95 protein-coding genes, 1 tRNA gene and 3 pseudogenes (2 of these 99 cut by a window edge) are annotated in these 115,343 nt (G+C 72.7%); 60 read left to right on the top strand and 39 right to left on the bottom strand.

Annotation, left to right across the window (positions count from 1 at the left end; all coding sequences use genetic code 11):
- Positions 1–273, top strand: the end of a protein-coding gene (locus tag JK361_RS02045; protein WP_201813848.1) for a glycerate kinase. It extends 879 nt beyond the left edge of the window; only the last 273 of its 1,152 coding nucleotides appear in the window; its start codon lies beyond the left edge, outside the window; it ends in the stop codon at positions 271–273.
- A gap of 345 nt (positions 274–618) precedes the next feature.
- Here JK361_RS02045 and pssA read toward each other — a convergent pair whose 3' ends face one another.
- The 9 genes from pssA to JK361_RS02000 all read right to left on the bottom strand — a co-directional run bounded on the left by pssA (position 619) and on the right by JK361_RS02000 (position 11,666).
- Positions 619–1,437, bottom strand: coding sequence for a CDP-diacylglycerol--serine O-phosphatidyltransferase (pssA, locus tag JK361_RS02040; protein WP_201813847.1), 819 nt, complete (start codon positions 1,435–1,437; stop codon positions 619–621).
- A gap of 22 nt (positions 1,438–1,459) precedes the next feature.
- Entirely contained in the window at positions 1,460–2,116 is a 657-nt protein-coding gene (locus JK361_RS02035; protein WP_201813846.1) for a phosphatidylserine decarboxylase, read from the bottom strand.
- A gap of 169 nt (positions 2,117–2,285) precedes the next feature.
- The gene (locus JK361_RS02030; RefSeq protein WP_201813845.1) at positions 2,286–3,491 is read right to left on the bottom strand and encodes an acyl-CoA dehydrogenase family protein; all 1,206 of its coding nucleotides are present in this window, start codon (positions 3,489–3,491) and stop codon (positions 2,286–2,288) included.
- Between the two features lie 2 nt (positions 3,492–3,493).
- Positions 3,494–4,006, bottom strand: coding sequence for a MaoC family dehydratase (locus JK361_RS02025; RefSeq protein ID WP_201813844.1), 513 nt, complete (start codon positions 4,004–4,006; stop codon positions 3,494–3,496).
- A 5-nt stretch (positions 4,007–4,011) separates the two neighbouring features.
- Positions 4,012–4,974 (bottom strand): HpcH/HpaI aldolase/citrate lyase family protein, encoded by a 963-nt coding sequence (locus JK361_RS02020; protein ID WP_073891846.1) that lies wholly within the window; start codon positions 4,972–4,974, stop codon positions 4,012–4,014.
- Entirely contained in the window at positions 4,971–7,019 is a 2,049-nt protein-coding gene (locus JK361_RS02015) for an ethylmalonyl-CoA mutase (RefSeq protein WP_201813843.1), read from the bottom strand. Before JK361_RS02015 ends, JK361_RS02020 begins: the two co-directional genes overlap by 4 nt.
- Before the next feature lie 17 nt (positions 7,020–7,036).
- On the bottom strand, positions 7,037–8,374 hold the full coding sequence (ccrA, locus tag JK361_RS02010) for a crotonyl-CoA carboxylase/reductase (RefSeq protein WP_201814233.1): 1,338 nt from the start codon (positions 8,372–8,374) through the stop codon (positions 7,037–7,039).
- A 519-nt stretch (positions 8,375–8,893) separates the two neighbouring features.
- Entirely contained in the window at positions 8,894–9,715 is an 822-nt protein-coding gene (locus tag JK361_RS02005) for a TetR family transcriptional regulator (RefSeq protein ID WP_201813842.1), read from the bottom strand.
- A gap of 145 nt (positions 9,716–9,860) precedes the next feature.
- On the bottom strand, positions 9,861–11,666 hold the full coding sequence (locus JK361_RS02000; RefSeq protein WP_201813841.1) for a 3-hydroxyacyl-CoA dehydrogenase family protein: 1,806 nt from the start codon (positions 11,664–11,666) through the stop codon (positions 9,861–9,863).
- Between the two features lie 413 nt (positions 11,667–12,079).
- On the opposite strand from JK361_RS02000, the gene JK361_RS01995 reads away from it, so the two are divergent.
- On the top strand, positions 12,080–12,661 hold the full coding sequence (locus tag JK361_RS01995) for an adenylosuccinate lyase (RefSeq protein ID WP_201813840.1): 582 nt from the start codon (positions 12,080–12,082) through the stop codon (positions 12,659–12,661).
- A 7-nt stretch (positions 12,662–12,668) separates the two neighbouring features.
- Here JK361_RS01995 and JK361_RS01990 read toward each other — a convergent pair whose 3' ends face one another.
- The 3 genes from JK361_RS01990 to JK361_RS01980 all read right to left on the bottom strand — a co-directional run bounded on the left by JK361_RS01990 (position 12,669) and on the right by JK361_RS01980 (position 16,104).
- Positions 12,669–13,193, bottom strand: a complete 525-nt coding sequence (locus JK361_RS01990; protein WP_201813839.1) for a GNAT family N-acetyltransferase — start codon at positions 13,191–13,193, stop codon at positions 12,669–12,671.
- 153 nt (positions 13,194–13,346) lie between these two features.
- Entirely contained in the window at positions 13,347–14,912 is a 1,566-nt protein-coding gene (locus JK361_RS01985; protein ID WP_201813838.1) for an alpha/beta hydrolase, read from the bottom strand.
- A 148-nt stretch (positions 14,913–15,060) separates the two neighbouring features.
- On the bottom strand, positions 15,061–16,104 hold the full coding sequence (locus JK361_RS01980; RefSeq protein WP_201813837.1) for an Rv2578c family radical SAM protein: 1,044 nt from the start codon (positions 16,102–16,104) through the stop codon (positions 15,061–15,063).
- A 133-nt stretch (positions 16,105–16,237) separates the two neighbouring features.
- Here JK361_RS01980 and JK361_RS01975 point away from each other — a divergent pair, with 133 nt between their 5' ends.
- From JK361_RS01975 to JK361_RS01930, 10 genes are all read left to right on the top strand, one after another.
- Positions 16,238–16,681: an SRPBCC family protein gene (locus tag JK361_RS01975; protein ID WP_201813836.1), complete on the top strand. Its 444-nt coding sequence runs from the start codon at positions 16,238–16,240 to the stop codon at positions 16,679–16,681.
- Positions 16,682–16,843: 162 nt separating this feature from the next.
- Entirely contained in the window at positions 16,844–19,288 is a 2,445-nt protein-coding gene (locus tag JK361_RS01970; protein WP_201813835.1) for an MFS transporter, read from the top strand.
- Positions 19,289–19,441: 153 nt separating this feature from the next.
- Entirely contained in the window at positions 19,442–21,901 is a 2,460-nt protein-coding gene (locus tag JK361_RS01965; protein WP_201813834.1) for an ATP-binding SpoIIE family protein phosphatase, read from the top strand.
- 80 nt (positions 21,902–21,981) lie between these two features.
- Positions 21,982–22,701, top strand: a complete 720-nt coding sequence (locus JK361_RS01960) for a class I SAM-dependent methyltransferase (protein WP_201813833.1) — start codon at positions 21,982–21,984, stop codon at positions 22,699–22,701.
- An 80-nt stretch (positions 22,702–22,781) separates the two neighbouring features.
- Positions 22,782–23,615: a M55 family metallopeptidase gene (locus tag JK361_RS01955; protein ID WP_201813832.1), complete on the top strand. Its 834-nt coding sequence runs from the start codon at positions 22,782–22,784 to the stop codon at positions 23,613–23,615.
- Positions 23,608–24,912 carry a M20/M25/M40 family metallo-hydrolase gene (locus JK361_RS01950; RefSeq protein WP_201813831.1) on the top strand — a complete coding sequence of 435 codons (1,305 nt, stop codon included), beginning with the start codon at positions 23,608–23,610 and terminating at the stop codon, positions 24,910–24,912. The genes JK361_RS01955 and JK361_RS01950 overlap by 8 nt, the downstream gene beginning before the upstream one ends.
- A 15-nt stretch (positions 24,913–24,927) precedes the next feature.
- Positions 24,928–26,883 carry a prolyl oligopeptidase family serine peptidase gene (locus tag JK361_RS01945; protein ID WP_201813830.1) on the top strand — a complete coding sequence of 652 codons (1,956 nt, stop codon included), beginning with the start codon at positions 24,928–24,930 and terminating at the stop codon, positions 26,881–26,883.
- On the top strand, positions 26,880–27,803 hold the full coding sequence (locus tag JK361_RS01940) for a S66 peptidase family protein (RefSeq protein WP_201813829.1): 924 nt from the start codon (positions 26,880–26,882) through the stop codon (positions 27,801–27,803). Before JK361_RS01945 ends, JK361_RS01940 begins: the two co-directional genes overlap by 4 nt.
- Positions 27,804–27,867: 64 nt before the next feature.
- Positions 27,868–28,419, top strand: coding sequence for a GNAT family N-acetyltransferase (locus tag JK361_RS01935; protein WP_201813828.1), 552 nt, complete (start codon positions 27,868–27,870; stop codon positions 28,417–28,419).
- A gap of 264 nt (positions 28,420–28,683) precedes the next feature.
- Positions 28,684–31,059: a DUF5107 domain-containing protein gene (locus JK361_RS01930; protein ID WP_236052309.1), complete on the top strand. Its 2,376-nt coding sequence runs from the start codon at positions 28,684–28,686 to the stop codon at positions 31,057–31,059.
- Between the two features lie 215 nt (positions 31,060–31,274).
- On the opposite strand, the pseudogene JK361_RS40920 reads toward JK361_RS01930, so the two are convergent.
- From JK361_RS40920 to JK361_RS01915, 3 genes and pseudogenes are all read right to left on the bottom strand, one after another.
- Positions 31,275–31,421, bottom strand: a pseudogene (locus JK361_RS40920) (VOC family protein); the annotation flags it as partial.
- A gap of 55 nt (positions 31,422–31,476) precedes the next feature.
- A complete protein-coding gene (locus JK361_RS01920) occupies positions 31,477–31,923 on the bottom strand; it encodes a phage holin family protein (protein ID WP_201813827.1) in 447 nt (148 codons plus the stop codon).
- Positions 31,924–32,658: 735 nt separating this feature from the next.
- On the bottom strand, positions 32,659–33,615 hold the full coding sequence (locus tag JK361_RS01915) for an LLM class F420-dependent oxidoreductase (protein WP_201813826.1): 957 nt from the start codon (positions 33,613–33,615) through the stop codon (positions 32,659–32,661).
- Positions 33,616–33,821: 206 nt separating this feature from the next.
- Between JK361_RS01915 and JK361_RS01910 the strand changes: the two genes are divergently transcribed.
- The 13 genes from JK361_RS01910 (at position 33,822) to JK361_RS01850 (ending at position 43,684) form a co-directional block, all read left to right on the top strand.
- On the top strand, positions 33,822–35,405 hold the full coding sequence (locus JK361_RS01910; RefSeq protein WP_201813825.1) for an NAD(P)/FAD-dependent oxidoreductase: 1,584 nt from the start codon (positions 33,822–33,824) through the stop codon (positions 35,403–35,405).
- A complete protein-coding gene (locus JK361_RS01905; protein ID WP_201813824.1) occupies positions 35,402–37,249 on the top strand; it encodes a transketolase in 1,848 nt (615 codons plus the stop codon). The genes JK361_RS01910 and JK361_RS01905 overlap by 4 nt, the downstream gene beginning before the upstream one ends.
- A complete protein-coding gene (gene ligD, locus JK361_RS01900; RefSeq protein ID WP_201813823.1) occupies positions 37,246–38,211 on the top strand; it encodes a non-homologous end-joining DNA ligase in 966 nt (321 codons plus the stop codon). Before JK361_RS01905 ends, ligD begins: the two co-directional genes overlap by 4 nt.
- A gap of 105 nt (positions 38,212–38,316) precedes the next feature.
- Positions 38,317–38,694, top strand: coding sequence for a gas vesicle protein GvpO (locus JK361_RS01895; protein WP_201813822.1), 378 nt, complete (start codon positions 38,317–38,319; stop codon positions 38,692–38,694).
- A 68-nt stretch (positions 38,695–38,762) separates the two neighbouring features.
- Positions 38,763–39,185 carry a gas vesicle structural protein GvpA gene (locus tag JK361_RS01890; protein WP_201813821.1) on the top strand — a complete coding sequence of 141 codons (423 nt, stop codon included), beginning with the start codon at positions 38,763–38,765 and terminating at the stop codon, positions 39,183–39,185.
- Positions 39,182–39,952 carry a GvpL/GvpF family gas vesicle protein gene (locus JK361_RS01885; protein WP_201813820.1) on the top strand — a complete coding sequence of 257 codons (771 nt, stop codon included), beginning with the start codon at positions 39,182–39,184 and terminating at the stop codon, positions 39,950–39,952. The genes JK361_RS01890 and JK361_RS01885 overlap by 4 nt, the downstream gene beginning before the upstream one ends.
- A gap of 30 nt (positions 39,953–39,982) precedes the next feature.
- On the top strand, positions 39,983–40,243 hold the full coding sequence (locus JK361_RS01880) for a gas vesicle protein GvpG (RefSeq protein ID WP_201813819.1): 261 nt from the start codon (positions 39,983–39,985) through the stop codon (positions 40,241–40,243).
- On the top strand, positions 40,243–40,935 hold the full coding sequence (locus tag JK361_RS01875) for a DNA primase (RefSeq protein ID WP_201814232.1): 693 nt from the start codon (positions 40,243–40,245) through the stop codon (positions 40,933–40,935). Before JK361_RS01880 ends, JK361_RS01875 begins: the two co-directional genes overlap by 1 nt.
- Positions 40,932–42,104, top strand: a complete 1,173-nt coding sequence (locus JK361_RS01870) for an SRPBCC family protein (RefSeq protein ID WP_201813818.1) — start codon at positions 40,932–40,934, stop codon at positions 42,102–42,104. Before JK361_RS01875 ends, JK361_RS01870 begins: the two co-directional genes overlap by 4 nt.
- Positions 42,101–42,451: a gas vesicle protein gene (locus tag JK361_RS01865; protein WP_201813817.1), complete on the top strand. Its 351-nt coding sequence runs from the start codon at positions 42,101–42,103 to the stop codon at positions 42,449–42,451. Before JK361_RS01870 ends, JK361_RS01865 begins: the two co-directional genes overlap by 4 nt.
- Positions 42,448–43,221: a GvpL/GvpF family gas vesicle protein gene (locus tag JK361_RS01860; protein WP_201813816.1), complete on the top strand. Its 774-nt coding sequence runs from the start codon at positions 42,448–42,450 to the stop codon at positions 43,219–43,221. Before JK361_RS01865 ends, JK361_RS01860 begins: the two co-directional genes overlap by 4 nt.
- Positions 43,218–43,406 carry a gas vesicle protein gene (locus JK361_RS01855; RefSeq protein ID WP_184969452.1) on the top strand — a complete coding sequence of 63 codons (189 nt, stop codon included), beginning with the start codon at positions 43,218–43,220 and terminating at the stop codon, positions 43,404–43,406. Before JK361_RS01860 ends, JK361_RS01855 begins: the two co-directional genes overlap by 4 nt.
- Complete coding sequence (locus JK361_RS01850; RefSeq protein ID WP_201813815.1) at positions 43,403–43,684, top strand: gas vesicle protein K; 282 nt, start codon at positions 43,403–43,405, stop codon at positions 43,682–43,684. The genes JK361_RS01855 and JK361_RS01850 overlap by 4 nt, the downstream gene beginning before the upstream one ends.
- A gap of 12 nt (positions 43,685–43,696) precedes the next feature.
- On the opposite strand, the gene JK361_RS01845 is transcribed toward JK361_RS01850, so the two are convergent.
- On the bottom strand, positions 43,697–44,518 hold the full coding sequence (locus JK361_RS01845; protein WP_201813814.1) for a class I SAM-dependent methyltransferase: 822 nt from the start codon (positions 44,516–44,518) through the stop codon (positions 43,697–43,699).
- A gap of 190 nt (positions 44,519–44,708) precedes the next feature.
- On the bottom strand, positions 44,709–46,202 hold the full coding sequence (locus JK361_RS01840) for a bifunctional phosphatase PAP2/diacylglycerol kinase family protein (RefSeq protein ID WP_201813813.1): 1,494 nt from the start codon (positions 46,200–46,202) through the stop codon (positions 44,709–44,711).
- Between the two features lie 81 nt (positions 46,203–46,283).
- Here JK361_RS01840 and JK361_RS01835 point away from each other — a divergent pair, with 81 nt between their 5' ends.
- The 3 genes from JK361_RS01835 to JK361_RS01825 all read left to right on the top strand — a co-directional run bounded on the left by JK361_RS01835 (position 46,284) and on the right by JK361_RS01825 (position 49,426).
- On the top strand, positions 46,284–46,940 hold the full coding sequence (locus JK361_RS01835; RefSeq protein WP_201813812.1) for a histidine phosphatase family protein: 657 nt from the start codon (positions 46,284–46,286) through the stop codon (positions 46,938–46,940).
- A gap of 278 nt (positions 46,941–47,218) precedes the next feature.
- Positions 47,219–48,838 carry an ABC-F family ATP-binding cassette domain-containing protein gene (locus JK361_RS01830; RefSeq protein WP_201813811.1) on the top strand — a complete coding sequence of 540 codons (1,620 nt, stop codon included), beginning with the start codon at positions 47,219–47,221 and terminating at the stop codon, positions 48,836–48,838.
- Positions 48,839–49,138: 300 nt separating this feature from the next.
- Positions 49,139–49,426 carry a DUF6158 family protein gene (locus tag JK361_RS01825; RefSeq protein ID WP_201813810.1) on the top strand — a complete coding sequence of 96 codons (288 nt, stop codon included), beginning with the start codon at positions 49,139–49,141 and terminating at the stop codon, positions 49,424–49,426.
- A 400-nt stretch (positions 49,427–49,826) separates the two neighbouring features.
- On the opposite strand, the gene JK361_RS01820 is transcribed toward JK361_RS01825, so the two are convergent.
- From JK361_RS01820 to JK361_RS01810, 3 genes are all read right to left on the bottom strand, one after another.
- Positions 49,827–50,369 (bottom strand): type 1 glutamine amidotransferase domain-containing protein, encoded by a 543-nt coding sequence (locus JK361_RS01820; RefSeq protein ID WP_201813809.1) that lies wholly within the window; start codon positions 50,367–50,369, stop codon positions 49,827–49,829.
- 94 nt (positions 50,370–50,463) lie between these two features.
- Complete coding sequence (locus JK361_RS01815) at positions 50,464–50,835, bottom strand: DUF2795 domain-containing protein (protein WP_201813808.1); 372 nt, start codon at positions 50,833–50,835, stop codon at positions 50,464–50,466.
- Positions 50,836–50,908: 73 nt separating this feature from the next.
- A complete protein-coding gene (locus JK361_RS01810; protein WP_201813807.1) occupies positions 50,909–52,705 on the bottom strand; it encodes a thiamine pyrophosphate-requiring protein in 1,797 nt (598 codons plus the stop codon).
- 577 nt (positions 52,706–53,282) lie between these two features.
- Between JK361_RS01810 and JK361_RS01805 the strand changes: the two genes are divergently transcribed.
- The 3 genes from JK361_RS01805 to JK361_RS01795 all read left to right on the top strand — a co-directional run bounded on the left by JK361_RS01805 (position 53,283) and on the right by JK361_RS01795 (position 57,236).
- On the top strand, positions 53,283–54,518 hold the full coding sequence (locus tag JK361_RS01805; protein WP_201813806.1) for a hypothetical protein: 1,236 nt from the start codon (positions 53,283–53,285) through the stop codon (positions 54,516–54,518).
- A 394-nt stretch (positions 54,519–54,912) separates the two neighbouring features.
- Positions 54,913–56,172, top strand: coding sequence for an aminotransferase class I/II-fold pyridoxal phosphate-dependent enzyme (locus JK361_RS01800; RefSeq protein WP_201813805.1), 1,260 nt, complete (start codon positions 54,913–54,915; stop codon positions 56,170–56,172).
- Positions 56,169–57,236 carry an MBL fold metallo-hydrolase gene (locus JK361_RS01795; RefSeq protein ID WP_201813804.1) on the top strand — a complete coding sequence of 356 codons (1,068 nt, stop codon included), beginning with the start codon at positions 56,169–56,171 and terminating at the stop codon, positions 57,234–57,236. The genes JK361_RS01800 and JK361_RS01795 overlap by 4 nt, the downstream gene beginning before the upstream one ends.
- 266 nt (positions 57,237–57,502) lie before the next feature.
- Here the strand turns inward: JK361_RS01795 and JK361_RS01790 are convergent, their stop codons facing one another.
- On the bottom strand, positions 57,503–58,123 hold the full coding sequence (locus JK361_RS01790; RefSeq protein ID WP_201813803.1) for a DedA family protein: 621 nt from the start codon (positions 58,121–58,123) through the stop codon (positions 57,503–57,505).
- On the bottom strand, positions 58,120–58,893 hold the full coding sequence (locus JK361_RS01785) for an MBL fold metallo-hydrolase (protein ID WP_201814231.1): 774 nt from the start codon (positions 58,891–58,893) through the stop codon (positions 58,120–58,122). The genes JK361_RS01790 and JK361_RS01785 overlap by 4 nt, the downstream gene beginning before the upstream one ends.
- Positions 58,894–58,977: 84 nt before the next feature.
- Between JK361_RS01785 and JK361_RS01780 the strand changes: the two genes are divergently transcribed.
- From JK361_RS01780 to JK361_RS01760, 5 genes are all read left to right on the top strand, one after another.
- On the top strand, positions 58,978–59,409 hold the full coding sequence (locus tag JK361_RS01780; RefSeq protein WP_201813802.1) for a hypothetical protein: 432 nt from the start codon (positions 58,978–58,980) through the stop codon (positions 59,407–59,409).
- Positions 59,410–59,869: 460 nt separating this feature from the next.
- Positions 59,870–62,083, top strand: coding sequence for a phage holin family protein (locus JK361_RS01775; protein WP_201814230.1), 2,214 nt, complete (start codon positions 59,870–59,872; stop codon positions 62,081–62,083).
- A gap of 79 nt (positions 62,084–62,162) precedes the next feature.
- Positions 62,163–63,224: an ATP-binding protein gene (locus JK361_RS01770; protein ID WP_201813801.1), complete on the top strand. Its 1,062-nt coding sequence runs from the start codon at positions 62,163–62,165 to the stop codon at positions 63,222–63,224.
- 56 nt (positions 63,225–63,280) lie between these two features.
- A complete protein-coding gene (locus JK361_RS01765) occupies positions 63,281–65,014 on the top strand; it encodes a vWA domain-containing protein (RefSeq protein WP_201814229.1) in 1,734 nt (577 codons plus the stop codon).
- A gap of 68 nt (positions 65,015–65,082) precedes the next feature.
- Positions 65,083–65,508, top strand: a complete 426-nt coding sequence (locus tag JK361_RS01760; protein ID WP_184969417.1) for an OsmC family protein — start codon at positions 65,083–65,085, stop codon at positions 65,506–65,508.
- A gap of 218 nt (positions 65,509–65,726) precedes the next feature.
- Here JK361_RS01760 and narJ read toward each other — a convergent pair whose 3' ends face one another.
- The 6 genes and pseudogenes from narJ to JK361_RS01730 form a co-directional block, all read right to left on the bottom strand.
- Positions 65,727–66,221, bottom strand: coding sequence for a nitrate reductase molybdenum cofactor assembly chaperone (gene narJ, locus JK361_RS01755; RefSeq protein WP_201813800.1), 495 nt, complete (start codon positions 66,219–66,221; stop codon positions 65,727–65,729).
- Positions 66,221–66,388: pseudogene (narY, locus tag JK361_RS01750) on the bottom strand (nitrate reductase subunit beta); the annotation flags it as partial. The gene narJ and the pseudogene narY, both read right to left, overlap by 1 nt.
- A gap of 302 nt (positions 66,389–66,690) precedes the next feature.
- Positions 66,691–67,554: a Sco1979 family transcriptional regulator gene (locus JK361_RS01745; RefSeq protein ID WP_201813799.1), complete on the bottom strand. Its 864-nt coding sequence runs from the start codon at positions 67,552–67,554 to the stop codon at positions 66,691–66,693.
- A gap of 98 nt (positions 67,555–67,652) precedes the next feature.
- On the bottom strand, positions 67,653–68,480 hold the full coding sequence (locus tag JK361_RS01740) for a helix-turn-helix domain-containing protein (protein ID WP_201813798.1): 828 nt from the start codon (positions 68,478–68,480) through the stop codon (positions 67,653–67,655).
- Between the two features lie 149 nt (positions 68,481–68,629).
- Positions 68,630–72,799 (bottom strand): trypsin-like peptidase domain-containing protein, encoded by a 4,170-nt coding sequence (locus tag JK361_RS01735; RefSeq protein WP_201813797.1) that lies wholly within the window; start codon positions 72,797–72,799, stop codon positions 68,630–68,632.
- On the bottom strand, positions 72,796–73,149 hold the full coding sequence (locus tag JK361_RS01730) for a CU044_2847 family protein (protein WP_201813796.1): 354 nt from the start codon (positions 73,147–73,149) through the stop codon (positions 72,796–72,798). Before JK361_RS01730 ends, JK361_RS01735 begins: the two co-directional genes overlap by 4 nt.
- A 317-nt stretch (positions 73,150–73,466) precedes the next feature.
- On the opposite strand from JK361_RS01730, the gene JK361_RS01725 reads away from it, so the two are divergent.
- The 3 genes from JK361_RS01725 (at position 73,467) to JK361_RS01715 (ending at position 75,427) form a co-directional block, all read left to right on the top strand.
- A complete protein-coding gene (locus JK361_RS01725) occupies positions 73,467–73,772 on the top strand; it encodes a 4a-hydroxytetrahydrobiopterin dehydratase (RefSeq protein ID WP_201813795.1) in 306 nt (101 codons plus the stop codon).
- Positions 73,773–73,777: 5 nt separating this feature from the next.
- Positions 73,778–74,527, top strand: a complete 750-nt coding sequence (locus JK361_RS01720; RefSeq protein ID WP_201813794.1) for a class I SAM-dependent methyltransferase — start codon at positions 73,778–73,780, stop codon at positions 74,525–74,527.
- Between the two features lie 219 nt (positions 74,528–74,746).
- Positions 74,747–75,427: a hypothetical protein gene (locus JK361_RS01715; RefSeq protein ID WP_201813793.1), complete on the top strand. Its 681-nt coding sequence runs from the start codon at positions 74,747–74,749 to the stop codon at positions 75,425–75,427.
- A gap of 197 nt (positions 75,428–75,624) precedes the next feature.
- Here JK361_RS01715 and JK361_RS01710 read toward each other — a convergent pair whose 3' ends face one another.
- Complete coding sequence (locus JK361_RS01710; RefSeq protein ID WP_201813792.1) at positions 75,625–78,537, bottom strand: glycoside hydrolase family 48 protein; 2,913 nt, start codon at positions 78,535–78,537, stop codon at positions 75,625–75,627.
- A gap of 268 nt (positions 78,538–78,805) precedes the next feature.
- Here JK361_RS01710 and JK361_RS01705 point away from each other — a divergent pair, with 268 nt between their 5' ends.
- Positions 78,806–80,278 carry a cellulose binding domain-containing protein gene (locus JK361_RS01705; protein WP_201813791.1) on the top strand — a complete coding sequence of 491 codons (1,473 nt, stop codon included), beginning with the start codon at positions 78,806–78,808 and terminating at the stop codon, positions 80,276–80,278.
- Positions 80,279–80,309: 31 nt separating this feature from the next.
- Positions 80,310–82,118, top strand: coding sequence for a glycoside hydrolase family 6 protein (locus tag JK361_RS01700; protein WP_201813790.1), 1,809 nt, complete (start codon positions 80,310–80,312; stop codon positions 82,116–82,118).
- A gap of 208 nt (positions 82,119–82,326) precedes the next feature.
- Here JK361_RS01700 and JK361_RS01695 read toward each other — a convergent pair whose 3' ends face one another.
- Positions 82,327–82,959, bottom strand: a complete 633-nt coding sequence (locus JK361_RS01695; RefSeq protein ID WP_201813789.1) for a hypothetical protein — start codon at positions 82,957–82,959, stop codon at positions 82,327–82,329.
- A 64-nt stretch (positions 82,960–83,023) separates the two neighbouring features.
- Complete coding sequence (locus tag JK361_RS01690) at positions 83,024–83,713, bottom strand: glycoside hydrolase family 75 protein (protein ID WP_201813788.1); 690 nt, start codon at positions 83,711–83,713, stop codon at positions 83,024–83,026.
- 205 nt (positions 83,714–83,918) lie between these two features.
- On the opposite strand from JK361_RS01690, the gene JK361_RS01685 reads away from it, so the two are divergent.
- Positions 83,919–84,530 (top strand): hypothetical protein, encoded by a 612-nt coding sequence (locus tag JK361_RS01685; RefSeq protein WP_201813787.1) that lies wholly within the window; start codon positions 83,919–83,921, stop codon positions 84,528–84,530.
- A 226-nt stretch (positions 84,531–84,756) separates the two neighbouring features.
- Here JK361_RS01685 and JK361_RS01680 read toward each other — a convergent pair whose 3' ends face one another.
- From JK361_RS01680 to JK361_RS01670, 3 genes are all read right to left on the bottom strand, one after another.
- Positions 84,757–85,593: an aldo/keto reductase gene (locus JK361_RS01680; RefSeq protein ID WP_201813786.1), complete on the bottom strand. Its 837-nt coding sequence runs from the start codon at positions 85,591–85,593 to the stop codon at positions 84,757–84,759.
- Between the two features lie 182 nt (positions 85,594–85,775).
- The gene (locus tag JK361_RS01675; RefSeq protein WP_201813785.1) at positions 85,776–87,602 is read right to left on the bottom strand and encodes an AMP-dependent synthetase/ligase; all 1,827 of its coding nucleotides are present in this window, start codon (positions 87,600–87,602) and stop codon (positions 85,776–85,778) included.
- A gap of 637 nt (positions 87,603–88,239) precedes the next feature.
- Complete coding sequence (locus JK361_RS01670; RefSeq protein ID WP_201813784.1) at positions 88,240–89,730, bottom strand: MFS transporter; 1,491 nt, start codon at positions 89,728–89,730, stop codon at positions 88,240–88,242.
- A gap of 109 nt (positions 89,731–89,839) precedes the next feature.
- Between JK361_RS01670 and JK361_RS01665 the strand changes: the two genes are divergently transcribed.
- Entirely contained in the window at positions 89,840–90,817 is a 978-nt protein-coding gene (locus JK361_RS01665) for an Lrp/AsnC family transcriptional regulator (RefSeq protein ID WP_201813783.1), read from the top strand.
- Between the two features lie 42 nt (positions 90,818–90,859).
- On the opposite strand, the gene JK361_RS01660 is transcribed toward JK361_RS01665, so the two are convergent.
- Positions 90,860–91,729 carry a LysR substrate-binding domain-containing protein gene (locus tag JK361_RS01660; protein WP_201813782.1) on the bottom strand — a complete coding sequence of 290 codons (870 nt, stop codon included), beginning with the start codon at positions 91,727–91,729 and terminating at the stop codon, positions 90,860–90,862.
- A 172-nt stretch (positions 91,730–91,901) separates the two neighbouring features.
- Here JK361_RS01660 and JK361_RS01655 point away from each other — a divergent pair, with 172 nt between their 5' ends.
- Complete coding sequence (locus tag JK361_RS01655) at positions 91,902–93,002, top strand: bile acid:sodium symporter family protein (RefSeq protein ID WP_201814228.1); 1,101 nt, start codon at positions 91,902–91,904, stop codon at positions 93,000–93,002.
- On the opposite strand, the gene JK361_RS01650 is transcribed toward JK361_RS01655, so the two are convergent.
- On the bottom strand, positions 92,952–94,829 hold the full coding sequence (locus JK361_RS01650) for an exo-alpha-sialidase (RefSeq protein ID WP_201813781.1): 1,878 nt from the start codon (positions 94,827–94,829) through the stop codon (positions 92,952–92,954). The genes JK361_RS01655 and JK361_RS01650 overlap by 51 nt on opposite strands.
- Positions 94,830–94,940: 111 nt before the next feature.
- Positions 94,941–95,858, bottom strand: coding sequence for a quinone oxidoreductase family protein (locus tag JK361_RS01645; RefSeq protein ID WP_201813780.1), 918 nt, complete (start codon positions 95,856–95,858; stop codon positions 94,941–94,943).
- 127 nt (positions 95,859–95,985) lie between these two features.
- Here JK361_RS01645 and JK361_RS01640 point away from each other — a divergent pair, with 127 nt between their 5' ends.
- Positions 95,986–96,423, top strand: a complete 438-nt coding sequence (locus JK361_RS01640; protein ID WP_201813779.1) for a MarR family winged helix-turn-helix transcriptional regulator — start codon at positions 95,986–95,988, stop codon at positions 96,421–96,423.
- Between the two features lie 19 nt (positions 96,424–96,442).
- Positions 96,443–96,964, top strand: coding sequence for an isochorismatase family protein (locus JK361_RS01635; protein WP_201813778.1), 522 nt, complete (start codon positions 96,443–96,445; stop codon positions 96,962–96,964).
- Positions 96,965–97,146: 182 nt separating this feature from the next.
- On the opposite strand, the gene fdhD is transcribed toward JK361_RS01635, so the two are convergent.
- Positions 97,147–97,995 carry a formate dehydrogenase accessory sulfurtransferase FdhD gene (fdhD, locus tag JK361_RS01630; protein WP_201813777.1) on the bottom strand — a complete coding sequence of 283 codons (849 nt, stop codon included), beginning with the start codon at positions 97,993–97,995 and terminating at the stop codon, positions 97,147–97,149.
- A gap of 7 nt (positions 97,996–98,002) precedes the next feature.
- Positions 98,003–98,204: pseudogene (locus JK361_RS40915) on the bottom strand (2Fe-2S iron-sulfur cluster-binding protein); the annotation flags it as partial.
- A 314-nt stretch (positions 98,205–98,518) separates the two neighbouring features.
- On the opposite strand from JK361_RS40915, the gene JK361_RS01620 reads away from it, so the two are divergent.
- The 14 genes from JK361_RS01620 to JK361_RS01555 all read left to right on the top strand — a co-directional run.
- Positions 98,519–99,466: a beta-ketoacyl-ACP synthase III gene (locus JK361_RS01620; protein WP_201813776.1), complete on the top strand. Its 948-nt coding sequence runs from the start codon at positions 98,519–98,521 to the stop codon at positions 99,464–99,466.
- A 377-nt stretch (positions 99,467–99,843) separates the two neighbouring features.
- Positions 99,844–99,928: transfer RNA gene (locus JK361_RS01615), tRNA-Leu, on the top strand.
- A gap of 562 nt (positions 99,929–100,490) precedes the next feature.
- Positions 100,491–101,951 carry a nitroreductase family protein gene (locus JK361_RS40910; RefSeq protein ID WP_201813775.1) on the top strand — a complete coding sequence of 487 codons (1,461 nt, stop codon included), beginning with the start codon at positions 100,491–100,493 and terminating at the stop codon, positions 101,949–101,951.
- Between the two features lie 5 nt (positions 101,952–101,956).
- On the top strand, positions 101,957–103,396 hold the full coding sequence (locus tag JK361_RS01605) for a class I adenylate-forming enzyme family protein (protein WP_201813774.1): 1,440 nt from the start codon (positions 101,957–101,959) through the stop codon (positions 103,394–103,396).
- Between the two features lie 28 nt (positions 103,397–103,424).
- On the top strand, positions 103,425–103,688 hold the full coding sequence (locus JK361_RS01600; RefSeq protein ID WP_201813773.1) for a phosphopantetheine-binding protein: 264 nt from the start codon (positions 103,425–103,427) through the stop codon (positions 103,686–103,688).
- Positions 103,681–104,397 (top strand): dihydrodipicolinate reductase C-terminal domain-containing protein, encoded by a 717-nt coding sequence (locus JK361_RS01595; protein ID WP_201813772.1) that lies wholly within the window; start codon positions 103,681–103,683, stop codon positions 104,395–104,397. The genes JK361_RS01600 and JK361_RS01595 overlap by 8 nt, the downstream gene beginning before the upstream one ends.
- On the top strand, positions 104,394–105,143 hold the full coding sequence (locus JK361_RS01590; protein ID WP_201813771.1) for a class II aldolase/adducin family protein: 750 nt from the start codon (positions 104,394–104,396) through the stop codon (positions 105,141–105,143). The genes JK361_RS01595 and JK361_RS01590 overlap by 4 nt, the downstream gene beginning before the upstream one ends.
- Before the next feature lie 132 nt (positions 105,144–105,275).
- Entirely contained in the window at positions 105,276–106,415 is a 1,140-nt protein-coding gene (locus JK361_RS01585) for an acyl-CoA dehydrogenase family protein (RefSeq protein WP_201813770.1), read from the top strand.
- 119 nt (positions 106,416–106,534) lie between these two features.
- A complete protein-coding gene (locus JK361_RS01580; protein WP_201813769.1) occupies positions 106,535–107,911 on the top strand; it encodes a condensation domain-containing protein in 1,377 nt (458 codons plus the stop codon).
- Entirely contained in the window at positions 107,908–108,984 is a 1,077-nt protein-coding gene (locus tag JK361_RS01575; protein WP_201813768.1) for a polysaccharide deacetylase family protein, read from the top strand. The genes JK361_RS01580 and JK361_RS01575 overlap by 4 nt, the downstream gene beginning before the upstream one ends.
- Positions 108,985–109,308: 324 nt before the next feature.
- Positions 109,309–110,592, top strand: coding sequence for an MFS transporter (locus tag JK361_RS01570; RefSeq protein ID WP_201813767.1), 1,284 nt, complete (start codon positions 109,309–109,311; stop codon positions 110,590–110,592).
- Positions 110,593–111,260: 668 nt separating this feature from the next.
- Positions 111,261–113,315: an elongation factor G gene (fusA, locus tag JK361_RS01565; RefSeq protein WP_201813766.1), complete on the top strand. Its 2,055-nt coding sequence runs from the start codon at positions 111,261–111,263 to the stop codon at positions 113,313–113,315.
- A 367-nt stretch (positions 113,316–113,682) separates the two neighbouring features.
- Positions 113,683–114,999, top strand: a complete 1,317-nt coding sequence (locus tag JK361_RS01560) for an ABC transporter substrate-binding protein (RefSeq protein ID WP_201813765.1) — start codon at positions 113,683–113,685, stop codon at positions 114,997–114,999.
- Positions 115,000–115,007: 8 nt separating this feature from the next.
- A protein-coding gene (locus tag JK361_RS01555) for a carbohydrate ABC transporter permease (RefSeq protein ID WP_201813764.1) crosses the window boundary here: on the top strand, positions 115,008–115,343 show its 5' end (the start). Its footprint extends 651 nt past the window's final position; only the first 336 of its 987 coding nucleotides appear in the window; it begins with the start codon at positions 115,008–115,010; its stop codon lies beyond the right edge, outside the window.

The following is a 115,343-nucleotide window of genomic DNA, read 5'->3' as shown; positions in this document are numbered from 1 at the left end:
TCCCTGGTGATCACGGGGGAGGGGTCGCTGGACGAGCAGACGCTGCACGGCAAGGCGCCGGCCGGGGTGGCCGCGGCGGCGCGTGCCGCGGGCAAGGACGTGGTGGCGGTCTGCGGGCGGCTCGCTCTGCCGACGGAGGCGCTCACGCGGGCGGGTATCGCCGAGGCGTACCCCCTCACCTCGGTCGAGCCCGACGTCGCGAAGTGCATCGCGGATGCCGGGCCGATCCTCGAGCGCGTCGCCGCCCGGATCGCCGAGGACCGCCTGAGCTGAGGCCGACTCCTGGGGGCTCCGCCCCCAGACCCCCCTCGCCCACCCGACCCGGTCGGCTGAGACGCACCCGCCCCGGTCGGCTGAGACGGACCCGCCCCGGGCGCCGCCCGTCGCGAGTCCCGTAGCGGTGCCTGCGTGGGACGGGGGTCGGCTCGCCGTTTGCCCTTCAGCCCACCGGTCGGGTGGGTGGGTGGGCGTGGCCAGGGACCCCGGGTGGGCTGCCTCGGCGCCGGGGCCGGACACGCCAAGAGGGTCCCGAAATGACAAAGGGCCCCGAAATGACAAAGGGCCCCGAAATGACAAAGGGCCCCGGACCTGGACGGTCCGGGGCCCTTGAAGCGAGCGCTACGGCAGCTGCGCCGCCCTGGCCTCACGCCGGTTGTCGCGGAAGTTGTTCACCCGGCGGGCCGTGGCGAACAGCGGGATCACCGCGCCCATGACCAGCTGAAGCGCACAGCCCGTCTGGAGCAGCAGCTGACCGCTCGGGGCGTCGAAGGCCCAGGCGGCCAGGAGGCCCATCGAGAGCACGATCCAGATGAGCATCGCGCCGGCCAGGCGGCCCCGCGGCTTCGGGTACTCGACCCGGCTCACCATCAGCCAGGCGGTGCCCAGAATCGCCAGCAGCGTCGCCACGAAGGGCAGCTCGAGCAGCACGATCGAGACGACGGTCAGCGCGCCGAACGGCGAGGGCATGCCCTGGAACATGCCGTCCTTCATCGTCACGCAGGAGAAGCGCGCCAGACGCAGGACGACCGCCAGCAGGACCACGATCGCACCGACCGCGGCCACCCGCTGGTGCGCGTCGTCCGCGACCATGCCGTAGACCAGGACGAAGTACGCGGGGGCGAGACCGAAGCTGATCAGGTCGGAGAGGTTGTCCAGCTCGGCACCCATGGGGGAGGAGCGGAGCTTCCTCGCGACCAGCCCGTCGAACAGGTCGAACACGGCCGCGCAGAGCATCAGGATGACCGCCGTGGCCGCGCTGTGGCGGGCCATGCCGGATTCCTGGCTGCCGGTGAGGTGCGGGATCAGGATGCCGGTGGTGGTGAAGTACACCGCCATGAAGCCGCACGTGGCGTTGCCCAGCGTGAGGGTGTCCGCTATCGACAGGCGGAGCGAGAGGGGCATCTCCTCCTCGTCGTCCACCTCGTCGGCCTCGGGCACCCAGCCAGCCTGGGTCTCCGGATCAATCACGGTCAATGCGAGTCACCCCAGCCACGGTCTTCTGTCCGACCTCGACCGCGACCTCCACGCCCTCGGGCAGGTAGATGTCGACGCGCGAGCCGAAGCGGATCAGCCCGATGCGGTCACCCTGCTCGACCTTCGTGCCCGAAGGGAGGTAGGGCACGATGCGGCGGGCCACCGCGCCGGCGATCTGGATCATCTCGATGTCGCCGAGTTCGGTGTCGAAATGCCAGACTACGCGCTCGTTGTTCTCGCTCTCCTTGTTGAAAGCCGGAACAAAGCCGCCGGGGATGTGCTCCACCGACGTCACCGTGCCCGAGAGGGGCGCGCGGTTGACGTGGACGTTGAGCGGGCTCATGAAGATCGCGACGCGGGTGCGCCCGTCCTTCCACGGCATGATGCTCTGCACCACACCGTCGGCGGGCGAGATGACGCGGCCCTGGGCGATCTCGCGCTCGGGGTCGCGGAAGAACCACAGCATGCCCGCCGCGAGCGCGGTGGCGGGCACGGCGACGGCCTTGGCCACGCCGGAACGGCGGGCGCGGGCCAGGCTGAGGGCTGCGGTGGCGACGGTCGGGAGAAGCCACGGCGATGCTCCGCGCGCGAGGCGTGCGCCTACCAGGCTGTCGCGGTGTGCAGAGGTTTGGCTGTGGGGCATGGATGACCTTCGTAGCGGATGATGCCGCGCTCGACGGGGGACGGCGGCTTTCCCGGGATCGTACCGGGCGCGGGCTACAACTGGGCAAGCCAGGCAGCCGAGTCGGCGGCTGAAGACTGTCTACGGGGTGTGATCTTCTTCTCGAAGAAAACACCCCGTATCCGGACAATCAGCCCTGGAATCGATACTCTTCGAGCAACCTGCGCCCGATGATCATTTTCTGGATCTCGGCGGTACCTTCACCGATGAGCAGCATCGGGGCCTCCCGGTAGAGGCGCTCGATCTCGTACTCCTTGGAGAAGCCGTAGCCGCCGTGGATCCGGAAGGCATCTTCCACGACCTCCTTGCAGTACTCGGAGGCGAGGTACTTCGCCATCCCTGCTTCGAGGTCGTTTCGTTCCCCGGAGTCCTTTTTGCGTGCCGCGTTGACCATCATTGCATGCGCGGCCTCGACCTTGGTGGCCATCTCCGCCAGCTTGAACTGGATGGCCTGGTGCTGGGCGATCGGCTTGCCGAAGGTGTGCCGCTGCTGGGCGTAGCGGACGCCCAGCTCGAAGGCGCGCTGGGCGACGCCGCAGCCGCGGGCCGCCACATTGACCCGGCCGACCTCCACGCCGTCCATCATTTGGTAAAAACCTCGGCCGGTGACCCCGCCGAGCACCCGGTCGGCCGGAAGGCGCAGGCCGTCCATGATCAACTCGGTGGTGTCGACGCCCTTGTAGCCCATCTTGTCGATCTTGCCGGGGATGGTGAGGCCCGGGCGGACCTCGCCGAAGCCCGGCTCCTTCTCGATCAGGAAGGTCGTCATCGACTTGTGGGGCGCCGTGCCCTCGGGGTGTCCTTCGTCACTCCGGACGAGAACGGCCACCAGTGAGGAGGTGCCGCCGTTCGTCAGCCACATCTTCTGGCCGTTCAGGACGTACTCGTCGCCGTCCCTGACCGCCTTGGACGTGATGGCCGACACATCGGAGCCCAGAGCGGGCTCCGACATCGAGAAGGCGCCCCGGATGTCGCCGGCGGCCATGCGCGGCAGGAAGTGGTCCTTCTGCTCCTGCGTGCCGTGCTGCTTGAGCATGTACGCCACGATGAAGTGCGTGTTGATGATGCCGGACACCGACATCCAGCCGCGGGCGATCTCCTCCACGCACAGCGCGTAGGTCAGGAGCGACTCGCCCAGGCCCCCGTACTCCTCGGGGATCATCAGACCGAACAGGCCGAGTTCCTTCAGGCCGTCCACGATCTGCTGCGGGTACTCGTCGCGGTGCTCCAGCTCGGTGGCGACCGGGATGATCTCCTTGTCCACGAAGTCGCGGACGGTGGAGAGGATCTCCTGCTGGATGTCCGTCAGACCGGCGGTCTGGGCGAGACGGGCCATGGCTACTTCTCCTGCTCCGTGAGCTCCGGGCGGCCGGGCTGCTCGCCGCCGCGCTCCTTGATGTACGTCTCGGTGGGCACCATCACCTTGCGGCGGAAGACGCACACCAGGGTGCCGTCCTGCTTGTAGCCCTTGGTCTCGACGTAGACGATGCCACGGTCGTTCTTCGACTTCGACGGCCACTTGTCCAGCACGGTCGTCTCGCCGTAGATCGTGTCGCCGTGGAAGGTCGGCGCCACGTGCTTGAGCGACTCGATCTCGAGGTTGGCGATGGCCTTGCCGGAGATGTCCGGCACGGACATGCCGAGCAGCAGGGAGTAGATGTAGTTGCCCACGACGACGTTCTTGCCGAAGTCCGTCGTCTTCTCCGCATAGTTGGTGTCCATGTGGAGCGGGTGGTGGTTCATGGTGAGGAGACAGAACAGGTGGTCGTCGTACTCGGTGACCGTCTTGCCCGGCCAGTGCTTGTACGTCGCCCCGACCTCGAACTCCTCGTAGGTGCGTCCGAACTGCATCGCGCTCAGGCCTCCGGGATCTCGAACTTCGACGTGCGCTGCATGCCGGCGGCGCGGCCCTTGCCGGAGATGACCAGGGCCATCTTGCGGCTGGCCTCGTCGATCATCTCGTCGCCGAGCATCGCGGAGCCCTTCTTGCCGCCCGCCTCGGAGGTGTAGTAGTCGTACGCGTCCAGGATCAGCTCGGCGTGGTCGTAGTCCTCCTGCGAGGGCGAGAAGATCTCGTTGGACGCCTCGACCTGGCCCGGGTGCAGGACCCACTTGCCGTCGAAGCCGAGCGCGGCGGCGCGCTGCGCGACCTCGCGGTAGCCCTCGACGTTGCGGATCTGGAGGTAGGGGCCGTCGATCGCCTGGAGGTTGTTGGCGCGGGCGGCCATCAGGATCTTCATCAGGATGTAGTGGTAGGCGTCCGCCGGGTAGCCGGGCGGCTGCTCGCCCACGACCAGCGACTTCATGTTGATCGACGCCATGAAGTCGGCCGGGCCGAAGATGATCGTCTCGACGCGCGGGGAGGCCTGCGCGATCTCGTTGACGTTGTTCAGGCCCTGCGCGTTCTCGATCTGCGCCTCGATGCCGATCTTGCCGACCTCGAAGCCCATGGTCTTCTCGATCTGGGTCAGCAGCAGGTCCAGCGCGACGACCTGCTGGGCCGTCTGCACCTTCGGCAGCATGATGCAGTCGAGGTTCTGGCCGGCGCCCTCGACGACGGTCACGACGTCGCGGTACGTCCACTCGGTCGTCCAGTCGTTGACCCGGACCACGCGCGTCTTGCCCGTCCAGTCACCCTCGTTCAGGAACTTGACGATGGTGTGCCGCGCCTCGGGCTTGGCGAGCGGCGCGCACGCGTCCTCCAGGTCCAGGAACACCTGGTCGGCGGGGAGCCCCTGCGCCTTCTCCAGGAAGCGCGGGTTGCTGCCCGGCACGGCCAGGCAGGAGCGCCGCGGGCGAAGGCGGTTGACGGTCGTCATGCGGGGACCTCCAGGGGGTCGAGCTTGTTCGCTTTCCGGATCTCGTCGGCGATGCGGCCGATGATCCCGGTGATGTCGAAGTCCTTCGGGGTGAAGACCGCAGCCACTCCGGCGGCCCGGAGCTCGTCGGCGTCACCATTCGGGATGATGCCACCGGCGATCACCGGTATATCTGTGGCACCGGCCACACGCAGCCGCTCGAGCACGTCCGGGACCAGCTGGGCGTGCGAGCCGGAGAGGATCGACAGCCCGACCGCGTGGACGTCCTCCGCGAGGGCCGCGTCCACGATCTGCTCCGGGGTGAGCCGGATGCCCTGGTAGACCACCTCGAAGCCGGCGTCCCGCGCACGGACCGCGATCTGCTCGGCGCCGTTGGAGTGCCCGTCCAGGCCCGGCTTGCCGACCAGGAAGCGCAGCTTGCCGACGCCCAGGTCGCGGGCGGTGGCCTCCACCTTGGCGCGGACCTCGGCGAGGGCCGAGCCGGCCGCCGCGGGAACCGCCACCGGCGCGGAGGACACCCCGGTGGGCGCCCGGTACTCGCCGAACACCTCACGCAGCGCGCCCGCCCACTCGCCGGTGGTCACCCCGGCGCGGGCGCACTCCAGCGTGGCCTCCATGAGGTTGCCGGTCCCCTTGGCCGCCTCCTTCAGCCGCTCCAGCGCCTTGCAGGGGCGCGGGTGGTTGAAGGGCGGCTGGTAGCGGGTGTCCCGCCAGCGCTGGAGCGACTCGACGACCCGGCTCTCGACCGCCGGGTCCACCGTCTGGATCGCGGTGTCCAGGTCGGCCGTCAGCGGGTTCGGCTCGGTGCCCTCGAAGACGTTGACACCGACGATCTTCTCCTGGCCGGACTCGATCCGGGCCCGGCGCTCGGCGTGCGAGGCGACCAGCTGCGACTTCAGGTAGCCGGACTCCACGGCGGCCATCGCGCCGCCCATCTCCTGGATGCGGTCGATCTCCGTGAGGACGTCGGCGACCAGCTGCTCCACCTTCGCCTCGATCACCTTCGAGCCCTCGAAGATGTCCTCGTACTCCAGCAGGTCGCTCTCGTAGGCGAGGACCTGCTGGATGCGCAGCGACCACTGCTGGTCCCAGGGCCGGGGCAGCCCGAGGGCCTCGTTCCAGGCGGGCAGCTGCACGGCACGCGCCCGCGCGTCCTTGGAGAGGGTCACCGCGAGCATCTCCAGCACGATCCGCTGGACGTTGTTCTCCGGCTGCGCCTCGGTCAGGCCGAGCGAGTTGACCTGGACGCCGTAGCGGAACCGGCGCTGCTTGGGGTTCTCGATGCCGTACCGCTCGAGCGTGATCTTGTCCCAGATGCGGCCGAAAGCCCGCATCTTGCACATCTCCTCGATGAAGCGGACGCCCGCGTTCACGAAGAAGGAGATCCGCGCGACCACGTCGCCCATGCGCTCCTGCGGCACCTGGCCGGAGTCGCGCACGGCGTCCAGGACGGCGATCGCGGTGGACATCGCGTACGCGATCTCCTGCACCGGCGTGGCCCCGGCCTCCTGCAGGTGGTAGCTGCAGATGTTGATCGGGTTCCACTTCGGGATGTGGGAGACCGTGTACGCGATCATGTCCGTCGTCAGGCGGAGCGAGGGCCCCGGCGGGAAGACGTGCGTCCCGCGGGACAGGTACTCCTTGACGATGTCGTTCTGGGTCGTGCCCTGGAGCTTGGTGATGTCCGCACCCTGCTCCTCGGCGACGACCTGGTAGAGCGCCAGCAGCCACATGGCGGTGGCGTTGATCGTCATCGAGGTGTTCATCTGCTCCAGGGGGATGTCCTGGAACAGCCGGCGCATGTCACCGAGGTGCGCGACGGGCACGCCGACCCGGCCCACCTCGCCGCGGGCGAGGATGTGGTCGGAGTCGTAGCCGGTCTGGGTCGGCAGGTCGAAGGCGACCGACAGACCCGTCTGGCCCTTGGCGAGGTTGCGCCGGTACAGCTCGTTGGACGCCTCGGCCGTGGAGTGTCCGGCGTACGTGCGCATGAGCCACGGCCGGTCCTTCTCCCGCCGCCCTTCGGCGTTCTGACGCTCAGTCATCTATGACCCCGGGTGTCTCAGATGTTGCGGAAGCGGTTGATGGCGTCGAGGTGCTTGGCGCGCATCTCCTCGTTGCGCACGCCCAGGCCCTCCTCGGGGGCCAGGCACAGCACGCCGACCTTGCCCTGGTGGAGGTTGCGGTGCACGTCGTACGCGGCCTGGCCGGTGTCCTCCAGGGAGTACACCTTCGACAGCGTGGGGTGGATCTTGCCCTTCGCGATGAGCCGGTTGGCCTCCCAGGCCTCGCGGTAGTTGGCGAAGTGCGAGCCGATGATCCGCTTCAGGGACATCCACAGGTAGCGGTTGTCGTACTCGTGCATGTAGCCCGAGGTCGAGGCGCAGGTGGTGATGGTGCCGCCCTTGCGGGTGACGAAGACGCTCGCGCCGAAGGTCTCGCGGCCGGGGTGCTCGAAGACGATGTCGATGTCCTCGCCGCCGGTGAGCTCGCGGATGCGCTTGCCGAAGCGCTTCCACTCCTTCGGGTCCTGGGTCTGCTCGTCCTTCCAGAACTTGTAGCCCTCGGCGCTGCGGTCGATGATCGCCTCGGCGCCCATCGAGCGGCAGATGTCGGCCTTCTGGTCGCTGGAGACGACACAGATCGGGTTGGCGCCGCCGGCGAGGGCGAACTGGGTGGCGTACGAGCCGAGGCCGCCGCTCGCGCCCCAGATCAGGACGTTGTCGCCCTGCTTCATGCCGGCGCCGTTGCGGGAGACCAGCTGCCGGTAGGCGGTGGAGTTGACCAGGCCCGGGGCCGCGGCCTCCTCCCAGCTCAGGTGCTCCGGCTTCGGCATCAGCTGGTTGGACTTGACCAGCGCGATCTCGGCGAGGCCGCCGAAGTTGGTCTCGAAGCCCCAGATGCGCTGCTCGGGGTCGAGCATCGTGTCGTTGTGGCCGTCGGAGGACTCCAGCTCGACCGAGAGGCAGTGTGCGACGACCTCGTCACCGGGCTTCCAGGCGTTGACGCCGGGGCCGGTGCGCAGGACGACGCCCGCGAGGTCGGAGCCGATGATGTGGTACGGCAGGTCGTGCCGCTTGGCCAGCTCGTTGGTGCGGCCGTAGCGCTCCAGGAAGCCGAAGGTGGACAGCGGCTCGAAGATCGAGGTCCACACCGAGTTGTAGTTGACCGAGGAGGCCATCACGGCCACCAGGGCCTCGCCCGGACCCAGTTCGGGCACGGGGACCTCGTCGAGGTGGATCGACTTGCGCGGGTCCTTGTCGCGGGTCTGCAGGCCCGCGAACATCTCCGTCTCGTCCTTGTGCACGGTGATCGCGCGGTACGAGTCGGGGATCGGCAGAGCGGCGAAGTCGGCGGACGTGCTGTCCTCCGACTGGATCGCGTCCAGGATGTCCTTCACGGTCACGGTGTTGCCTCCGGCGGTGAGCGCCCTGAGGGAGGGGCGCCTAAGGGTTCGTCGGTGCTGTGATGAGTGCTGCTGAGGGTTTTGAGGTGTGCCGTCGGTTCGGCTGGGTGGAGCTTCGGCAGCGCTTTGTGGCGCGGGAGGTGCCTGTGACGCAGGCGTCCGGGCGCGCAGGCCATGAGCTTGCGGGGACAGCCGGCGAACGAGTGGTCTCTGCTCGCCGGCCGCCCGGACATCTTCAACGTATGACACCGCGTGTCAGGTGACAAGGCACTGAGTGCCAGAACTTGCTCTCAGATGAAATCTTTACGTAACAGATGAGCGATGATCGATCGAACGGGCCCTGAAATCTCCCGGAAAACGGCCCCTGACATGCCAAAACGGCCACCCCGAAGGGTGGCCGTCATCACAAGCTGGGCGGGGGCGGGCTCTGTCGCGACGCCTCCTCACGCGGAGCGCCGGCGGCCCCTCACTCGAAGGCCGGCGCTTCGCCGGCGCCTTCCGCGAGCGGAACCGTCAGCGCTCCTTCAGCGCCTCCTCGATGGTCCGCATGACCTCTTCCAGCGGGGCGTCGGTCCGGGCGACCGTCACCAGCACCTCGCCCTGCGCGGACGCCGTGGCCGGAGCGGCCGCGGCGGCCGGACCGGCGGCGGAGCCGCGGCCGGCGCCGATGCCGCTGCCGAAGGTCTTGCGCACGATCGCGAAGGCGTGGTCCAGCTGGGCCTCCACGTCCCCCTGGCCGCCCGCCCGCAGCCAGCGCCGCAGGACGTGGTTGTGGGCGGTGACCACGGCCGAGGCGGCTACCTCGGCCAGCAGCGGGTCGTCGTTGGCGTCGTCGGCGTGCGCGTGCTCGTCGAAGTGCCCGAGCAGATAGCGGGTGAACAGACGCTCGTAGCGGGCCACCGACGCGATCTCGGCCTCGCGCAGCGTGGGCACCTCGCGCGTGAGCTTGTAGCGGGCGACCGAGATCTCCGGCCGGGCCGCGTACATCTTCATGACTTCCTTGATCCCGCGGCACACGGTGTCGAGCGGGTGCTCGTGCGCGGGCGCGGCGTTCAGGACCGCCTCGGCGCGGATCAGCGTGTCGTCGTGGTCCGGGAAGATCGCCTCTTCCTTGGAGCGGAAGTGGCGGAAGAAGGTACGGCGCGCGACCCCGGCCGCGGCCGCGATCTCGTCGACGGTGGTCGCCTCGTACCCCTTGGTCGCGAACAGTTCCATCGCTGCGGCCGCCAGTTCCCGGCGCATTTTCAGCCGCTGGGCGGCGGCGCGACTGCCTGCGGCACTTTCCGGCGCGTCGGGCGTGGCTGGTGTACGTGAGGACTTGGCGGGCTGGGACATGCCCCGAAAGTACTGCATGTGTGCAGCTCGGTGCGCGGGTGAGGGGGCTCCCCCGCCCCTGAGGGGCGGGGGAGCGTCCACCGGGTCGAGCAGTCCGCCCCAGTCCGCGCCGTCCGCGGCGCCGTCGAACCAGTCCCCGGCCCCGTCAGCGGCGGGCATACTCGCGGAAGCCGCGACCGGTCTTGCGGCCGAGGCAGCCCGCGGCCACCAGGTGCTCCAGCAGCGGCGCCGGGGCGAGACCGGGGTCGCGGAACTCGCGGTGCAGCACCTTCTCGATGGCGAGCGAGACGTCCAGCCCGACCACGTCCAGCAGTTCGAACGGGCCCATCGGGTAGCCGCCGCCGAGCTTCATCGCCGCGTCGATGTCGTCCAGCGAGGCGTAGTGCTCCTGGACCATCTTGATCGCGTTGTTGAGGTACGGGAACAGCAGCGCGTTCACGATGAAGCCCGCACGGTCCCCGCAGTCGACCGCGTGCTTCTTGATCCGGCCGCAGACCTCGCGGACCGTGGCGTGCACGTCGTCCGCGGTCAGCACCGTCCGCACGACCTCGACCAGCTTCATGGCCGGCGCCGGGTTGAAGAAGTGCATGCCGATCACGTCCTGCGGACGCGAGGTGGCGCGGGCACAGGCCACGACGGGCAGGGACGAGGTGGTGGTGGCCAGGACCGCGCCCGGCTTGCACACCTTGTCCAGCGCCGCGAACAGCTGCCGCTTGATCTCCAGGTCCTCGGCGACCGCCTCGACGGCCAGGTCGACGTCCGCGAAGGCGTCGTAGGACCCGGCCGCGGCGATCCGGTCCAGGATCTGCGCGGCGGCCTCCGCGGACAGCCGGCCCTTGTCGACGGACCGGGCCAGCGACTTGCCGATCCGGGCCTTGGCCGCCTGCGCCTTCTCCTCGCTGCGGGCGGCCAGCACGACCTCGTAGCCCGCCTTGGCGAACACCTCGGCGATCCCGGAGGCCATGGTGCCGGAGCCCGCGACACCGACCGAGCGGATCTCGCGCCCCGCGGTGAGCGAGCCGCCCTCCGCCGGGGTCAGCGCGTCCGGCACCACCGTGCCGCTGCCCGGCGCCTCGTACGTGTAGAAGCCGCGCCCGGCCTTGCGGCCCGTCAGACCCGCCTCGCTGAGCTGCTTGAGGATCGGGGCGGGGGCGTGCAGCCGGTCCCGGGACTCGGCGTACATGGCCTCCAGGACCGTACGCGCGGTGTCGACGCCGATCAGGTCCAGCAGGGCGAGCGGGCCCATGGGCAGACCGCAGCCGAGCCGCATGGCGGCGTCGATGTCCTCGCGGGAGGCGTACCGCGCCTCGTACATCGCGGCGGCCTGGTTCAGGTAGCCGAAGAGCAGCCCGTCCGCGACGAAGCCCGGGCGGTCGCCGACCGCGACCGGCTCCTTGCCCAGCTCGATCGCGAGGTCGGTGACCGCGGCGACGGCCCCCGGCGCGGTCAGCACCGAGGAGACGACCTCGACCAGCTTCATGGCCGGCGCCGGGTTGAAGAAGTGCAGGCCGAGCACGCGCTCCGGGCGGGCCGAGTCGGCGGCCAGCCGGGTCACGGACAGGGCGTTGGTGCCGGTCGCGAGGATCGTCCCCGGACGGACGATGCCGTCCAGCTCCCGGAAGATCTGCTGCTTGATCTCGTACGACTCCGGGGCCACCTCGATGACGAGGTCGGCCTCGGCCGCCGCGGTGAGGTCGGTCGCGGTGCGCACCCGGGCCAGTGCTCCGGCGCGCTCCTCCTCGGTGAGCCGGCCGCGCGCCACGGCACGGGCGGTGGCGGCCTCCAGGGCGGCGAGCGCCTTCGCGGTCTGGGCCTCGCTGATGTCGATGCCGATCACCTCGCGGCCGGCCCTCGCGAGGACCTCGGTGATACCGGTGCCCATCGTGCCGAGGCCGACGACGGCGATCGTCTTGAGCGGGGACAGAGGGGTGTCGGACAGGGGAGTGGCCATCGCGGGACTCCAGGAATGAGGGTGACGACGAGGAACGCGCCGGATGCGCCGAGAGGCGCACCACGGTGCGAGGAAGAGGTGCGGGTGTTGCCGGGCTGCGAGCGCACACGCCCGGTGCTGCCGGTGCCACACGGGCGCGCACACGCCCGGCAACGGCGGAACTTCCGACCGGCTCTGTCCCGAAGCCGGGTCGTACTGCGGTACACACGGCGTACCGAACCGACAGACTCTCCCCTCGCCACGAGGGCGCTGGGGAGGTATCACCAGCGACGGCTGCGTCACCAAACCGTCGCCAGTGGAGTGCGAGAGGGTTACTCGCTCGTATGAGCTTAACCGGCGGGTAACGAGCGCGCCAGTCCCCGAGTTTGTGATGTAGCTCCCTCCATTGGCGCAACCCCTCTACGCTGGACCTCGTGGACGAAGAGTTGCGATCGCTCACGGAACGCTTACGGCAGGAGTCGGGCTGCTCGCCGGCGTTCGACCGCCTGCTGGCCACCGAGGACCACGGTGAACTGGCGGAGGTGCTCAGCGCGCCCGGACAGCCGCTGTGGGCCAGGGAACTGGCCGCCTTCCGCCTCGGCCGCGCGGGCGACCGGCGCGCGTTCGAGGCCCTGGTGCTGCTGCTCAACCACCGCGACCCCCCGCGCTGCGCCTCCGCCGCGCACGCCCTCGCCCGCCTCGGCGACCCGCGCACGGCCCGGGCCGCCGCCGCCCTCGCCACCAACGAACTCCGGGTCGCCTACGCCCTGCACCCGGTGCGGCTGCTGGCCGCCCTGCGCGCCCCGGAGTCGGTACCCGCGCTGATTACCACCCTGGAGCGGCGGCTGCGCCCGCACGACCCCTACCGGCGGGTCGCCCTCGCCTGTGTGGAGGGCCTGGGCGCGCTCGGCGACGCCCGCGCCCGGAGGGTGCTGAACGAGGCCCTGGCGCACCCCGCCCTCGCCGAGGCGGCGGTGCACGCGCTGGCCCGGATCCCGCAGCAGCAGCCGAGGTGACGCCGGGTCAGCCGCGCAGGCTCCTGGCGTACCGCACCTCGGACACGGGCACGCCGCCCGCGTCGAAGGGCTCCTCGGCCCCGTCGGCCCGGAAACCGGCGCGCTCGTAGAAGCGGCGGGCGGACACGTTGCCCCTGAGGACCCACAGGAGCATGCGCGGATACGGCGTGCACCGCTCGACCGACGCGGCGAGCAGCGCGCGACCGATCCCGCGGCCCAGCTGCGCAGGGTCGACGTAGATGGCGTACAGCTCGGCGTCTCCCGTATGCGCCGCGCCGCCCCGGTACGGCCCGGACGCCGCCCAGCCCAGCACCCGGCCGTCCTGCTCGGCGACCAGGTTCACCGCCGAGCCGTCCCCCTGTCCGAACCGGGACCGCCGCCGCTCGGCGTCCGCCGTGACGCTGAGTTCGTCCAGGTACGGCTGCGGCACGAGCCCGCGGTAGGCGTGCTGCCAGCCGCGGACCCGGATCTCCGAGACCCGGTCGCAGTCGGCGAGCGTCATGGGGCGTATGAGCGTGTACGGAGCGTCCATGACGGAACCTTAGGGAACCGCCCTTGGCACCGCCCGCGATTATCGGACCGCGGGCCGGAGGGCGGCCCCCCTTGCGCCACCGTGGCTCCGCCGGGGTCTTTCGTTTCGACCGGGCCGGCCCCCGCGAGCCCGGCACGATCCGGACGAGAGGCCCTAGCGGCGGAAGCCCAGCAGGCGGTGCAGGGTCGAACCGCGGGACGACGCCGACGCCGCCTTCGCCGTCAGCGGCTTCGGGTCCGGCGACTTGGCGCAGACCGCGTCCACCGGCCCGGCACCGCGCGGCACCGTGCCGTCGGTCAGATAGGCGGCCAGGTACCCGTCCAGGCACGTGTTGCCGCTCAGCGTGACACCGTGGTTGCCGCCGCCCTGCTCGACCACCAGGCCGGACCGGGCCAGCAGCCGGTGGACCGTGACCGCGCCGGCGTAGGGGGTGGCGGCGTCGTCGGTCGCCTGAAGGAGCAGGGTCGGCGGAAGCTTGCCGTTCGCGATGTTCACCCGCCGCAGCGGGGCCGTCGGCCAGAACGCGCACGGCGCGTTGTACCAGGTGTTGTTCCACGCCATCAGGGGGGCCTTCGCGTACACCGCCCAGGTGTCAGCGCGCCACCGGTTCCAGCCGCGCGGCCAGGACGCGTCGCGGCACTGCACCGCCGTGTAGACGCTGTAGCCGTTGTCGCCCGAGGCGTCCACGGCGGCGAAGTTCTCGTACGCCTCCACCAGTGCCCCGCCGGCCCGGTGGTGGACGTAGGCCGCGAACGCCTCGGCGAGGTAGGGCCAGTAGCCGTCGTAGTAGCCGCCGGGCATGAAGGTGTCCTCCAGCTCCGCGGCGCCGACCTCGCCCCCGGCCGGCTCCTTCGCCAGCGCCGCCCGCATCGCGTACCAGCGGGCCTCGATCTCCGCCGGGTCCTTGCCGAGCCGGTAGTCGGCGTCGTGCCGTGCGATCCAGGCCATCAGCGCGCGGTGGCGGTCGTTGAAGGCGTAGTCCTGGCCGAGGTTGTCCCGGTACCAGACACCGGTCGGGTCGACGATCGAGTCCAGCACCAGCCGGTGGACCCGCTCGGGGTACAGCTTCGCGTACACCGCGCCCAGGTAGGTGCCGTAGGAGTAGCCGAAGTAGCTGAGCCGCGGCGCGCCGAGGGCCTGGCGCACGATGTCCAGGTCCCGGGCCGCGCTGACGGTGTCCATGTACGGCAGGACGTCGGCGTACTTCCGGCCGCAGGCCGCGGCGAAAGCCTTCGCGCGGTCGACGTTCACCCGCTCCAGCTCGGGGGTGGCCGGCACGGAGTCCGGGCGTCCCGGCGCGAAGTGGCCGGGCAGACAGGTCAGGGCGGGTGTGCTGCGGCCGACCCCGCGCGGGTCGAAGCCGATGACGTCGTACCGGGCCGCCACGCTCTTCGGCAGCGCCGAGGCGACGAACCCGGCGAGCTTCAGACCGCTGCCGCCGGGGCCGCCCGGGTTGACCAGCAGCGGGCCCTCCGAGGACGGCGCGGTGTGCGGAACGCGGGACAGGGCGAGCGTGATCTGCCGGCCACCCGAGGGGTTCGCGTGGTCCAGCGGCACCTGCACCGAGGCGCACTGGAGCGCGGGGTAGTCGCGGGTGCCGCACTTCGTCCAGGCGGGCTTCGGCACGGCGGCGGTGCCGGCCGCCTGGGCGGGAACGGCGGTCAGCGAGCCCGCCACCACGGCGGCGGCTGCGCACAGCGCGGCTGCGCGTGTTCTCATACGGTCCTCCCGGGACGGAGGGTTTCGGCGAACCGCGAGGCTCACGGCTCTCGCCGGATCGTCCCGGAGTGGGGGCCCTGAAGAACGCGTTGCGGCGATACTTGACCCTATTGGGCCGTGGGATGCGCCCTAACGCCCTGGGAAGCACTCACATCAGGCTGAGCTGGACCGGCTCCGCGCCGGCGGCGGCCCGTGCGGGCGCGGCCGGGCGGATCCGCCGGGCCTGCCCGGCGCGCGTGGGCCCGATGCCGTACTCGCCCGCCAGCTCGTGCACCTGACGGGTGATCCGGCGCTGGTACCACTTGGGTGCGTAGGCGCCCTCCGCGTACAACCGCTCGTACCGGCGCACCAGGTGCGGATGGTGCTGCCCGAGCCAGGCCATGAACCACTCGCGGGCGCCCGGGCGCAGGTGCAGTACCAGGGGGGTGACGGAGGTGGCCCCGGCCGCCGCTACGGCCCGCACCGTGGCCCGCAGCCGGTCCGGATGGTCGCTCAGGAACGGGATCACCGGCGCCATGAGCACCCCGCAGCCGATGCCGTGTTCCCCGAGGGTGCGCACCACCTCCAGCCGGCGCTCGGGGGCGGGGGTGCCCGGCTCCACCGTGCGCCACAGCTCGGTGTCCAGGAAGCCGACGGAGACCGAGATGCCGACGTCCGTCACCTCGGACGCCCGGACCAGCAGGTCCAGGTCGCGCAGGATCAGGGTGCCCTTGGTGAGGATCGAGAACGGGTTCGCGTGCTCGGTGAGCGCGGAGATGATGCCCGGCATCAGGCGGTAGCGGCCCTCGGCGCGCTGGTAGCAGTCGACGTTCGTGCCCATCGCCACGTGGCCGCCCTGCCACCGGCGGGACCCGAGCTGGCGCCGCAGCACCTCGGGGGCGTTCACCTTGACCACGATCTGGGTGTCGAAGCCGATGCCCGTGTCCAGGTCCAGATAGCCGTGCGTCTTGCGGGCGAAGCAGTACACGCACGCGTGCGTGCAGCCGCGGTAGGGATTGACCGTCCATTCGAACGGCATGCGCGAGGCGCCCGGCACCCGGTTCAGCACCGACCGCGCCCGCACCTCGTGGAAGGTGATCCCGCGGAACTCGGGCGTGTCGAACGTCCGGGTGGTCACGCTGTCCGCGCCGAACAGCGCGGCGTCGGCGGCCCGGCCGTGTTCGCTCTCGTCTGTGAGGTTCTCCCAGCGCATGAGGCCTCCTCGCTAGCGCTGGCCACAGAATAGAACATCTGTTCCCATGATCGTGCGATCCCGATTTGGGGGGCCGGGCGCCGGGGTGGTTGGCTTGCCCCAACCCCGAGCAATCAGGTCCTGGAGGAACGCAATGGCGCAGGTCGAGGCCACTACGGAGCGGGTCGTCGCGGCGGACGCGGAGAAGGTGTTCGACGCCCTCGCCGACTACCGCGGCACACGGCAGAGGCTGCTGCCCGAGCACTTCAGCGAGTACGAGGTGCGCGAGGGCGGCGACGGCGAGGGCACCCTCGTCCACTGGAAGCTCCAGGCCACCAGCAAGCGGGTGCGCGACTGCCTGCTGGAGGTCACCGAGCCCACCGACGGCGAACTGGTCGAGAAGGACCGCAACTCCTCCATGGTCACCACCTGGCGCGTCACCCCCGCCGGCGAGGGCAGCTCCCGCGTGGTCGTCACCACCACCTGGAACGGTGCCGGCGGTATCGGCGGCTTCTTCGAGAAGACCTTCGCGCCCAAGGGCCTCGGCCGGATCTACGACGCGCTGCTCGCCAACCTCGCCGCCGAGGTCGAGAAGTAACCCAAGTGCCCGCCGGTGAAGGGGTGTTGACGGCTGGTTGACCCCCTTCACCGGTTCGAGTGGATCCCCGCCCCGGAAGGGATGGTGCCGTAACTCGCCACAGTTGTTCGCAGTTGTCGCCTCGCGCGGGAAATGTGACGGATGTGACGAGGGGAGCGGTCCGTGGGCGGGACGACTCTGGTGCAGCACGAGCCGGCCGTGGCACCGGCGGCGGGCGAGGAGACGGCCGCCGCACCGCCGCCCCCCGCACCGGTAGGCGAACTCGGGGCCCGCCGCGTCCGGTTGGTGTTCTTCGGACTGATGCTGGCGCTGCTGCTGGCCGCCCTGGACCAGATGATCGTCGCCACCGCCCTGCCGAAGGTCGTCGGCGAGCTGCACGGCCTGGACAGGATGTCCTGGGCGATCACCGCCTATCTGCTCACCTCCACCATCGGCCTGCCCCTGTACGGCAAACTCGGCGACCTGGTCGGCCGCAAGGGCGTCTTCCAGTTCGCCATCGCCGTCTTCGTCGTCGGCTCCGCGCTCGCCGGCCGGGCCGGGACCATGGACCAGCTCATCGCCTACCGCGCGGTGCAGGGCGTCGGCGCGGGCGGTCTCATGATCGGCGTCCAGGCGATCATCGCCGACATCGTGCCGCCCCGGGAGCGCGGCCGGTACATGGGCCTCATCGGCGCCGCCTTCGGCCTCGCCTCCGTCGCCGGGCCGCTGCTCGGCGGCTACTTCACCGACCACCTCTCCTGGCGCTGGTGCTTCTACATCAACGTCCCCTTCGGCCTGGTCACCCTCGCCGTCATCACCGTCGTGCTGAAACTGCCCAGGCCACGGGTGCGGGCCCGGCTCGACGTCCTCGGCGCGCTGCTGCTCGCCGCCGCCTCCACCTGCCTGGTCCTGCTCACCAGCTGGGGCGGCACCGAATACGCCTGGGGCTCCCGGCAGATCCTCGGCCTCGGCGCCGGCGCCCTCGCCGCCACCGTCCTCTTCCTGGTCGCCGAGCGCTTCGCCGCCGAACCCCTCATCCCCCTCCGGCTGTTTCGCGACTCCGTCTTCAACGTCAGCGGGCTGGTCGGCCTGGTGATCGGCGTCGCCCTGTTCGGCGCCGCCAGCTATCTGCCCACCTTCCTGCAGATGGTCGACGGAGCCAGCGCCACCGAGTCCGGGCTGCTGATGCTGCCCATGATGGCCGGGATCGTCGGCGCCTCGATCATCGGCGGCCAGCTCATCAGCCGTACCGGCCGCTACCGGATCTTCCCCGTGCTCGGCGGGGCCGTCTCCGCCGTCGGCATGTGGCTGCTGTCCCGCCTGGAGGCCGACACGCCCCGGCTGCACTACAGCATCTGGATGGCCGTCCTCGGCGCCGGCATCGGCCTGGTGATGCCCGTCCTCGTCCTCGCCGTGCAGAACTCCGTGCGCCCCGCCGACCTCGGCAGCGCCACCAGCGCCAACAACTACTTCCGCCAGATCGGCGGCAGCGTCGGCGCCGCGGTCTTCGGCACCCTCTTCGCCGACCGGCTCGCCGACGCCCTGCGCGAGGAGCTGCCCCCGCGCGCCGGCGCCGGCCTGCCCGATCCCGACTCGATCACCCCGCAGCTCGTCCACGCGCTGCCCCCGGCGCTGCGCGACGCCTACATCCGCGCCTACGCCGACGCGATGCCCCGGATCTTCCTGTACCTCGTCCCGGTGCTCGTCCTCGGCCTCCTCATCGCCTTCTTCCTCAAGGAGAAACCGCTGGTGTCCCACAACGCCCCCGCCACCGACCAGGAGACCGCGCCGGTGAACGTCCCCATCCCGCAGGCCCGCCTCCAGCCTCCGGCCGGGGGTGCCCCCGTACCGCCCCGCTCGCCGTACGCCGCCGGCATCCCCGTCTGCGGCACCGTGCAGCACCCCGACGGCACCGTGGTGCCCCGCGCCGCGCTCACGCTCATCGACGTCGCCGGACAGCAGATCGGCCGCGGGGCCAGCGGCGAGGACGGGCGGTACGCGCTCAGCACGCCCGGCTCCGGGGCGTACGTGCTGATCGCCGCCGCCGGCGGACACCAGCCGCAGGCCGTCTCCGTCACCGTCGGCGAGCGCCCCGTCGAACTCGACGTCGTCCTCGGCGGCGCCGGCCGCCTCGCCGGCGGCGTGCTCACCGCCGACGGCACCCCCGTCCGGGACGCCACCGTCACCCTCACCAACGTGCACGGCGAGGTCGTCGCCACCACCCGCAGCGGGCGCGAGGGCGGTTACGTCATCACGGAGCTGGTCGCCGGCGAGTACACCCTCGCCGCCAGCGCGCCCGCCTTCCGGCCCGCCGCGCTCCCGGTCACCGTGCAGGCCTCCCGGGAGACCCGGCAGGACGTCGAACTCGCCGGCGGGGCCGTGCTCAAGGGCACCGTCCGGGCGAGCGGCGGACGCCCCGTGGAGGACGCCCGGGTGACCCTGCTCGACGCCGCCGGCAATGTCGTCGACACCCTCACCACCGGAGCCGACGGCATGTTCCGGTTCGTCGATCTCTCCTCCGGCGAGTACACCGTCATCGCCGCAGGTTACCCGCCGGTCGCCACGGTGTTGCAGGTCGCGGGCGGTGGCCGCACCGAGCGGGACCTCCAGCTGGGGCACGAGGACTGACCGGAGCACACGCCGTGCGCCGGGCCGTGCGCCGGTGGCATCCGGTGACATCAATTCCCGGATTGCCACACATCGCGACCGGCCGTCGCCGTACCGTAGTGGCGGGCGGCACAGATCGTTTGCGGACAGCCGTGGGGAGAGAGGGCCGGGGCCATGGACCGTGGCAGCGAGCGGGACACACCTCCCGGGCGCGGCATCGGCGACACCGCCGCGGGCCGGATTCCGCTGGCCGTGGTCGTCGTCGACCGCGACGGACTGGTGTCCCACTGGAGCAGCGGCGCGCGGCGCCTGTTCGGCGTCGGCAGGGCGGACGCCGTCGGCCGTCCCGCGGCGGACCTGCTGCCGGTGTCCGGCGCCCTCCCCGACGACCCGCACGACCCGCAGGGCCCGGCCGCGCTCGACGCCTACGACTCGTACGACGGGCCCGGCCCCGACCTGGAGTCCTCGCTCGGCGGGCACACCGGCTACCCCACCGCGGGCCGCGCCCGCCTCCGCCCGCCCCGGCAGGAGCCCGGCGCCGAGCGGCTCGACGTGCTGTGGTGGGCCTACCCGCTGGTCGGCCCGGACCCGTCCCGGCTGCTCGTGCTCGCCGCCGACGCCACCCGGCTGAGCGACGAGCGCGGCTACGACGAGGAGACCGCCGAACGCATCGCGCCCGGCTTCGCCCGCCACACCGAACTGCCCGCCTCCGAGGAACTCCAACGGCGCCTGCCCGACATCCTGCCCAACATGGGCCCGGGGCTCAGCGCCCGCATCGTCTCGCAGGTCCTCGAACTCGGCTATCCCGTCCTGGAGTTCAGCCAGTTCGACCGGGTGCCCGTCACCCCGTACTGGGGCGTGCCGCGCCGCCCGGGCAGGGCCCGCACCGAGGCCGTCGTCCCGCAGCAGCGGGCCGCCGCCACCCTGGTCCCGGCCGGCGCCGAACAGGACCTGGAGTACGCCGCCGTCCGCGAGCGCCTGGAGTTCCTCAACGAGGTCAGCTCCCGCATCGGCTCCTCCCTGGACCTCGGCGAGACCATCCGCGAGGTCACCAGCGCCGCGGTGCCCCGCTTCGCGGACTTCGCCGGCACCCACCTGCGCGCCGCGGTACTGGCCGGCGAGGGCTTCCCGGACGGCCCGCCGGACGCCCACACCATGATGTTCCGCGTGTGGGTCGAGCACAACGACGAACCCGGCCGCTGGGACGACACCGTGCCGGTCGGCGAGTCCTTCGCCTTCCCCGAGCACACCCCCTTCTACCAGTGCATGGTCACCGGTGAGCCGGTCGTCGTCCCGAAGGTCACCGAAGAGCTGAGCGAGCGCATCTCCGGCGAGTTCGAGAAGCGCGACCTCCGGCCCCTCATCGGCGGCCGGTCCCTGCTGATCGTCCCGCTCAAGGCACGCAACGTCGTCCTCGGCTTCATGGTGCTGATGCGCCGCCCGGACCGCACGCAGTTCGACGACATGGACCGCACCACCGGCGCCGAACTCGCCGCCCGCGCGGGCCTCGTGCTCGACAACGCCCGCATGTACACCTACCAGGAGAACGTCGCCGACACCCTCCAGGACAGCATGCTGCCGCAGGTCAGCCCGCGGATGGCCGGCTGCGACATCGCCACCCGCTACCTGCCCGGCACCCGGCTCGGCCGGATCGGCGGCGACTGGTTCGACACCATCAAGCTCCCCGGCTCCCGCACCGCCCTCGTGGTCGGCGACGTCATGGGCCACGGCCTGAACTCCGCCGCGATGATGGGCCAGTTGCGCACCGCCGTACAGACCATGGCGGCCATGGAGACCCCGCCCGCCCAGCTCCTGCGCAACCTGGACGACCTGGCCCGCAGGCTCGGCGACAACTACCTGGCCACCTGCCTGTACGCGGTCTACGACCCGATCCGCGGCGAGCTGACCCTCGCCAACGCCGGCCACATCCCGCCCGTGCTGGTCCGCGCCGAGGACGGCAGCAGCGAACTCCTCGAACTGCCCACCGGAGCCCCGATCGGCGTCGGCGGCGTCCCGTTCGAGGCCACCCGGGTCAAGGTCGCGACCGGCGACCGGCTGGTGCTGTGCACCGACGGCCTGGTGGAGGTGCGCGGCTCCGACATCGGCGAGGGCCTGGCCGCGCTCTGCGAGTCCGCCGCACACCCCGCGGCCTCGATGGACGACGCATGCGACACCATCATCCGCGCGCTGAACACGCGCGGCGGACGCAAGGACGACGTCGCCCTGCTCATGGCCCGCCTCAACGGCATCCCCGACGACCACGTCGCCGACTGGCGGCTCGACGCCGACCCGCGCGAGGTGGCCCGGGCCCGCCGCCTGGTCCGCGAACTCCTCCTGGACTGGGGCCTTTCGCAGGCGGTCGAGACAGCCGAACTGCTGGTCAGCGAGGTCGTCACCAACGCCGTCCGGCACGCCGAAGGCGATCGGATCGGCCTGCGGGTCGTCCGGACCGACGCCCTGCTGTTCGAGGTCACCGACGACGAACCCGCCCTGCCCGCCATGATCACCGCAGGCCCCGGTGACGAGTCGGGCCGCGGACTGCGCGTCGTCAGCCGGCTGGCCCGGGAGTGGGGCGCCAGCGCCGCCGGGCACCGCAAGACCGTCTGGTTCGAACAGATCATCCCCAACTCGTGAAGGTAGCCGCCTGACCCTTGCCCCGCCGCAGGTCCCCACGATATTCCGATCACGGGAACCGAAGACCGTGGGGAGAGGGCATGAACGTCTCGGACAAGTACCGCGAAAACTGGGAGAGTTACTGGCAGCAGACCGCCGACGGCAGAGGCGAGGCGATCTGGGACGCAGACCCCTCCCTGACCGCCGTACCGCACAGCGAACTGCTCCTGCCCTACGCCGAGTCGGACCGTACGATCGTCGACCTCGGCTGCGGCAACGGCACCCAGACCCGTTACCTGGCCACCCGGTTCGCCCGCGCCGTCGGCGTCGACCTCTCGCACTCGGCCGTCGAGCACGCCCGCCGCGCAGCGAACGGCGACCCCGTCGAGTTCCAGCAGCTCGACCTCACCGACACCGACGCCGTACGAGCCCTGCACCAGCGGCTCGGCGACGCCAACGTCTACATGCGGGCCGTCATCCACCAGAGCGAACCCCAGGCGCGTCCCGCCGTGGCCGCCGCCGTCGCCGAGATCATCGGCGCCCGGGGCCGGGCCTTCGTCGTCGAGCTGACCTCCGGCTCCCGGGACGTCCTCCAGCGCGCCGTGTCCGAGCCGGGCGGCCCGGGGCCCAAGCTCCAGCGCGTCTTCCACCACGGGCTCAAGCCCGCCGACGCCTCCGACGACGAGATCCCGCGCCTGCTCGGCGAGGCCGGCCTCACCGTCCTGGCCGACGGCGAGACGGTCCTGCCGCAGACCGAGTGCCTCTCCGACGGCACCCGGATCGACCTGCCGGCCCGCTGGTTCGTCCTCGCGGGGGCCTGACCGGACCCGCCGGGCGTCGCCGGGACGGGCCGCGCCGGGGTCGTAGCCTGTCCGCCGCTCGGCGCGTAACGTGACGCACCATGAAGATCCTCATCAGTGCCGACATGGAGGGCGCCACGGGCGTCACCTGGCCCGGGGACGTGCTGCCGGGTACGCCGCAGTGGGAGCGCTGCCGGTCCATGTTCACCTCGGACGTGAACGCCGCCGCCGAGGGCTTCTTCGACGGCGGGGCGGAGCGCGTACTGGTCAACGAGGCCCACTGGTCCATGCGCAACCTGCTCCTGGAGCGGCTCGACGAGCGCGTGGAGATGATCACAGGCCGGCACAAGACGCTGTCCATGGTCGAGGGTGTCCAGCACGGTGACGTCGACGGGATCGCGTTCGTCGGCTACCACACCGGCGCCGGCATGGAGGGCGTCCTCGCCCACACCTACCTCGCCAACCAGATCACCGGGGTGTGGCTGAACGACGTCCGTGCCAGCGAGGGTCTGCTCAACGCGCACGTCGTCGCCGAGTACGGCGTTCCCGTCGTCCTCTTCACCGGCGACGACCTGGCCTGCGAGGACGCCCTCGGCTACGCCCCCGAGGCGCTGAAGGTCGCCGTCAAGGACCATGTGTCGCGGTACGCGGCGGTGTGCCGGACCCCGGCCCGCACGGCGGCCGACATCCGCGCGGCGGCCAAGGAGGCCGCGCGGCTGGCGGTCCGTCACGAACCGGTGGACGCAGGGCCGTTCACGGTCGCCGTCGAGTTCGACGCCGAGCACCTGGCCCTGTCCGCCACCGTCGTCCCCGGCGTGGCGCGGATCGGCGAGCGGAAGGTGGCGTACACGAGCGCCACCATGTACGAGGGGATCAGGACGTTCAAGGCGGTCACCACGATCGTCTCTGCCGCCGTGGAGGAGCAGTATGGCTGACCGACTGGCCCTGGACGAGGTGGTGGAGTTCACCTCCGGCCTGATCCGTATCGACACCGCCAACCGGGGCGATGGCGACTGCCGGGAGCGGCCCGCCGCCGAGTACGCGGCCGAACGCCTGGCCGAGGCGGGCCTGGAACCCCTGCTGCTGGAGCGCACCCGGGGCCGCACCAACGTGGTGGCCCGGATCGCGGGCACCGACCCGTCCGCCGACGCCCTGCTGGTCCACGGCCACCTCGACGTCGTACCGGCCGAGGCCGCCGACTGGCGCGTGCACCCCTTCTCCGGGGAGGTCCGGGACGGTGTGGTGTGGGGTCGCGGCGCCGTCGACATGAAGAACACGGACGCGATGATCCTCGCGGTGGCCAGGTCCTGGGCCCGGCAGGGCGTGCGGCCCCGCCGCGACCTCGTCGTCGCGTTCACCGCGGACGAGGAGGCCAGCGCCGAGGACGGCTCCGGATTCCTCGCCGACCGGCACCCCGAACTCTTCGAGGGCTGCACGGAGGCCATCGGCGAGTCCGGCGCCTTCACCTTCCACGACGGCTCCGGCCGCGAGATCTACCCCGTCGCGGCGGGGGAGCGGGGCACCGCCTGGCTGAAGCTCACCGCGCGCGGCCGGACCGGCCACGGCTCCAAGGTGAACCGGGAGAACGCGGTGACCCGGCTCGCCGCCGCGGTCACCCGCATCGGCGAACACAAGTGGCCGCTCCGGCTCACCCCGACCGTCCGCGCCGCCCTGGACGCCCTCACCACCCTCTACGGCATCGAAGCCGGCACCATCGACGTGGACACACTGCTGGAGAAGCTGGGCCCGACCGCCCGGCTGGTCGAGGCGACCGTCCGCAACAGCGCCAACCCGACGATGCTGAACGCCGGTTACAAGGTCAACGTCGTTCCCGGTGAGGCGGTCGCCTACGTGGACGGGCGCTGTCTGGCGGGCACCGAGGAGGAGTTCGCCGCCACGCTGGACGAGCTGACCGGACCGGACGTGCACTGGGAGTACGCGCACCGGGAAGTGGCCCTGCAAGCCCCCGTGGACGCACCGCTGTTCGCGAAGATGCGGACGGCGGTGGAGGAGTTCGCACCCGGCGGCCATGTGGTGCCGTACTGCATGTCGGGCGGCACGGACGCCAAGCAGTTCTCCCGGCTCGGCATCACCGGCTACGGGTTCTCGCCGCTGAAGCTGCCCGCGGACCTCGACTACCAGGCGCTGTTCCACGGTGTGGACGAGCGTGTGCCCGTGGAGGCGCTGCACTTCGGGGTCCGCGTCCTGGACCGCTTCCTGCGCACGGCCTAGACGCTGGGGGACGAGATGCTGAGATCGCCGTACGGATCGTGGCCGTCGCCCATCGACGCGGCGCTCGCCGCCGCGCACGACGGGCGGCCGGACTGGGTGGATTTCGTCGGCGACGAGATCTGGTGGACCGAGCCCCGCCCGGCCGAGGCCGGCCGGCGGGCCCTGGTGCGGCGGCGGGCCGACGGCACCGAGGAGTCGGTGCTCCCCGCCCCCTGGAACGTGCGCAGCCGGGTCATCGAGTACGGCGGCCGGCCCTGGGCCGGGGTGCTCCGGGACGGCCGGCCCCTCATCGTCTTCGTGAACTTCGCCGACCAGCGGCTCTACCGGTACGAGCCCGGCGACGAGCCCCGCCCGCTCACCCCGGTGTCGCCGGCGGGCGGCGGTCTGCGCTGGGCCGAACCCCGGGTGGACCTCGCGCGCGGTGAGGTGTGGTGCGTGCTGGAGGAGTTCACCGGGGACGGCCCCGACGACGTACGGCGGCTCCTTGCCGCCGTCCCGCTGGACGGTTCGGCCGCCGACGACCGGGATGCCGTCCGGGAACTCGTCGCGCCCCGGCACCGGTTCCTCACCGGCGCCCGGCTGTCTCCCGACGGCCGGCGCGCCGCCTGGCTGGCCTGGGACCATCCGCGCATGCCCTGGGACGGGACCGAGCTGCTGGTCGCCGACATCGGCGACGACGGCCGGCCGACGGGCGTCCGGACGGTGGCCGGCGGCCCGGACGAGGCCGTCGCCCAGGTCGAGTGGGCGGCGGACGGCAGCCTGCTGTACGCGAGCGACCGCGGCGGCTGGTGGAACCTCTACCGCGACGGCACCCCGCTGTGCCCGCGCGAGGAGGAGTTCGCCGGGCCCCTCTGGCAGCTCGGGCTGCGCTGGTTCGCGCCGCTGGACAACGGTCTGCTGGCGGTCGTGCACGGCCGGGGGCCGGCCGTGCTCGGGATACTGGATCCGGAGTCCGGCGAGATCGTCGACGCCGCCGGCCCGTGGACGGAATGCGCCGCCACCCTCGCCGCCCACGGCGCGCGCGTCGTCGCGGTCGGCGCCAGCCCGCGCACCGCGTACGAGGTGGTCGAGCTGGACACGGCCACCGGCCGGGCCCGCGTGATCGGCGCCCGGCACCGGGACCCGGTGGATCCCGCCTACTACCCGGAGCCGCAGATCCGCACCTTCTGCGGCCCGGACGGCCGCGACGTGCACGCCCATGTCTACCCGCCGCACCACCCCGGACGCGCCGCGCCCGACGGCGAGCTGCCGCCCTACGTGATCTGGGCGCACGGCGGGCCCACCAGCCGGGTCCCGCTCGTGCTGGACCTGGCCATCGCCTACTTCACCTCGCGAGGCATCGGGGTCGCCGAGGTGAACTACGGCGGCTCCACCGGATACGGCCGCGCCTACCGCGAGCGGCTGCGCGAGCAGTGGGGCGTGGTCGACGTCGAGGACTGCGCGGCCGTCGCCCGTGCCCTCGCCGACGAGGGCACCGCCGACCCCGCCCGGCTGGCCATCCGGGGCGGCAGCGCGGGCGGCTGGACCACCGCGGCCTCCCTGACCACGACCGACGTCTACGCCTGCGGCACCATCGTCTACCCGGTGCTCGACCTCGCCACCTGGGGCCCGGGGGAGACCCACGACTTCGAGTCCCGCTACCTGGAGTCGCTGATCGGCCCGCTCGCCGAGGTGCCCGCCCGGTACGCCGAACGCTCCCCGACCACGCACGCCGACCGGCTCACCGTGCCCTTCCTGATGCTCCAGGGCCTGGACGACGTCATCTGCCCGCCCGCCCAGTGCGAACGCTTCCTCGCCCGGATCGCGGACCGGGGAGTGCCGCACGCCTACCTCACGTTCGAAGGAGAAGGGCACGGCTTCCGGCGGGCCGAGACCATGGTGCGTGCCCTGGAAGCAGAGCTGTCCCTGTACGCTCAGGTGTTCGAGCTGGAACCGGCGCCGCGGACACCGAAGGTGGAACTCACCCCGTGAAGGAACTCGTACGGCCGCACCGGCTGGCCCCCGGCGCCCGGGTGGCCGTCGTCGCCACCAGCGGGCCGGTGCCCGAGGAGCGGCTCCAGGCCGGCCTCGACGTACTGCGCGGCTGGGACCTCGACCCCGTGGCCGGGGCCCACGTCCTCGACCGGCACCCCGAGTTCCGGTACCTGGCCGGCACGGACGCCGACCGGGCCGCCGACTTCCAGCGTGCCTGGTGCGACCCCACCGTGGACGCGGTGCTGTGCGCCCGCGGCGGCTACGGCGTGCAGCGCATGATCGACCTGCTCGACTGGGACGCGCTGCGGGCGGCCGGGCCCAAGCTCTTCCTCGGGTTCAGCGACCTCACCGTCCTGCACGAGGCCATCGCCACCCGCCTGGGACTGGCCACGCTGTACGGGCCGATGGCGGCCGGCGTCGACTTCATCAAGAACGCGCGGGCCCAGGAGCACCTGCGGGCCACGCTCTTCGCGCCCGAGACGGTCCGCACCCTCGCCACCGGCGGCCGGGCCCTGGTGCCCGGCCGGGCCCGGGGCGTCACCCTCGGCGGCTGCCTGTGCCTGCTCGCCGCGGAACGCGGCACCCCGCACGCCCGTCCCTCGGCGCGCGGCGGACTGCTCTGCCTGGAGGACGTGGGCGAGGAGACGTACCGGCTGGACCGGTACCTCACCCAACTCCTGCGCTCCGGCTGGCTGGACGGGGTGCGCGGGGTGCTCCTCGGCTCCTGGGAGGACTGTGCGGACTACGCCGAGCTGCGGCCCCTGCTGGCCGACCGGCTCGGCGGACTCGGGGTCCCGGTCGCGGAGAACGTCGGATTCGGGCACTGCGAGGGGGCGTTGACGGTCCCGTTCGGGGTGGCCGCCGAACTCGACGCGGACACGGGCACGGTGACGCTGGACGAGCCGGCCCTGCGCTGACACCCGGCCTCGCGGGGGCGTCCACCATGCGGCGCCGCGGGCGGTGACGCCGTAGGCTGGCCGGATGCCGCACCCTCCGTCCCGCTGGCTCGCCACGGGCCCCCGCGTCGCCATCCGTCCCTTCACCCTCGAGGACGGCCCCGAGTTCACCGCACGGGCCGGGGAGAGCAAGGGCCTGCACCGGCCGTGGCTGTTCCCGCCGGACAGCGAACAGGCGTACGCCGACTACGCCGGCTCGCTGATCGACGATCCGGCCCGGGCCGGCTTCCTGGTGTGCGAGAAGGACGGCGGGGCCATCGCCGGCTTCATCAACATCAACAACATCGTGCGGGGCGGATTCCGCAGCGGCGCCCTCGGCTACGGCGTCTTCGCGCACGCGGCCGGCCGGGGCCTGATGCGCGAAGGCCTGGAACTGGTGATCGCCTACGCGTTCGGGCCGCTCGGCCTGCACCGGCTGGAGATCAACGCCCAGCCCGGGAACACCGCCTCCATCGCCCTCGCCCGCGGCGCCGGGTTCCGCTTGGAGGGGCTCTCCCCGAAGATGATCTACGTCGACGGCGCCTGGCGCGACCACGAACGCTGGGCGCTCACCGTCGAGATGCGGTCCGGCTACTGATCGACTTCGGCATACGGCGACGCGTTCACGGACGGCGGGCGTTGTTGATGCCGAGATTCTCCGGGTCGAGGCAAGGTGGCGCTCGGTGCCACCCCGTTCACTCAAGGTGGCTCAGGTCGGCCTCGGTGCCGATGTCGTACGGCTCGGCGACGTCCCCGCACTCCACGGGCCGGATCCGGGTGCTGCCGGCCGACCTGGTCGTGGACGCCTTTGCGCAATCCTGACCGGCAGCTCCCCTGGCCGAGTCCCGCGTCGCCGGGTTCCATGGTCATCGTGACGACGATCCGACGTGAGGTGCTGACCCTCCCCGCCGCGGAGTTGGGGCCAGACAACCCGCTGCCCGCACTGCGCCCGCTCGACGAGGTCCACCGCATCGACGGCCGGGAACGGGCGGACCTGCCCGCGGACATGGCCCGGCAGCTCGGCCACGAGCCGCTGCGCAGCCTGCTGCCCCTGCGGATCCGGGACGGGTACGGCAGAACCCGCGCGCCCCGCACCTTCGACGCGCTGGTCATCGAGAACGGCCGGCTGCGCGCCACCGTCCTGCCCGGCCTCGGCGGCCGGATCACCTCCCTGGTCCATCTGCCCACGGGACGCGAACTCCTCTACCGCAACCCGGTTTTCCAGCCGGCCGACTTTGCCCTCAACGGCGCCTGGTACTCCGGCGGCATCGAATGGAACATCGGCGCCACCGGCCACACCACCCTCTCCTGCGCCCCCCTGCACGCCGCGCTCGTCACCGCCCCGGACGGCGGCCCGATGCTGCGGCTGTGGGAGTGGGAGAGGCTGCGCGACCTGCCCTTCCAGGTCGACCTGTGGCTGCCGCAGGACTCCGACTTCCTGTACGCCGGCGTACGGATCCGCAACCCGCACGAGCGGCCCGTGCCCACCTACTGGTGGTCCAACACCGCCGTGCCCGAGGACCGCCGCGTCCTGGCCCCCGCCGACGAGGCCTGGCGGTTCGGCTACGAACGCCGGCTGAGCCGGGTGCCCGTCCCGGAGTACGACGGCGTCGACCGCAGCCACCCGCTCAACAGCCCCTACGCCGCCGACTACTTCTACGAGGTGCCCGACGGCCGCCGCCGCTGGATCGCCGCGCTGGACGCCGACGGGCACGGGCTGGTGCAGACCTCCACCGACGTGCTGCGCGGCCGCAAGCTCTTCGTGTGGGGCAGCGGCCCCGGCGGCCGGCGCTGGCAGCAGTGGCTGACCGCACCCGGCACCGGCGGCTACTGCGAGATCCAGGCCGGGCTCGCCCGCACCCAGCTCGAACACGTGCCGCTGCCTGCGCAGGGCGAGGTGTCCTGGCTGGAGGCGTACGGCCCGCTGGACACGCCCTCCGCGGGCGAGTGGGCGGACGTCGTCGGGACGGCCGAGAAGCGGCTGGCGGCCGTCCTGCCGCGCGACCGCGTCGACCGGGCGTACGCGGCGTGGCAGCCGTACGCCGACGCCGAACCCGGGGCGACACTCGCCGCCGGCTCCGGCTGGGGCGCGCTCGAAGTGCTCCGCGCGGGCCTGGAGCTGCCCGGTACGCCGTTCCCCGAGTCCACGCTGGGCGCCGCCCAGGAGCCCTGGCGGCAGCTGCTGCGCACCGGGTCCCTGCCGGAGCCGCACCCGGGCCGGCCGCCGGGACCGACGCCGGTCACCCCGCCGTGGCGGGACCTGCTGGAGACCGCCCCCGCCACGGCGCACACCGAGTACCACCTCGGCGTCGCCCAGTGGCACGCGGGCGACCGCGCACAGGCCGTCCGCAGCTGGGAGCGCGCGCTGCGCCGCGCGCCCGCGACCTGGCCGCTGCTGCGCTGCCTGGCCGTCGCCGACCAGGAGGCCGGCCACCACGAACGGGCCGCCGACCGCTACACGGCCGCCTTCACCGACCTGCACCGAAAACACCCCGAACCCGACGAGACCGGAACGTCCACGGCGGCGGGGCCCGGGGCTGGGGGCTCTGCGGGGGCTGGGCCTGGGGGGTCTGTGGGAGCGGGGGACTGGGTGTCTGCTGGGGCCGGGGCCGGGGCGTGTGCGGTGACCGAGACCGGGGTGTCTGTGGGGGCTCGGGCCGGGGGCTCTGCGGGGGCTGGGCCTGAGGGGTCTGCGGGGTGGGGGAGCGGGGCGTCTGCGGTGGCTGGGGTCGGCGTGTCCGCGGTGGCCGGGGCCGGGGGGTCCGCGGGGGCTGGGACGGGGACGGGCCCGGAGCTTCGGTCTGGGACGGGTTCGGAGGCCGGGGCGGGGACGGGCCAGGAGCTTGGGGCTGGGACGGGTGCGGAGGCCAGGGCGGGGGCAGGCTCCGTGGGCGGGGCGGGGACGGGCTCCGCGGAGGAGAGCTGGGGGGCCGCCGTGGCCGCGCTCGGACGGGAGACCCTCGAAGCGCTGCTCCGGGTCCGGCGGGCCGCGGACGCGCGCTCGGTGTGGGAGCGGTTGCCCGCCGCCGTCCGCCGGAGGGGCCGCTTCCGGCTGCTCCTCGCCGAGCTGCTGCTCGCCGAGGGCCGGCGAGCCGAGGCACGGGCCGTCTTCGACGCCGGCTTCGAGGTCGCCGACCTGCGGGAGGGCGCCGACGACGTCGGCCGGCTGTGGAACCGCCTCACCGACGAGCCGCTGCCCGCCCGCTACGACTTCCGGATGCGACCGGACTCCGGCTGAGCGGGTTCAGCCGGAGTCTCCGCACGAGCGGGTTCAGCTGGAGTCTCCGCACGGGCGGGCTCAGCCGGAGGCCGGACGAGCGGGTTCAGCGGGAGTCTCCGCACGAGCGGACTCAGCCGGAGTCTCCGCACGGGCGGGTTCAGCCGGAGTCTCCGCACGAGCGGACTCACGAAGTCCGGACGAGCGGGCCCAGCCGGAGTCTCGCACGGGCGGGCTCAGCCGGAGGCCGGACGAGCGGGCTCAGCCGCCGCGCTGGTCCACGCGTAGTCGAAGAGTGACCCGTCCGCATGCACCGCCAGCAGATTGCGGCCCACCGGCGTGGGCACCGGCCCCGCGATGACCTGCGCGCCCAGCTCGGTGAGCAGCCCGCGGCCCTGGGGCCGTTGCCGCGACGTCGGCCGGGAGCGCTCCTGTTCGTCAGGCTCGGTGGTGTGGGGGGTCCGGGGGGACGTCCGGGCGGGGCGGGGTGCCGGAGGGCATCGGCGGGTAGGGCAGGCCGAGGCCGCTCGGCGGTGCGGGGGGCGAGGAGCCGCCCACCACGTGTGGCGGGGCGCTGGGGGCGTGGTGGCCGTGTCCCGGGCGGGCCGCACCGCGCAGCAGATAGGCCACGGCTCCCAGGACGGCCGCGGTGATCAGTGCCGCGGCCCAGCCCGGCAGGCCGATCGCCAGGGCGAGGCCGAGGGCGAGGGCCACCGCGGCGCCCGCGTACAGGGCGACGGCGCCCGAGGCGGCGTACAGCATGGCGGTGCGGCGCTGCTTGCGGGACTGCTCGCGCAGTTCGTCGCGTACCGTCTCGCGTGCCACCTGAGCCAGCTCTTCGACGAGGTGCTTGTCCAGATGTTCCAGGTGATCAAAACGGTCCATACCCTGCGGGTACCCGTGCATCACAGCGGGTAACGCGAGGGCCCTGCCCACCCCGGCCGGCTCCAACCGGGCTCGGACGCATGGAGATTCCGGGCGCCTCGCTGCGCATCTGCGTCGACGACCTCGAAACCGCGATCCCCTTCTACGAGCGCCCGTCGGACGGCACGACGCTCCGCTTCCGGCGCGACAGCGGCCCCAGGGGCGCGGGGAACTGCGCGCTTAACCACAACGCCCCGGCACCCGACAACGCACCGACCCCCATCCACGTACACACCCCGAGCCTCCCCGCCCACGGCGCGACAACGGCCCCAGGGGCGCGGGGAACTGCGCGCTTAAGCACAACGCCCCGGCACCCGACAACGCACCGACACCCATCCACGTACACACCCCGAGCCGCCCGGCCGACGGCCCGGCAACGGCCCCAGGGGCGCGGGGAACTGCGCGACAAGCCCCGACGCACCGGCACCCGACAACGCACCGAGACCCATCCGCGTACACGCCCCGAGCCGCCCGGCCGACGGCCCGGCAGCGGCCCCAGGGGCGCGGGGAACTGCGCGACAAGCCCCGACGCACCGGCACCCGACAACGCACCGGCACCAGGCAACGCACCGGCACCAGGCAACGCACCGGCACCAGGCAACGCACCGGCACCAGGCAACGCACCGGCACCAGGCAACGCACCGGCACCCGGCGGGCAACGCACCGGCATCCGCCCGACGATGCCCCGGTACCTCTTCACTCGGCCAGCCGCGGCAGCACCTTCGTGCGGTAGAAGTCGAAGAACCCCTGCTGATCCGGCCCGATCTGGTTCACGTACACCCGGTCGAACCCGGCGTCGGCGAACGCCCGCAGCGCCTCGGCATGCCGGTCGGCGTCGTCCCCGCAGACCACCTGGTCCCGCACCATGTCCTCGGTGACCAGCTCGTGCAACTGCTCGAAGTGCTGCGGAGAGGGCAGCACCTGCCCCATCTCGCCCGGCAGCAGCTCGTTGTACCAGAGCCGGTGCACCGTACGGACGCACTCCTCGCGGTCCGTCCCGTAGCAGACCTTCGTACCGCCGCTGACCGGCTTGGTCCCGCCCCCGCCCTTGCGGAACCGCGTGACCATCTCCTCCTCCGGCATCATCGTGATGTAGCCGTCGCCCACGCGGGCGGCCAGCGCGGTCGCCTTCGGTCCGAACCCGGAGACGTCGATCGGGACGGGCTCGTCGGGGACGGTGTAGAGCCGGGCGTTCTCCACGGTGTAGTGCGTCCCCTGGTGGTTGACCTCCTCACCGGTGAACAGCCGGCGCATCACCTGGATCGCCTCCTCCAGCATCTCCAGGCGCACATGCACCGGAGGCCAGCGGTCGCCGAGGACGTGTTCGTTCAGCGCCTCGCCGGTGCCGACACCGAGCCGGAACCGGCCCCCGGTCATCACCGCGCTGGTCGCCGCGGCCTGTGCCACGACCGCCGGGTGCATCCGCACGGTCGGGCAGGTCACGGCCGTCTCGATGGGCAGCGAGACGGCTTCCGACAGCGCACCGATCACCGACCACACGAACGGGCTCTGCCCCTGTGCGCCGTTCCACGGGTGGTAGTGGTCGGAGATCCACAGCGCCTGGAACCCGGCCTGCTCGGCCATCCGGGCCTGTTCGACGAGGGCCGCGGGGTCGTGTTCCTCGGCCGCCAGGAAATAGCCGTACTCGGGCATGGGAAAACCTCCGCGCGGGCTCGGTGCGGTCCGGACCGGGGCCGGGTAACCGGCGGCGACCGGGCGAAACGCCGCCACCGGCCGTCCGCGACGGGGACGGCGTTCGGGTGCTCGCACCGGCGTACGGGTGACCCGCCCGGCGTTTGGGTGCCCCGGCCCCGGTTACGCGGAAGACCTCGGACGAGCCACACCGCCGGAGGCGTACCGTGAGCCGACCTCGCGTCGTGATCGTCGGTGCCGGTTTCGCCGGGTACCGGGCTGCCCGCACCCTGGCCCGGCTCACCCGGAACCGCGCCGACATCACGCTGCTCAACCCGACCGACTACTTCCTCTATCTGCCGCTGCTGCCCCAGGTCGCCGCGGGCATCCTGGAGGCCCGCCGGGTCACCGTGTCGCTGCCCGGCACGCTGCGCGGGGTGCGCCTGGTGCTCGGCGAGGCGGAGCACGTCGACCTGGACGGCCAGACCGTCCACTACAGCGGCCCCGAGGGCGGCTCCGGCAGCCTCGGCTACGAGCGGCTGGTGCTGGCCGTCGGCAGTGTCAACAAGCTGCTGCCGATCCCCGGCGTCGCCGAGCACGCGCACGGCTTCCGCGGTCTGCCCGAGGCGCTGTACCTGCGCGACCACGTGACCCGGCAGGTGGAACTGGCCGCCGCCGAAGAGGATCCGGAGAGCTGCGCCGCCCGGTGCACCTTCGTGGTGGTCGGCGCCGGCTACACGGGTACCGAGGTGGCCGCCCAGTTGCAGATGCTCACCGACCGGCTGGCCCGCCGGCACCCGCTGCCGCGCGGCCTGCGCCCCCGCTGGATCCTGCTGGACGTGGCGCCGCGCGTGCTGCCGGAGATGGACGAGCAGCTGTCCCGTACGGCCGACCGGGTGCTGCGGGCGCGCGGCGTCGACGTGCGGATGGGCACGTCGGTGCGGGAGGCCACCCGGGGCGGGGTGCTGCTCACCGACGGGCGGTTCGTCGCGACCCGGACCCTGGTGTGGTGTGTGGGGGTACGGCCCGATCCGCTGGTGGAGGCCGTGAAGCAGCCGTTGGAACGCGGGCGGCTGATCGTCGACCCGTACCTGCAACTGCCGGGCCGGCCCGAGGTCTTCGCCTGCGGGGACGCCGCCGCCGTGCCCGACCTGGAGCATCCGGGGAAGTTCACGCCCATGACGGCCCAGCACGCCTGGCGGCAGGGCCGGGTGGCGGGGGAGAACGTGGCCGCCTCGCTCGGTCTCGGCCGGCGCCGCCGCCCGTACCGCCACCGCGACCTCGGCTTCGCCGTCGACCTCGGCGGAGTCCAGGCCGCCGCCAACCCGTTCGGCGTGCCGCTGTCCGGCCCGGCGGCGGGCGCCGTCACCCGCGGCTACCACCTGGCCGCGCTGCCCGGCAACCGCGTCCGGGTGGCCGCCGACTGGCTGCTGGACGCCGTGCTCCCGCGCCAGGGAGTCCAGTTGGGCCTCGTACGGGCGTGGTCGGTCCCGCTGGACACGGCCTCACCGGAGCTGGCGCGGGTACCGGGCGGTCCGGAGCGGCCACCCGCACACGCAGGAGACGAACGCATGACACACGAGACGCACCGGAACCAGCCCGGCGGTGAACCGGCGAAGAACCAGCCCGGCGGTGAACCGGCGAAGAACCAGCCCGGCGGTGAGCCCGCGAAGAACCAGCCCGGTGGTGAACCGGCGAACAGCAGTCCGGAGCACGCGGCCCCCGGCCCCGTCAAGCGCACCGACACCCCCGACCCCGCGGACGCCCCGCCCGAGCGCGACCGAGCGCAAGGAGACCGAGGAGACTCATGAACACCGACGAACTCGCCGAACTGGGCCAGCAGTTGCGCGTCGACAGCGTACGGGCGTCCGCCGCCGCGGGATCCGGGCACCCGACGTCCTCGATGTCCGCCGCCGATCTGCTGGCCGTCCTGCTCGCGAACCATCTGCGCTACGACTTCGAGCGCCCCGAACACCCCGCCAACGACCGCTTCGTGCTCTCCAAGGGGCACGCCTCGCCGCTGCTGTACTCCGCCTACAAGGCGGCCGGTGCCGTCGAGGACGGCGAGCTGGTCACCTTCCGCAAGCTCGGCAGCAGGCTGGAGGGCCACCCGACACCCCGGCGGCTGCCCTGGGTGGAGACGGCCACCGGCTCGCTCGGCCAGGGCCTGCCGGTCGGTGTCGGCATCGCCCTGGCCGGCAAGCGGCTGGACCGCACCGGCTACCGGGTGTGGGTGCTGTGCGGCGACAGCGAGCTGGCGGAGGGCTCGGTGTGGGAGGCCGCCGAACACGCCGGATACGAGAACCTAGACAACCTGATCGCCATCGTGGACGTCAACCGGCTCGGCCAGCGCGGCCCCACCCGGCACGGCCACGACCTGGACGCCTACGCCCGCCGCTTCCAGGCCTTCGACTGGCACACCATCGAGATCGACGGCCATGACGTCGACGCGATCGACCGGGCCTACGGGGAGGCGCTGTCCACCACCGGGCAGCCCACCGTGATCCTCGCCCGCACCCTCAAGGGCAAGGGCGTCGCCTCCGTCGAGGACCGCGAGGGCCTGCACGGCAAACCGCTGCCCGAGGCCGAGCAGGCCGTCGCCGAACTCGGCGGGCAGCGCGACCTGCACGTGCGCGTCTCCGAACCGCAGGCCGCCGCCGCGCTGCGCTCGCTCACCACCGAGGTCGTCCAGCTCCCCCGCTACGACCGGGGCGAGGAGGTAGCGACCCGGGACGCCTTCGGCAAGGCCCTCGCCGCGCTCGGCACCGCCCGCGGCGACATCGTCGCCCTGGACGGCGAGGTCGGGGACTCCACCCGGACCGAGGAGTTCGCCAAGGCCCACCCCGACCGGTTCTTCGAGTGCTACATCGCCGAGCAGCAGCTCGTCGCCACGTCCGTCGGCATCGCCGCGCGCGGCTGGGTGCCCTACGCCTCCACCTTCGCCGCGTTCCTGACCCGCGCCCACGATTTCGTGCGCATGGCGTCCATCAGCGGCTCCGGGATCAACCTCGTGGGCTCCCACGCCGGTGTCGCCATCGGGCAGGACGGGCCCTCGCAGATGGGCCTGGAGGACCTGGCACTGTTCCGCTCCGTGTACGGCTCGACGGTGCTGTACCCCTGTGACGCCAACCAGACCGCCCGGCTGACCGCCGCCATGGCCGGCCTCGACGGCATCCGCTACCTGCGCACCTCGCGCGGCAAGACCCCGGTGATCTACGGTCCCGAGGAGGAGTTCCCGGTCGGCGGCAGCAAGACGCTGCGCAGCGCCGAGGACGACCGGCTGACGGTGGTCGCGGCCGGGGCGACCGTGTTCGAGGCGCTGGCCGCCGCCGACCGGCTCGCCGAGGACGGCATCCAGGTGCGGGTGATCGACCTGTACTCGGTCAAGCCCGTCGACGCCGAGACCCTGCGCCGGGCGGCCGAGGAGACCGGCTGCCTGCTCACGGTGGAGGACCACCACCCCGAGGGCGGCCTAGGGGACGCCGTGGCGGAGGCGTTCGCCGACGGCCGGCCGGTGCCCCGCCTGGTCCGGCTCGCGGTGCGCACCATGCCGGGCTCGGCCGCCCCCGACGAGCAGCTGCACGCGGCCGGCATCGACGCCGTGGGCATCGCGGCGGCGGCCCGCCTGCTGGTCGAGGAGGCGGTCGTGCGATGAGCCGCGGCGACGCGCGGTCCATCCGCGCGGGCCGCCGCACGGTGGAGATCCAGCGGCCGGGGAAGGTGCTCTTCCCCGGCGGCGGGGGCGCGAAGGAGTACACCAAGGGCGACCTGGCCGACTACTACCGGTCCGTCGCGCCGTACCTGCTGCCGCACCTGAGGGGCCGCCCGCTGATGCTGGAGCGGTATCCGGACGGCCTGGGCGGCCAGCGGTTCATGCAGAAGAACACCCCGGACCACTACCCCGAGTGGATCACCCGCGCCCAGGTCGCGAAGGAGGGCGGCACGGTCACGCACGTGGTCTGCGACGACACCGCCACCCTCCTCTACCTCGCCGACCAGGCCTGTCTGACCCTGCACCGCTGGCTGTCCCGCACCGACCGGGCCGGCGGCCCGGGCCACCCCGACCGGCTGGTCTTCGACCTCGATCCGCCCGCAGTGCCCGAAGGGCCCGGCGGGACCCCCGGGGACGACTTCGCGGCCGTCCGGGAGGCCGCCGCCTGGCTGCGCGAGCTGCTCGACGAACTCGGCCTGCCCACGGCGCCGATGACCACCGGCTCGCGCGGACTGCACCTCGTCGTCCCGCTCGACGGCCGTCACGACTTCGACGAGGTACGCGCGTTCGCCCACGACGTGGCCGGGTTCGCCGCGGCACGGCACCCGGACCGGCTCACCACCGCCGCCCGCAAACGGGACCGCGGCGACCGCCTGTACCTCGACGTGCAGCGCAACGCCTACGCCCAGACCGCCGTCGCCCCCTATGCCGTCCGGGCCAGCAGGGGCGCACCCGTGGCGGTGCCCCTAACCTGGGAGCAGGTGGACGATCCCGGTGTCGACGCCCGACGCTGGACCCTCTCGGACGCCGTGGGCCAGGCGCGCACCGACCCCTGGGCCGGTGTGCTGAGCCGCGGCCGCTCCCTCAAGCGGCCCCGGAGCCGCCTCGCGGCACTGCGTGGCTGACCCACGTAACCCCTCCGAGCAGGGCTGACGGCGTCCCCGTCACACGCGGTCCGCTCCTGAGGTTTGGCCGCGGACGAGACGGCCACACGCAGGGGAGAGGTGGCCATGTCGAACGCAAAAAACACACCACAGTCACAGGGTTCACGGGAATCACAAGATTCCCAGGAGCCCCAGGAGACGGAAAGCAACACAGACAGGCACGCGGCGGACGGTGACCGTCCGGCCCTGATGGAGGTGCTGCGCCAGGCGCGCGCCCAGCTCGCCGAACTCACCGGCCTGGCACCGGAGTCGGTGTCCTCGTTCGAGCAGACGCAGGACGGCTGGGCGCTGGAGGTGGAGGTCCTCGAACTGGCGAGGGTGCCCGACACCATGAGCCTGATGGCGAGCTACCAGGTCGAGCTGGACGCGCGGGGCCAGCTGACCGGTTACCGCCGCGTCCGCCGTTACGAGCGCGGGAGGGCCGATCCGCGGGGCGGCCGCTGAGCCGCCACGGTGCGTGACCCCGTCCGCGCAGAAAGTGCACCCACTACGCACGAGGAGGAATCGCCGGCATGACTGTAGTTCCGGCACAGCAGACCGGAGGCGGAGGCGGCAGCAGCGGCCTCTACGACGTACTCGAACTGGTTCTGGACCGCGGGCTCGTGATCGACGCGTTCGTCCGGGTCTCCCTGGTCGGCATCGAGATCCTGAAGATCGACGTCCGTGTCGTCGTGGCCAGCGTCGACACCTACCTGCGCTTCGCCGAGGCGTGCAACCGGCTCGACCTGGAGGCCGGGCCGCGCAAGAGCCCCGGTCTGCCCGAGATCGTCGGCGAGATGACCGAGTCCGGTGCCCGCGGCAAGTCCAAGGGCGCTCTGTCGGGCGCGGCGCAGACCATCTCCGACGCCTTCAACCAGGCCCGCCAGGAAGGGGAGACCGAGTCCCGGCCGCGCGCCCGCAAGGCCCCCGCGCGCCGTAAGGAGGAGCAGGAGTGAGCACCTACGTCTACGGGATCACCGCACGGTCGCACCCAGCGCTGCCCGAGGGCATGACCGGGGTGGGCGAGCCGGCCCGCACCGTGCGCGTGCTCACGACCGGTGAGCTGGCCGCCGTGGTCAGTGACGCCCCGGAGGATCTGCGGCCCAAGCGCAGGGATCTGCTCGCGCACCAGAACGTGCTCGCCGAGGCCGGTGCCGCCGGCTGTGTGCTGCCGATGCGCTTCGGCAGCGTGGCCCCCGACGACGACGCCGTCACGCAGGTGCTCGACGAGCGGGCGGAACACTACGCGGAACGGCTGCGGGAGCTGGACGGCAAGGTCGAGTACAACGTCAAGGCCACGCACGTCGAAGAGGCGGTCCTGCACCTGGTGATGGCCGAGAACGCCGACGTGCGCACCCTCGCCGAGGCCAACCGCCGTTCCGGCGGAGGCGGCTACGACGACAAGATCCGCCTCGGCGAGATGGTCGCCGCCGCCGTCAAGGCCAAGGAGGCCGAAGACGCCGGCCAGGTCGAGAGCCTGCTGGCCCCGGGTGCCGCTGCGGTCAGCGTGGGCCCCGAGTCCACCGGCTGGCTGCTGAACGTGTCGTTCCTGGTCCCGCGGGACTCCGCCGAGGACTTCCTGGCCACCGTCGAGCAGGTCCGCAAGGACCGCCCCCACCTCGATCTGCGGGTCAACGGCCCGCTGCCGCCGTACAGCTTCGTCGAGCCCGGCCCGGCGCAGCCCGCGGGCCGGGCGGCCGGCGCGGACGCCGGCGCGCAGTAGCGCTCCGGGCCCGAGCGGAAGGAGACCACCGTGGGACTGATCGGCGAAGTGCTCTTGCTGCCGTTCGCACCCGTGCGGGGCAGCGCGTGGGCCATCAGGCAGGTGCTCCGCGAGGCGGAACGGATCTACTACGACCCCGCCACCGTACGGGCCGAACTCGCCCGCCTCGAAGAACAGCTGGAGGCGGGCGAGATCACCGAGGAGGAGTTCGACCGGCGCGAGGACGAACTGCTCGACCGGCTGGAGACCGCCCTGCGCTCCGGCAACACCACAGGCAACGGGACGGGATGATGAACCGAACTGCGATGGGCCTCGCCGTAGGGGCCGGATATCTGCTCGGGCGCACCAAGAAGCTGAAAATGGCGCTCGCGGTCGGCTCCCTGGTGGCCGGCAAGAAGATGAACCTCAGTCCGAAGATGCTCGCGGACGTGGTGAACCAGCAGCTCAAGAACAATCCCCAGTTCAAGGAGATCGGGGACCAGCTGCGGCAGGATCTGCGAGGTGTCGGCAAGGCCGCCACCGGTGCGATGGCCGAGCGGCAGATGAACGCGCTCGCCGACCGGCTGCACGGCCGCACGACGCAGGTGCGCGACCAGCTCTCCGGCGTGCTGCCGTCCGGCTCCGACGACGAGGAGCAGGGCGACGAGGACGCCTACGAGGAGTCCGCCGGCCAGGCGGACGCCGACCGCGACGAGGACCGGGAGGAGGACCGGGACGAGGACCGGGAAGAGGACCAGGGGGAGGACCGCGACCGCCGCGAGGCCCGGGAGGGCGAGCCGCGCGGCAAGGGGCCGGCCAAGAAGGCGCCGGGGAACAAGTCCCCCGCCAGGAAGGCCGCGGCCAAGAAGACGGCTCCCGCGAAGAAGACGGCGGCCAAGAAGAGCACCGCGGCCCGCAAGGCGGCCGCGAAGAAGACGGCCTCGGCCGGCAACGCCGCCCGGCGTGCCACCGGAGGCCGGTCGAAGGGCGGCGATGACCGATGAGCGAGACCCTCGGATCCGTCGGCTCGGCGGCGGGCAAGGCCACGGGCGCGGCCAAGAACAACCCACTGACCGATCTCGCCCACAGCGAGGCCGCCGACCGGCTGAAGGCGGAGGCACAGGACTACCTGGCCGCGCAGGCCACGAAGATGCTCACCGGCCTCGGCCGCAAGCTCGGCGAGACCACCGGCAAGCTGAACGACATCGCCGAGGGCAAGAGCCCGGGCTTCGCCAAGCTGGCGCTGGAGGGCGGCCGCAAGCTCGCCGAGGGCAAGGGCCCGTTGCGCTCCGCGCTGGAGCTGGGCGGCACCGGAGTCAAGGACAAGGTGATGAGCGCCGTCAGAAGCCTCGGGGGCAGCAAGGGCAAGAAGGGCGGCGCGGGCAGGAAGCCGACCGTGATCATGGAGTCCATCGACGTCGGCGTACCGCTGCGCACCGCCTACGACCAGTGGACCCAGTACCAGAGCTTCAGCAGCTTCGCCAAGGGCGTCAAGAGCGCGAACCGCGCCGACGACACCCACTCCGACTGGCAGGCGAAGATCTTCTGGTCCACCCGCAGCTGGAAGGCGAAGACGACCGAGCAGATACCCGACTACCGCATCCAGTGGACGTCGGAGGGCGCCAAGGGCACCACCAAGGGCGTGGTCTCCTTCCACCGGCTGGAGGAGAACCTCACCCGGGTGCTGCTGGTCATCGAGTACTACCCGACCGGCCTCTTCGAGAAGACCGGCAACATCTGGCGCGCCCAGGGCCGCCGGGCCAGGCTGGACCTGAAGCACTTCGCCCGCTTCATCACCCTCAAGGGAGAGGCGGAGGACAGCTGGCGCGGCGAGATCCGCGACGGCGAGGTGGTCCGCAGCCACGAGGACGCGGTGGCCGAGGAGGAGCAGGAGGGCGAGGCCGGGGCGCCGGAGGAAGAGGAAGAGCAGGAGGGCGAGGCCGGGGCACCGGAGGAAGAGGAAGAGCAGGAGGAGGACGAAGAGGAACCGTACGAGGACGAGGCCTACGAGGGCGAAGAAGAGGAAGAGGAGCCCGAGGAGGAGGAAGAGGGCGAGTACGAGGACGAGGCCGAGGGCGAAGAGGAGGAGTCCGGGGAGCCCGAGGAGGACGAGGAGGGCGCCTACGAGGAGGAAGAGGAACCCGAGTACGCGGGGCGCGGGGGCCGTCGATGACGACGCCCGGCCGCTTCCCCGAGCCCTACGGACAGGGCTCGGGGGCGAACCTCGCCGACATCCTCGAACGCGTCCTCGACAAGGGTGTCGTCATCGCGGGTGACATCCGGATCAACCTGCTGGACATCGAACTGCTCACCGTCAAACTGCGGCTCATCGTCGCCTCGGTCGACAAGGCCAAGGAGATGGGCATCGACTGGTGGGAGAGCGATCCGGCCCTCTCCTCCCGGGCCCGCCGGGACGAGCTGACGCGGGAGAACGCCGAGCTGCGCGAACGGCTGGCCCGGCTGGAGGAGCTGGAACTGGAACCGGGCCGCCGCACTCGCGCTCCGAAGGAGGCACCATGACCGGACTGCGGTACGTGTACGCCGTGTGCCGCCCCTTCGGGACGCCCCTGCAGGCCGAGCTGACGGGCATCGGGGGCGCCCCGCCGGCGCTGCTGCACCACCACGGGCTGGTGGCGGTGGTCAGTACGGTCCCGGAGGCCGACTTCTCCGAGGAGGCGCTGAAGGCGCATCTGGAGGACCTCGACTGGCTGTCCGCGGCCGCCCGCGCCCACGAGGGCGTGGTCGACGCGCTCACCACGGTCACCACCCCCCTGCCGCTGCGGCTCGCGACCGTCTTCCGTGACGACAGCGCCGTCCGCACGATGATCGAGGCGCGCGAGGACCACTTCCGGTCCCTCCTCGACCGGCTGCACGACCGGGTGGAGTGGGGCGTGAAGGTGTACCTGGAGGCCGGGCCCGCCGAGTCCGCCGACACCGCGCAGGCCCCTGCCCCTGCGAGGCCCGCGAGCGGGCGCGACTACCTGCGCCGCCGACGGGAGAGCAGCCACGCGCAGGAGGAGAAGTGGCAGCGGGCCGAACGGTTCGCCCACGGCCTGCACGAGCGCCTCGCCGAGCGCGCCGAGGAATTCCGGCTGCACCCCGCGCAGAATCCCGCGCTCTCCGGAACGCGGGGGCAGAACGTGCTCAACGCCGCCTACCTGGTGTCCCGCAAGCATTCCGAGGAGTTCGTGGAACTGGTGGACCGCACGAAGGACGAGGCGGCCGGGATCCGGGTGGAACTCACCGGTCCGTGGGCCGCCTACTCGTTCACGGGGGAGGCGAAATCGTGACCGTCGTCGAACGGCGCGAGATCGCGCTCGTCGATCTGCTCGACCGGCTGCTGGCCGGCGGAGTCGTCATCACCGGCGACATCACCCTGCGGATCGCGGACGTCGACCTGGTACGCATCGACCTGAACGCGTTGATCAGCTCGGTGAACGAAGCGGTCCCCTCACCCTTCGAGGAGGTCGTGTGACCCCGCGCAAGCGGCTCGACCTGGAACCGGACACGGTCGAGCGCGACCTGGTGAAGCTGGTGCTGACCGTGGTGGAGCTGCTGCGCCAGCTCATGGAACGGCAGGCCGTGCGCCGCTTCGACACCGGCGAGCTGACCGAGGAGCAGGAGGAGCGGATCGGGCTCACCCTGATGCTCCTGGAGGACCGCATGGCCGAGCTGCGCGACCGCTACGGGCTGCGGCCCGAGGACCTGAACCTGGACCTCGGCCCGCTCGGACCGCTGCTTCCCCGCGAGTGACGGGTCCGCGGTTCAGGACTCCTTACGGCACAGGATCTCCCCGTGCAGAACCGCGAACCAGCCGTCCTGCCGCCGGCCCCACTCCCGCCACGCCCGGGACACGGCCGCCAGCTGTTCCGGCGTCGCGTGCCCGCCCTCCGTGGCCCGCTCCGCGTAGGCGGAGGCCAGGGTGCGGTCCGCCCACAGGCCGCTCCACCAGGCCCGCTCCTCGGCGGTGGCGAACGTCCAGGTGCCGGAGGTGGCCGTGACATCGGTCAGTCCCGCGTCCAGCGCCCACGCCTTCAGCCGGCGCCCGGCGTCGGGCTCACCGCCATTGGCCCGGGCCACCCGCTCGTACAGGTCCAGCCAGTCGTCCAGCCCCGGCACCGCCGGGTACCAGGTCATCGCCGCGTAGTCCGCGTCGCGTACGGCGATGAACCCGCCCGGCTTCGTCACCCGGTGCATCTCGCGCAGCGCCCGCACCGGGTCGCCCACGTGCTGGAGCACCTGGTGGGCGTGGACCACACAGAAGGTGTCGTCCGGGTAGTCCAGGGCGTGCACGTCGGCGACCGCGAAGTCGACGTTGCCCAGGCCGCGGCCGGCCGCGGTGGCCCGGGCCTGCTCCAGGACGCCCGGCGCCCGGTCGACGCCGGTGACCCGGCCGTCCGGGACCAGTTCCGCGAGGTCGGCCGTGATGGTGCCCGGACCGCAGCCGATGTCCAGGATCCGCATGTGGGGCTTCAGGGAACCGAGCAGGTACGCCGCGGAGTTGGCGGCGGTGCGCCAGGTGTGCGAACGCAGCACCGACTCGTGGTGCCCGTGCGTGTAGACGGCCGTCTCCCGCGCTTTCGGCATGGCTCTGCCCCTTCTCGTCGTACCGGCCCGGTGTCCGGCGACACCCCGGCGGTACACGTCACGGTACGCGCGTGCTCCGCATGATGAGACAGGCGTTTTGCCATGTGGACTGACGGCATGTCAGGGATGGTCTGCGCTCGGTGCGTGCCGTCGGTCCATGCGGGCCGACGGCACGCCGGGGGATGGTGTGTCAGGCGCTGGTCTTCTGCGGGCGGTAGACCGTCAGGGCCTCCGGCAGCTTCTCCAGCGTCATCTCGCCCGACACCGACGTGACCTCGCCGTCGTACGCCAGCGGGGTGCCGGGCGCGATGCCCGTCAGCCGCAGCCGGTTCACCTGGACCGCCGCGTGCGCGGGAGAGCGGGTCAACGGGCCCGCCGCCGCCGCTGCCAGCAGCCTGAGCGCCGGCCGGCGGCTGCCGTGCACCACCCGTACGTCCAGCAGCCCGTCGGCCAGGTCGGTACGCCGGCCGGGCGACAGTCCCATCCGGTGGTAGATGCCGCTGCCGACGAACAGCAGCCACAACGGCCGCCGCTCACCGCCCAGTTGCACCTCCAGCGGATGCCGGTCGGCCCGCAGCACGCGCAGCGCGCCGAGTATCCCGGCCGGCCAGCCGCCGATCCGGTGCGACCAGCGGTCCCGCTCGCGCACCAGCTCCGGATAGACGCCGAGGCTCAGCGTGTTGAGGAACAGCCCCGGCCCGTCCGCGGTGACGAAACGGCCCGCGTCCACCCGGACCGCCTCGCCGTGCCGGACCGCCCGGGCCAGATCGCGTTCGTCCTCCACGCCCAGGTCGTAGGCGAAGTGGTTGAGGGTGCCGCCGGGCAGCACCGCCAGCGGCACACCGTGCCGCAGGGCGACCTCGGCGGCCGCGTTCACGGTGCCGTCGCCGCCGCACACCCCGAGCACCCGCGCCCGGGACGCCGCCTTCGCCAGCGCGTCCGCGACGTCCTCCGGCGCGCACTCGACGATCTCCGCCTCCGGCAGCGCGGCCTTCAGTGCCCGTACCCGGTCCGCGGTGCCCGAGCCCTGATTCGCGACCATCACCAGGCCCTCGCCCTCGGGCAGCGCCGGCACCTCGGCGTGCGGTCGCATCGGCCCCCGCAGCTGCGCGCGGGTGGGCACCAGACGCCGTACCAGGAAGGCGGCGCCCGCCCCGAGCGCCGCCCCCGCCAGCACGTCGCTCGGGAAATGCACCCCGGTGTACACCCGGGAGGCCGCCACCGAGAGCGCCACCGGCGCCACCACGGCGCCCCAGGCCGGGGACTCCAGCGCGACCCCGGTCGCGAACGCGGCCGCCGACGCGGCGTGCCCGGACGGGAACGAGGTGGTGATCGGCTGCCGCTTCAGCTGCCGCACCAGCGGTACCGGGTCCAGCACCGGCCGCGCCCGGCGCACGGAGCGCTTGCCTACGGTGTTGATCGTCAGCGAGGCCAGAGCGAGGGAGGCCACCCCCCGTACGGCGGCCCGGCGGGCCCGCGGGGTGCGGATCGCGGCCATCGCGGCGGCGGTGCCGAACCACAGCACCCCGTGGTTCGCGCTGCGGCTCAGGCGGGGCAGCACCCGCTCGGCTCCGGGCCAGTGCCAGGCGGCGGCCGCCTCGAAGACGCGGGAGTCGAGGTCGAGCAGCCGGCGCAGGGCGGTGCGGCCGGTCTGGAGGGGGGTCAGGTCCAGGTCTGGGCTCATGGGGTGCGGTTACCCTGAAGTGCCCGCTACTTGTGTCCCCGCACGCCGGCCTCCCCCCGGCACGGGAGGAGAACCCCCCGGATGCGCCTCATCCTAGTGCGCCACGGCCAGACCCCGTCCAACGTGGACGGCCTGCTGGACACCGCCGCGCCCGGCCCGGGACTGACCCCGCTCGGCGAGGCCCAGGCCGCGGCCCTGCCCGAGGCGCTCGCGGGCGAGGACATCGAGGCCCTCTACGCCTCCACACTGATCCGTACCCAGCAGACGGCCGCCCCGCTGGCCGCCGCCCGCGGCCTGGACGTCGTCGTCCGCGACGGCATCCGCGAGCTGTCCGCCGGCCGGCTGGAGATGGTGCCCGGACACACCCCCGAGGGCGAGCGGTACCTGCGCACGGCGTTCGCGTGGGCGGCCGGGGACACCGCGCTGCGCATGCCCGGCGGGGAGAGCGGCGCGGAGGCCCTCACCCGGTACGACGCGGTGATCGCCGAGGCCGCCGCGAGCGGCGCCCGGGCCGTGGCCATGGTCAGCCACGGCGCCGCGATCCGGGTGTGGACCGCCGCCCGCGCCGGCAACGTCGACGTAGCCTTCGCCGCGGTCCGCCCGCTGGCCAACACCGGCGTGGTGATCCTGGACGGCTCCCCCTCCGACGGCTGGCGGGCCCTGTCCTGGGAGGGCGCCGTGGTGGCACCGGCGGGCGAGGGCGGCCCGGCGGGAGAGGCACTGGGAGCGACCGGCTAGCCCACGCGGGGCCGCGACGTCGCACCCCCGGCCCGGGGCCGTGCGGGCGGAGAACCGGAACGAGGGGCCGTGCGGGCGGCCCCGGGGTGGCGTCCGCGTCCGGCCGCGCTGCCGGTGTTGCCCAGGGTGGCGTCCGCGTCCGGCCGCGCTGCCGGTGTCGTCCGGGTGGCGTCCGGGTCCGGCCGTGCCGCCGGTGTCGCCCGGTGGCGTCCGCGTCCGGCCGCGCCGCCGGATATGAGTTTGCCCCGGGCCCCGGGGGACCCGGAGAATGCCTGCCCATGGGACATCTGGAAGCCGCGCACCTCGAGTACTACCTCCCCGACGGGAGAGCGCTGCTCGGCGATGTCTCCTTCCGGGTCGGCGAAGGCGCCGCCGTCGCCCTGGTCGGCCCGAACGGCGCCGGCAAGACCACCCTGCTCCGGCTGATCTCCGGCGAGCTGAAGCCGCACGGCGGCTCCGTCACCGTCGCCGGCGGACTCGGCGTGATGCGCCAGTTCGTCGGGTCCGTACGGGACGAGACGACCGTCCGGGACCTGCTCGTCTCCGTCGCCCCGCCCGGCATCCGCCAGGCGGCGAAGGCGGTCGACGAGGCCGAGCACGCCATCATGACCGTCGACGACGAGGCGGCCCAGCTGCGGTACGCGCAGGCCCTCGCCGACTGGGCCGAGGTCCGCGGCTACGAGGCCGAGACCCTGTGGGACATGTGCACCACGGCCGCGCTGGGCGTGCCCTACGAGCGCGCCCAGTGGCGTCAGGTACGCACCCTCTCCGGCGGCGAGCAGAAGCGGCTCGTACTGGAGGCGCTGCTGCGCGGCACCGACGAGGTGCTGCTGCTGGACGAGCCGGACAACTACCTCGACGTGCCCGGCAAGCGGTGGCTGGAGGAGCAGCTCCGGGAGACCCGGAAGACCGTCCTGTTCGTCTCCCACGACCGTGAACTCCTCGCCCGCGCCGCGGAGAAGATCGTCTCGGTCGAGCCGGGCCCGGCCGGCGCGGACGCCTGGGTGCACGGCAGCGGCTTCGCCACCTACCACGAGGCCCGCCGGGAACGCTTCGCCCGCTTCGAGGAGCTGCGCCGCCGCTGGGACGAGAAGCACGCCCAGCTGAAGAAGCTGGTCCTGAACCTCCGTCAGGCCGCCGCCGTCAGCCACGAGATGTCCTCCCGGTACCAGGCCGCGCAGACCCGCCTGCGCAAGTTCGAGGAGGCCGGTCCGCCGCCCGAGCCGCCCCGCGAGCAGGACATCACCATGCGCCTGAAGGGCGGCCGCACCGGCGTACGGGCCGTCACCTGCGCGGGACTCGAGCTGACCGGTCTGATGCAACCGTTCGACCTGGAGGTCTTCTACGGCGAACGGGTCGCCGTCCTCGGCTCCAACGGCTCGGGCAAATCCCACTTCCTCCGGCTGCTCGCCGGTGAGGACGTCACGCACACGGGGGAGTGGAAGCTGGGCGCCCGGGTCGTGCCCGGCCACTTCGCGCAGACCCACGCCCACCCCGAGCTGAAGGGCCGCACCCTCCTCGACATCCTGTGGAAGGAGCACGCCCAGGACCGGGGCGCCGCCATGTCCCGGCTCCGCCGCTACGAACTCACCCAGCAGGCCGAACAGACCTTCGACCGGCTCTCCGGCGGGCAGCAGGCCCGGTTCCAGATCCTGCTGCTGGAACTGGCCGGCGCCACCGCGCTGCTCCTGGACGAGCCCACCGACAACCTCGACCTGGAGTCCGCCGAGGCCCTTCAGGAGGGGCTGGAGGCGTTCGAGGGGACGGTCCTGGCGGTCACCCACGACCGCTGGTTCGCCCGCTCCTTCGACCGCTTCCTGGTCTTCGGCAGCGACGGCCGGGTCCGCGAGACCCCGGAGCCGGTCTGGGACGAACGCCGGGTCGAACGGGCGCGGTAGGCGCGGTAGAACGGGCGCGGCAGCGCCCGCCGCTCCTCGTCGGGTCTCCGGGCGGTCCGGCCCGGCACCGGCCGGGATCCGCCGGGCGGCCTCTTCGGCGTCCCGCTCCGGCAGCGGCCGGGAGACCGCCTACGCGGTCGGACGACGCCGGCGGGCCACGTCCTCGTCGTGCCGCGACCGGCCGACGTATGCGGAGGCCCGGTACCCCGGATGTTCGTACAGTGGACTGAGGAACGCGAGATCCATGGATTCCTCCCGGTTCCTCGGGGGCTGTGCATGCCGGGCGGGTACCCGTAGCCCATGAACGAACACGATGAGCGGGGCACCACCATGACCGGAGTCGACCCCAGCCGGCTGGACGACCAGCAGCTCATGAAGGAGCTGGAGACGATCCACCGCACGCGCCACGACACACTCCTGTACGGCTCGAACGACGCACTGCGGGCCCACAACGAGCGGATGGCGCAGCTGGAGGGCGAGTATCTGCGCCGCAACCCCCGCCGCCTGGTGAGCGCGGCCCGCACCCGCGAGGGCGCCCGCGAGCGCCGCTGCGGCGAGGCGGCGACCCCGCGCACGCCCGCGACCTGACCGGCAGCGCGCGAGAGACGTCCGCCAGGCTGTCGGGCAGCGCACGCGCCCCGTCCGCATCCCGGCGGCCGGCCCACAAGCCCCGGCCCGCAACCCGGCCGCAAGGTCACGAGGCCGGTCGGAAGGTCACGAGGCCCGTCCGGGAGCCCGGCCGCGAGGTCACGAGACGCGTCAGCGGCCCGGCAGGTCACGAGGCGCGTCCGGAACTCGGCCGACAGGGCACGAGGGCCGGCATAGCGCGGAAGGCCGGCAGGGCACGCGGAAGGGCCGGCCCGGGAAGGGCCGGCCCTCTACGCATCCCGGGGGTCCGGTCGGCTACGCCCCGGCGCCCGATGGGTCACGCCCCGGGGTCTGGTCGGCTACGCCCCGGGGCCCGACCGGTCAAGCCCCGGGGGCCCGGTCAGCCGGTCTCCCCGGCGAACACGTGCAGGAACGCGTCGCAGAACGCCTCGAGATCGTCCGGCTTTCGGCTGGTCACCAGCTGGTTGGAGCCGTGGTCGCAGATCTTCACCTGCTCGTCCACCCAGGTGCCGCCGGCGTTGCGGATGTCCGTCCGGAGGCTCGGCCAGGAGGTGAGCACCCGGCCGCGTACGACGTCCGCCTCCACCAGCGTCCACGGCGCATGGCAGATCGCGGCGACAGGTCGGCCCTGCTCGAAGAAGTCCTTCACGAACCCGACGGCCTTCTCGTCCATGCGCAGGAAGTCCGGGTTGGCGACCCCGCCCGGCAGCACCAGGCCGCCGAACGATCCGGCCGACGCCTCACCGACCACCTCGTCCACGGGGAAGGTGTCCGCCTTGTCCAGGTGGTTGAACGCCTGGATCTTCCCGGACTCGGTCGACACCAGGACCGGTTCGTGCCCGGCGTCCGAGGCCGCCTTCCAGGGCTCGGTCAGCTCGACCTGCTCGACTCCCTCGGGTGCCACCAGAAACGCGATACGCATGATTCTCAGCTTCCTTTCACTTCGCTCGGCGCCGCTCCGCGCGTCCGGGCGTGCCGCTGCCTCGTCCGCGCCGTCCGCCGGCGCCGCGAGCGGCTCAGCCCGCCAGTTCCTCCGCCAGCTGCTGCACGTTCTCGTACCGGTTCCCGTGCCGGAGCCCGGCCACCGCGTCGATCAGCCCGCCGGGCGCGTTGCTCCGGCGCAGCGCCCGGGCCAGTTCGCCCGGCTTGGCGGGGAAGGCGTGGCGGCTCAGGTGCCGGGCCAGCTCCGTGCGGGTCCGTTCCAGCATCGCCGGTGATCCCAGGCCACCGACCGGTCCGCCCCAGACCTCCGGGTCGTCGTCCGCGGCCGGCTCCGGGTCGTGCCATTCCTCGGTACGTGTCGGATGCCCGGACCGCAGCAGGCCCTTCAGTTCGTGCTTCATCTCGTCGTCCCGATGGACGCTCAGCCGGTCACTGCCTCGCTGCATGTCTCCCTCCAGAGGGTCGAAGATCCGCACCGCGTACCCGGTGCCGCCAGCCCGACACCGGGTCCGCGCACGGCTACTGCTTCTGCCGGCCCGGCAGGAACTCCTGCACCTTCGCCTTCAGCCCCTGTTTGATCATCGAGCCGCGGTCGGCGTCGCCCTTGAGGATCGACGCGGCCGTCGCCTCCATCTGCTCCCAGGAGGCGTGCGGCGGGATCGGCGGTACGGCCGGGTCGGTGAGGAACTCGACGACCGCAGGCCCGTCCGCCTCCAGGGCGGCCCGCCAGCCCGCCTCCACGTCCTCCGGCTTCTCCACCCGGATGCCGGTCAGCCCGAGCGAGCGGGCGAACGCCGCGTACTGCACGTCCGGGATCGACTGCGACGGCAGGAACGACGGAGCGCCCTCCATCGCCCGCATCTCCCATGTCACCTGGTTCAGGTCCTGGTTGTTCCACACGGCCACCACCAGCCGCGGATCCGACCAGCGGTCGCGGTACTTCGCCGCCGTGATCATCTCCGCCAGGCCGTTCATCTGCATCGCCCCGTCCCCGACGAGCGCGAACACCGGCCGGTCCGGGTGCGCGAACTTCGCACCGATCGCGTACGGCACACCGGGGCCCATCGTCGCCAGCGTCCCGGACAGCGAACCGCGCATGCCCGGCCGCATCCTGATGTGCCGCGCGTACCAGTTGGCGACCGAACCGGAGTCCGAGGTCAGGATCGCGTCGTCCGGCAGCAGCGGGTCCAGCGCCCGGGCCACGTACTCGGGGTTGATCGGCTCGGCCTTCAGACCGGCCCGCCGCTCCATCGTCTCGTGCCAGCGCCGCACGTTGGCGCACACCGTGTCGTACCACTCGCGGCCGCCCCGGTCACCGTCCAGCAGCGGGATCAGCCGGCGCAGCGTCGCCTGCGCGTCACCGACCAGGTTGACCTCGTACGGGTACCGCATGCCGATCATGTGCGCGTCGATGTCGATCTGCACCCCGCGCGCCTTGCCGAAGTCCGGCATGAACTGCGTGTAGGGGAACGACGAACCGATCGTCAGCAGGGTGTCGCAGTCCCGCATCAGCTCGTACGACGGGCGGCTGCCCAGCAGCCCGATCGGCCCGGTCACATAGGGCAGATCGTCGCTCAGCACGTCCTTGCCGAGCAGCGCCTTCGCCACTCCCGCGCCGAGCAGCTCGGCGATCTCCCGTACCTCCACGACCGCGCCCGCGGCGCCCTGCCCGACCAGGATGGCCACCTTGTCGCCCGCGTTCAGCACGTCCGCGGCCCGGCGCAGCGCCTCGTCCGTCGGTGTCGCGGTGTAGTCGCTCATCCCCAGGCTGGACGGCACCATCTTGAACTCGTGCGTCGGCGGCGAGTAGTCCAGCTCCTGCACGTCACCCGGGATGATCAGCGCGGTCGGGCAGCGCCGGGCGTACGCCGTCCGGATCGCCCGGTCCAGGACGTTCGGCAGCTGCTCGGGGACCGTCACCGTCTCCACGAACTCCGAGGCGACGTCCTTGTACAGCGTGTGCAGGTCCACCTCCTGCTGGTAGGAGCCGCCCATCGCGGTCCGGTTGGTCTGGCCGACGATCGCCAGCACCGGCACATGGTCCAGCTTGGCGTCGTACAGGCCGTTCAGCAGATGGATGGCGCCGGGTCCGGACGTCGCCGCGCACACCCCGATACGGCCGCTGAACTTCGCGTATCCGACCGCCTCGAACGCGGACATCTCCTCGTGCCGGGACTGGATGAACCGCGGCTGGTCCTCGGCGCGGCCCCAGGCGGCGAGCAGCCCGTTGATGCCGTCGCCCGGATAGCCGAAAACCTGTTCCACGCCCCAAGCGCGCAGGCGCTCAAGGATGTGGTCCGAGACCTTGGTGCTCATGGAGAGACCTCCCCGGTGCAGTGCGAAGCGGACGATCCGGTCAGCGCATACCGAGTCACCTGCGAGGGGGACGGAAAACCTCCGGCCCGGGCACGGCACCCGGCCAACGCCCCCTCGTACACACCACCCCACCGCCCCACGGCCACCCCACCGCCCCACGGCCACCCGCACGCCCACGGCGCCCGGGCGCCTATGGTGACCCGGGTGCCCGGGGTGGCCCGCACGCCCGCGCTGACCCGCACGCCCGTGGTGACCCGGGCGCCCGTCATCGCCCATGCGTTCCGTCGTCAGCCGGACCCCTCGCCGTCACCCGGGGCGCTTCGCTCCGCCGCCGGCCCCTTCGCTGTCACCCTGCCGGCCCAGCCGTCCTCCCGGGTGCCCGTCGTCACCCGGGCGGCCCCGCGGGTCCCGCGAATGGGCTCCGGCCGCGCGCGGTACGGCCACGGGCGGGCTGTCATGACAGCGAGGGCACGACCCGTGCCCCGTACCCGGGTACCGCACGGCGTCGCCGTCGTACCGGTGCGCCGGTGTACGGCCGTCCGACCGTCCCGCCGCAGCCCGACGAGGAGCCGCACCCATGCGCCGCACCGCCCGCGCCCTGTCCGCCGTCTTCGCCGCCGGTGCCGCGCTCGCCCTCACCGGGCCCGCCGCGTCCGCCGCCCCCACCGGCCCCGCCGCCGCCACCGGCCTTGCCGCCCCTACGGGCCTCGCCGCCCCGACCGGCCTCGCCGCCTCCACCGACCATGCCGTACCCACGGGCCTCGCCGCCTCCACCGGCCTCGCCGTGGCCGCCCGCCTCCTCGAAGAGGCCGGCCCTGGAACGGCCTCCGGTTCCTGCGCCCCCCTCGCCGGAGCGGTGCCGGGTCCCCCGGGCGTCGGCTCCACGGCCTTCTCCGACGGCACCGGGCACCCGAACCGGGCCGGGGCCGGCAGTGCGGCCGGGGCCGCTCTCAGGGGGAGCGCCGCCGGGATAACCGTCGGCGGCCGGGCGGAGACGGACCCCTTGCTCACGCAGTGCGACGAGGCCGGCACGCAGGCGGCGCCCTGTGCGGACGGCACCCTGTGCGCGGAGGGCAGCCGGTGCCGGGACGGCGAGCCCTGCGCGGAGAGCGGGCCGGACACCGCGGGCCGCGACAGCGCGGGGAGCGATGCCTTCGGTCAGGACAGCGCAGGGAGCGATGTCCCCGGTCAGGACGGTGCCGGGCGGGACCTCGCCGGTCAGGACGGTGCCGGGCGCGATGTCGCCGGTCAGGACGGTGCCGGGCGTGACGTCGCCGGTCAGGACAACTCCGGGCGCGACGGGACCGTTCAGGAAGGTGGTGGTCAGGTAGGCGGCGGGCAGGACGCGGGCGGGAGGGACGGTGCCGGTCAGGACGGTTCCGGTGACGACGCTGCCCGCCTGGATGCAGGCGGCCGGGACAGCGCGGGGCGCGACAACGTCGGCCAGGATGCTTCCGGGCGCGACGGCGGTGGTCAGGACGGTTCCGGCCGCGACGGCTTCGGCCAGGACAGCGCCGCGCACGACGGTGCCGGTCAGGACGGTTCCGGTCGCGACGGCTCCCGCCAGGACGGCGGCGGTCGGGACGCCGGCGGGTACGACGACCACGGGTGCGCGGAGTCCCACGGCGCGTCCTGTGCGGACGGCCACGCTGCCGTCCAGCACGGAGTGGACGCGGGACGGGGAGGAGCCTTCGGCGACTCCGTCCCGGCTCTCGCCGTCGGCGGTGCCCTGATCGCCGCCGCCTGCGCGGGCGCCGGCTACCGGGTGTACGGCCGCCTGCGCGCCACGGGAGGCCGGTCCACCGGGATGTGACCCGGGCCGATCCGGAACCGCCATGGAGCGTCGTCCGGCGGGTACACCCTCCCGGAGGGCACCACAGGAGACCACACGGGCACCGACCGACGCACATCCGGCACACGACACCGGACGGCACGGACCAACGACAACGGCAGAGCGGCCCGGGCGGCACGGCGTGAGGTCCGGACAGCCCGGCACTGACCAGCGACAACGGCAGAGCGGTCCGGACGGCACGACGTGAGTCCGGACAGCCTTGCACGGACGAACGACAACGACAGAGCGGCCCGGACGGCACGACGTGTGGTCCGGACGGGCCGGCTCGGGCCAGGAACGACGGCAGACGGCCCGGACGGGACACGGTGTGGTCCGGACGGGCCGGTAGGGCACGACGGACTGCGCGGAGGCGGACATGCGGCGGACGGACCCCGGGGAGGGCCACGGCCCCGTCCGCTACGGCCCGCCGCTCCCCGGCGACGGCCTGCCCGTGCTCCCCGAACTCTCCGCCGTACTCGCCGCCGCGGCGGGCCGTGCCGACGCCCTGCCCGTCGGCGGCGCCCCCGCCCTCCTGGAGGCGGCCTGCGGCTACTGGACCCGCCGCGGACTGCCCTGCGGCCCCGACCAGGTGGCCGCCGGCCCCGGCGCCCCCGCCCTGCTGCTCGCCCTGACCGCCGCGCTCGCTGGGGACGGCGCCGACGTCCTCGTGCCCCGCCCCTGCGCCGCCTGGTGGGCACCGTACGCCCGGCTCCTCGGCCGGCCCGTGTTCCATGTGCCGACCCCGCCGGAGAGCGGCGGTGTCCCCGACCCGTACGCCCTGCTCGAGACCATCCGCCGGGTCCGTGCCGAGGGCGGCGACCCACGGCTGCTGGTGCTGTCCGTCGCCGACGACCCCACCGCCACCGTCACCCCGCCCGAACTGCTGCACGAGACCGTCGAGGCCGCCACCGCCGAGGGCCTGCACCTGGTCAGCGACGAGACCTGGCGCGACACCGTGCACGCCCCGCACGAGACCGTCCTGCTCAGCCCCGCCGAGATGTGGCCCGACCAGGTCACCGTCGTCACCGACCTGTCCGGCGCGCTGCTGCCCCCCGGCTGGCCCGCCGCCGTCGCCCGCTTCCCGGCCACCGACGGCGGGCGCCACCTGCACGCGCGCGTGCTCGACATCCTCACCGCGCTCGGCGCACGGATCGCCGCCCCGGTCGCCGCGGCCGCCGGCTACGCCCTGGACGAACCCCCGCCCGTCACCGAACGCCGCGAGGCCACCGTCCGGTTGCACGCGCGCGTGGCCGCGGCGGCGCATGCCGCGGTCGTCGCCGCCGGTGCGCTGGCCCGGCCGCCGCAGGCCGGCCGCCACCTGTACGTCGACCTCGGGCCGCTGCGCGAACCGCTCGCCGCCCAGGGCGTCGGCGACGCACAGGAACTGGAGGAACTCCTCACCGCCCGGCTCGGCATGCCCGCGCCCGGCGGCCACCGCTTCGGCGACGACCTCGGGGCGCTGCGCGTACGGCTCGCCACCGGGCCCCTGCTGGGCGGCACGGACGAGGAACGCACGGAATGCCTCACGTCCCCCGCACCGTTGGAACTGCCGCACGTGCGGCGCGCGTTGATCTCCTTGAGGTCGGCCTTCGACGATCTCCGCGACGACGCTCAGCGATGGGAGCCTCCTCGATGACGCAGCAGACGCATGAGCCCGGCCCGGCCACGACGACCACGACGACCACGACAGCCGACGAACCCCGCACGCCGAAGCCCCTCGCGCCCCCTTTTCCGCCGCTGGCCGAGCCCCGCCCCCTGAGCGAACACCGGGTCTGGCCCCGCACGTTCCACGACCGGCTCACCGCGCCCCTGCCCGGCCTCAAGGCCCTCGCCCGCTTCGCCCGCGAAGGCGCCGTCCGCCCCGGCCCCGAAGGCCTCGGCGACATCGCCCGCCTGCCGTACGAACCGGCCCCGCTGCCCCGCGTCGACACCCGCACCCTCGCCGTCACCTGGGCGGGACACGCCAGCTGGATCGTCCGGCTCGGCGGGCTGACCGTCCTCACCGACCCCGTCTGGTCCCGCCGCATCCTCGGCACCCCGGCCCGCATCACGCCGGTGGGCGTGCCCTGGGACACCCTGCCCCGCGTCGACGCCGTCGTCATCAGCCACAACCACTACGACCATCTGGACGCCCCCACCCTGCGCCGGCTCCCGCGCGACACCCCGGTGTTCGCGCCCGCGGGCCTCGGCCGCTGGTTCCGCCGGCGCCGGTTCACCCGCGTCACCGAGCTGGACTGGTGGGAGGGGGCCGAACTCGCCGATGTCCGCTTCGACTTCGTGCCCTCCCACCACTGGTCCAAGCGCACCCTCACCGACACCTGCCACAGCCTGTGGGGCGGCTGGGTGCTCACCGCCCCCGACGGACAGCGCCTCTACTTCGCCGGTGACACCGGGTACGGCCACTGGTTCTCCCGCATCGGCCGCCGCTACCCCGGCATCGACCTCGCCCTGATGCCCATCGGCGCCTACGCCCCCCGCTGGTGGCTCAGCGACGTCCACTGCGACCCCGACGAGGCGGTCCAGGCCACCCTCGACCTGGGCGCCCGCCGCATGGCCCCCATGCACTGGGGCACGTTCATCCTCTCCGCGGAGCCGGTCCTGGAGCCGCTCACCCGGGTGCGGGTGGCCTGGGAGAAGGCCGGCCTGGAGCGGGAAGACCTGTGGGACCTGCCGGTGGGCGCCTCCAGGGTCCTGGACTGAGCCGCGTCCGAAGCGGCACGGTCCGTGCCGGGACGGCCTTGCCGATACGGGCCTTGCCGCACGGGCGTGAGCGGTCGCGCCCGCCTCGCGCCGTACGGGTGTGAGCAGTCGTGCCCGCCCCGCGCCGTACGGGTGTGAGCAGTCGTGCCCGCCCCGCGCCGTACGGATGTGAGCAGTCGTGCCCGCCTCGCGCCGTACGGGCGTGAGCGGAGGCACCCGCCTCGCGCCGCACGGGTGTGAGCAGTTGTGCCCGCGCCCCCCGGATGTCACCCGGTGGCCCGGACCCGCCGCCACACGCCGGGCGCCGCGCTGATGACGAACGTCAGCACGATCGCCACCACGACCCCCTGCCACGGCTCCTTGAACAGTGAACCCCCCAGAATGCCGATCACCTGATAAGTGGCCGCCCAGGCGAGGCACGCGGGCAGGTTCCCCCGCGCGAACCTGCGCAGCGGCCACTCCGCCATCAGACAGGCCAGCATCACCGGTATGCGGCCGGCCGGCACCAGCCGGGAGAGGACCAGCACCGCGACGCCGTGTTCGGTCAGTTTCCCGCGGGCCTGCGCCAGCCGCTCCTCGGGCGCCCGCGACCGTATCGCCTCCAGCCACCGTGACCCGTTCCTGGACCGCATCCCGCGCCGGCCCAGCCAGTACAGGGTGACATCCCCGAGGAACGCGGCCGAGGAGGCCGCCACGAACACCATCGCCAGCGTGAACGGTTCCGTCCGGTGGAACGCCACCACGGCCGCCGAACTCACCAGTGCCCCCGTCGGCACGACCGGCACCAGCGCACCCAGGAACACCAGCAAGAACAGCGAGGGGTAGCCGACCGCCTGCTGTGCGGACCCGGTCGTCACCGTTCTCGACGCCTCGGCGAGCCATGTCACCGCGAGACCTCCAGCCGCACGCTCTCCCCGTGCTCCAGCTTGTGCACCGCCACGTGCGGCGCGGCCACCGCCGCCAGCCGCACGAACTCGTCGCCCGGCGCGTGGAACTCGTGCGGGCGCACCGCGTCCATGCCGATCGGCCAGTACGTCCCGTAGTGCACCGGCACCGCCGCTCGCGGCGCCAGCCGGGCCAGCGCCCGCGCGGCCCGTCCCGCGTCCAGATGCCCTTCCCCGAGGTACGGCCCCCAGCCGCCCACCGGCAGCAGCGCCGCGTCCACCGGCCCGACCCGCTCGGCCATCGCGTCGAACAGCCCGGTGTCCCCGGCGAAGTAGGTCCGCGCCTCGCCCTCCACGACGTAGCCCAGTGCCGGGGAGCGCTGCGGCCCCACCGGCAGCCGCCGGCCGTCGTGCAGCGCCGGCACCACCCGGATGAGCAGCCCGCCGATCCGCACCTCGTCCCCGGGAGCCACCTCGGTGATCCGCAGCTCTCGCAGCCGGCGCAGTCCGGGTACCGCCCGTGGTGCGCCCCGGGGCACGAGCAGGCGCGTGCCCGGGGGGAGGCGGGCCAGCGACGGCAGATGCAGATGATCGGCATGGAGGTGGGAGACGAGCGCCACGTCGGCGCGGTGGGCCTCGGCCGGGGGCACGGCGCCCCGGCGGCGGCGCAGATGCGCCAGGCGAGGGGCGAACAGTGGATCGGTGAGCACCCGGACGTTCGCATCCTCCACCGTGCAGGTTGCGTGACCCCACCAGGTGATCTCCACCGGCACCCTCTTCGCCTCCTTCACGCGACTCCCCGAAGCCTACGGGCAGGAGTAGGGTCGGCGGCGAAACCCGGAGGTGAGGGGGACGCCATGGGACAGCTGCGGGGTGCCTTCGGCGCGTTCGCGCCGGTGCGGGTCACCGCCATCGCGAGCCTGACACCCCTGGAGGAGCTGGAGGCCGACCCCTTCCTGGTGGATTCGCGCAGCCAGCACGCCATGTGCGCCCGCTGGGCCGCCGAGCGCGGCTACGTGGTGGCCCGGGAACTTCTCGTCGGCGGACTTCGTTTCGACCACTGCGCACTCTGGGACGGAGTGCGGCCCGGGGTGGACGTGTTCGTCTCGCCCAGCCTGCGGGTGCTGCGCCGGGCGCTTTCCTCGGTGGAGGAGTTCACCGACGAGTGCGCGCGCCGGGGCGTGCGCGTGGAGATGGTGGGGCGGGCCGAACCGTCGTACGACGCACAGATGAAGGCGCGGGTGCACCGGCGCCTGTCGATGCCGACGGCCGGCTACGACGGGCGGTGACCTGGCGGGTGGTGACCGACGGGCGGTGACTTGGCGGGTGGTGACTAACGGACGGTGGCCGACGGGCGGTGACCTGGCGGGCGGTGACCTGGCGGGCGGTGACTAACGGACGGTGGCCGACGGGCGGTGACCTGGCGGGTGGTGACTAACGGACGGTGGCCGACGGGCGGTGACCTGGCGGGTGGTGACTAACGGACGGTGGCCGACGGGCGGTGACCTGGCGAGTGGTGACCGACCGGCGGTGACCAGGCGGACGATGACCTGGCGTGCGGCGACCCGAGGGCGGTGACCCGGCGGACGGTGTCCACGGCCGGCCTCCCTGCGGCCCGCCCGGGCGGACGACGCCCCGTGTGACAAGGTGGAGCCGGGCCCGACCGGGCCGGCGAAGCGAGAGGGGCCCCTCTTCCGCCCGAACGCGCGGGTGAGGGCCGGGACGTGAGGTGTACGGGGCGTGGGGGGCATGCGGTGGCGGCGGATCGCCAGTCAGATCGGACGGAGCGTCGCCGTGTGGGCGGTCTCCACGGTCACCATGCTGCTCCTCGCCGGGCTCCTGCCCGACTTCCAGCTCCAGTCCGCCGACGGCGACAGTACCACCCGTATCGCCGTCACCGCCGCCTGCGGCGCCGGCGCCTTCGGTGTCCTCTCGGCCGTGGTCTGGCCCCTCCTGGTGCGCCTGCTGCTGCTCGTCCCCGCGTTCGTCCTCGGCCTGCTGGTCTTCTTCCTCAACGGCTCCCTGCTGCTGCTCGCCCTGCGCATCAACCCCTCCGGCCGCGGCGCGGCCGCCCCCGAGACGGCCGTCATCGTGGCCGCCGTGATGTCCGCCGTCGCCTCCGCCACCGGCGCGGCCCTCGCCGTACGCGACGACGAGGCCTACCGGCGGCGCCTGCACCGCCTGGCCACCCGCGGCCGCCGGGCCCACCCGCCCTGCCCCACCACTCCCGGCCTGGTCTGCGTCCAGCTCGACGGCGTCGGCCACGACGTCCTCACGGACGCCGTCCGCAAGGGCCTGATGCCCACGGTCGCCCGCTGGCTGGCGACGGCCGACGCCACACGGCCGGCGGGCGGCGGCGTTCCCCCGGCGGGCGATGGTGCGTCCCCGGTGGGCGGCGGCACATCCCCGGCACACGGCGGCACATCCCCGGTGGGCGGCGGTGCCGCGCCCACCCACCGCCTCACCCCCTGGCGCACCGACTGGTCCAGCCAGACCGGTGCCAGCCAGCTCGGCATCCTGCACGGCAGCAACTTCGACGTGCCGGCCTTCCGCTGGTACGAGAAGGACCGCGGCGAGGTGATGGTGTGCAACCGGCCGACGAGCGCCGTCGAGCTCCAGCGCCGCGCCGTCCTGCGCACCGGCGACGGCGGACTGCTCTCCGTCGACGGGGCCAGCCGCGGCAACCTCTTCAGCGGCGGCGCCGGCGAACAGGCCCTCGTGCTGTCGATCGCCACCCGCCGCCGCAGCCCGGCGAATCGTTCCCGCGCCGGCTACTTCGCCTACTTCTCCGACCCGGCGAACGCCGTCCGCACCGCCCTCTCCTTCGTCGCCGAGGTGGCCCGCGAGATCGGCCAGTCCACCCGCGCCCGCCTGAGGGGGCAGCGCCCGCGCGTCGGACGGGGCGGCCTCTACCCGTTCGTCCGCGCCTTCGCCACCGTCGTCGAACGGGACGTCGTCGTCGCCGCGGTCCTGGGCGACATGCTCGCCGGCCGCACCGCCGTCTACGCCGACCTCGTCGCCTACGACGAGGTCGCCCACCACTCCGGACCGCACAGCCGCGACGCCGAGAAGGTGCTCCAGCGCCTCGACCGCTCCCTCGCCCTCCTCGAACGCGTCGCCGAACACGCCCCGCGCCCCTACCGGATCGTCGTCCTCTCCGACCACGGACAGAGCCCCGGCGAGACCTTCCGCGCCCGCTACGGCCTCACCCTCGGCGACCTCGTCCGGGCCGGCTGCGGACTGCACGTGCCCCGCCGCGCCGAACGCACCCGCAGCGGTGCCGAGGCCCGGGCCGCCGTCCGCGCGGCCCTGCGCCGGCCCGTGCCGGAGAGGGAGGACCGCCACCGCCCCGGTCCCGCCCGGCGGGCCGGGAGACCCCCGGCCGGCCCCGCGTCCCACGGCGAGCCGATCGTGCTGGCCTCCGGCAACCTCGGCCTGGTCTCCTTCCCGGACGTGCCGCACCGCATGACCAAGGAGGAGATCGACGCCCGCCACCCCGCCCTGCTCACCACCCTCGCCAACCACCCCGGCATCGGCTTCCTGCTGGTGCGCAGCGAGGAACACGGCGGTGTGGTGCTCGGGGCGTACGGCGCCGAGATCCCGCTGGCCGAGCTGGACGACGAGCCCGGGCCGCTGGCCCGCTTCGGACCCGGCGCCGCCGACGCCGTCCGCCGTACCCACTCCTTCCCGCACACGGCGGACATCATGGTGAACTCCGCCTACGACCCCGCCGACGGCGAAGTCCTCGCCTTCGAGGAGCAGATCGGCTCCCACGGCGGGCTCGGCGGCGCCCAGTCCCGCCCGTTCCTGCTCTCGCCGCGGGAGCTGTCGGCACCGGCCGAGGACGGGGCGGAACCGGCCGGCGCCGAGCACGTCCACCACGTGCTGCGCCGCTGGCTGGGCGAACTGGACGGCCCGCAAGTACCGCTCGTCCCGGGCGTGGAGGAGGAGCGGGCCGCCTGAAAATCGGCTGCGCCCGTACCGCCGCCCGCCCACACTGTTCGAGTCGCACATCCCTCGAACCCCCCAAGGAATCCCCGCGTTGCAGGCCGCCGTCACCGTCACCCCCGCCCGTGTCCCCGAACTCCTCCTCGGCCTCGCCACCGTCCGGCCCGTCTTCCTCTGGGGCGCGCCCGGCATCGGCAAGTCCTCCCTGGTGCGGGAGTTCGCCGCCTCGCTCGGGCTGGAATGCGTGAGCCTGCTCGGCACCCAGCTGGCTCCCGAGGACCTGATCGGCGTGCCGCAGATCCGGGACGGACGCTCGGTGTTCTGCCCGCCGGAGGCGATCGCGCGGGACGAGCCGTACTGCCTGTTCCTGGACGAGCTGAACGCGTCCACCCCGGACGTGCAGAAGGCGTTCTACTCCCTCATCCTCGACCGCCGTATCGGCACCTACGAGCTTCCGGAGGGGTCGATCGTCATCGGCGCGGGAAACCGTGCCACCGACAACGCCCTGGCCCGGCCCCTCGCCTCCGCCCTGGTCAACCGGCTCGCCCACGTCCACCTGGAGGTGTCCGCCACGGACTGGCTGGCCTGGGCCGCGGGCAACGGCATCCACCCGTGGATCCTGGACCACCTCACCGACCGTCCGGACCACCTGTGGTCCAAGCCGCCCAAGAGCGAGGAGCCGTTCTCCACGCCCCGCTCCTGGCACATGCTCTCCGACGCCCTGCACTCCTTCGGACCCGACCTCGACGAGCCGACGCTGACCGTCCTGGCGCACGGCACGCTCACTCCCGCGCACGCCACCGCCTTCTGCGGCTACGTCAAGGTCGTCCGCAGCCGGTTCGGGATCGAGGCGATCCTCAGGGGCGACGCCCGCTGGCCGCACCGCCTCGAGGACCGGGACCTGCTCTACTACCTCGCGGAGTCCTTCCGCGGCCGGCTGGTGAAGGAACTGCCCGTCAGCAAGGAGCACATGTCGGCGAACGGCCGGCAGATCGCCTACCGGGCCAAGTCGCTGCTGGTGCAGCTCGCCGAGATCTCCGTCGAGGTCGCCCAGACCGTCATCGCCTCCGACGCCGACGGCAACCCCGTGCTGCCGTCGTGGTTCCTGGTCGAGGCCGCCCGCGACATGCCGCGCCTGGTGGAGGCGCGGCGGTGAACCGCACCCCGCCGAAGAACAAGCGCGACCTCGCCGGCGAGGCGTTCGCCGAGGGGATGCGGCTGCTGCGCGCCAACCCGGCGCTGGACGCCGTCGAATTCGGCGCCTGCCGCAGCGAGAACTGCGCCCTCGCCCCGCGCGACGGCCTGCTCGTCGTCGACTCCGACGCCACCGTGCACGCCCGGCACGACCGGATCGCCGAGCCCGGCGCCTGGGCGTGGGCCCTCGCGCACGCCGCCCTGCACGTCGGCTTCGGCCACGTCCCGGCCGCCCCGGGCCCGCGGGAGCAGCCCGACCGGTACGACCTCGCCGCCCGCTGCGTCGTCGTCAACCGCTTCCTGCTGGGCTTCCCCGTCGGCACCCCTCCCGAGGACCTGCCCGGGAGCTACCCCGACGGGGACGAGGAACGGCTCGCCGCGCGCTGGCGGGCCCACGGCCTGCCGCCCGCCTACGAGCACTGCGGCACCGCGGCCGGGGCGCCCGACCAGCGGCTCACCGAGTGGCTGCCCTGGCGGGGCCCCGTCCCCGACCGGCAACTGGCCTTCGCCACCGCCCTGACCCGCACCGTGTCCGCCGCCATGGACATGGCCGCCGGCCGCCGGGACTCCCTGGACGGCGAACGCACCGAGCAGCGCCCCTGGGAACGGGCCCTCGGCTGGTTCGTCAGCTCCTACCCGCTGCTCGGCGGCATCGCGGCCGGCATCACCCTGGTCGCCGACGCCGAACTCGCCCGCGCCCACGGCATCCGGATCGCCGCCGTGAACCCCGAGGCCGGAGAGATCTACGTCAACCCGCTGTGCCGCCTCGAGGACGAGGAATGGCGGTTCGTCCTCGCCCACGAGATGCTGCACGCCGCCCTGCGCCACGGCGACCGCTGCGGCACCCGTGACGCCTACCTGTTCAACGTCGCCTGCGACTACGTCGTCAACGGCTGGCTGGTGGAGATGCGGGTCGGCACCATGCCCGAGGGACTGCTGCACGACCCGCGGCTGGCGGGCCTGTCCGCCGAGGAGGTCTACGACCGCCTCGCCGGCGACCTGCGCCGGATGCGCCGGCTGGCCACCCTGCGCGGCAAGGGCGTCGGCGACGTCCTCGGCGGTCCCCTCCGCCCGGCCGGCGACTACGTCGACCTCGACGAGTTCTACCGCCGCGGCCTCGCCCACGGCCTGGACCTGCACCGGGCGCAGGAACGCGGGTTCCTGCCCGGCGGCCTGGTCGAGGAGATCCGCGCCCTCAGCCACCCGCCGCTGCCCTGGGACGCGCTCCTGGCCCGCTGGTTCGACGAGTTCGTCCCGCGTCCGGAGCCCGTGCGGTCGTACGCCCGTCCGGCCCGCCGCCAGGCGTCCACCCCGGACATCCCGCGCGCGGGCCGGTACTTCCCGCCCGAGGAGGTGCCCCGCTGCACCTTCGGGGTGGTCCTCGACACCTCCGGCTCCATGCGACCCGGGCTGCTCGGCAAGGCGCTCGGCGCCATCGCCTCCTACGCGGCGGCCCGCGACGTACCGGCCGCCCGCGTGGTGTTCTGCGACGCGGCCCCGCACGACGCCGGCTATCTGCCGGTCACCGAGATCGCGGACCGGGTACGGGTGCACGGGCGGGGCGGCACGGTCCTTCAGCCCGGCATCGACCTGCTGCACCGGGCCGAGGACTTCCCGCCCGGGGCTCCGGTGCTGGTCATCACCGACGGCTGGTGCGATGTGCTGCGGGTGCGCAGGGAACACGCCTATCTGATCCCGCAGGGAAGTCACCTTCCGTTCACCCCTCGTGGGCCGGTCTTCAGAGTGCGATGAGCCCGGATGTGATCGGATAGGGGGACACGGGAACCCCGGGTACCGCGACACTCGCGAAAGGAAGCAACGTGGCAACCACGCGCACCGCGCACACCGTCTGGGAAGGCAACCTGCTCGAAGGCAACGGTGTCGTCACCTTCGACTCCTCCGGCATCGGCCAGCAGCCGGTGTCGTGGCCGTCGCGCGCCGAGCAGGCGAACGGCAAGACCAGCCCCGAGGAGCTGATCGCCGCCGCCCACTCCAGCTGCTTCTCCATGGCCCTCTCGCACGGGCTGGCCGGTGCCGGCACCCCGCCCACCCGGCTGGAGACCAAGGCGGACGTCACCTTCCAGCCGGGCGAGGGCATCACCGGCATCCACCTCACCGTGCGCGGCGAGGTGCCCGGTCTGGACGCGGAGGGCTTCGCCTCCGCCGCCGAGGACGCCAAGAAGAACTGCCCGGTCAGCCAGGCCCTGACGGGTACGACCATCACGCTGACGGCCGAACTGGCCTGACGCTCGCGGGTGCCGCGTCCCGCCGGGGGCGCGGCACCGCCCTGCCCGGGGCGTTCAGCCGCCGAGCCGCTTCCAGCCCCGCCGGTCCGCACGCGGGCCGAGCTGCCGCGGACGCCCGCCGCGTCCGTCCACGACGCCGGCACGAACAGACCCACCAGATGGCCGGCGAGCACGAACAGGACCGGCCGCCAAGCTGTCGCACGCCGGGGGCGACGCGGTCATCGGCGTACCCCGGTGGGTGCGGCCGGCAGGGTGGCGCACACCGCGTCCAGGACGCCCGCGTACGGGGTGCCGTGGTCGGTCAGCCGCGCACGCAGCCGTTCCAGGCCGTCGCGGAACTCGGTGAGCAGGCTGGTGTCGCCGGTCCGCGCGGTGAACTCCAGCACCGCCGGCAGGAAGTCCGGCAGTTCCTCGCCGCTGAACTCCAGGCCGTGCCGGCGGTAGAGGTCCTTGAAGCGGACCAGGGACATCCCGCGCCGCCGCGTGTCGCCGTCGTGCCACCAGCTCAGGTACAGGCTGTGCCGGTTCCTGAGGCCGAAGACCTGCACATAGTGGGTGGCCAGTTCCCGCAGTGGGGTGACGGCCGCGTGGTCGGTGAACCCCCGCAGCTGCGGGGCGGCCTCGCGCAGCAGCGGCAGCCGGGCGACGAAGTCGTCGTCGGGATAGGTCAGGCACAGGGCCGCCGCCTGGTAGAGCACCGCGTCCGAGGGCATCAGGCCTCCTTCGCGTCGTCGGACGTCTGCCGTCTGCGCAGCAGATGGAAGTTCTCCACGGACACCAGCGGAAGGCTCCTGCGGCCGGAGTCCCTGCCGAACGGCCCGTCGCCGCCCATGCCGGGGCCGCCCGCGTGGTCCAGGCTGCACCCCTCCGGCACCGCGGACGGGGTAGAAGGCGTCCGCCTGGCGCCCGCTGGTCAGCGTCACGCCGTGCAGGTCGGGCGTGGGCGTCCCTGGCCGGAAGAACCGGCCGGCGGCCAGCAGGGCCGCGCCGGGTTCTCTCGGCGGTGTCCGCGTGTCGGTCACGAGCGCTCCCTCGGTTCGCCCCGTACTCCGAACCTAGGGGCGGCCCCGGGAACCCACCCGTCCGCGGACCCGTACGGGTCACCCGGCGACCGCGGATCCGGGTCACCCGGCCGACCGCGGACCCGTACGGGTCACCCGGCCCCCCTGCGGTGTCCCGGGGTCACAGGCTCTCGCGGTGCTCCCGCAGCAGCTTCAGCGTGCGCCGGGCGGAGGCGGCGCGAGCCGTCATGTGGTCCAGCACCTCCAGGTGCGCGGCCACCTCCCGGCGCGAGTCCAGGTAGAGGGCGCCGGTCAGGTACTCGGTGAACACCATGTCCGGCAGCTCCGGCTCGGCGAACCGGAACAGCGTGAACGGCGCGTACGTGCCCGGATGCGGGCCCGCCGCGAACTCGGCGATCTGGAGCGTCACCCGGTCCCGTTCGGCGTACGCCAGCAGCCGGTCCAGCTGGTCCCGCAACACCTCGGGCCGCATGCTCACCGGACGCCTGAACACCGTCTCGTCCATGATCACCCACAGGTGGGGCGGGTCCTCGCACTCCAGCAGCCGCTGCCGTTCCATGCGCAGCGACACATGCCGCTCGACGGTCTCCGGCGAGGTCTGGCCGATCGTCCCCGCCTCCATGACCGAGCGCGCGTAGTCCTCCGTCTGGAGCAGGCCGGGCACGAAGTGCGGCTCGTAGGAGCGGATGATCCGGGCGGCACCCTCCAGGCTGACGTACAGGCTGAACCAGTCCGGCAGCACATCGTGGTAGCGCTGCCACCAGCCCGGCTGGTTCGCCTCCTCGGCCAGCCGGACGAACGCGTCGGCCTCCTCCTCGGCCACCCCGTAGGTGGTCAGCAGCACCTGCACGTACGGGATCTTCAGCGCGACCTCGGCCATCTCCATCCGCCGCACGGTCGCCGACGCCACCCTGAGGACCCGGGCGGCCTCCTCGCGGCTCAGCCCCGCAGCCTCCCGCAGCTCCTGCAACCGCTTGCCGAGCACCACCTGGCCCACGGTGGGCGCGGCCCGCCGCTCACTCACGCCACGTCCTCCCCTACGCGCCGGTACGCGGGGAGCAGTCTGTCACGGGTCGCCGTTCCGCACACGTGACCGAGACGACGAACCGCGCCGGTGCGGACTCAACCAGCCACGGTGTGCAGGTACTTGGCGGTCGCCCGGTCCGCCGGCAGGAACGTCTCGATGGCGAGTTCCGCGACGGTCACGTCCATCGGTGTGTTGAACGTGGAGATCGAGGACACGAACGACAGGATCCGGCCGGCGTGCTCGATCTGTAGCGGCAGCGCGAAGTACGGCACGGGCTCGGCCGGTTCGTCGCCGGGCGGCTCCTCGGGCACCGGGTAGGCCGCCACCTCCTCGTACAGGGCGCGGAGCCGGTCCGAGCGGTGCAGGGCGATCTCCCGCTCCATCTGGGCCAGCAGGTGCCCGCGCCATTCCGGCAGATTGCGGATGCGCGGCGCCAGCCCCTGCGGGTGCAGTGTCAGCCGCATCGCGTTCGGGGCCGGGGCCATCAGCTCGTCCGGCACGCCCTCCAGCAGCATGGCGATGCCCCGGTTCGCGGCGACGACCGTGTACCCGGCGTCGACCACCAGCGCGGGGTAGGGCTCGTAACCCCGGATGAGCCGCTCCATGCCGTCGCGCAGCGCCTCCAGCGCCGGATCGTCCAGCGGTGTCTCCGGGAAGCGCGGGGCGTAACCGGCGGCCAGCAGCAGGGCGTTGCGCTCCCGGACGGGCACGTCGAGCCGCTCGGCGAGCCGCAGCACCATCTCCTCGCTCGGCCGGGAGCGGCCGGTCTCGACGAAGCTGATGTGCCGGGCGGAGGAATCCGCGCGCAGCGCCAGCTCCAGCTGGGAGATCCGGCGCCGCTCGCGCCAGGCGCGCAGCAGCGGGCCGACGCCCGGGCCCGTGACGGCGGCGGCGACGGTGGGTTCGGACGCGGCGATCGTCATACCGTCGACTTTATCGTCCCGTTGTCGTCCCCGGCCGAGGACCGCGTGAGGTCTCCCGTGGCACGGCGCACGCGTCGGGCGCGGCCGGACGCGGGGCGGCACCGCCGGTGTTCCGCGGTTCCGGCCGGCCGGTCCGGACCCCGCGGGCCTCACCAGGTGACCGTGACGCGTCCGGTCCAGGGGATGCGGGCCGCGAGCCGGGTGCCGAGGCCGGTGAGCGCGCCGAGCGACGCGGGATCGGTGACCGCCAGCCAGGCCAGGACTGCCGCCAGGACGGTGAGCAGGAGCCGTGCCGAGTTCCTGTGGTCCGACCAGCCGTGCGGAACGGCACGCGCCCCCCTCGCTCCGAGTCTCCCGAAACCCCCTCCGCGTCCTCGGACCGGCCGCGGACCGGCACCACGGCCGCCGTCCCACACGGTCATCGACAGGGCCGCCGGCAGGAGAGCGGCGGCACCGGCACCGACGGCGGGGCACCAGCCGTGCAGCGCCGCCTGGTGGCTCAGTCCGTAGAAGCACGCTCCCGCGGAGAGAGCGGCGGTCCCGAAGACCTCAGGCGCGGTGATCCTCTGCCGGGCGCTGCGTCCGTGGCGTGCCACCCGGGAGAAGACGGTGACCAGCGACACGACGGTGACCGCCGCGAACAGTCCCTGCTTCCAGACGGCGGGAGGCGAGGCGGACCGGTGTGCCTCGTCCAGGGCGACCGCCGCGACCGCGGCGCACAGCGGCAGGGCCGCGATGGCCAGAGCGCAGATCAACGCGACGAGACCGGACACCAGCCGGCGGACGGCGGCGGCCGTCGCGACGGTGAGCAGGGCGAGCCCGTCGAGCAGAGCCCTGGCCAGGGCCTCGGCGCGGAAGCGCGGCTCCAGGCTCGGATCCAGGACCAGTGCGCCGTACGTTCCGTCGCCGGAGTGCCGGTGGGCCCGGACCGCGGCACGCAGTCTGAGGGAGCCGGGGAGTCCGTGCGCGGCCGCGAGAGAGAGCAGGTGGCCGGGCCACCGGTGGTCCCTTGCCTCGACCCGGGCGAGCCGGTCGACGAGATCACGGCGCTGCCCGACGGACAGGGAGCCGTCGCGGACGGCGGCCGCCATGGCCTTCCGCCACCATTCGCTGCCGTCGACGGAGTACTCGGAGGCACCGGTCAGGAGCGCCATCCGCAACTCCGGGAGGAGATCGTCCTCGGCGAGGAGCGCGACCACCGTCTTCTCGTTCGTGGTGTGCCCGGCCAGCCACCGGGCCGCCTCGACGCGTTGGGCGGGAGTGGCGCGGCGGTCACGGACGAGGGCGCCGGCGAGGGTCGCCGAACGCGGGTCGTGCTTGGGCAGCCGGTTGAGGACGGCCAGCCGCTCGTCCGGGGGCACCCGGGGGTCCACGGCGACCGAGAACAGCGGCTCCTCCTCGCGCCACCTCTGGTGCAGACACTGCGCGGCAGTGAGCCGCAGCGTGACCGGCAGCGTCCGGTCGGCCGCCAGGGTCCGCAGCGCCGTCCGGGCGTGGCCGGACGGTTTCGTGGTGTGAGAGAGCATGCCGCCGAGAGCTTGCAGCGGCAGCAGGGCGTCGCAGTCGGAGGGCGGGTTGCGCACCATGCCGGCGAGGGCGTCCGCGCCGCGGGCGTCCGCGTGGCGGTCCAGGTACCGCGCGACGGCGATGCGGCTCCGTGCCGGGCACCGCGGTTCGAAGGCGCGTGCCACCAGCTCTTCGGGGATCGCCGCCGCATCGAGGCGGGCGGCGGCGGCCGCCGCCTTGAGCAGGAGGTCGGTGTCGGTGTCGGGATCGCGGATGGCCCCGCGCAGCAGATCGGCGCCCCGCTGGTCACCGCGCCGGGCCAGCTCCTCGGCCGCCTCCATGGCCAGTGCGGGATGCGTCGTGGCCATGGTGTGCAGGGCGTTGATCCCGCGGGGGTCACCGAGGTCCGCCAGCACCTGTGCGGCGGCGATCTGCTCCTGGGGTGCCCACGAATCCGACGACGCCTTCTCCCACAGGATGCGGTCCCCGCGCCGGTCTCCCATGCGCGCCAGGGCTGCTGCCGAGGCCAGGTCGCCCCCCTGTGCCTTCAGATGCAGGGTGTCGGTGGCCGACTTCAGCACCCCGGCGTCCAGTTCCGCGCCGTCGGCCACGACGGCGGCGACGAACCGCGCCCCCTCGGCCGTCGGGGCGATCCGGCCGAGAACCCGGGACAGCCGGGACCGCCACTGCGCGTGCGCGTTCCACGCCTCCACGAGGAACCGGGTCAGTGAATCCGTGCCGGGCGTGCGGACCCCGAGCCAGGCACCGCCCAAGGCGGCCACCATCGCGGGAAGCCCGAAGACGCGCTGGAACTCCGCACTGCTGCGCCGGGGGTCGCCGACGATGGCCTGGGCCGTGAGGAACTCGCCGAAGGTCTGGTGCACGAACGTGAAACCGGTGCCGTCCTCGACCAGCAGCCCGCTCGTCCGCAGCAGCTCCGGCATCAGCCGTCGCACCGGCTCGTCCCGGTCCTTGGGGGCCGTATCCGGCGGGAACAGGCCGGCACTCCGCTCCGTGAGCAGGTCGACGGCGGACCGCCGGTCACCGTCGTGCCGGGCGAGGGCAAGTGCCCGGAGCGAGGCCGGGAGCCGGCCGGGCAGCTGCTCCAAGACCCGTTCGACGTCCGGGCTGTAGCGCCTGTCCCTGAGGGAGGCACGGGTCTGTTCCTCCGGACCGGAGCCGCTGCGCGCCGGAGCACGCTCGTGCATGCTCTTCACGAAGGCGTCGTAGGCGGCTGCCCGGCCCCTGGGCAGTGCCGCCTTCTGGTTCAGGAAGAACAACTGGCACAGCATGGACGCCATCAGCGGATTGCGCGCGGGATCGGTCATCCCCGCGTTGCGGAGTTCCGCCGTGAAGCGCTCCGCCGACTGCCGCCACTCGTCGACCCCGAGAGCCCTGAACCACTTCTCGGCGAATCCGGTGAGTTCGCCGGGCTCCAGGGGCATGAGTTCGAAGCGCCTGCCCCATGCGGTGGGGAGTTCCCGGCCGGGCAGCGGCCGCGTGGCCACCAGGCACAGGTAGACACGGTGCTCCGGGTCCTCTTTGCGCAGGTGTCCCAGCCGGCGCATCACCTTCTGCCGGCGCACGGAGTCGTTGATCTCGTCCAGCCCGTCGACCATGATCAGCCACCGTGCGCCCGCCGCCGGAGGGCCCGCGAACAGGCTCCCGGACCACGGTTCCGCCGTGTCCCACTGCTCCGACAGTTCGGCGCGCAGCCCGGCCGCGAGCGCGGCCGGGCCGGTCTCGTCGGTGTCGAGGTCCAGCGCGTGCACCCGCACCGGTACGAGCCGGTTCCAGTCCTCCCGCTGCCGGCCCTCCCGCTCCCAGCGGCCGGCCAGCTCGCGCACGGCGGCGCGCAGCAGGCTCGACTTGCCCGAGCCGGGGGCCCCGACCAGGACGACGTCCTCGTCGAGCCCGAACAGCACCTCGGCCGGCAACCGCACCTGGTCCGGCACGGACGCGTCCGGCTGCCCGGCGCGCTCATGTGCCGTGCCGCGGGCCGTCGCGCTCGCCTGCCGGCGCACGAACACGCTGGACAGCGGTATGTCCGGGTCGACCCCCCGGAGCACCGGATACGGCTGTGCGTCCGCGGCCTTGGCCACGAGCCGCAGGTACCGGCGGAGCAGCGGGCCGGGGAAGGACCATGCGCCGGCCGCGATCTGGTCGTCGTCGAGCGTGCCGAGCCAGTCGCCGCGCAGGTTCGCGGTGTCCCGGGCGGCCGGACAACGGCCGAGGATCTCCGCGACCGGGATCATGTGCGCGCTGCCGCCGTGGTCCGACGTGCAGAGCATCCCGCACACGGCCCCGGTCCGGCGGTTGATCACGCCGCTGCCGCTGAAGCCCGGTCCCACGGGCGTGCCCCACCCTCGCGGCAGCTCGGGTGCCCCGGGCCGGTCGCTGCGCAGGTCCGTCCCCTCGTAGCGGGAGGTCGCGGACTGCCCGGCCCCGAAGAGGGAGTCCGCCGGGTGACCGTAGGCCCACAGCGGATCGCCGATCGCCACCACACCGGACATCAGCACCGGTGCGAGGCGGTCGGCCGCATCGCCCACGATGCGCAGCACCACCAGGTCGAGTCCGTTCTCCCGGTCCCACACGTAGGTCTCGGGCACCGGTTCCAGAGCGAAGCGCAGGTCCAGCGCGACGACCTGGCCGTCCAGCCGGCCGGGCAGATCCTTCCCGGTCTGTGCGACCACATGGGCACAGGTGACCACCAGGCCGGGGGCCACCACGAAGCCCGTGCCGGGGTAGCGCCCGTGGACCCTGACCGTCGCGGACTTGAGCAGGCGTTCCCAGCCCTCCGCGGCGGTGGTCACGGTGCGGACCGTCCCTCCCACTCCAGCTCGACCGTGAAGGACGAGGACGCACGGGCCTTGCCGACCACGGCCACGACCGACCCCGATTCCAGGGCGAACTCACAGCCGAACTGCACGCGGACCCGGGACGCCTCCGACTGCCGGAGCCTGCCCACCACGGCGCGGGCCACCCCCGTCAGCCCGTCCAGCGCCTCCTCCAGGGTGCGGCGCCCGCCGGAGATCTCGCGCTCGTCCCCGGGGCGACCGCCCATGTCGTGCACGGCCATGTAGACCGTCAGTCCGTCCACGTCCAGGGGGACCAGGCGCTCCGCTTCCGGGACGGGCCCCGCGTCCTCGGTGAACTCTCGCACGGCATCCCCCGGTGTTGCGGACAGGTATCGGTCGGCACACGCAGGGTAGCCGCAACCGCCCCTCGGGTATGGCTGGTTGTGGGACGAACCCGCACCGGGTGCGGCCGGGCGGGTACGCCTCGGACACCGTCGCGCACCGTCTGCCGCACCCACCGCCGACGCGTCGGCACGTCTCCTTCGCCGCCGACGTGGCAGGCTGAACCCGTATCCGGCGCGAGCCCCTCGGAAGGGATGCCTGCTCCCTCGCGAGCCCTTCGGGAGGGATGCCTCCTCCCCAAGGCCGCCGGACCGTCACGACCCGAAGGGAGCCCCGCGCCATGGCCGTCGAACCGCTGTCGCAGAAGGAGATCGAGGACCGGCTGGCCGAACTGCCCGGCTGGTCCGTGGACGGCGACCGCCTCACCCGCGCCTACCGGCTCGGCTCGCACTTCGCGGCGGCGGCGCTGGTCGTGCACATCGCCGGCATCCAGGACGAGCTGGACCACCACTCCGACCTCGCCCTCGGCTACAACACCGTCTCCCTCAGCGTGAACACCCACAGCGCGGGCGGCGTCGTCACCGAGAAGGACTTCCAGCTCGCCCGGAAGGTGGAGGACGTCGCCCCGGGCCACGGAGCACACTGAGCCATGTGCTCGACTACGAGAAGGAAGCCGCCCGCTACGACGCCTCCCGCGGCGGTGAGGCCCGTGCCGAAGCCGCCGTACAGGCCGTTCTCGATCTGACCCCCGGGGTGACGGGGCGTCTCCTCGACGTCGCCTGCGGCACCGGGATCGTCACCCGGCGGCTCGCCGTCGCGCGCCCAGGGCTGCGGGTGACCGGCGTGGATCTCACCCCCGCCATGGTCCGCATGGCCTCGGCGCGGCTGCCCGGCGCGATCGTGCGGGCCGACAGCCGCCGGCTGCCCTTCCCCGACCGCTCGTTCGACGCGGTCACCTCGATCTGGCTGCTGCACCTGCTGGCCGACCCCGAGGACGTGCGCGCGGTGGTCGCCGAGTGCGCCCGCGTACTGCGCCCCGGCGGGGTGTACGTGACCACCGTGGACAAGGCCGCCGCGCACGACGTCGGCAGCGACATCGACGTCGTCCTCGCCTCCCGCCCGCACCGCCCCGCGGCCGACGCCGCGGACACCGTCACCGCGCACGCCACCCGGCACGGACTCCGGCCCGCCGGGCACACCGTCTTCCGCGGCACCGGGCAGGGCCGCAGCCCCCGCGACACCATCGCCGACCTGCGCCGCGGCTGGTTCACCATGCTGCCGCCCGGCGAGCCGCGCACCGAGGAGTTCGCCGCGCGCCTGGCCGGACTCCCGGACCAGGACCGCCCGCGCCCCGACCCCCGCTTCGCCGTACGAGCCTTCCGGAAACCGGCGGCGGGCTAGGGACTCTCGTTCGGCTCGGGCCGGGCTCGCGGGCCCTGCTCCGGCCTGCTCCACGCGAGGGGCCCTGGGTGCCGGACCGGCAGTACACGGGTCACCACCAGCCTCCGCGCCGTCAGGTCGTAGCCCCGGGCATCCATGGGCACGATTTCATTACAGGGGCTTCACATTCCGTTTCGAGGGGAGATCATTTAGATCTCAACAGCACGCACCAGGGGGGCCATGAGCGCCGACACCACACCACCGCCCATGCCGGCCTACGGACCGGCGGTCCCTCCGCCCGCGCCGCCGGGGAAGAGCCGTACCGTCCTCGTCGCCGCCGCGGCAGCCGTCGCGGCGGCCGTGATCTCGGCCCTGGTCACGGTGGGCGTCACCGGAGGAACCGAGGCGAAGCCGGCTCCCACCGTGACCGTCACGAAGACCGCCGCCGCGGACGACGGCGCCGCCGCGGCGGACGACGAGGCCACGCAGGCCGCCGACGACAGCGCGGACGGCGCGGACGACGAGGACGGGGTCTACGCACTGGACGACACCGTCGTCTACGAGCCGGACATCGAGGTCGCTCTCACGGGGCTCAAGCGGGCCGTGACCGGTGAGTACGCCGACCCGGAGAACACGCCTTACCTCAAGTTCACGGTCAGGCTCAAGAACGGCGGCAGCAAGCCCATCGACGCCACGCAGCTCACCGTCAACTGCTCCTACGGCCGGAAGGGCAAGAGCTCCGACTCGGTCTTCGACTCCGAGGCGGGCCTGGAGGGCGGCCCGGAGACCAAGCTCCTCTCCGGCCGCTCCCTCGACGTGCCCTGGGGCTGCGAACTCCCCAAGGGCGAGAAGCTGATCCAGATCGAGGTCACCCCCGACTTCGACTCGGATCCGGCGATCTTCACCGGAGACGTCAAGTAACCGACCGGGCGGGGGCGGCTCATGGACGCCCCCGGATAAGGGCGGCCCCTACCGCGGGTGGGGACCGCTCGGAAGAGGTGCGGTGTGCCCGCCCCCGCAGGGGCGCGCCCGTGTGCCGCGCACGCGGCAGTGCCGGGTGGGCGGCAGTGCCGGGTGGGCGGCACCGGCCGCGGACGGCCCGCGGCCGCGCTGCCGGTCTATTCCAGGAGTTCCGCGTACGAGCCCATGGCCAGTGCGATGTCCGCCTGCGCCCAGAACCGGTGGTACGTGAAGACGGGTGCCGCGCCGCCCGTGAGGTAGGCCTCGATCTTCGACCAGTTCGGGTCGCTCCGGTAGAAGGACCTGAGCGAGGCGAAGGTGGACGAGGAGTCGATCGCGTCACCGTTCGGCATGGTGCCGGTCCAGCCGCTCGGCACGTACACGCTCTCGCCGAACCGGCCGTAGTCGGTGCGGGTCTCGGGGACGGCGATGCCGAGGCCGTCCCGGTCGTGCTCCCACATGCCGTCCAGCAGCGCCTTCGCCGTGGACTTGGCCGCCGGGTCACCGGACCTCGCGGCGTAGTACGTCAGCGTCTTGGCGTACGCGGCGGCCACGCCGACGTCGTCGGTGTAGTCGGCGACGGTGACGTGGAGTCCGCTGTTGGTGCCGGGACTCGAGGCGTTCCAGGTGTCGGGCTGCCCCGACCACTGGAGGGTGGAGGGGATCCGGTAGGTGCCGTCCGGGTTGATCGTGGTCTTGGACAGCGCCCACTTCACCCACTTGTCGAGGATCGCCTTCGCGGTGGCGTTCCCGGTCTGCTGGTAGTACTCGGCGACGCGCTCCATCGACCACGCCTGGAACCCGAACCACTGGTTGGAGGGCGGGTCGTGGTAGACGGGCTGCCAGTCGTAGTACATGCCGTAGAAGGCGGAGGTGCCGGCCGGCGGGCTGGCGTACCGGCCCTGCCAGCTGTTGGTCGCGCCGCCCGCGATGCCGCCCTCGGACGACTGGAGCCACTGGTAGAACTCCAGCTGCCGCTGGAGCGACTTGCCCCAGTCGGTGGCGCCCGTCGCCGACTTGGGCTTCAGGTCGGCGTAGGAGCTGAGCGCGTAGGCGGCGAGGGGGTTCTGGTAACCGCCGTGCACATGGCTGGAGCCGATCCGCCAGGCCCAGCCGGCGCTGGTGTCGGTGGCGCCGCCCCAGGCGTAGTACCAGGACAGCAGGTAGTGCGAGGCGTCCTTGCCGGTGCCGGCCGGGCAGGACGGGCTCGTGCAGTTCCCGATCTTCTTGAAGTACTTGTCGTACATCGCGTACCGCAGGTAGTCGCCCATCTTCGCGGCCTTGGCGACCGTCGCGGAGACGTCACCGCCCTTGCCCTGCGCCTTCGCCCACACGTCGGCCCAGTACGCGGCCTGTACCGCGCGCGCGTCCGCGTCCGGGGCGTCGGTGTACTTCCACTGCCTGGCGTAGGAGGAGTCGCCGGTGAACAGGTCCAGATAGCCGTTCCTGCCGCCGTACTCGAAGGCGTCGCAGGTCGGCTGCGGGACCGTCTCCCAGACGGACTCCTGGGCCCCGCGCTGGAAGGTGTTGATGTACGACGGCCCGGTGGCCGTGGGGCCGGCCTCGCACTTGCCGGGCTCGTTGCCGTAGCCGTAGACGTTGTCGACGTCCTGGATCCAGTGCATGCCGTAGACGTCGTCCGTGCCGTACGCGGACTTCAGTTCGCCGGCGATCGGGTCAGCGCCCACCGGCACCGAGGTGTCCAGCTTCGCCGGATACTCGTTCGGGGTGTCCAGTTCGGGCGCGTAGGTGGCCGGCTTGGAGGCGTTGTAGAAGGAGTTCGTCGGCTGGTCGGCGTGGGTGGGGATCATGTACTTCTCCATGACGGCCCACGCGCCGTTGAACTTCGACCAGTCACCGGTGACCTTGCCGTACATCGCCTGGAGCCAGAGCAGGTAGCTGTACGCCTCCGAGGTGGTCTCGTGGCCCTGGTCCGGAGCCTCGACGATCAGTGTCTCCACCGAGTGGTACGGGATGCCCTCGGGGGAGAAGTAGCCGTTCGCCGGGTCGGTGATCCTCCCGTACAGGTCCAGGAAGCGCGCGTCGTACGCCTTCGACGCGGGCAGCTCCGTCACCGTGACCGTCGCCTTGGTGTGACCGGTGGCCGACGCGGTGAAGGTGGCGCTGCCGGTGCCGGAGGAGTCCGCCGTGACGGTCACGGTCTGCTCGGTGTTCCAGTCCGACGGCGTGAAGGTCAGTGCGGAACCGCCCGTCACGGACAGACCGGTGTTTCCGTCCGTGCGGGTGACGCCCACGGTCACGTTCGCGGCCGGCCGGGTCGACAGCTTCACCGCGAAGGTGCCCGATCCGCCCTGCTGGACGCCGAACCGGGACGGCGAGGCGACCACGGCGGGCCCGGAGGCGACGGTGACGCCGACCGGGGTGGAGGTGGCGGACGCGCCCAGGCTGTCGTACGCCTTCGCCAACAGAGAATGACTGCCCACGGTCAAACCGGAGACGGGGAGCGCGTACGGCGCGCTCGTGTCGGTGCCCAGCAGGGTGGTGTCGTCGTAGAACTCCACCTTGGCGATGGTGGCGTCGTCGGCCGCCGCCGCGGTCGCCGCTAGGGGCACCGCGTCCCCTTGTGTGTAGACCGCGCCCGGGCTCGGGCTGGTCAGCACCGTCACCGGCGGCTGGTGGGCGCCGGTGCAGGTCGTGCCGTTGACGGCGAACGAGGTCGGGGCGGTGTTGGTGCCGCTGTAGGTGAACTGGGCACCGGTGGAGACGGCGGCGCCCGCGGCGAGGGTGCCGTTGTACGAGGCGTTCTTCACCGTGACCGTCCGGCCGGACTGGGACCAGGTGCCGTTCCAGCCGTTGGCCAGCTTCTGGCTGCCGGTGTAGGCGTACGTCAGCGTCCAGCCGTCGACGGTGTCCGTGCCGCGGTTGGTGACCGTGAGGTCGGCGGTGAAGCCGGAACCCCAGTCGTTGGTCTTGTAGTCGACGCTGCACTGCACGGCTGCCGCGTGCGCGGCCGGCGTGCCCGTGGCGAGCATCGACAGGGGCAGGGCGAACACCGCGGCCACCGCGGTCCACCGCCGGCGCCCGGTTGTGCTCTTGGGTCCGGGATCCATGTGCTGGTTCCTCCTTGCGGGCTCGGGGGCTCGGGGCTCGGGCGAAGTCAAGGCTTGAACCAGTGGGAGCGCTCCCATAGTGGGGACGAGGGCAGGAGCGGTCAAGGTGCTTGAAGAGTCGAAAAGATTCGACGCGTCCGGTTGCGGAAAAGTCGGTCAACTCCCTGGGCATGCCAGCCACTTGGCGCTACCTTCCTTCGCACCAGTGGGAGCGGTTCCGTTCAGTCGACGCGTCCGTCACGACGCGCCAAGCTGCAAGGAGTCGCTCATGCGACACCCCCCGCGTTCAGTACTTTCAGCCGCCGCCGGTGCGGCCGCGCTCGTCGCGAGCGTGCTCGTCCCGGTGGTCTCGGCCCAGGGAGCCGCGCCCGCGTGCACGGTGGAGTACGCCGTCACCGGTCAGTGGGCGAACGGCTTCCAGGGCTCGGTGAAGATCACCAACAACCTGGCCCCGCTGAGCGGTTGGCGTCTCGGCTTCGAGCTCGCCGGCGGCCGGCAGGTCACCCAGGGCTGGAACGCCAAGTGGTCCCAGTCCGGCACCACGGTGACCGCGGCCAACGAGAGCTGGAACGGCACGCTCGGCACCGGCGCCAGTGTCAGCGCCGGGTTCCTCGCCTCCTGGTCGGGGAGCAACGCCGTGCCGACCGCGTTCAAGCTCAACGGCACCACCTGCAACGTCGACTCCGACCCGAGCACCCCGCCGACGACACCGCCGCCGTCCGACGGCACCGCACCCGCACTGCACGTCTCCGGCAACAAGCTCGTGGACTCGGCCGGCGAAACCCGCCGCCTGCTCGGCGTCAACCGCTCCGGCGGCGAGTTCATGTGCGTACAGGGCTACGGCATCTGGGACGGCCCGGTCGACGACGCCGCCGTGCAGGCGATCGCCGACTGGAAGGCGGGCGCGGTCCGCATCCCGCTCAACGAGGAGTGCTGGCTGGGCCTGTCCGACATCAAGCCCGAGTACGCCGGCGCCCACTACATCGCCGCCGTCCAGGACCTGGTGGCGCGGGTCGAGGCGCACGGCATGACCCCGATCCTCGAACTGCACTGGTCCTACGGCCGGTACACCGGAAACTCGGCGGGCTGCTCCGACGTGCACGCCACCTGCCAGAAGCCGATGCCCGACATGCAGTACAGCCCCTCGTTCTGGGCGTCGGTGGCGAGCACCTTCAAGGACGACCGGGCCACCGTGTTCGACCTGTTCAACGAGCCGTACCCGGACCGCGCGACCTCCAGTGCGACGGACGCCTGGAAGTGCTGGCGGGACGGCGGCAACTGCCCCGGGATCCCGTACGAGGTCGCCGGAATGCAGGATCTCGTCGACGCCGTCCGCGGCACCGGAGCCGAGAACGTCATCATGGCCGGCGGGCTGGCGTACTCCAACGACCTCGGCCGGTGGACCGCGTACAAACCCGATGATCCGGCTGGCAATCTCGCCGCCGCCTACCACGTCTACAACTTCAACGCCTGCGCGAACGAGAGCTGCTGGAACTCCACGCTCGCCCCGGTCGCCGCACAAGTACCCCTGATCGCGGGGGAGATCGGCGAGAACACCTGCTCGCACGGGTTCACCGACCAGGTCGTGAAGTGGTTCGACGACCGGAACCTGTCCTACCTGGGCTGGACCTGGAACACCTGGGACTGCTCCTCCGGCCCGTCCCTCATCTCCGCCTACGACGGCACACCCACCGCGTACGGCGCCGGGCTGCGCGACCACCTGCGCGCCCTCAACCCGTAGATCCCACGGAACACCGAAGGAACCCCCACTCATGACTCGTACCAGAACATCACTGCTCGCCGCCCTGACACTGGTCGCCGCGACCACCGGCACGGCCCTGCTCATCGCACCGGCCGGCGCCGCGACCGCCGCGGTCCCGTGCAGCGTCGACTACCAGGTCCAGAACCAGTGGGACTCCGGCTTCACCGCCGCCGTGACCGTCACCAACAACGGCGCGGCCAAATCGGGCTGGTCGCTGAAGTGGTCGTACGCCGGCGACCAGAAGGTCACCAGCGGCTGGAACGCCAAGATCAGCCAGAGCGGCACCGCGGTCACCGCGGCCAACGAGAGCTACAACGGCTCGCTCGCGACCGGCGGCACGGTCGCCTTCGGCTTCAACGGGTCCTACAGCGGCACCAACGCCGTTCCCGCCACCTTCACGCTCGACGGTGTGGCCTGCAACGTGGACGGCGGCACCGGCGGCGGCACCGGCGGCGGCACCGGCGGCGGCACCGGTGGGGGCACCGGTGGGGGCACCGGCGGCGGCACCGGTGGGGGCACCGGTGGGGGCACCGGTGGGGGCACCGGTGGCGGGACGGGCGGCGGAGGCACCGGCGGCCGTGCCGACAACCCCTACAGCGGGGCCAAGGTCTACGTGAACCCGGAGTGGTCGGCCAAGGCCGCCGCCGAACCGGGGGGCAGCCGCATCGCCGGCCAGCCCACCGCGGTCTGGCTCGACCGGATGGCCGCCATCGAGGGCGTCGACGGCGGCATGAGCCTGCGCGACCACCTGGACGAGGCGCTGAAGCAGAAGGGCTCCGGCGAACTCGTCGTCCAGCTGGTCGTCTACGACCTGCCCGGCCGTGACTGCGCCGCTCTCGCCTCCAACGGCGAGCTGGGACCGGACGACATCGACGAGTACAAGACCCGGTACATCGATCCGATCGCGTCCGTCCTGTCCGACGCCAAGTACGCGGGCCTGCGGATCGCCACCGTCATCGAGCCGGACTCGCTGCCCAACCTGGTCACCAACGCCGGCGGCACCAACACCACCACCGACGCCTGCGTGACCATGAAGTCCAACGGCAACTACGAGAAGGGCGTCGGCTACGCCCTGGACAAGCTCGGCGCCATTCCGAACGTGTACAACTACATCGACGCAGGCCATCACGGCTGGGACTCCAACCTCGGTCCCTCGGTCCAGGAGTTCTACAAGGTCGCCACCACCAATGGCGCGAGTGTGAACGACGTGACCGGCTTCATCGTCAACACCGCCAACTACAGCCCCACCAGGGAGCCGTACTTCGAGGTCACCGACAGTGTGAACGGGCAGACCGTGCGCCAGTCGAAGTGGGTCGACTGGAACCAGTACGTGGACGAGCAGTCCTTCGCCCAGGCGCTGCGGGACAAGCTCGTCGCGGCCGGGTTCGACTCCACCCTCGGCATGCTGGTCGACACTTCGCGCAACGGCTGGGGCGGCTCCGCCCGGCCCACCGGTGCCGGCCCGCTGACCTCCGTCGACGCCTACGTCAACGGCGGCCGCGTCGACCGGCGCATCCATGCCGGCAACTGGTGCAACCAGAGCGGTGCCGGGCTCGGCGAACGGCCGACCGCCGCTCCGGCGGCCGGAATCGACGCCTACGTGTGGGTGAAGCCCCCGGGTGAGTCGGACGGGGCCAGCTCCGCCGTCGACAACGACGAGGGCAAGGGCTTCGACCGGATGTGCGACCCCACCTACGGCGGCAACGCCCGCAACGGCAACAATCCCACGGGCGCCCTGCCGAACTCGCCGCTGGCCGGGCACTGGTTCTCCGCCCAGTTCCAGCAGCTGATGCAGAACGCCTACCCGCCGCTGTCCTGAAGCGGTGACCCCGCCGGGCCGGGCACGCCGCCCGGTCCGGCGCGGAGGCCGCGGTCCTGTTTGCTGACGTCTTCGTACTCGCCGCGTACACGGTGCACACGGCGTTACGACCCGCCCAAGCCGTTTTCTCTGCGGCCTGGCCACCCGTTACGACCGGACCGCCACCATCTACCTCGCAGGATTTGACCTCGCCGCCGTTTTCATCTGGTCAGCGAGGTGAGCCGAGGGAAACGCCCTCGGCCTCAGGATCGACAGAAGTGCGTTTGTAGTGACATGGGTAGGGATAGGGGTCCCCTCCGTCCGCGTGGACGGTCCCATTCAGCCGCAGCTTTCCATGCTCCAAATAGAAATCCAGAATCTGGATGTCGTTGTGATTATTGAAACGAAGCACCAGATAAGGTGACAGGCCGGGATCTTTGTTGACCCCATGCCATTTTCCGTCGCTTGAACGGCGTGTCACCTGCGCGTCCGGCACGGGTCCGTCCCACTGGACCGGAAAATCCTTACTGGAGAAGGTGTAATCGTCACGTAGCCGAACTATCGGCGACCCGCATCTCCGCTCCCCGTCCCACCGGCCGACCAATTCGTGATGAGTGACGCTCTCTGGAGTGGCGACGGGTTTACCCGTCCCACAAGCGGTCGAGGCGAGTACCGCCAAGGTGGCAGTCGCAATGCCTGCACTGATGCGAAATATGTCGGTCTTCACACTGTCCGCTTCCAGCCGTTGGATGGCGCCCAGTATGCCGGTCGGTGATCCGAAGGAGAGAACCTGGCCCGGAACCGCCCGGAGCCGCCCGGAGCCGCCCGGAGCCGGCCGGTGGCGTGTGGTGCCGTATCGCATGGACTGCGACGACACTTGACCTGGAGTGCTCTCCAAGTGATGGACTTCCGGCCGCCACCGACGGTCAGTTGTTCGCGATGAATTGCCTGGCCAGCTGGTCGCCGAGGGAGACCGCGGCGCTGTGGCTCTCGATGGGGGAGACCTTGGAGTTCTTGAACAGGATGTAGGTCACGCCCGAGTCGGTGCCGCCGGTCTCCGGATCGGGGTCGATGCCAAGGGCCTTGGCGGTGGCGTACGACGCCTCGCCGATGATCTGCGTGGGGCCGGTGTCGCCGACGACGGCGTACTCCACCTTGTTGTTGTAGACGACGGCGACCACACCGCCGCCCTTGATGCCGGCGCCGGAGTAGTTCCAGATGCTGCTGGAGCTGGGCACGACGACGTACGGCAGGGTCTCCGCCTTCAGCGGCTTGCCGTCGGACTGGTGGAAGGCGGTGTCGTCCTGGTACCAGGGGTCGCGGTCCTCGTTGCAGTTGGTGGTGCGCTGGCCGTCGCAGTCGACGTCCATGTCGGCCTTCCAGAAGACCGCGCCGTTCTTGCCGCACACGGGGACCGTGGCCGACGTCTCGTCGTCGGTCTTGTACTTGCCGTTGGAGATCTGCGAACAGGACGTCACCTTGGCGAGCAGGTCGGCGGCGCTGACGGTGCCCTCCTGGGCGGAGCCGGCGTCGGCCGAGGCGTGGGCGGGGAGGAGTCCGGCGGCGAGCAGGGCGGTTCCGGAGGCCGCGGCGAGGGTGAGGGCGCGAAGGCGCATGTGGGGGAGCCCTTCTGTTAGGAAAGTTTCCTTACCGGTGCCGTACACCGTGTCTCTGTCGACATGCCCCCGTCAACCCCGGGGTTGCGAACGGCTGAAACCGGCGCGTATTGCGGTGATTTTGGTCGCTGGAGAGACTGGTTGGGCCGGATGAGTGACATCTGTCCGGCTTTGTCTGCGGTCACAGTCCCCGGAGGCGAGGCTCATGTTCGTACGCGCGGTGTATGCGACCGGTGATCCGGCCCTGCTCGACTCGGCCGTCCGGTCGCTGAACAGCGGGGGGCGGGACCTGCTGGAGGAACGCCCCGGGTACCGCGGAGCGGGCGTGTTCGCGGACCGGGAACTCGGCAAGCTCCTCGCGGTGAGCTGGTGGGAGACCGAGGAGGCGCGGCGCAACAGCGACGAGGTGATGCGCGAGCGGCGCGGTCAGCTCCTGGAGCCGTTCGCGGGCACGGTGTCGGTCGCCAACTACGAGGTCGCGGTGTTCCACCAGGTCGAGCACCCGCGCCAGGGCGGCGGACTGCGCGCCACCCGGATGGAGTTCGACCCGCGTGACGCGGATCTGGTCGTCGACACCTTCCGGGCCACGGTGGTGCCGCGGGTCGAGCCGCTGCCTGGGCTGGCCGGGACGTGCCTCCAGATCGACCGCGAGCGGGGGCTGGGCGTGGCCGGGATCCTGTTCGTCGACCGCGCCTCGCTGGCCGCCTCGCGCGCGGCCGTGGCGGCCGTGCGTCACGAGGCGTCGGCGAAGGCGCACGTGGACGTGGTCGGCCTGGAGGAGTTCGAGGTGGTGCACGCGGACGTGCGCTTCGACTGAACCGCCGGCCCGCGCCGGACGCGAATCCCGGCGGACCGTTCCGCACGGGTGCGCGGCTTCGCCGTCCCTCCGGCCGTTCGGCACGGGTGCCGCGGCTTCGCCGTCCCCCGGACCGCCGGGACCGCCCGGCAGGTGCGCGGGCCCGGAAACGGCACACGGCCGTACGTCCCGCCGGTGTACGGGAGGTACGGCCGCGCCGGACCGGGACGCCGGCACCGGGTGGGGGTCAGCCCATGTCGAAGGTGGCGGGGTCGGGCCCGAGGCGCCGGTCCTCGTTGAGCGCGCTGATCGCCGCGAGGTCCTCGGTGTCCAGGCTGAAGTCGAACACGTCGATGTTCTCCTTGATCCGGGACGGCGTCACGGACTTCGGGATCACCACGTTGCCGAGCTGGAGGTGCCAGCGCAGCACGACCTGGGCCGGGGTGCGGTTGTGCTTCTGCGCGATCGCGACGACCGCCGGCACCTCCAGCAGGCCCTTGCCCTGGCCGAGCGGCGACCAGGCCTCGGTGGCGATGCCCTGCTCGGCGTGGAACTCCCGCGCCGCGCGCTGCTGCAGATGCGGGTGCAGCTCGATCTGGTTGACCGCCGGTACGACCGAGGTCTCGGCGAGCAGCCGCCGCAGGTGCTCGGGCAGGAAGTTGGAGACGCCGATGGCCCGGACACGGCCGTCGGCGTGCAGCTTCTCGAACGCCTTGTAGGTGTCGGTGTACTTGCCGCGGCTGGGCACCGGCCAGTGGATCAGGTACAGGTCGATGTAGTCGAGCCCGAGCTTCTCCAGCGACGCGTCGAAGGCGCGCAGCGTGGAGTCGTAGCCCTGGTCGCTGTTCCAGAGCTTCGTCGTGACGAAGATGTCCTCGCGGGGCAGACCGGAGGCGGCGATGGCCTTGCCGGTGCCCTCTTCGTTGCCGTAGATCGCAGCGGTGTCGATGCTGCGGTACCCGGCCTCCAGTGCCGTGGCGACGGCCCGCTCGGCCTCGGCGTCAGGCACCTGCCAGACGCCGAAACCCAGCTGGGGCATCTCGACGCCGTTGTTGAGGATGATCGGGGGGACCTTGCTGCTCACGAGCCTTTGATCCTTCGGTTGTCGACAGGTGGTACTCCCATCGTCAACGATCACGGCCCGCCCCGCATTCCTGTCTGCGGAATCCGTTCCGACTGACCGGCACGTCAGTGATCCGCACGGAACGGGTCCGCGGAACCGGCCGAGGTGCCCGTCCCGGGCCGCCTGCCACCGGTGACGGGACGTCAGCCCTGGTAGAGGGCGTCCACCTCGTTCACGTACGCCTTCTCGATCGCCTTCCGCTTCAGCTTCAGCGACGGCGTGAGCAGACCGTGTTCCTCGGTGAACGGCTGGGCCAGGATGCGGAAGGTGCGGATCGACTCGGCCTGGGAGACAAGGGTGTTGGCGGCGACCACCGCCCGCCGCACCTCCGTCTCCAGATCCGGGTCGCGCACCAGGTCGGCCGGGGCCATCCTCGGCTTGCCGCGCATCTGGAGCCAGTGCTCGACCGCCTCCTGGTCCAGGGTGACCAGGGCGGCGATGTAAGGGCGGTCGTTGCCGACCACGATGCACTGGTTGACCAGCGGGTGCTCGCGGACCCGTTCCTCCAGCACGCCCGGGGAGACGCTCTTGCCGCCGGACGTCACCAGGATCTCCTTCTTGCGGCCGGTGATGGTCAGATAGCCGTCCTCGTCCAGCGACCCCAGGTCGCCGGTGGCGAGCCAGCCGTCGTGCAGGGTCTCGTCGGTGGCCTTCGGGTTGTTGAGGTAACCCTGGAAGACGTTGCCGCCGTGCAGCCAGATCTCCCCGTCGTCGGCGATGTGCACGGTCATGCCCGGTATGGCCTGCCCCACGGTGCCGTAGCGGGTGCGCTCGGGCGGATTGGCGGTCGCCGCGGCCGTCGACTCGGTCAGGCCGTAGCCTTCGTAGATCTGCACCCCCGCGCCCGCGAAGAACAGCCCCAGGCGGCGGTCCATCGCCGAGCCGCCGGACATCGCGTTGCGGATACGGCCGCCCATCGCGGCGCGGACCTTTCCGTAGACGAGCTTGTCGAACAGCTGGTGCTGCATCCGCAGCCCCGCCGACGGGCCGGGCCCGGCGCCCCACGCCTTCGCCTCCACCGCCTCCGCGTACTTCACGGCGATGTCGACGGCCTTCTCGAACGGCCCCTCCTTGCCCTCCTTCTCGGCCTTGCGGCGGGCCGCGTTGAACACCTTCTCGAAGATGTACGGCACCGCGAGGATGAAGGTCGGCCGGAACGCCGCCAGATCGGGCAGCAGGGCGGCCGCGTGCAGCTGCGGCTGGTGCCCGAAGCGGACCCGGCCGCGGATCGCGGCGACCTCCACCATCCGCCCGAAGACGTGCGCGAGCGGCAGGAACAGCAGAGTGGAGGCCGCATCGTCCTTCTTGGTGTGGAACACCGGCTGCCACCGCTCGATCATCGTGTCCGCCTCGAACATGAAGTTCGCGTGCGAGAGGACGCAGCCCTTGGGCCGGCCGGTGGTGCCGGAGGTGTAGATGATCGTGGCGACCGATTCCGGGGTGACCGCCTGCCGGTGCCGGTGCACCACCTCGTCGTCCAGGTGCGCCCCGGCGTCGTACAGCTCCTGCACACAGCCGGCGTCCAGCTGCCACAGCTCGCGCAGCTGCGGCAGCCGGTCGATGACGGTGGCGATGGTCATCGCGTGGTCCTCGTGCTCCACGATCGCCGCGGACACCTCGGCGTCGTACAGCATCCAGAAGCACTGCTCTGCCGACGAGGTGGGGTAGACGGGCACCACCTGGGCGCCGATGGTCCACAGCGCGAAGTCGAACAGGGTCCACTCGTAGCGGGTACGGGACATGATCGCGACCCGGTCGCCGAAGCGGACGCCCCTGGCGAGCAGGCCCTTGGCGAGGGCGAGGACCTCGTCGCGGAACTCGGCGGCGGTGACGTCCCGCCACTGTCCGGAGTCGTCCTTGCGGCCCAGCGCGATGTGCAGCGGGTCGGTCCGGGCATGCTCGAACACGACGTCTGCCAGACCGCCCACCGGCGGCGGCGACGCCAGCGGAGGGTTGGTGAACTCGCGCAACCTCGCTCCCCGTCTCTCGGCCTCAGTGCCGTTGGTCCGCGCACCGCACAGCGCGGTGAAAGCTACCCCACGCGGTCGGCCCACGGGAGGGGGGCGGAAACCGAGCAAACCTCACGTTTTTCCCGGACGACGACCGGGAAATGCCCGCACATGGGGAAGGGCCGGACACAATACTGACGGGTCAGTAAGTTTCGGTGCCGTAATCTCCACCGAATCTGTACGCACCGATTACCGGGATCCCCGGGCGCGGGAGGGGCGAGGGAGGGGCGCGGAAGGGGCGCGGGACGGCCGCGGGAGGGGCGCGAGCGACCCCGGAACGGCCGCAGGAGGGGCGCGGGAGGGGTGCGAGCGACCCCGGAACGGCCGCGGAACGGCCGCAGGGCGGCCGCGGACCGCTGCTCCGTGACCGCCCCGGCCGCCCGCAGGCACCGCCCGCCGTCTCGGCCGCGGGCCATCGCCGTCTCGGCCGCGGGCCATCGCCGTTTCAGCCGCGGGCCATCGCCGTTTCAGCCGGGGGCCAGCACCGTCTCGGCCGCGGGCCACCGCCGTCTCGGCCGCGGGCCACCGCCGTTTCAGCCGCGGAGACCGCCGTCTCGGCCGTGTGCCACCGCCGTCTCGGCCGCGGGCGACCGTCGTCTCAGCCGCGAGCCACCGCCGTCTTCTTTGCCGGTGCCCCGTCGGAGGTCTTCGGGGGGACCGGTCGGCCCGCGCGCACCAGGACCAGCACCAGGGCGCCCGCCACGATCCCGGCCAGGCCCGTGACCACCAGCGCGCCGTCGAGACCTGAGGCGAACGCGGCACGCAGGGTGTGCTCGGGGAAGCCGCCGCGCAGCGCCCCCGCACCGCCGCCGGCCAGCGCATGCGCCGCGCCGCTCGGCAGCGGGCCGGTCATCCGCGAGGTGAGCACTGTGCCGAAGACCGCCACCCCGAGCGCGTACCCCAGCTGCCGGACCGTGTTCACCGCACCGCCCGCCATCCCGGACCGCTCCGCCGGCACCGCCGCAAGCGCCGCCCCGGCCACCGTAGGCGCCACGAACCCGGTGCCCATCCCGACCAGCACGAACCCGGGCACCAGCGCCGTCCAGTCCGAGCCCGCGTCCAGCACCGCCTGGCACAGGGTGCCCGCGGCGATCAGCAGCAGCCCGCCGCCGACGGTCAGCCAGGCCGGCACCCCGTGCAGCAGCCGGCCGACCAGGACCGCGACCACCATGGAGACCGCCGTCATCGGCAGCAGCGTCAGCCCGGCACGCACCGGCGACATGCCGAGCAGCGTCTGCATCCATATCGACAGATAGGCGATCCCGCCGAACGCCACCCCGTTGAAGGCGAACGCGCCCAGCATCGTCCCGACGAACGCCGGCCGGCGCAGCAGCGACAGGTCCAGCAGCGGATGCGCCACCCGCCGCTCCACCAGCACGAAGACCACCAGGGCGAGCGCGGCCGCGGCGAACGCGGTCAGGGCGGCGGGGGCCGTCCAGCCGTCCTCACCGGCGCGCACGACGGCGTAGGTCGCCCCGCCCGCGAAGCCCGCGAAGGCCGCCGTACCCGCCCAGTCGACGGTCATCCCGCGCGGCCCGCGCGACTCGGGGACCGCCCGCAGCGTCAGCCACACCGCCACGACACTCACCGGCAGGTTCACATAGAAGATCCACCGCCAGCCCGGCCCCTCCGCGATCAGCCCGCCCAGCACCGGCCCGACCGCCGCGGCGCCGCCGCTGACCGCACCCCACACGCCGAGCGCGGCGGAGCGATGCCGCCCCTGGTAGACGGACCCCAGCAGCGGCAGGGTCGTCGCGAACATGGCAGCCCCGCCGAGACCCTGGAGCGCCCGCGCGGTCACCAGCAGTTCCGGCCCCGACGCCAGCCCGCACAGCAGGCTGGCCGCCGCGAACAGTGCGACGCCGGCCACGTGCACCCGCCGCCGGCCCAGGATGTCGGCCGCGGCGCCCACGCCGAGCAGCAGCGCGGCCAGCGCCAGGGCGTACCCGTCGACCACCCACTGAAGATCGCCCAGCGATGCGTGCAGCGAGCCGGCCATGTCCGGCAGCGCCACCACCACGATGGTCACGTCCAGCAGCAGCATGAACGTGCCCAGGCACACGGCCGTGAGCGTCCCCCACCTATGCATTCCTCAACTCCCCTGTACGAACGGCTGCGTATCGCTGCGTACGATGACCAAAGACGGCCGATCAGACGTCGCACACAGCCGAACGCGACGGAATCCGACGGGGAATGGCATGCTGCGGATGGAATCCGACACCTTCGATCTGCTGGACCTCCAGCTGCTCTCGGCCCTGGAGGTCGACGGCCGGGCCCCCTTCAGCCGGATCGCCGCCGTCCTCGGCGTCTCCGACCAGACGATCGCCCGGCGCTACCGCCGCCTGTGCGCCGAGGGCGGCCTCCGCGTCGTCGTCCTGCGGGACGCCGTACGCCTCGGCCAGGACCAGTGGATGCTGCGGCTGCGTTGCGCGCCCGACGGCGCCGCCGTCATCGCCGACGCGCTCGCCCGACGCCCCGACACCCACTGGATCGGGCTGGTCTCGGGCGGCACCGAGATCGCCTGCATCACCCGGCCGCGCAGCCCCGGCGACCACGACGACCTGCTGCTCGGCAAACTGCCCCGCACCCCGAGCGTCGTCGAGATCCGCGCGCTGCAACTCCTGCACCGCTTCTACGGCGGCCCGGTCGGCTGGCTGCCCAAGTTCCGGGCGCTCAGCGAGGAGCAGACCGCCGCCCTGCGCCCCGACCTGCCCGAACCCGGACCGGCCCGCCTGGAGCCCGAAGACGCCCCGCTGCTCGCCGTCCTCGAACGCGACGGCCGCGCCACCTACCCCGAACTCCAGCGCGCCACCGGCCGCTCCGAGTCCGCGGTCAAGCGCCGCCTCTCCACCCTGATCGCCTCCGGCGCGGTGTACGTCGACATCGAGTACGACTCGGAGATCCTCGGCTACCCCAAGGCGGCCATCCTGTGGATCACCACCGCCCCGGGGGCCCTGGACTCCGTCGGCCGCACGCTCGCCACCCACGACGAGATCGCCTTCGCGTCCGCCACCGCCGGCCCCTCCCACATCGTCGTCACCGCCGTCGTCCGCGACACCGCGGCCCTGTACGCCTACCTGAGCGGCCCCCTGGGCCGTCTGGAGGGAGTCCAGCACGTGGAGGCGACCCCCTTCCTGCGCCGGGTGAAGCAGCTGACCTACCGCCCCGGGCGGTGACGGACAGGGACCCGCACGGAGGGCGCCGGGGGCCCGCCGGTGTCAGCCGCCGCTTCGCCGCAGCCGCTCGCCGCCCGCCAGGATCGCCGCCGCCAGCGCGTTGGCCGCGCCCTCGGCCGGGCCCCGGTTGCGGCCGTGGACGAGCACGAAGTCGACCTTGCCCAGCTCGGGCAGGGCCGCGCGCTCGGGCAGCCGGAACAGACCCGGCGGGATCAGCCGCCGGGAGTGGGCCATCACCCCGAGGCCGGCGCGGGCCGCGGCGATCAGCCCGTTGAGGCTGCCGCTCGTGCACGCGATCCGCCACTCACGGCCCTGCCCCTCCAGGACCTCCAGCGCGCGGGCACGCGTGATGCCCGGCGGCGGATACACGATCAGCGGCACCGGCCGGTCCGGGTCCAGCCGGAGCCGCTCGGCGCCGATCCACACCAGGTCGTCGCGCCAGACCAGCTCACCGCGGGGATCCTCCGGGCGCCGCTTGGCCAGCACCAGATCGAGCTTCCCGGCGGCCAGCCGCTCGTGCAGGGTCCCGGACAGCTCCACCGTCAGCTCCAGGTCGACCTCAGGGTGGTCGTAGCGGAAGCCCTCCAGGATCTCCGGCAGCCGGGTCAGGACGAAGTCCTCCGAGGCGCCGAACCGCAACCGGCCACGCACGCGCGTGCCGGTGAAGAACGCCGTCGCCTGCTCGTGCACCGCCAGGATCCGGCGGGCGAACCCCAGCATCGCCTCGCCGTCCTCGGTCAGCTCAACCGAATGGGTGTCCCGGAAGAACAGCTGCCGGCCGGCGGCCTCCTCCAGCCTGCGCACATGTTGGCTCACCGTGGACTGGCGCAGCCCCAGCCGCCGGGCGGCCTGGGTGAAGCTCAGCGTCTGGGCGACCGCGAGGAAGGTGCGCAGCTGGGTCGGCTCGTACACGTGCCCGAGCCTAGCGGCTCATCGTGGAACGTGATGACAGTAAGAGCGGTGTGCGGGATTCCCGATCGGCGGCCCGGAGGGGACGATGAAGGGGGGTCTTGCGGCCCCGGACCGTACGAACGACGCACACAGCAATCGGAGCACCGTGAAACGCCTGCGCTGGCCGAGTTGGATGCCGATCGACCCGTACATCGTGGTGCTGCTCGCGACGGTGGGTCTCGCCGCGCTGCTCCCGGCCCGAGGCGCGGCGGCCGACGTCGCCTCGGGCGCCTCCACGGCCGCGATCGCCTTCCTCTTCTTCCTCTACGGCGCCCGGCTGTCCACCCGGGAGGCGCTGGACGGACTGAAGCACTGGCGGCTCCACACCACCGTCCTGATCTGCACCTTCGTCGTCTTCCCGGTGTTCGGCCTCGCCGCGCGGGGGCTGGTGCCGGCCCTGCTGACCCAGCCCCTCTACCAGGGCCTGCTGTTCCTGACGCTGGTGCCGTCCACGATCCAGTCGTCCATCGCGTTCACCTCGATCGCCCGCGGCAACGTGCCCGCGGCGATCTGCGCCGGGTCCTTCTCCTCCCTGGTCGGCATCGTCGTGACCCCGCTGCTCGCGGCCGGGCTGCTCGGCGGCGACGAGGTCGGGTTCTCCACGGACTCCCTGGTCAAGATCGTGCTCCAGCTGCTGGTGCCGTTCCTCGCCGGGCAGGTGCTGCGGCGCTGGATCGGCGGCTTCGTCACCCGGCACAAGAAGGTCCTCGGTCTCGTCGACCGCGGCTCCATCCTGCTGGTCGTCTACACCGCCTTCAGCGAGGGCATGAACCAGGGCATCTGGCACCAGGTCAGTCCCGTGCGGCTGGCCGGGCTGCTCGGCGTCGAGGCCGTCCTGCTGGCCGTGATGCTGGTCCTGACCTGGTACGGCGCCAGGGCGCTCGGCTTCGGCCGGGAGGACCGGATCGCCATCCAGTTCGCCGGGTCGAAGAAGTCCCTCGCCTCCGGACTGCCGATGGCGAGCGTCCTGTTCGCCGGCCATGCCTCCCTGGCCGTCCTGCCGCTGATGCTGTTCCACCAGATGCAGCTGATGGTGTGCGCGGTCCTCGCCAAGCGCCGGGCCGCCGATCCGGAGACGACCGCGGACACGTCCGAGGCTACGGCGGATGCGTCCGAGGCTACGGCGGATGCGTCCGAGGGAACGGCGGACGCGTCCGAGGGGACCGGGGAGGCGCCGCGGGGGTCAGCCGCGAACCCGGTCCAGGGGCAGCCACAGGACCGTGTCCTGCGGTGACCGCAGCACGTCAGGGTCCGCCAGCTCCTCGTCGGTGAGCGCCCGGTCCCACACCCGCACCTCGTCCAGCGCGCCGGTGAGGAAGGCGCGGCTGTCCATGCGCTGACCCACGTGGACCCCGAAGGGCGAGTAGCGGCTGACCGAGCCCGGTACGTCCAGCGCGGAGGACTCCGTACCGTCGACGGACAAGGCCAGCCGGCCTCCGCCCCGGCGGAGTACGGCGTGGTGCCATTCGCCGTCGTTGTACGCGGCGGTCGTGCGCACGGACACGGTCCGCGGCGCGGCGGCCCCGTTCCGCGCGGTGATCAGCGCCTGGACACGGCTGCCGGCCGGTTCGCCGCGCAGCCACACCTGCGGCTGACTGCCGCCGATGCCCCCCATCCACAGGAACGGCTGCTCCCCGGCGGTCGCCGTGTACCGGAACCAGAGCGACGCCGTGAAGTCCTCCGCGCCCAGGGGGAGCCCGGTGCGGTACGGCAGGCGGACGGCGTCGCCGGCGCCGTCGAACTCCAGCGCGTCCCCGGACACCCCGTCCGTCTGCTCCGGGTCGCCGAGCACCGCGGCCGGGCGGGCGTGCCGGGCGAGGTCGGGGGTGACCGGGTCGGGGCCGCGGCGCGGCGCCAGCCAGTCCTCGGTGAAGCGGGCGAAACGGATCTCGTCGCGGGCGTCCACCGCACCGCCCTCGTACAGCAGGCCGATCGTGGCGGAGCCGATGCGCACCAGGTCGGAGTAGCCGGACCAGTCCGTGGTGACGACGGTGCCGCGGTCCACGCCGTCCCAGGTCCGGCCGCCGTCGTAGGAGGAGCGGATCATCATGGTGCGGCGCCGGTCGGGGTCGCCGGGGCAGGCCAGCAGGATGCGGTCGCCCAGCCGCAGCATCGAACCCTGCACCTGCGGGGTGTACAGGTCCGGCAGGTCGTGGAAGGGCGCGGTGAAGCTGCCGCCGCCGTCGCGGCTGACGGCCTGGGTGCGGTGCCCGAGGTCGGTGCCGTCCTGCTCCCGGCCGCTGACCAGCACCGAACCGTCCTCACGTTCGGTGAGGGTGAGTTCGGAGGGCTTCTGCCGGAAGGTGCCGTCGGCGGCGATGGGCCAGGTGTCGGTGGCGCCGATCCGCCAGTGGCCGCCGTGGTCGTCGCTGACGATCAGGGCCGCGTGGTTGGCGGAGATCCTGCTGCCGCCCCAGGTCTCGGTGTTGACGCCGAACACCAGGCGTCCCGCGTGCCGGCCGCGGGTGAGCTGGATCCCGTGCACGGGCCCGGTGGCGTACCAGGAGTTCCAGTCGGCGGGCAGGATCTCGGGGCTCAGATCGCGCGGCTGGGACCAGGTCCTGCCGTCGTCGTCGCTGTACTGCATGTGCGGGGTGCGGTCACAGGGGACCGGGCAACCGGCGCTGTCCGTACGGCCGGTGTTGTACGTCTCGGCGAGCCAGATACGGCCGGTGGAGCGGTCGACGACCGGTGCCGGGTTGCCGTGGGTGTCGCCGGCGCCCTCGTTGACCACCTGGAGCGGTCCCCAGGTGCGGCCGCCGTCGGTGGAACGTTTGACCACGAGGTCGATGTCGGCCGCGTCCCCGCAGTTGAGAACGCGGCCCTCGGCGAACGCCAGCAGCGTGCCCTCGGTCGTCCGGACGACCGCCGGGATGCGGAAGCACGCGTATCCGGGGTCCTGGGACGCCTTGAACAGCACCTGCTGTTCGAACTGCGGGGCTCCGGCCGCCGGCCGGGCGTGCGCCGGATGGGCGGGCACGAAGGGAACGAGCAGACCGGCCGCCGTGACGGCGACGGCGGCGAGAACGGATCTGAGACGGGCGCGAAGACATGACGGCACGGTGCGACCTGCCCTTCATCGGCCGGACATCTGGTCATCCGGACATCCCACGTCCAACGTGCGTCCCATCGACGGTAGTTGGGGGGTAGGCGGCTCACAAGAAGCGTGCACTCACGGGCGCAGGACGACTTTGCCGAGGTTGGCCCGGCCCGTGATCGCCTCGTGCGCCGCCGCCGCGTCCTCCAGGGCGAACTCCCCGTGCACCGCGGGCTGCACGGCGCCCTCGGCCAGCAGCCGCCACAGCTCCTGCCGCCGCTGCTCGTACAGCTCCGGCCGGCCGCGGGCGATCAGTGCCATCTGGAAGCCGATGACCGACTTGGCTCCCACCAGCAGGTCGTACGCCCGGACCGTGCCGCCGCCCGAGCTGTAGGCGACCAGGCGGCCGTGCGGGGCGAGCGCGGCGAGGGCGGGGGTGAGCAGGTCGCCGCCGACGGCGTCCAGGACACAGTCGACGGGCTCCCCCCAGCCGTCGTCGTCGTACCGCACACAGGCGTCCACCCCCAGCGAGCGGACGAAGTCCGCCTTGCCCGGACCGGACACCGCCCCCACCACCCGGCCGGCCCCCCGCGCCCGCGCCAGCTGCACCGCGAGGTGTCCGACGCCGCTCGCCGCCGCCGTGACGAGGACCGACTCTCCCGGCGTGAGGCGCGCCGCGTCCAGCGCCCCGAGCGCCACCAGGCCGCTGCGCACCAGCGCGACCGCGGTCACGGGGTCGGCGTCGTCCGGCACCGGTGAGGTCATCGCCTCGTGCAGCACGGCGAATTCGGCGTATCCGTACCCGAAGCACAGTCCGGTCACCCGGTCGCCGGCGCGGAAGCGGGTGACGCCCGCGCCGGCCGCCACCACCACACCCGCGATCTCACCGCCCAGCGGCACCGGTTCGGCGGCCTCGGTCACCTTGCGGACCATCGGCAGGGTGACGCCGACCGCCTCGCAGCGCACGAGCAGCTCTCCGGGGCCGGGCTCGGGGACGGGCACCTCCTCCAGGAACAGGGGGCCGCCGACGGACTCGTACCGGACACGACGCATCGAAACCTCCAGAGGCCGGGCGCGCCGGCCCCTTCGATCGTGGGGAACATCCATGAATTCGTTGGGAGTCCCAACGGTAGGGGAAGGTCGTTGGGAAGTCCAATGATTCTTCGGATAGTCTGCGGTCATGGACGAAGCACCCCTGCCCGCGATCCGTTCCCTGCCCAGCTGGCTCCTCGGCCGGGCCGCCGCGCGGGGCCGCGCCCTGGTCGCCGACGCCCTCGCGGCCGAAGGGCTGAAGATGTGGCACTACGTCGTCCTGTCCGCGGTCCGTGACCTGGCCCCGGTCGCACAGGCCGACCTCGCCCGCGCCGTGAGCCTCGACCCCAAGGACGTGGTCGGCATCCTCAACGACCTCCAGTCCGCCGGCCTGGTCGACCGCACCCCCGACCCCCGGGACCGGCGCAAGAACGCCGTCACCCTCGCCGGCGAGGGCGGCCTTCTCCTCGCGCGCTGCGAAGAAGCCGCCCGCGGGGCCAACGACCGGCTGCTCGCCCCGCTGTCGGCCGCCGAACGTGATCAGTTCATGGGCCTGTTGATCCGGATTTCCGGCACGGACGGCTGACGCCGGTTAACGTTCCGTCATGACCGCAGCTCCCGTGCTCGATCCGCAGCGCACCGCCCTCGTCCTCGTCGACCTGATGGACCGCATCGTCGCGCTGCCCCTGGAACCCCGCAAAGGCACCGAAGTACTCGCGAAGGCCGAGGAGTTGGCGAGCGCTTTCCGTCGCGCCGGCGCCCTCGTCGTGCTCGTACGGGTCGAGCGCCCGGCCGTCGCCGAGCAGCCGCCCGGCAGCGGACTGGTGACCGGCCTGCTCCGGGACGGCGACCTGGAGGTGGTCAAGCGGACCATCGGCGCCTTCCAGGGCACCGGTCTGGACGAGCGGCTGCGGGAACGCGGCATCACCACCCTGGTGTTCGGCGGCATCGCCACCAACCTCGGTGTCGAGTCCACCGCCCGCGCCGCCGCCGACCTCGGTTACGACCTCGTCTTCGCCGAGGACGCCATGGCCGCGTTCACCGCGGCCGAGCACGACGCCTCGGTACGGCTGGACTTCCCGAGACTGGGCACCGTCACGCGAACGACCGATCTGACCTTCGCCTGACCGACGGCGAGCGCCGGCCGACGCGGTGTCCCGGCGCATCGGCCGCGAAGAGAGCCGGCGCGGGTCCCGGCCCCGGCCGAGGCGCCTGCGGAAGCGGCGAACGGAGTGAGGCGGCGGGGGATCCCGTGGCGCAGGGGGCGTTCCTCCCCCCGGGCGGGGGCCCGGGGCCGTGCCGGGGCCGGTCAGCTCTGGGCGGCCGCCTCCCGCAGGGCGATCCGGTCCTCGCCCGCGTACACGTTCATGGAGTTGCCCCGCAGGAAGCCCACCAGGGTCAGACCGGTCTCCGCGGCCAGGTCCACCGCCAGGGACGACGGCGCCGACACGGCCGCGAGCACCGGTATGCCCGCCATGACCGCCTTCTGCGCCAGCTCGAAGGAGGCCCGGCCGGAGACCATGAGGATGGTCCGGGACAGCGGCAGCGCGTCGTTCCGCAGCGCCCGCCCGACCAGTTTGTCGACCGCGTTGTGCCGGCCCACGTCCTCCCGGGTGTCCAGCAGTTCGCCGTCCTCGTCGAACAGGGCCGCCGCGTGCAGGCCACCCGTCCGGTCGAACACCCGCTGGGCGGCCCGCAGCCGGTCGGGGAGGGCCGCCAGCAGCTCCGGGGTGACCCGGAGCGGGGGAGTGTCGGCGATCGGCCAGCGCGCGGTCGTCCGCACGGCGTCCAGGCTGGCCTTGCCGCACAGTCCGCACGAGGAGGAGGTGTAGACGTTCCGTTCCAGGGTGAAGTCCGGGAGGGCGACGCCGGGCGCGGTCCGCACGTCGACCACGTTGTAGGTGTTCGAGCCGTCCGCCGTCGCCCCCGCGCAGTAGACGATGTTCCGCAGGTCGGACGCGGTGGCGAGCACGCCCTCGCTCACCAGGAAACCCGCCGCCAGCGCGAAGTCGTCGCCGGGGGTGCGCATGGTGATCGCGAGCGGCTTGCCGTTCAGCCGGATCTCCAGGGGTTCCTCGGCGACGAGCGTGTCCGGCCGGGTGGAGACCGCCCCGTCCCGGATGCGCAGGACCTTGCGTCGTTCCGTGACTCGTCCCATGTTCTGATCAGCCCCGGTTCTCTACGTGCTGGCAGCCGAATCGGCCCTTGATGCGGAGGTTGCCGCGGGTCACCGGGTCGTCGTGCGGCGAGGTGACCTTCACGCTCTCATTGTCCTGCACATGGAGCGCGAGGTGGCAGCCCACCCGAGCGGCGGGCGCACACCGCGGCCGTCTCCGTCTGCCGTGCCGCGTCCCAGGTACCCGCCGCCGCAGGTCCGACTCCGACCGGGGAGCGACGGGGCTCCGGGCTCGTCGACCGGGTGGCGGGCGGCCCGCGCGCGTGCGGACGAGGGCGCCCCGGGCCCGGTCCGGGGTGCGAACGGGAAGTCCGTCGGACCGGGCCGCCGTTCGGCGCCGGGGCGCGGGACGGACGGTGCGGGGGCGGATGCGCGGACGTCCGAGGGTCTGACGGGAGCCGACAATCCCGGCGCGTGATTCCTGTGGCTTCACCTGCCGTCGTACCCGTCGGTCACTGACCAGACTGATGCATCCCGCTACCACGGCAACGAGGGGATCCCCCGCATGAACGGCTCGCGCATCGCCGCCATCGGTCACTACCAGCCCGCCCGGGTGCTCACCAATGACGACCTGGCGGGCATGGTCGACACCGATGACGAGTGGATCCGCAGCCGTGTGGGCATCCGGACCCGGCACATCGCCGGCCCCGACGAGCCCGTGGACGAACTGGCCGCCCACGCGGCGGCCAAGGCCCTCGCCGCGGCCGGCCTGACTCCCGGCGACATCGACCTGGTACTCGTCGCGACCTCCACCGCCATCGACCGCTCCCCGAACACCGCCGCCCGGGTCGCGGCCCGGCTCGGCATCCCACAGCCCGCCGCGATGGACGTCAACGTCGTCTGCGCCGGCTTCACCCACGCGCTCGCGACGGCCGACCACACCCTCCGGGCCGGCGCGGCCACCCGGGCCCTGGTCATCGGCGCCGACAAGATGTCCGACGTCACCGACTGGAGCGACCGCTCGACCTGCGTCCTCGTCGGCGACGGAGCCGGGGCCGCCGTCGTCGAGGCGTGCCGCCCGGAGGAGGAGCCCGGGATCGGGCCGGTGCTGTGGGGATCGGTGCCGGAGATGGGGCACGCGGTGCGGATCGAGGGCACCCCGCCGCGGTTCGCGCAGGAGGGGCAGAGCGTGTACCGCTGGGCCACCACCCGGCTGCCGGCCATCGCCCGCCGGGCCTGCGAGAAGGCCGGGGTGGCGCCCGAGGACCTGGCCGGGGTCGTCCTGCACCAGGCCAACCTGCGGATCATCGAGCCGCTCGCCGAGAAGCTCGGTGCCGTCAACGCGGTGATCGCCCGCGACGTCGCGGAGTCCGGCAACACCTCCGCCGCCAGCGTCCCGCTCGCCTTCTCCAAGCTGATCGAACGGGGCGCGCTCAGCACCGGCGACCCGGTGCTGCTGTTCGGATTCGGCGGCAACCTCTCGTACGCCGGGCAGGTCGTGCGCTGCCCCTGAGGTGCCACGGGGCGTCCGACTGCGCTGCCCCTGAGGTGCCACGGGGTGCGCTGCCCCTGAGGTGCCGCGGGGCGTCCGACCGTACGCCGCCCCACCGATCCCACGGGGCGCTCGGCGGACATGCCACCCCTCCCGGCGGTGCGACGGGGTGCTCGGGGCAGGGGTGCCCGGGAACTTCACGGAGTACCAGCCGATCCCGTGAACATCACGGTGGGTGCGGGGGCTCTCGCGCTCTGTACGCCGTCCGCCGAGAGGGCGGCCCGTCTCGGCCCCGGGCCGCTCGGCGGGGCGGATACGCAGGTGAAACGCACCCCAGAACCTTGGTATTGTTGTCCATGTCGCCGCGGGGAACGCCCCGGCCGGGCGACACACACCTAGTCCGGGTGGCGGAATGGCAGACGCGCTAGCTTGAGGTGCTAGTGCCCTTTATCGGGCGTGGGGGTTCAAGTCCCCCCTCGGACACGGAAACGATGAAGCGGGTCTCTGGCGGTGACGGAAGTCATCGCGGGGCCCGCTTCTCCTTGTGTCCGGGTTTGCCGGCGATCGCGCAGGAGGTCAAGGGCATCGGCCCGCACGGCCCGGTGCGTGCCGATCCGCTCTCGGATGCCCGTCGGGACGCTGTCGACGGCTGCCACGGTCGACCACTTCCGATCGGTGTCCGATTCGCGGCATTCATTCGGTTTATTGGCATTTATTAAGCAGCCTTGTTTCATTGGTCTTGACCAATACTCGGCCACTTGGCATGCTTGCAGCGGCCGTAACCGATCATGCGTTCTCATGGCGCGAGACATTCCCTCGGATACGTGCCATGTCTTGGCGTCAAAAGCTGAAATCGCTCGCCTCGCGATCCGAGGCCGCGCCGGTCTCAGGTACTGGACAATCGGAAGTCCGGTGAGTGGATCGTCGCGAAAGCAAATGCAATGTCCCCCGTTGATGCATTAGGTCCGCACTGTCAGTGCCGAGGTCAACGCCGCCCTCATCTGCACCCTGCGGACTGTCAGGCAACAGGAGGTTTGCGTCAGACGTGCAAGGAAATCTCACCACCCCAAGAGCCGTACCCGCAGCGTCGCCCGGGCGTGAATCCGAGGGTCGGGCCGCCGACCTGTGGGCCCGGGTGGCCCTGCCGGCGGCGGCGCCCGAGCCGCCCGCCGAGCCCGTTGCCGCCCCCGGCCTGCGCCTTGCCTTGTCTCTGCTGGAAGAAGGCGCGCTGACCAGCCGCGCCAACCGGTCCTGCGGCTCGTACGCGGCGCGGGCGGTGCCGTCGGCCGGAGCCGTGTACCCGTACGAGTTCGCCGTCCTCGTCATGGAGAACGGCGTGCCGACGGCCTTCCGTGTCGACGCCGACCGCCGTATCTGCGCCCGGCTGGCCGCCGGAACCCGCGTCACCACCGCACTGGACGCTTCCATGCTGGCCATCCCGGAAAACGGTGGAGCGCTGGTGATCACGCTCACCCGCCCCTGGCTTTCCATGCGCAAATATGGTGACCGTGGATATCTGTACACCCAAATCGACGCGGGACACGCGGCGGGAAATCTCCTACTGGCTGCGGCCGGCCGTGGCGCGGCGGGGGCGCTACGGCTGCGCTTCCCCAGGGAAACTCTCTCCGAATTACTGGAGGCGGGCGAGAACTGCCGGGAGATTTACTCCGCAACCCTGATACCGGCCAACCCGGCCGGCGAGCCGTCGACCCGCTGGACCGTGCACGACGACACCGACCGCGAACGGCGCGGGCCCACCTGGCGGTCGTGGCTGGAGAGCACCTGCTGGGACTCCCTCGCCGGATGGACCGAGCACTCCGCCTCCGCGGCCCTGCGGACGGTGGCCGCACCCCTCGCCCGCATCCGCACCGGCCGGCGGCCGGCCGGAGGGCACAGCGGCCTGGGTGACCCCTCCGAGTGGCCGGAACTGATCGGCACACGAGCCTCCAGCAAGGCGTTCACGGGCGAACCCGTCTCCGCCTCCGCCGTCTGGCAGGCGGTCTCGGCCCTGTCGACACCGCTGCAGACCGACCTCCCCGACGCCTCGCCCCTGTCCGCGACCCTGGTCCTGCGGTCGACGACGGAACCCGAGCAGAACGCGGTCTACCGGCTGCACACCGGTGAGCGGCAGCCAGGACCGCTGCCGTCCACCGAAGAGGTGGCCCGTGCCTGCATGCAGCAGCGAGCCCTCGCCGGGGCCGCGGCCATCCTGCTGCTGCACGTACCCCGCACCTCGCTCGCCGGGGCAGGCTCGGCCGCCGGCACCGAGAACCTGCGGGAACTCGCCTTCCGCTGCGGTGCCCTGGGACAGCTCCTCTACCTGGGCGCGAACCGCGCGACGGTCGGGGTGACCGCCATCGGTGGTTTCGACGTGCCGCTGTGGCGCACGCTGGCGGGGCTGCCGGAGGACGAGGAGATCCTCTACGCCCTGCTGCTCGGCCGCCCGGACGACTCGGGCATCAAGTTCGACCGGCTTGCCACGGCGCACGCCCAGAACGAGCGGTGACCCCGATGCGCGCCGTCCTTCCCGACGCCTTCACCGAAGTCCTCGCCCGCCACGGCGACCGCGTCGCGGTCACCGACGCCGACGGCTCGCTCGGATACGCCGAACTCGGCGCCCGGGCCCGCGCCGCGGCAAAGCGGCTCGCCCGGTACGACGAACGGGGCGAGCGACTGCGAGTGGGCCTGTATGCCACCAACTCCGTCGAATACGTCATCGGTTACCTCGCGACGCTGTTCGCCGGCGCGGTGCCCTTCCTCGCCGACTCCGCCTTCGGCCCGTTCGAACTCTCGCGGATCGCCGAGGACTGCGGGCTGGACCTGCTGATCCACGCCCCCAGTGCCGACGTCCGGGCCGTCGCGGACGAGACCCTCACCGACGACGGCGAGTTCGGCTACCTCACCGTCAGCCGGGTGCGTTCCCACGACACGCCCCGTCCGGTGCTGCTGGACGACACCGAGGTGTGCCGGTTCACCTCCGGCTCCACCGGCCGGCCCAACTGCATCGAGTTCTCCGGCACGGCCGTCTCCGCGGCGGCCGCCAACTGGGCGAAGGGCACCGGCCTCGTGGCCGAGGACCGGATCGCCTGTTTCGCCGCGCTCTCCAACGGCCTGGCCTTCAACACGTCGTTGCTGGCGGCCTTCCTGCCGGGCGCCTCACTGCACCTGTCGCACGGTCTGCCCACCGCCTCCCGGGTCGTGCGGCTCCTGGAGAACACCGCCGCCACCCGCCTGGTCGCCTTCCCGGCACTGTACGAGTCGATCGTGCGGCGCGCCCCGAAGGAGGGCTTCGCCGCCGTCCGGACCGCGATCTCCTCCGGCGCCCCACTGCGCGAAACCGTGCGCGAGGAGTTCACCCGGCTCACCGGCGTGCCGATCCACAACTACTACGGCGTGGCCGAGACCGGGCCGCTGACGTACGCCCCCGACGGCGCCGGCAGCGGGCTCGGAGCGCCCCTGCCCGGTGTGCACCTGCTCGCGGAGGAGCAGGGCATCCGGGTGAGGAGCGAGTCGATGGGCTCCCGCTACCTCAACGCCCCCGGCCTGTTCGAGAAGCGCGTCGACGACGAGGGCTACTACCACACCGGCGACCAGGGCCGGCTGCTCGACGGCACGCTCCACCTGACCGGACGCACGAGCCGGCTGGTCAACGTGGGCGGGCGCAAGATCGACCCGATCGAGATCGCCGACGTGCTGCGCGCGGCCCCCGGGGTGTTGGACGCCGTCGCCTTTGAGGCCGAGAACCAGCACGGCGAGCCGACCCTGGCCGCCGTCGTCGCCGTCGAACCCGGCGTGACCGCGCAGTCCCTGCGCACGCACTGCGCGGCGACACTCCCGTCGTTCAAGGTGCCCGGCATCCTCCGCCTGGTGGACCGGATACCGGCGAACTCGATCGGCAAGCCGTCCATCGAACGCCTGCGGCGCCTGCTCAGCGCCCCCCAGAGCAACTGAACCTCCCTTCAAGACACAGGAATTCCTCATGGACAGCAGCGCGCTCCGCAGCAAGATCCTCGACCTCGCCATCGCCGCGGGGGACGGCAGCGTCACCGCCGACGAACTCGCCGCCACCAACTACTCGCTGCGCGACGTCGGCTTCTCCTCGCTCTCCTACATGCGCCTCATCGACAGCATCGAGAACGAAGTCGGTGTCTACCTGGACCCGGAAGCCGCCATCGAGCACTACGAGACCATCGACAGCGTCACGGCCCTGGTGCTCGCCAGCGGAGCGGCCGCCGATGCCTGACACACCCGTGAGCGACGGCCCCACGATCGGGATCGTCGGCCTCGGGCGCCTCGGCTCGGCGTTGCGTTCGGTCTGCCGGGCCGACGGCACCCGGGTCTCCCTCACCGCGTCCCGCCGGGCCGGCTGGTCCGTCGAGACGGTACCCGACGTGCTCGTCGACGCCAGCGCACCCGAGGCGCACACCGACGTCCTCGACTACTGCGCCACCCACCGCGTGGCACTCGTCGCCTGCGTCTCCAACCTGACGGACATCCAGTGGAAGGCACTGGAAGAGCTGGCCGACGTGGTGCCGGTGGTCCGCGCCACCAACCTCTCCTTCGCCCACTACCTCCAGTCGCGCATCGCCGAGTTCACCGCCGCCCTCACCACGGGCCGGTTCGGCACGACCACCACCGTCCGGGAACGGCACCCGCTCGGCAAGGCACACCGGCCGAGCGCCACCGCCCTGGCGCTGGCGGACACCTGGGCCGCGGCGAGCGGCCGGGCCGTGGCCGACATCGCCGACGAGCGGTCCGGACTGCCGGTCAGCGAACACGAGATGACCCACACCTGGGACGGCGAGTCGCTGCACGTGCGGCATCACGTCGGCAGCTGGACGGTGCCGGCGCGGGGCGCGCTGGCAGCCGCCGACTGGGCCCGCGCCGCACCCCCCGGCCTGGTCACCATGCGGACCGTCTACGACGACCTGACAGCTAGGAGCACGACATGACCACCGATGGACCGAAGCCGCTGGATCCGGCCGAACGCCGGCTCGTTCTGCAGGTGGCGATCGGCGCCCGGATGCTCTCCCTCGACGGCCACGACGACTTCAACCAGGGCCAGATCTCCGCCCGGATTCCCGGCCGGGACGAGTTCTTCATCAAGGGCGCGCTGGTCGGGTTCGACGAGGCGGCCCCACAGGACGTGGTCCGCTGCCCGGTGGACCACACGCTGCCCGCGCCGCCGCTCGCGCCCCCGGAACTGCCGCTGCACCAGGCCGTCTACCGGGCCCGGCCGGACGTCAACGGCATCGTCCACAGCCACGCCCCGTACACCCTGCTGTTCGGCGCCACCGACCTGAAGCTGCGCCCGGTCTCGCACGACGGCGCCTACTTCCGCGACCGGCTCGGCCTGTTCACCGAGACCAGCAACACCGTCCTGGACATCGAGACCGGCGAGCACATCGCCAAGGACCTCGGCGAGCACCCGGCCGTCCTGCTGCGCAACCACGGCGGGGTGATCGTCGGCAAGAGCGTGCGGCACGCCTCCGTCTTCGCCCAGGTGCTGGAACGCGCCTGCCGCCTCCAGCTGACCGCCGAGAGCACCGGCGTCCCCTACACCTGGTCCACCGACCAGGACGTGGCCGCCAAGCAGGACTTCATCTACGCCGACCTGTCCGTCCGCTCGTACTGGGACCACGCCGTCCGCCGGGTGGGCCGGCACTGGCCGGAGACCACCGGCTGGGACCGCGGCTGACCGCGCCGGCCGAACGCGTCCCACCCGTTGCGGATCCGTCACCCCGGCGCGGACGGGCCGCCGCGCCCACGCGGGACGAGACGCGCAACGCCCGCCCCGCTCACCACACCCGTCACACACGGAGGTCGCCCGATGAAGGTCCAGCGCATCCTGCCCACGGAGGAGGCGGCCGATCTCCTCGGCCTCGTCCGGGAGATCGCCGACGGTGAACTCGCCCCCCACGTGGACAAGTTCGAAGCGGCCCACGAGTTCCCCCGGGAGATCGTGCGCACCCTGGGCCGGGCCGGACTGCTGAGCCTGCCGTACCCCGAGGAGTACGGCGGTGGCGGACAGCCGTACGAGGTCTACCTCCAGGCGCTGGAGGAGATCGCCTACCACTGGTTCGGCGTGGCCGAGGCGGTCAACGTGCACAACCTCGCCTGCTTCGGCACCGCCACGTACGGCACCCCGGCCCAGCGCGAGGAACTGCTCCCCGGCATGCTGAGCGGCGAACTGCTGGGCGCCTACTGCCTGTCCGAGGCGGAGGCCGGGTCGGACGCCGCCTCGCTCACCACCCGGGCGGTGCGGGACGACGACGGCTACCGCATCACGGGCACCAAGTCCTGGGTCACCCACGCCGGTCACGCGGACTTCTACAACGTGTTCAGCCGCACCGGCGGACCGGGAGCCCGGGGCCTGTCCTGCCTCGTCGTCCCCGGCGGCACGCCGGGCATGGTGATCCACGAACCGGAGCGGAAGCTGGGCGTCTGGTCCAACCCCACCGCGCAGGTCGGCTTCGACGGCGTCCGGGTGCCGGCCGGGCGGCTGATCGGCCGGGAGGGCAAGGGCTTCCTGATCGCGATGGGCGCACTGGACTGCGGCCGGCTGGGCATCGCCGCCTGCGCCGTCGGCATCGCCCAGGCCGCCGTCGACTACGCCGTGCGGTACGCGAAGGAACGCCGCCAGTTCGGGCAGCGGATCATCTCCTTCCAGGGCGTCGGCTTCCTGCTGGCCGACCTGGCAACGCAGATCGCCGCGGCACGGGCGCTCACCCTGGCGGCCGCCCGCCTGAAGGACGCCGGCCGGCCGTACTCGCTGGAGGCGGCGAAGGCGAAGCTGTTCGCCACCGACGTGGCGATGAAGGTGACCACCGACGCGGTGCAGGTGCTGGGCGGCGCCGGTTACGTCTCCGACCACCCGGTGGAGCGCTGGATGCGCGAGGCCAAGCTGCTTCAGATCGTGGAAGGCACCAACCAGATCCAGCGCCTGGTCATCTCGCAGGGCCTGGACTAGAGCCTCTCGTCCGGATCGCGGCGGGCTCGTCCGGACGAAGGACCCCGGCCGCCGCCGCGCGTTCGGCCCGATGCCGGCGGACGGCGTACGAGACAACCGAAGGGAAGGTTCGGAACACGATGACCACGGTCGAGGAGCGGACCATCACACTGGACTCCGCGAGGGCCGGGACAGGCCCGGCCACCTGGGGGCAGCGGGCGATCTGGGGTGTCGTCACGCGGCTCGGTGACGACGCCCCCAGGTACAACCTGCGGCTCGACCTCCCCCTCACCCCGCCCCGCCCCGCCTCCCGGGTCCTGGCGGACCTGGCGGAGCTGCTTCGGATGCACGACAGCCTGCACACCAGGCTGCTGCCGGACGGCGAGGAAGGTCTGGAACAGGTCGTGGACGGGGCCGGCGAGCTTTTGGCGGAGGTCCGGACGTGCTCCGCGGCCGAGGCCCCGGCGGCCGGTGAGGCCCTGATGGAGGAGCTGGCGGGGCGCCCCTTCGACCACGCGCGGGAGTGGCCGTTCAGGGCCGGCCTCGTGGAGTGCGGGGGGCTCGTCCACCGGCTGGTGCTGGCGGCCTCGCACACCGCGATGGACCTCTGGGGGGAGGGCCGGATGCTCCGCGACCTGAAGCTGATCGAGTCGGGGGAGACCGCCGAGTCGCTGCTCCGGGCCCGTCCCGCCCTCCAGCCCCTGGAGGCCGCGGCGCTCCAGGCCTCGCCGCTCGGCCGTCGCCGGGACGAGGCGGCCCGGCGCCACTGGTGCGAGCGACTGTCCGCCGGCCCCCGGCGGATCTTCCTGGACCCCGCGGCGCCGGAACGCGCGGTGACCGATCCGGGCCGGCTGTTCCCCAACGCGCTGCTGCGCTCGCCCGCACTCGCGGTCGCCGTCGAACGGGTGGCGGCGGACCTGGGGGTGAGCGACGCCGCCGTGCTGCTCGGGGCGGCCTCCCACCGGCTGGCCAGGATGTCCGGGAGCAGCGACGTGCTGTTCCAGGTGGTGGTGAGCAACCGTTTCCAGCCGGCCGCCTCCGAGTCGGTCAGCACGATGGCCCAGGAGGCCGTGTTCCTCCTCACGGACGCCGACAAGGACTTCGAGGACGCGGTACGGCGGACGCGGTCCGTCTCGTTCAGCGCGTTCCGCCACGCGGGGTACGACAAGTGGGCACTGGACCGGGAGGTGGCGCGGCTGGTCGAGCGCGGCGAGGCGGCGGACCACTCGTGCTGGTGGAACGACACCCGGGACCCGGGCATCGGGCCGTTCGACACCGTCGAACGGCCCCGGGCAGCGCTCGGTGAGCTGATCGGCCGGACCGAACTGAGCTGGCCCACCGAGTTCCTGCCCCGCGCGAACGTCTCGGTGGCGGTGGATGTGCTGACCGCCCCCGGAGCCCTGGAACTCTGCATGACCGCCGACCCGGCAGTCCTCACCCGCGAGGGCATGGAGCACTTCCTGCGCGGGGTCGAGGAGCTGATCGTCGCCGAGGCCGTCACCCGGGGGAACGCATGAGCATGAGATACGCGGGAATCGCCTGGACGGACACGGGCTACCGGGTCGAGGTCCTCGACGGTGCCGGGCGCCGGGTGGTGGAGCCGAGCAGCTGGGCTGCCGACCGGGTCGCCGAACTCATCGGCTGGCTGCGGGAGCTGGGCCGGGAGCAGCCGCTGGCCGCGGTGTTCGACAGCACCAACGGCCTGCTCGACGGGCCGATGACGGCGGCCGGCCTGGAGGTCTACCGCGCCGACCCCTGGCTGCTGCCGCCCCGGCCGCGGTTCGGCTCGGTCCCGGCCCACCGGCTGGCGGAGCAGGCCCGGAGCACGCCCGACGCGCTGGCCCGGGTGACCGCCGAGGGGGGCACGCTGACCGGCCGCGCCGATGAGTACTTCGACGGCGTACGGCGCAGCGAGCCGATACAGGCGGCGCTGACGGCGGCCGGACGCTGCTTCGAGCACGGCCGACGGGACACCCCGCAGGTCGCGCTCACCTTCGACGACGGCCCCGATCCGGTGCACACCCGGCGCATCCTGGAGATCCTGGACCGCTACGGCGTCCGGGCGACCTTCTTCTGCGTCGGTCACCATGTCGCGGCGCTGCCCGACGAGGTGCGCCGGATCGCCGCCGCCGGCCATGAACTCGGCAACCACTCCTGGTCGCATCCCTTCCTGCCCGACCTGACACCGGACCAGCTGCGCGAGCAGCTCGACCGTACGACGGAGGCGGTGGCCCGGGTGACCGGCGAGGCCCCGGCGCTGTTCCGGCCGCCGTACGGCGCGCTGACCCCGGAGGTGCTGGCCGCCCTCGACGGGCATCCCACCACCATGACCCTGTGGGACGTGGACTCCCGCGACTGGGCCAGGCCGGGGCCGGAACGGATCGCCGCGACCGTCCTGGAGGGCGCCGGGCCCGGCTCGGTGGTGCTGATGCACGAGGGCGCCGGCGACCGCGGCCAGACCGTACAGGCCCTCCCGTCGATCATCGAGGGCCTCCTCGAACGCGGGCTGGCACCGGTCACCGTGGGTGAACTGCCGGTGCGGTCCGCCCAGGCCGAAGCGGACCCCCGCCCGGCGGCCGCACCCCGCTGAACGCCCCCGGCCCGGCCCCGAACCGGCCGCCGGCGCCGACGCGTTCCGCGGCCGCACACCACGGGCCGTACGTACGGGACCGCGGCCTCGCCCCACCCGGCTCCGCAGCCCTCGCCCCACCCGGCTCCGCAGCCCTCGCCCGGGCTCGCGCACCGGACCGCGACCTCGCCGGTTCCGCGGCCGTACACCCCGGCCCGCGCACCGGACCGCGACCCCACCCCGCCCCACGGAGCGCACGGTCACCGCGGCCGCGCGCCTCCCGGCCCCGGCGAGCAGCCACCCCACCACGAAGACCACGACCCACGGCTGGAGCATGGAATCGTCATGAAGGATCGCTCGGCAGACCACACCGCGGCGGTGACGTCCTCGCGGATCCAGGACCGGCCCGCCGCGGCGCCCCCGGCCGGGGAACCGGCGATCTGGTCACGGAACTTCCAGTACTACTTCACCGCCCGCAGCGCGGGCCTGCTCGGCTGGGCCATGCTGCCGGTCGCGGTCTCGGCCGGGCTGCTCAGCGCCGGATACGGCGTGAGCACCGCGGGCTACTCGATGGCCTTCCTGGTGGGCCCCTTCGCCGGGCTGGTGCTGTTCGGCGGGGTGCTCGCCGACCGCTTCACCGCCCGCCGGATGATGATCGCCTCCGACCTGGCCAACCTCATCACGCACGTGCTCCTCGCCTTCCTCTTCCTCCACGGCATCGACCGTCTCTGGCACCTGTACGCGCTGCTGATGGTGGCCGGCACCGCCAACGCCATGTTCCAGCCGGGCGCCTCCTCGACCGTCCCGCTGGTGGCCCGGGACGTACAGGGCGCCAACGGCGTGCTGCGCATCTCCGAGGCGCTCACCGCACTGGGCGGCCCGGCGCTGGCCGGTGCGCTGGTCGGGGCCGGCGCCACCGGCTGGGTGATGGTGATCTCCGCCGTCGCCTACGGCACCAGCGCCTGCTGCCTGTTCGCGCTCCGGCTCGGCAGGGTGCCCGCCCCGCCGGCCGGGGAGAGCCTGTGGCACAACCTGGCGGTCGGCTGGCGCGAGTTCCGCTCCCGCAGCTGGCTCTGGGGCGTGATCGCGATCTGGATGTTCTTCGCCGTGCTCTCCTGGGGGCCGCAACTGTCGGTCGCCGCCGGGGTGATCGTGCCCGCGCACGGCGCCACCGCCTTCGGCCTGCTCAACTGCGCGTTCGGCGCGGGCACCGTGGCCGGCGGTGTGCTGGCGATCCGCTACAAGCCCGTACGGCCGCTCGCCGCCGGGGCCGTGGCCATGCTGGCGTACCCCCTCTACCCGCTCGGCATCGTCCTCGACTGGCCGGTCTGGCTGCTCGCCATCGCCCAGGTCGCCGTCGGCGTCGGCATCACCTTCTGGGGCGTCATGTGGGCCACCAGCGTGCAGACCCAGGTGCCGGGCGAGGTGCTCAACCGCGTCCACGCCTACGAGGTCGCGGGTTCCGTCGGCATGTTCCCGGTCGGCAGTGCGCTGGCCGGCCCGGCCGTCGGGGCGTTCGGCACCGACCGGGTGCTCGAGGTGGGCATCGTGGTCGCCCTCCTCACCGCCGCCGCCCTGCTGGCCGCCCACCCGATCCGCACCCTGACCCGGATACCGGACCGGCCCTGACCGGTGCGGGTCCGTTGCGGTGGGGGCCCGGTGCCGGTGCGGTGCGGACCCGGTGCGGGACTGGTCCGGGGCCGCCTCTGCTGCGGCCGACGGGCCCCACGGGCCCACGGCAACGGGACCGCGACCCGTGCCGCCCGCATGCCGCCGGTGCGCCCGGCCGGAAAAGCCCACGGCCACGGGACCGCGACCCGTGCCGCCGGACCGCCCGCCCGCCGGTGCGCCCGCCCGCCGGTGCGCGCGGCCGGGAAGCCCACGGCCACGGGACCGCGACCCGTGCCGCCGGCCCGCCCGCCGGTGCGCGCGCCCGCCGGTGCGCGCGGCCGGGAAAATCCGGTGACCGTGGTGCGGTGCGTTCCCTAGACTCGCCACGCACCGCGCGCCGCACGGACATCACGGCGGCGCGCTTCGTCAGCCATTCGTACCGAGGGGAGCCGGGCCGTGCGTGACCGTACCGCCGTCGTCGTTCCCCCCTCCCGGTACGAGGTGATCCTGGTGTCCCCGTCCGTCCGGTGCCCGCTGCGCGGCCGGCACCGGATGCCCGTGACGCCCCGCTGACACCCCGGCAGGCCGCCCGCGACGGGCCCGGCCGACGCCGTACCGTCACGCCCGCCCGGCGCACGGGAGATCGCGCTGCCCTTTCAGCACCGCACCCCGAAAGGCCATGGGCCATGCGCACCGACCTCACCACCACCCTCGCCGCCGTCCGCAACCTCGGCATCCTCGCCCACGTCGACGCCGGCAAGACCACCGTCACCGAGCGGATCCTGTACGCGACGGGCACCACCCACAAGCGCGGCGAGGTGCACGACGGCACCACCGTCACCGACTTCGACCCGCAGCAACGCGACCGCGGCATCACCATCTTCGCCGCCGCGGTCAGCTGCGCCTGGGACGGCCATCGCCTCAACCTCATCGACACCCCCGGCCACGTCGACTTCGCCGACGAGGTCGAGCGGTCGCTGCGTGTCCTCGACGGAGCGGTCGCCGTGTTCGACGCCGTCGCCGGCGTCGAGCCGCAGAGCGAGTCGGTGTGGCGGCAGGCCGACCGGCACGGCGTGCCCAGGATCGCGTTCGTCAACAAGCTGGACCGCGCGGGCGCCGATCTCGACCGGGCCGTCGAATCCATCCGCGACCGGCTCCATCCCGTGCCGCTCGTCGTCCAGTTGCCGATCGGCGCCGAGGACGGCTTCACCGGTGTGGTGGACCTGGTGCGGATGCGGTCCCTGGTGTGGGGCGACGGGGAGGGCACGGCCGTGGCCGGCCCGGTGCCCGAGCAGCTGCGGGAGGAGGCGGTCCGGCGGCGGCGCGCGCTGGAGGAGGCGGTCGCCGAACGGCATCCGGCCGCCCTGGAGGAGTTCTGCGACCGCGAGACCCTCTCCGCCGCGACCCTCACCACGGCCCTGCGCGACCTCACCCGCAGCGGGGACGGCGTGGTCGTGCTGTGCGGCTCCGCCTACCGCAACCGCGGCATCGAACCGCTGCTGGACGCGGTGGTGGCCTACCTGCCGTCGCCGCCGGACGTACCCGCCGTACGCGGTGTCCACGACGGTGCCGAGCAGCGCCGGGCCGCCGATCCGGAAGAGCCGTTCGCGGGACTCGTGTTCAAGGTGAGCGCGAGCGCCACCGGGCGCCTGGCCTACGTGCGCGTCTACTCGGGCACGGTGGAGAAGGGGGACGTCGTGCGGGACCCGGGCAGCGGCCGCACCGAGCGGGTGGCGCGGATCCTGCGGGTCATGGCGGACCGGCACGTCCAGCTGGACCGGGCGGTCGCCGGTGACATCGTCGCGTTCGTCGGCGTGAAGTCGGCCCGGACCGGCACAACCCTGTGCGATCCCGGCGCCCCGCTGCTGCTGGAGCCGCCCGTGGCCGCGGAGCCGGTGGTGTCCGTGGCGGTCGAGGCGCGGCGCGGCACGGACACCGGACGACTCGCGGCGTCCCTCGCCCGGCTCGCCGAGGAGGATCCGTCGCTGGTGGTGCGCACCGATGCCGAGACGGGACAGACCGTCCTGTCCGGCATGGGCGAACTCCACCTGGAGGTCGCGGTGGAGAAGATCCGACGCGACGGCGGGCCGGAGGTCACCGTGGGCCGTCCGAGGGTCGCCCACCGGGAGACCGTCGTCGGCGGGGTGCGCGGCTTCGTGTACCGGCACGTCAAACAGGACGGCGGGGCGGGGCAGTTCGCGCATGTCGTCCTCGACGTGGAACCGCTGGGTCCCGCATCGGGCGTCACCGGCTTCGAGTTCCGGTCCGCCGTTGTCGGCGGGCGGGTGCCGCAGGAGTACGTGCGCGCGGTGGAGGCCGGGTGCCGGGACGCCCTCGCCGAGGGGCCGCTCGCCGGGCATCCGGTGACCGGGCTGCGGGTCACGCTCACCGACGGCTCCACGCATGTGAAGGACTCCTCCGACACGGCCTTCCGCACCGCCGGCCGGCTGGGCCTGCGCGACGCCCTGCGGGCGTGTACGGCGGCGCTGCTCGAACCGGTCGCCGAGGTCACGGTGACCGTGCCGGACGACGCGGTCGGCGGGGTCCTCGGGGATCTGGCCGCCCGGCGCGGCCGGGTCGCCGGCTCGGAGACCCGGGGCGGCGCAGCCGTACTGACCGCGACCGTGCCGCTGGCCGAACTGTTCGGCTACGCGACCCGGTTGCGCGGCCGCACCCAGGGCCGGGGGACCTTCACCACCCGACCCGCGGGCTACGCCCCGGCCCCGGCACCGGCCCGGTAGGGCGCAGGGCCGCCGCGGCGGCGCCCGTCCGGTGAGGCGTACGGCCTCCGCGCCGGCACCGGCCCGGCAGGGGACGAGTCGCCTGCGCCGGCCCGCACCACGAGCCACCGGCCCGCACCACGAGCCACCGGCCCGCATCACGAGCCACCGGCCCGTGGTGCGGGCCCGTTTGCGGGCGGCCGGGACGGCGCCGCCACCGTCGCGGGCGGCGCGTCGCAGGGGCTGACCCGGTGCCGCGGAGGGGCTTCCTGCGGCCGGTCCGGACCGGATCGGGCTGTCGAATCCCTTGACGATCGCCCCCTCATGCGGATTAACTCACGTCCTAAATTAAGTCATGAGTGCAATCCCCGAAGGGACACCGGGAGCCATGCGCAGCATCCGAGCCGCGGCCGTAGGCGCCGTCACCCTGTCACTCGCCCTCGCGGCCACGGCCTGCGGAGGGGGATCGTCCACCGGCAGCGGGTCGAACGACTCCCCGAAGACGCTGACGTACTGGGCCTCCAACCAGGGCGCCAGTGTCGCGGTGGACAAGAAGGTCCTCCAGCCCGAGCTCGACAAGTTCGAGAAGAAGACCGGCATCAAGGTGAAGCTGGAGGTGGTGCCCTGGTCGGACCTGCTCAACCGCATCCTGACCGCGACCACCTCGGGCCAGGGCCCGGACGTGCTGAACATCGGCAACACCTGGAGCGCCTCGCTCCAGGCGACCGGCGCGCTGCTGCCGTGGGACGCGAAGAATTTCGCCAGGATCGGCGGCAAGGACCGGTTCGCCGACACCGCGCTCGGCTCGACCGGCGCCGAGGGCAAGGACCCGGCCGCCGTCCCGCTGTACTCGATGGCGTACGCCCTCTACTACAACAAGCAGATCTTCGCCGACGCCGGCATCTCCAAGCCTCCGGCCACCTGGGACGAGCTGATCGCCGACGGCAAGAAGATCCAGGCCAAGGGGAAGACCGCGCTCGGCGCCGAGGGCTCCAACCTGTCCGAGAACATCCACCACGTCTTCGTCTTCGCCAAGCAGCACGGCGCCGACTTCTTCACCGCCGACGGCAAGCCCGACTTCACAAGCCCCAAGGTGGTGGAGGCGGTCAAGAGCTACGTCGACCTGATGGCCAAGGACAAGGTCATCCCGACCGGCGACGCCGAGTACGCGCAGAACCAGTCGGTGAGCGACTTCGCCAAGGGCAAGCAGGCGATGCTGCTGTGGCAGACGGCCGCCGCCAACCTCAAGTCCCAGGGCATGAGCGAGGACGCCTACGGCATCGCGCCCGTCCCGGTGATCTCCGGCACGCCCGGCAGCGGCACCCAGGTCAACTCGGCGGTCATGGGCATCAACATGGCCGTCTTCAAGAACACCGACAACATCGACGGTGCCACGCAGTTCGTGAAGTTCATGACCTCCGACGAGGAACAGAAGATCCTCAACACGGCCTTCAGCACCGTACCGCCGGTCAAGTCCGCGCAACGGGACGCCGCGTTCAGCGCCCCGGCCACCGCGGTCCTGAAGGACACCCTCGCCACCAGCGCGGTCGCCCTGCCGCAGGTCGCGTCCGAGTCGCAGTTCGAGACGGCGGTCGGTACGGCCGTCAAGGACCTGTTCGCCGATGCCGCCGCCGGGCGCGAGGTGACCGCCGACTCGGTCAAGGCGAAGCTCCAGAAGGCCCAGCAGCAGATGCCGGCGGCGTGAGCCCGGACATGACGACCACCGCCTTCAAGGAGCCGGTGCGCCAGGCAGCCCCCGGTACGGCGCGCGAACCCCGCCGCCGCACCGGGCGGCTGCGCCGCGTCTCCCTGCCCTACCTGCTGCTCGTGCCCGCCCTGCTGCTCGAACTCCTCGTCCACCTGGTGCCGATGGCCATCGGCGTCGTGATGAGCTTCAAGGAACTCACCCAGTTCTACATCCGTGACTGGGGCGCCGCCCCCTGGTCCGGCCTCGGCAACTACAAGGTGTCGGTGGACTTCGACGCCCCCGTCGGCGAGGCCCTGCTGCACTCCTTCTTCGTCACCGTCGGCTTCACCCTGCTGTCGGTC

The sequence above is a fragment of the Streptomyces musisoli genome (assembly GCF_016741855.1).
Taxonomy (GTDB): domain Bacteria; phylum Actinomycetota; class Actinomycetes; order Streptomycetales; family Streptomycetaceae; genus Streptomyces; species Streptomyces musisoli.
This window is presented reverse-complemented; position numbering and strand designations above follow the sequence as displayed.

What these genes read in the sequence shown, in the direction of transcription:
- JK361_RS02035 (WP_201813846.1), bottom strand. Translation starts at nt 2,116, where the DNA reads ATGCCCCACAGCCAAACCTCTGCACACCGCGACAGCCTGGTAGGCGCA.
- JK361_RS02030 (WP_201813845.1), bottom strand. Translation starts at nt 3,491, where the DNA reads ATGGCCCGTCTCGCCCAGACCGCCGGTCTGACGGACATCCAGCAGGAG.
- JK361_RS02025 (WP_201813844.1), bottom strand. Translation starts at nt 4,006, where the DNA reads ATGCAGTTCGGACGCACCTACGAGGAGTTCGAGGTCGGGGCGACGTAC.
- JK361_RS02020 (WP_073891846.1), bottom strand. Translation starts at nt 4,974, where the DNA reads ATGACGACCGTCAACCGCCTTCGCCCGCGGCGCTCCTGCCTGGCCGTG.
- JK361_RS02015 (WP_201813843.1), bottom strand. Translation starts at nt 7,019, where the DNA reads ATGACTGAGCGTCAGAACGCCGAAGGGCGGCGGGAGAAGGACCGGCCG.
- JK361_RS02005 (WP_201813842.1), bottom strand. Translation starts at nt 9,715, where the DNA reads ATGTCCCAGCCCGCCAAGTCCTCACGTACACCAGCCACGCCCGACGCG.
- JK361_RS02000 (WP_201813841.1), bottom strand. Translation starts at nt 11,666, where the DNA reads ATGGCCACTCCCCTGTCCGACACCCCTCTGTCCCCGCTCAAGACGATC.
- JK361_RS01990 (WP_201813839.1), bottom strand. Translation starts at nt 13,193, where the DNA reads ATGGACGCTCCGTACACGCTCATACGCCCCATGACGCTCGCCGACTGC.
- JK361_RS01985 (WP_201813838.1), bottom strand. Translation starts at nt 14,912, where the DNA reads ATGAGAACACGCGCAGCCGCGCTGTGCGCAGCCGCCGCCGTGGTGGCG.
- JK361_RS01980 (WP_201813837.1), bottom strand. Translation starts at nt 16,104, where the DNA reads ATGCGCTGGGAGAACCTCACAGACGAGAGCGAACACGGCCGGGCCGCC.
- JK361_RS01975 (WP_201813836.1), top strand. Translation starts at nt 16,238, where the DNA reads ATGGCGCAGGTCGAGGCCACTACGGAGCGGGTCGTCGCGGCGGACGCG.
- JK361_RS01965 (WP_201813834.1), top strand. Translation starts at nt 19,442, where the DNA reads ATGGACCGTGGCAGCGAGCGGGACACACCTCCCGGGCGCGGCATCGGC.
- JK361_RS01960 (WP_201813833.1), top strand. Translation starts at nt 21,982, where the DNA reads ATGAACGTCTCGGACAAGTACCGCGAAAACTGGGAGAGTTACTGGCAG.
- JK361_RS01955 (WP_201813832.1), top strand. Translation starts at nt 22,782, where the DNA reads ATGAAGATCCTCATCAGTGCCGACATGGAGGGCGCCACGGGCGTCACC.
- JK361_RS01950 (WP_201813831.1), top strand. Translation starts at nt 23,608, where the DNA reads ATGGCTGACCGACTGGCCCTGGACGAGGTGGTGGAGTTCACCTCCGGC.
- JK361_RS01945 (WP_201813830.1), top strand. Translation starts at nt 24,928, where the DNA reads ATGCTGAGATCGCCGTACGGATCGTGGCCGTCGCCCATCGACGCGGCG.
- JK361_RS01935 (WP_201813828.1), top strand. Translation starts at nt 27,868, where the DNA reads ATGCCGCACCCTCCGTCCCGCTGGCTCGCCACGGGCCCCCGCGTCGCC.
- JK361_RS01930 (WP_236052309.1), top strand. Translation starts at nt 28,684, where the DNA reads ATGGTCATCGTGACGACGATCCGACGTGAGGTGCTGACCCTCCCCGCC.
- JK361_RS01920 (WP_201813827.1), bottom strand. Translation starts at nt 31,923, where the DNA reads ATGGACCGTTTTGATCACCTGGAACATCTGGACAAGCACCTCGTCGAA.
- JK361_RS01915 (WP_201813826.1), bottom strand. Translation starts at nt 33,615, where the DNA reads ATGCCCGAGTACGGCTATTTCCTGGCGGCCGAGGAACACGACCCCGCG.
- JK361_RS01905 (WP_201813824.1), top strand. Translation starts at nt 35,402, where the DNA reads ATGAACACCGACGAACTCGCCGAACTGGGCCAGCAGTTGCGCGTCGAC.
- ligD (WP_201813823.1), top strand. Translation starts at nt 37,246, where the DNA reads ATGAGCCGCGGCGACGCGCGGTCCATCCGCGCGGGCCGCCGCACGGTG.
- JK361_RS01895 (WP_201813822.1), top strand. Translation starts at nt 38,317, where the DNA reads ATGTCGAACGCAAAAAACACACCACAGTCACAGGGTTCACGGGAATCA.
- JK361_RS01890 (WP_201813821.1), top strand. Translation starts at nt 38,763, where the DNA reads ATGACTGTAGTTCCGGCACAGCAGACCGGAGGCGGAGGCGGCAGCAGC.
- JK361_RS01875 (WP_201814232.1), top strand. Translation starts at nt 40,243, where the DNA reads ATGAACCGAACTGCGATGGGCCTCGCCGTAGGGGCCGGATATCTGCTC.
- JK361_RS01870 (WP_201813818.1), top strand. Translation starts at nt 40,932, where the DNA reads ATGAGCGAGACCCTCGGATCCGTCGGCTCGGCGGCGGGCAAGGCCACG.
- JK361_RS01865 (WP_201813817.1), top strand. Translation starts at nt 42,101, where the DNA reads ATGACGACGCCCGGCCGCTTCCCCGAGCCCTACGGACAGGGCTCGGGG.
- JK361_RS01860 (WP_201813816.1), top strand. Translation starts at nt 42,448, where the DNA reads ATGACCGGACTGCGGTACGTGTACGCCGTGTGCCGCCCCTTCGGGACG.
- JK361_RS01845 (WP_201813814.1), bottom strand. Translation starts at nt 44,518, where the DNA reads ATGCCGAAAGCGCGGGAGACGGCCGTCTACACGCACGGGCACCACGAG.
- JK361_RS01840 (WP_201813813.1), bottom strand. Translation starts at nt 46,202, where the DNA reads ATGAGCCCAGACCTGGACCTGACCCCCCTCCAGACCGGCCGCACCGCC.
- JK361_RS01835 (WP_201813812.1), top strand. Translation starts at nt 46,284, where the DNA reads ATGCGCCTCATCCTAGTGCGCCACGGCCAGACCCCGTCCAACGTGGAC.
- JK361_RS01830 (WP_201813811.1), top strand. Translation starts at nt 47,219, where the DNA reads ATGGGACATCTGGAAGCCGCGCACCTCGAGTACTACCTCCCCGACGGG.
- JK361_RS01825 (WP_201813810.1), top strand. Translation starts at nt 49,139, where the DNA reads ATGAACGAACACGATGAGCGGGGCACCACCATGACCGGAGTCGACCCC.
- JK361_RS01820 (WP_201813809.1), bottom strand. Translation starts at nt 50,369, where the DNA reads ATGCGTATCGCGTTTCTGGTGGCACCCGAGGGAGTCGAGCAGGTCGAG.
- JK361_RS01815 (WP_201813808.1), bottom strand. Translation starts at nt 50,835, where the DNA reads ATGCAGCGAGGCAGTGACCGGCTGAGCGTCCATCGGGACGACGAGATG.
- JK361_RS01810 (WP_201813807.1), bottom strand. Translation starts at nt 52,705, where the DNA reads ATGAGCACCAAGGTCTCGGACCACATCCTTGAGCGCCTGCGCGCTTGG.
- JK361_RS01805 (WP_201813806.1), top strand. Translation starts at nt 53,283, where the DNA reads ATGCGCCGCACCGCCCGCGCCCTGTCCGCCGTCTTCGCCGCCGGTGCC.
- JK361_RS01800 (WP_201813805.1), top strand. Translation starts at nt 54,913, where the DNA reads ATGCGGCGGACGGACCCCGGGGAGGGCCACGGCCCCGTCCGCTACGGC.
- JK361_RS01795 (WP_201813804.1), top strand. Translation starts at nt 56,169, where the DNA reads ATGACGCAGCAGACGCATGAGCCCGGCCCGGCCACGACGACCACGACG.
- JK361_RS01780 (WP_201813802.1), top strand. Translation starts at nt 58,978, where the DNA reads ATGGGACAGCTGCGGGGTGCCTTCGGCGCGTTCGCGCCGGTGCGGGTC.
- JK361_RS01775 (WP_201814230.1), top strand. Translation starts at nt 59,870, where the DNA reads ATGCGGTGGCGGCGGATCGCCAGTCAGATCGGACGGAGCGTCGCCGTG.
- JK361_RS01765 (WP_201814229.1), top strand. Translation starts at nt 63,281, where the DNA reads ATGCGGCTGCTGCGCGCCAACCCGGCGCTGGACGCCGTCGAATTCGGC.
- narJ (WP_201813800.1), bottom strand. Translation starts at nt 66,221, where the DNA reads ATGCCCTCGGACGCGGTGCTCTACCAGGCGGCGGCCCTGTGCCTGACC.
- JK361_RS01740 (WP_201813798.1), bottom strand. Translation starts at nt 68,480, where the DNA reads ATGACGATCGCCGCGTCCGAACCCACCGTCGCCGCCGCCGTCACGGGC.
- JK361_RS01725 (WP_201813795.1), top strand. Translation starts at nt 73,467, where the DNA reads ATGGCCGTCGAACCGCTGTCGCAGAAGGAGATCGAGGACCGGCTGGCC.
- JK361_RS01715 (WP_201813793.1), top strand. Translation starts at nt 74,747, where the DNA reads ATGAGCGCCGACACCACACCACCGCCCATGCCGGCCTACGGACCGGCG.
- JK361_RS01710 (WP_201813792.1), bottom strand. Translation starts at nt 78,537, where the DNA reads ATGGATCCCGGACCCAAGAGCACAACCGGGCGCCGGCGGTGGACCGCG.
- JK361_RS01705 (WP_201813791.1), top strand. Translation starts at nt 78,806, where the DNA reads ATGCGACACCCCCCGCGTTCAGTACTTTCAGCCGCCGCCGGTGCGGCC.
- JK361_RS01700 (WP_201813790.1), top strand. Translation starts at nt 80,310, where the DNA reads ATGACTCGTACCAGAACATCACTGCTCGCCGCCCTGACACTGGTCGCC.
- JK361_RS01695 (WP_201813789.1), bottom strand. Translation starts at nt 82,959, where the DNA reads ATGCGATACGGCACCACACGCCACCGGCCGGCTCCGGGCGGCTCCGGG.
- JK361_RS01690 (WP_201813788.1), bottom strand. Translation starts at nt 83,713, where the DNA reads ATGCGCCTTCGCGCCCTCACCCTCGCCGCGGCCTCCGGAACCGCCCTG.
- JK361_RS01685 (WP_201813787.1), top strand. Translation starts at nt 83,919, where the DNA reads ATGTTCGTACGCGCGGTGTATGCGACCGGTGATCCGGCCCTGCTCGAC.
- JK361_RS01670 (WP_201813784.1), bottom strand. Translation starts at nt 89,730, where the DNA reads ATGCATAGGTGGGGGACGCTCACGGCCGTGTGCCTGGGCACGTTCATG.
- JK361_RS01665 (WP_201813783.1), top strand. Translation starts at nt 89,840, where the DNA reads ATGCTGCGGATGGAATCCGACACCTTCGATCTGCTGGACCTCCAGCTG.
- JK361_RS01655 (WP_201814228.1), top strand. Translation starts at nt 91,902, where the DNA reads ATGCCGATCGACCCGTACATCGTGGTGCTGCTCGCGACGGTGGGTCTC.
- JK361_RS01645 (WP_201813780.1), bottom strand. Translation starts at nt 95,858, where the DNA reads ATGCGTCGTGTCCGGTACGAGTCCGTCGGCGGCCCCCTGTTCCTGGAG.
- JK361_RS01640 (WP_201813779.1), top strand. Translation starts at nt 95,986, where the DNA reads ATGGACGAAGCACCCCTGCCCGCGATCCGTTCCCTGCCCAGCTGGCTC.
- JK361_RS01635 (WP_201813778.1), top strand. Translation starts at nt 96,443, where the DNA reads ATGACCGCAGCTCCCGTGCTCGATCCGCAGCGCACCGCCCTCGTCCTC.
- fdhD (WP_201813777.1), bottom strand. Translation starts at nt 97,995, where the DNA reads ATGGGACGAGTCACGGAACGACGCAAGGTCCTGCGCATCCGGGACGGG.
- JK361_RS01620 (WP_201813776.1), top strand. Translation starts at nt 98,519, where the DNA reads ATGAACGGCTCGCGCATCGCCGCCATCGGTCACTACCAGCCCGCCCGG.
- JK361_RS01605 (WP_201813774.1), top strand. Translation starts at nt 101,957, where the DNA reads ATGCGCGCCGTCCTTCCCGACGCCTTCACCGAAGTCCTCGCCCGCCAC.
- JK361_RS01600 (WP_201813773.1), top strand. Translation starts at nt 103,425, where the DNA reads ATGGACAGCAGCGCGCTCCGCAGCAAGATCCTCGACCTCGCCATCGCC.
- JK361_RS01595 (WP_201813772.1), top strand. Translation starts at nt 103,681, where the DNA reads ATGCCTGACACACCCGTGAGCGACGGCCCCACGATCGGGATCGTCGGC.
- JK361_RS01590 (WP_201813771.1), top strand. Translation starts at nt 104,394, where the DNA reads ATGACCACCGATGGACCGAAGCCGCTGGATCCGGCCGAACGCCGGCTC.
- JK361_RS01585 (WP_201813770.1), top strand. Translation starts at nt 105,276, where the DNA reads ATGAAGGTCCAGCGCATCCTGCCCACGGAGGAGGCGGCCGATCTCCTC.
- JK361_RS01580 (WP_201813769.1), top strand. Translation starts at nt 106,535, where the DNA reads ATGACCACGGTCGAGGAGCGGACCATCACACTGGACTCCGCGAGGGCC.
- JK361_RS01575 (WP_201813768.1), top strand. Translation starts at nt 107,908, where the DNA reads ATGAGCATGAGATACGCGGGAATCGCCTGGACGGACACGGGCTACCGG.
- JK361_RS01570 (WP_201813767.1), top strand. Translation starts at nt 109,309, where the DNA reads ATGAAGGATCGCTCGGCAGACCACACCGCGGCGGTGACGTCCTCGCGG.
- fusA (WP_201813766.1), top strand. Translation starts at nt 111,261, where the DNA reads ATGCGCACCGACCTCACCACCACCCTCGCCGCCGTCCGCAACCTCGGC.
- JK361_RS01560 (WP_201813765.1), top strand. Translation starts at nt 113,683, where the DNA reads ATGCGCAGCATCCGAGCCGCGGCCGTAGGCGCCGTCACCCTGTCACTC.